Annotated in this window: 96 protein-coding genes and 1 rRNA gene; 77 read left to right on the plus strand and 20 right to left on the minus strand. The window is 70.6% G+C overall.

The window, feature by feature from the left end; genetic code table 11:
* Positions 1-130: 130 nt before the first annotated feature.
* The 9 genes from rrf to AC4BGB_RS20820 all read left to right on the plus strand — a co-directional run bounded on the left by rrf (position 131) and on the right by AC4BGB_RS20820 (position 8735).
* A 5S ribosomal RNA gene (gene rrf / locus AC4BGB_RS20780) occupies positions 131-247 on the plus strand.
* Between the two features lie 106 nt (positions 248-353).
* Positions 354-1202, plus strand: coding sequence for a TlyA family RNA methyltransferase (locus tag AC4BGB_RS20785; RefSeq protein ID WP_490548911.1), 849 nt, complete (start codon positions 354-356; stop codon positions 1200-1202).
* Positions 1199-2158, plus strand: coding sequence for an NAD kinase (locus AC4BGB_RS20790; protein ID WP_490548913.1), 960 nt, complete (start codon positions 1199-1201; stop codon positions 2156-2158). Before AC4BGB_RS20785 ends, AC4BGB_RS20790 begins: the two co-directional genes overlap by 4 nt.
* 28 nt (positions 2159-2186) lie before the next feature.
* A complete protein-coding gene (recN, locus tag AC4BGB_RS20795; RefSeq protein WP_490548915.1) occupies positions 2187-3923 on the plus strand; it encodes a DNA repair protein RecN in 1737 nt (578 codons plus the stop codon).
* Between the two features lie 122 nt (positions 3924-4045).
* Positions 4046-5791, plus strand: coding sequence for a CTP synthase (gene pyrG, locus AC4BGB_RS20800; protein ID WP_490548917.1), 1746 nt, complete (start codon positions 4046-4048; stop codon positions 5789-5791).
* A complete protein-coding gene (locus AC4BGB_RS20805; protein WP_490548919.1) occupies positions 5788-6381 on the plus strand; it encodes an NUDIX domain-containing protein in 594 nt (197 codons plus the stop codon). Before pyrG ends, AC4BGB_RS20805 begins: the two co-directional genes overlap by 4 nt.
* 102 nt (positions 6382-6483) lie before the next feature.
* Positions 6484-7104, plus strand: a complete 621-nt coding sequence (locus AC4BGB_RS20810; RefSeq protein ID WP_490548921.1) for a maleylpyruvate isomerase family mycothiol-dependent enzyme — start codon at positions 6484-6486, stop codon at positions 7102-7104.
* A gap of 56 nt (positions 7105-7160) precedes the next feature.
* Positions 7161-7718 (plus strand): isochorismatase family protein, encoded by a 558-nt coding sequence (locus tag AC4BGB_RS20815; RefSeq protein ID WP_490548923.1) that lies wholly within the window; start codon positions 7161-7163, stop codon positions 7716-7718.
* Between the two features lie 39 nt (positions 7719-7757).
* Positions 7758-8735, plus strand: a complete 978-nt coding sequence (locus AC4BGB_RS20820) for a YihY/virulence factor BrkB family protein (RefSeq protein WP_490548925.1) — start codon at positions 7758-7760, stop codon at positions 8733-8735.
* On the opposite strand, the gene AC4BGB_RS20825 is transcribed toward AC4BGB_RS20820, so the two are convergent.
* Positions 8736-9305, minus strand: coding sequence for a DUF2231 domain-containing protein (locus tag AC4BGB_RS20825; protein ID WP_490548927.1), 570 nt, complete (start codon positions 9303-9305; stop codon positions 8736-8738).
* 117 nt (positions 9306-9422) lie between these two features.
* Between AC4BGB_RS20825 and AC4BGB_RS20830 the strand changes: the two genes are divergently transcribed.
* From AC4BGB_RS20830 to AC4BGB_RS20845, 4 genes are read left to right on the plus strand one after another with little or no spacing between them, the layout of a single operon-like run.
* On the plus strand, positions 9423-9554 hold the full coding sequence (locus AC4BGB_RS20830; RefSeq protein WP_490548928.1) for a hypothetical protein: 132 nt from the start codon (positions 9423-9425) through the stop codon (positions 9552-9554).
* 57 nt (positions 9555-9611) lie between these two features.
* Entirely contained in the window at positions 9612-10640 is a 1029-nt protein-coding gene (locus AC4BGB_RS20835) for an LLM class flavin-dependent oxidoreductase (RefSeq protein ID WP_490548929.1), read from the plus strand.
* 27 nt (positions 10641-10667) lie between these two features.
* Entirely contained in the window at positions 10668-11594 is a 927-nt protein-coding gene (locus AC4BGB_RS20840) for an NAD-dependent epimerase/dehydratase family protein (protein WP_490548931.1), read from the plus strand.
* A complete protein-coding gene (locus AC4BGB_RS20845; protein WP_490548932.1) occupies positions 11591-11890 on the plus strand; it encodes a hypothetical protein in 300 nt (99 codons plus the stop codon). Before AC4BGB_RS20840 ends, AC4BGB_RS20845 begins: the two co-directional genes overlap by 4 nt.
* A 116-nt stretch (positions 11891-12006) precedes the next feature.
* On the opposite strand, the gene AC4BGB_RS20850 is transcribed toward AC4BGB_RS20845, so the two are convergent.
* Positions 12007-13287 (minus strand): MFS transporter, encoded by a 1281-nt coding sequence (locus AC4BGB_RS20850; protein WP_490548933.1) that lies wholly within the window; start codon positions 13285-13287, stop codon positions 12007-12009.
* Between the two features lie 43 nt (positions 13288-13330).
* Positions 13331-14095 (minus strand): IclR family transcriptional regulator, encoded by a 765-nt coding sequence (locus AC4BGB_RS20855; RefSeq protein ID WP_490548934.1) that lies wholly within the window; start codon positions 14093-14095, stop codon positions 13331-13333.
* 127 nt (positions 14096-14222) lie between these two features.
* Between AC4BGB_RS20855 and hutH the strand changes: the two genes are divergently transcribed.
* The 19 genes from hutH (at position 14223) to AC4BGB_RS20950 (ending at position 34481) form a co-directional block, all read left to right on the plus strand.
* Positions 14223-15773: a histidine ammonia-lyase gene (hutH, locus tag AC4BGB_RS20860; RefSeq protein WP_490548936.1), complete on the plus strand. Its 1551-nt coding sequence runs from the start codon at positions 14223-14225 to the stop codon at positions 15771-15773.
* Positions 15770-17428: a urocanate hydratase gene (hutU, locus tag AC4BGB_RS20865; protein WP_490548938.1), complete on the plus strand. Its 1659-nt coding sequence runs from the start codon at positions 15770-15772 to the stop codon at positions 17426-17428. The genes hutH and hutU overlap by 4 nt, the downstream gene beginning before the upstream one ends.
* A 19-nt stretch (positions 17429-17447) precedes the next feature.
* Positions 17448-18632 carry an allantoate amidohydrolase gene (locus AC4BGB_RS20870; protein ID WP_490548940.1) on the plus strand — a complete coding sequence of 395 codons (1185 nt, stop codon included), beginning with the start codon at positions 17448-17450 and terminating at the stop codon, positions 18630-18632.
* Positions 18629-19933: a formimidoylglutamate deiminase gene (locus AC4BGB_RS20875; protein WP_490548942.1), complete on the plus strand. Its 1305-nt coding sequence runs from the start codon at positions 18629-18631 to the stop codon at positions 19931-19933. Before AC4BGB_RS20870 ends, AC4BGB_RS20875 begins: the two co-directional genes overlap by 4 nt.
* The gene (gene hutI / locus AC4BGB_RS20880; RefSeq protein WP_490548944.1) at positions 19930-21081 is read left to right on the plus strand and encodes an imidazolonepropionase; all 1152 of its coding nucleotides are present in this window, start codon (positions 19930-19932) and stop codon (positions 21079-21081) included. The genes AC4BGB_RS20875 and hutI overlap by 4 nt, the downstream gene beginning before the upstream one ends.
* A gap of 130 nt (positions 21082-21211) precedes the next feature.
* Positions 21212-22120, plus strand: coding sequence for an ABC transporter substrate-binding protein (locus AC4BGB_RS20885; protein WP_490548946.1), 909 nt, complete (start codon positions 21212-21214; stop codon positions 22118-22120).
* 5 nt (positions 22121-22125) lie between these two features.
* Positions 22126-23091, plus strand: coding sequence for an amino acid ABC transporter permease (locus AC4BGB_RS20890; RefSeq protein WP_490548948.1), 966 nt, complete (start codon positions 22126-22128; stop codon positions 23089-23091).
* Positions 23088-23852 (plus strand): amino acid ABC transporter ATP-binding protein, encoded by a 765-nt coding sequence (locus tag AC4BGB_RS20895; protein WP_490548950.1) that lies wholly within the window; start codon positions 23088-23090, stop codon positions 23850-23852. The genes AC4BGB_RS20890 and AC4BGB_RS20895 overlap by 4 nt, the downstream gene beginning before the upstream one ends.
* Before the next feature lie 14 nt (positions 23853-23866).
* Complete coding sequence (locus AC4BGB_RS20900) at positions 23867-24604, plus strand: IclR family transcriptional regulator (protein WP_490548952.1); 738 nt, start codon at positions 23867-23869, stop codon at positions 24602-24604.
* Entirely contained in the window at positions 24601-25644 is a 1044-nt protein-coding gene (locus AC4BGB_RS20905; RefSeq protein WP_490548954.1) for a pyridoxal phosphate-dependent aminotransferase, read from the plus strand. The genes AC4BGB_RS20900 and AC4BGB_RS20905 overlap by 4 nt, the downstream gene beginning before the upstream one ends.
* Positions 25645-25765: 121 nt before the next feature.
* Positions 25766-26776: a Rieske 2Fe-2S domain-containing protein gene (locus AC4BGB_RS20910; protein ID WP_490548955.1), complete on the plus strand. Its 1011-nt coding sequence runs from the start codon at positions 25766-25768 to the stop codon at positions 26774-26776.
* Positions 26773-27273 carry a hypothetical protein gene (locus AC4BGB_RS20915; RefSeq protein WP_490548957.1) on the plus strand — a complete coding sequence of 167 codons (501 nt, stop codon included), beginning with the start codon at positions 26773-26775 and terminating at the stop codon, positions 27271-27273. The genes AC4BGB_RS20910 and AC4BGB_RS20915 overlap by 4 nt, the downstream gene beginning before the upstream one ends.
* A complete protein-coding gene (locus AC4BGB_RS20920) occupies positions 27270-28640 on the plus strand; it encodes an FAD-binding oxidoreductase (protein ID WP_490548959.1) in 1371 nt (456 codons plus the stop codon). Before AC4BGB_RS20915 ends, AC4BGB_RS20920 begins: the two co-directional genes overlap by 4 nt.
* Before the next feature lie 3 nt (positions 28641-28643).
* The gene (locus AC4BGB_RS20925; protein WP_490548960.1) at positions 28644-29879 is read left to right on the plus strand and encodes an alpha-hydroxy acid oxidase; all 1236 of its coding nucleotides are present in this window, start codon (positions 28644-28646) and stop codon (positions 29877-29879) included.
* Positions 29876-30175, plus strand: a complete 300-nt coding sequence (locus tag AC4BGB_RS20930; RefSeq protein ID WP_490548961.1) for a Dabb family protein — start codon at positions 29876-29878, stop codon at positions 30173-30175. Before AC4BGB_RS20925 ends, AC4BGB_RS20930 begins: the two co-directional genes overlap by 4 nt.
* Positions 30172-30768 (plus strand): HutD/Ves family protein, encoded by a 597-nt coding sequence (locus tag AC4BGB_RS20935; RefSeq protein ID WP_490548963.1) that lies wholly within the window; start codon positions 30172-30174, stop codon positions 30766-30768. The genes AC4BGB_RS20930 and AC4BGB_RS20935 overlap by 4 nt, the downstream gene beginning before the upstream one ends.
* 19 nt (positions 30769-30787) lie before the next feature.
* The gene (locus AC4BGB_RS20940; RefSeq protein ID WP_490548964.1) at positions 30788-31756 is read left to right on the plus strand and encodes a PDR/VanB family oxidoreductase; all 969 of its coding nucleotides are present in this window, start codon (positions 30788-30790) and stop codon (positions 31754-31756) included.
* A gap of 91 nt (positions 31757-31847) precedes the next feature.
* Positions 31848-32801, plus strand: coding sequence for a cyclodeaminase/cyclohydrolase family protein (locus AC4BGB_RS20945; RefSeq protein WP_490548965.1), 954 nt, complete (start codon positions 31848-31850; stop codon positions 32799-32801).
* On the plus strand, positions 32802-34481 hold the full coding sequence (locus AC4BGB_RS20950) for a formate--tetrahydrofolate ligase (protein ID WP_490548966.1): 1680 nt from the start codon (positions 32802-32804) through the stop codon (positions 34479-34481).
* 11 nt (positions 34482-34492) lie between these two features.
* Here AC4BGB_RS20950 and AC4BGB_RS20955 read toward each other — a convergent pair whose 3' ends face one another.
* A complete protein-coding gene (locus tag AC4BGB_RS20955) occupies positions 34493-35455 on the minus strand; it encodes a helix-turn-helix domain-containing protein (RefSeq protein WP_490548968.1) in 963 nt (320 codons plus the stop codon).
* 211 nt (positions 35456-35666) lie between these two features.
* Between AC4BGB_RS20955 and AC4BGB_RS20960 the strand changes: the two genes are divergently transcribed.
* The 7 genes from AC4BGB_RS20960 (at position 35667) to AC4BGB_RS20990 (ending at position 41572) form a co-directional block, all read left to right on the plus strand.
* Complete coding sequence (locus tag AC4BGB_RS20960; RefSeq protein WP_490548969.1) at positions 35667-36530, plus strand: alpha/beta hydrolase; 864 nt, start codon at positions 35667-35669, stop codon at positions 36528-36530.
* A 146-nt stretch (positions 36531-36676) separates the two neighbouring features.
* On the plus strand, positions 36677-37084 hold the full coding sequence (locus AC4BGB_RS20965) for a YciI family protein (protein ID WP_490548970.1): 408 nt from the start codon (positions 36677-36679) through the stop codon (positions 37082-37084).
* Between the two features lie 7 nt (positions 37085-37091).
* Positions 37092-38237 carry an RNA polymerase sigma factor gene (locus AC4BGB_RS20970; RefSeq protein WP_490548972.1) on the plus strand — a complete coding sequence of 382 codons (1146 nt, stop codon included), beginning with the start codon at positions 37092-37094 and terminating at the stop codon, positions 38235-38237.
* A 140-nt stretch (positions 38238-38377) separates the two neighbouring features.
* A complete protein-coding gene (locus AC4BGB_RS20975; protein WP_490548974.1) occupies positions 38378-39091 on the plus strand; it encodes a DUF72 domain-containing protein in 714 nt (237 codons plus the stop codon).
* Positions 39092-39215: 124 nt separating this feature from the next.
* Entirely contained in the window at positions 39216-39986 is a 771-nt protein-coding gene (locus tag AC4BGB_RS20980; protein ID WP_490548975.1) for an ABC transporter ATP-binding protein, read from the plus strand.
* Positions 39987-39996: 10 nt separating this feature from the next.
* Entirely contained in the window at positions 39997-40758 is a 762-nt protein-coding gene (locus AC4BGB_RS20985) for an ABC transporter permease (protein ID WP_490548977.1), read from the plus strand.
* Between the two features lie 40 nt (positions 40759-40798).
* Positions 40799-41572: a MerR family transcriptional regulator gene (locus AC4BGB_RS20990; protein WP_490548978.1), complete on the plus strand. Its 774-nt coding sequence runs from the start codon at positions 40799-40801 to the stop codon at positions 41570-41572.
* A 196-nt stretch (positions 41573-41768) separates the two neighbouring features.
* Here the strand turns inward: AC4BGB_RS20990 and AC4BGB_RS20995 are convergent, their stop codons facing one another.
* On the minus strand, positions 41769-43127 hold the full coding sequence (locus tag AC4BGB_RS20995) for an HNH endonuclease signature motif containing protein (RefSeq protein ID WP_490548979.1): 1359 nt from the start codon (positions 43125-43127) through the stop codon (positions 41769-41771).
* Between the two features lie 204 nt (positions 43128-43331).
* Here AC4BGB_RS20995 and AC4BGB_RS21000 point away from each other — a divergent pair, with 204 nt between their 5' ends.
* Positions 43332-44261 (plus strand): AraC family transcriptional regulator, encoded by a 930-nt coding sequence (locus AC4BGB_RS21000; RefSeq protein WP_490548980.1) that lies wholly within the window; start codon positions 43332-43334, stop codon positions 44259-44261.
* Between the two features lie 216 nt (positions 44262-44477).
* On the opposite strand, the gene AC4BGB_RS21005 is transcribed toward AC4BGB_RS21000, so the two are convergent.
* Together AC4BGB_RS21005 and AC4BGB_RS21010 are read right to left on the minus strand one after the other, a co-directional pair.
* On the minus strand, positions 44478-44852 hold the full coding sequence (locus AC4BGB_RS21005; protein ID WP_490548981.1) for a DUF2255 family protein: 375 nt from the start codon (positions 44850-44852) through the stop codon (positions 44478-44480).
* Between the two features lie 32 nt (positions 44853-44884).
* Positions 44885-45628, minus strand: a complete 744-nt coding sequence (locus AC4BGB_RS21010; RefSeq protein WP_490548982.1) for an SDR family oxidoreductase — start codon at positions 45626-45628, stop codon at positions 44885-44887.
* Between the two features lie 98 nt (positions 45629-45726).
* Here AC4BGB_RS21010 and AC4BGB_RS21015 point away from each other — a divergent pair, with 98 nt between their 5' ends.
* The 5 genes from AC4BGB_RS21015 (at position 45727) to AC4BGB_RS21035 (ending at position 50210) form a co-directional block, all read left to right on the plus strand.
* Positions 45727-46575 (plus strand): LysR family transcriptional regulator, encoded by an 849-nt coding sequence (locus tag AC4BGB_RS21015; protein WP_490548983.1) that lies wholly within the window; start codon positions 45727-45729, stop codon positions 46573-46575.
* Between the two features lie 80 nt (positions 46576-46655).
* On the plus strand, positions 46656-47636 hold the full coding sequence (locus tag AC4BGB_RS21020) for an ABC transporter ATP-binding protein (RefSeq protein ID WP_490548985.1): 981 nt from the start codon (positions 46656-46658) through the stop codon (positions 47634-47636).
* A complete protein-coding gene (locus AC4BGB_RS21025; RefSeq protein WP_490548986.1) occupies positions 47633-48442 on the plus strand; it encodes an ABC transporter permease in 810 nt (269 codons plus the stop codon). The genes AC4BGB_RS21020 and AC4BGB_RS21025 overlap by 4 nt, the downstream gene beginning before the upstream one ends.
* Before the next feature lie 17 nt (positions 48443-48459).
* Positions 48460-49539 carry a sensor histidine kinase gene (locus AC4BGB_RS21030; RefSeq protein ID WP_490548987.1) on the plus strand — a complete coding sequence of 360 codons (1080 nt, stop codon included), beginning with the start codon at positions 48460-48462 and terminating at the stop codon, positions 49537-49539.
* On the plus strand, positions 49536-50210 hold the full coding sequence (locus AC4BGB_RS21035) for a response regulator transcription factor (protein WP_490548989.1): 675 nt from the start codon (positions 49536-49538) through the stop codon (positions 50208-50210). The genes AC4BGB_RS21030 and AC4BGB_RS21035 overlap by 4 nt, the downstream gene beginning before the upstream one ends.
* Positions 50211-50232: 22 nt before the next feature.
* Here AC4BGB_RS21035 and AC4BGB_RS21040 read toward each other — a convergent pair whose 3' ends face one another.
* Both AC4BGB_RS21040 and AC4BGB_RS21045 read right to left on the minus strand, forming a co-directional pair.
* The gene (locus AC4BGB_RS21040) at positions 50233-50634 is read right to left on the minus strand and encodes a YccF domain-containing protein (protein ID WP_490548990.1); all 402 of its coding nucleotides are present in this window, start codon (positions 50632-50634) and stop codon (positions 50233-50235) included.
* An 85-nt stretch (positions 50635-50719) separates the two neighbouring features.
* Entirely contained in the window at positions 50720-51232 is a 513-nt protein-coding gene (locus AC4BGB_RS21045; RefSeq protein WP_490548991.1) for a MarR family winged helix-turn-helix transcriptional regulator, read from the minus strand.
* A 141-nt stretch (positions 51233-51373) separates the two neighbouring features.
* Here AC4BGB_RS21045 and AC4BGB_RS21050 point away from each other — a divergent pair, with 141 nt between their 5' ends.
* The 4 genes from AC4BGB_RS21050 to AC4BGB_RS21065 all read left to right on the plus strand — a co-directional run bounded on the left by AC4BGB_RS21050 (position 51374) and on the right by AC4BGB_RS21065 (position 54232).
* Positions 51374-52165: an SDR family NAD(P)-dependent oxidoreductase gene (locus AC4BGB_RS21050; RefSeq protein ID WP_490548992.1), complete on the plus strand. Its 792-nt coding sequence runs from the start codon at positions 51374-51376 to the stop codon at positions 52163-52165.
* 168 nt (positions 52166-52333) lie between these two features.
* Positions 52334-52684 (plus strand): YciI family protein, encoded by a 351-nt coding sequence (locus AC4BGB_RS21055; RefSeq protein ID WP_490548993.1) that lies wholly within the window; start codon positions 52334-52336, stop codon positions 52682-52684.
* A 23-nt stretch (positions 52685-52707) separates the two neighbouring features.
* A complete protein-coding gene (locus tag AC4BGB_RS21060; protein WP_490548994.1) occupies positions 52708-53982 on the plus strand; it encodes an RNA polymerase sigma factor in 1275 nt (424 codons plus the stop codon).
* A 19-nt stretch (positions 53983-54001) separates the two neighbouring features.
* Entirely contained in the window at positions 54002-54232 is a 231-nt protein-coding gene (locus AC4BGB_RS21065; protein WP_490548996.1) for a hypothetical protein, read from the plus strand.
* A gap of 26 nt (positions 54233-54258) precedes the next feature.
* Here the strand turns inward: AC4BGB_RS21065 and AC4BGB_RS21070 are convergent, their stop codons facing one another.
* Entirely contained in the window at positions 54259-55008 is a 750-nt protein-coding gene (locus AC4BGB_RS21070) for an endonuclease/exonuclease/phosphatase family protein (protein ID WP_490548997.1), read from the minus strand.
* A gap of 188 nt (positions 55009-55196) precedes the next feature.
* Here AC4BGB_RS21070 and AC4BGB_RS21075 point away from each other — a divergent pair, with 188 nt between their 5' ends.
* Positions 55197-56468, plus strand: a complete 1272-nt coding sequence (locus AC4BGB_RS21075) for an HNH endonuclease signature motif containing protein (protein ID WP_490548998.1) — start codon at positions 55197-55199, stop codon at positions 56466-56468.
* A 110-nt stretch (positions 56469-56578) separates the two neighbouring features.
* Here AC4BGB_RS21075 and AC4BGB_RS21080 read toward each other — a convergent pair whose 3' ends face one another.
* On the minus strand, positions 56579-56743 hold the full coding sequence (locus AC4BGB_RS21080) for a hypothetical protein (protein WP_490548999.1): 165 nt from the start codon (positions 56741-56743) through the stop codon (positions 56579-56581).
* 95 nt (positions 56744-56838) lie between these two features.
* Between AC4BGB_RS21080 and AC4BGB_RS21085 the strand changes: the two genes are divergently transcribed.
* Entirely contained in the window at positions 56839-57081 is a 243-nt protein-coding gene (locus tag AC4BGB_RS21085; protein WP_490549000.1) for a hypothetical protein, read from the plus strand.
* Between the two features lie 33 nt (positions 57082-57114).
* Here the strand turns inward: AC4BGB_RS21085 and abc-f are convergent, their stop codons facing one another.
* Both abc-f and AC4BGB_RS21095 read right to left on the minus strand, forming a co-directional pair.
* Entirely contained in the window at positions 57115-58767 is a 1653-nt protein-coding gene (gene abc-f, locus AC4BGB_RS21090; protein WP_490549002.1) for a ribosomal protection-like ABC-F family protein, read from the minus strand.
* Positions 58768-58809: 42 nt separating this feature from the next.
* Positions 58810-59124, minus strand: a complete 315-nt coding sequence (locus AC4BGB_RS21095) for a hypothetical protein (protein ID WP_490549003.1) — start codon at positions 59122-59124, stop codon at positions 58810-58812.
* 512 nt (positions 59125-59636) lie between these two features.
* On the opposite strand from AC4BGB_RS21095, the gene AC4BGB_RS21100 reads away from it, so the two are divergent.
* The 5 genes from AC4BGB_RS21100 (at position 59637) to AC4BGB_RS21120 (ending at position 62869) form a co-directional block, all read left to right on the plus strand.
* Positions 59637-60677, plus strand: a complete 1041-nt coding sequence (locus AC4BGB_RS21100) for a zinc-dependent alcohol dehydrogenase family protein (protein WP_490549004.1) — start codon at positions 59637-59639, stop codon at positions 60675-60677.
* 110 nt (positions 60678-60787) lie between these two features.
* Positions 60788-61174: an ArsR/SmtB family transcription factor gene (locus AC4BGB_RS21105; RefSeq protein WP_490549005.1), complete on the plus strand. Its 387-nt coding sequence runs from the start codon at positions 60788-60790 to the stop codon at positions 61172-61174.
* Between the two features lie 204 nt (positions 61175-61378).
* The gene (locus AC4BGB_RS21110; protein ID WP_490549006.1) at positions 61379-61615 is read left to right on the plus strand and encodes a hypothetical protein; all 237 of its coding nucleotides are present in this window, start codon (positions 61379-61381) and stop codon (positions 61613-61615) included.
* Positions 61616-61640: 25 nt separating this feature from the next.
* The gene (locus tag AC4BGB_RS21115) at positions 61641-62204 is read left to right on the plus strand and encodes a dihydrofolate reductase family protein (protein WP_490549007.1); all 564 of its coding nucleotides are present in this window, start codon (positions 61641-61643) and stop codon (positions 62202-62204) included.
* Between the two features lie 113 nt (positions 62205-62317).
* Positions 62318-62869, plus strand: a complete 552-nt coding sequence (locus AC4BGB_RS21120; protein ID WP_490549009.1) for a DUF998 domain-containing protein — start codon at positions 62318-62320, stop codon at positions 62867-62869.
* 50 nt (positions 62870-62919) lie between these two features.
* Here AC4BGB_RS21120 and AC4BGB_RS21125 read toward each other — a convergent pair whose 3' ends face one another.
* From AC4BGB_RS21125 to AC4BGB_RS21135, 3 genes are all read right to left on the minus strand, one after another.
* Positions 62920-63738, minus strand: coding sequence for a DUF8606 domain-containing protein (locus AC4BGB_RS21125; RefSeq protein ID WP_490549010.1), 819 nt, complete (start codon positions 63736-63738; stop codon positions 62920-62922).
* Between the two features lie 280 nt (positions 63739-64018).
* Complete coding sequence (locus AC4BGB_RS21130; protein WP_490549011.1) at positions 64019-64531, minus strand: ASCH domain-containing protein; 513 nt, start codon at positions 64529-64531, stop codon at positions 64019-64021.
* Positions 64504-65991 (minus strand): GNAT family N-acetyltransferase, encoded by a 1488-nt coding sequence (locus AC4BGB_RS21135; RefSeq protein ID WP_490549012.1) that lies wholly within the window; start codon positions 65989-65991, stop codon positions 64504-64506. Before AC4BGB_RS21135 ends, AC4BGB_RS21130 begins: the two co-directional genes overlap by 28 nt.
* A gap of 434 nt (positions 65992-66425) precedes the next feature.
* Between AC4BGB_RS21135 and AC4BGB_RS21140 the strand changes: the two genes are divergently transcribed.
* Entirely contained in the window at positions 66426-67094 is a 669-nt protein-coding gene (locus AC4BGB_RS21140; RefSeq protein ID WP_490549013.1) for a hypothetical protein, read from the plus strand.
* A gap of 12 nt (positions 67095-67106) precedes the next feature.
* On the opposite strand, the gene AC4BGB_RS21145 is transcribed toward AC4BGB_RS21140, so the two are convergent.
* Positions 67107-67601 carry an FBP domain-containing protein gene (locus tag AC4BGB_RS21145; RefSeq protein WP_490549014.1) on the minus strand — a complete coding sequence of 165 codons (495 nt, stop codon included), beginning with the start codon at positions 67599-67601 and terminating at the stop codon, positions 67107-67109.
* Positions 67602-67663: 62 nt separating this feature from the next.
* Here AC4BGB_RS21145 and AC4BGB_RS21150 point away from each other — a divergent pair, with 62 nt between their 5' ends.
* Complete coding sequence (locus AC4BGB_RS21150; protein WP_490549015.1) at positions 67664-68224, plus strand: TetR/AcrR family transcriptional regulator; 561 nt, start codon at positions 67664-67666, stop codon at positions 68222-68224.
* 43 nt (positions 68225-68267) lie between these two features.
* On the opposite strand, the gene AC4BGB_RS21155 is transcribed toward AC4BGB_RS21150, so the two are convergent.
* Entirely contained in the window at positions 68268-69881 is a 1614-nt protein-coding gene (locus AC4BGB_RS21155) for a M28 family peptidase (protein ID WP_490549016.1), read from the minus strand.
* Between the two features lie 93 nt (positions 69882-69974).
* Here AC4BGB_RS21155 and AC4BGB_RS21160 point away from each other — a divergent pair, with 93 nt between their 5' ends.
* The 9 genes from AC4BGB_RS21160 to AC4BGB_RS21200 all read left to right on the plus strand — a co-directional run bounded on the left by AC4BGB_RS21160 (position 69975) and on the right by AC4BGB_RS21200 (position 79039).
* Positions 69975-71150, plus strand: coding sequence for a dipeptidase (locus AC4BGB_RS21160; RefSeq protein ID WP_490549018.1), 1176 nt, complete (start codon positions 69975-69977; stop codon positions 71148-71150).
* Positions 71151-71227: 77 nt separating this feature from the next.
* The gene (ald, locus tag AC4BGB_RS21165; RefSeq protein ID WP_490549019.1) at positions 71228-72343 is read left to right on the plus strand and encodes an alanine dehydrogenase; all 1116 of its coding nucleotides are present in this window, start codon (positions 71228-71230) and stop codon (positions 72341-72343) included.
* Between the two features lie 3 nt (positions 72344-72346).
* Positions 72347-73330 (plus strand): site-specific tyrosine recombinase XerD, encoded by a 984-nt coding sequence (locus tag AC4BGB_RS21170; protein ID WP_490549041.1) that lies wholly within the window; start codon positions 72347-72349, stop codon positions 73328-73330.
* A 510-nt stretch (positions 73331-73840) separates the two neighbouring features.
* Positions 73841-74920: a ParA family protein gene (locus AC4BGB_RS21175; protein WP_490549020.1), complete on the plus strand. Its 1080-nt coding sequence runs from the start codon at positions 73841-73843 to the stop codon at positions 74918-74920.
* Positions 74905-75303, plus strand: coding sequence for a hypothetical protein (locus AC4BGB_RS21180; protein ID WP_490549021.1), 399 nt, complete (start codon positions 74905-74907; stop codon positions 75301-75303). Before AC4BGB_RS21175 ends, AC4BGB_RS21180 begins: the two co-directional genes overlap by 16 nt.
* On the plus strand, positions 75300-76199 hold the full coding sequence (locus tag AC4BGB_RS21185) for a segregation and condensation protein A (protein ID WP_490549022.1): 900 nt from the start codon (positions 75300-75302) through the stop codon (positions 76197-76199). Before AC4BGB_RS21180 ends, AC4BGB_RS21185 begins: the two co-directional genes overlap by 4 nt.
* Positions 76196-76936, plus strand: a complete 741-nt coding sequence (gene scpB, locus AC4BGB_RS21190) for an SMC-Scp complex subunit ScpB (RefSeq protein WP_490549024.1) — start codon at positions 76196-76198, stop codon at positions 76934-76936. Before AC4BGB_RS21185 ends, scpB begins: the two co-directional genes overlap by 4 nt.
* Entirely contained in the window at positions 76933-77682 is a 750-nt protein-coding gene (locus AC4BGB_RS21195) for a pseudouridine synthase (protein WP_490549025.1), read from the plus strand. The genes scpB and AC4BGB_RS21195 overlap by 4 nt, the downstream gene beginning before the upstream one ends.
* A 163-nt stretch (positions 77683-77845) precedes the next feature.
* Positions 77846-79039 (plus strand): PucR family transcriptional regulator, encoded by a 1194-nt coding sequence (locus AC4BGB_RS21200; protein ID WP_490549026.1) that lies wholly within the window; start codon positions 77846-77848, stop codon positions 79037-79039.
* A gap of 15 nt (positions 79040-79054) precedes the next feature.
* Here AC4BGB_RS21200 and AC4BGB_RS21205 read toward each other — a convergent pair whose 3' ends face one another.
* The gene (locus AC4BGB_RS21205; RefSeq protein ID WP_490549027.1) at positions 79055-79837 is read right to left on the minus strand and encodes an alpha/beta fold hydrolase; all 783 of its coding nucleotides are present in this window, start codon (positions 79835-79837) and stop codon (positions 79055-79057) included.
* Between the two features lie 37 nt (positions 79838-79874).
* Complete coding sequence (locus AC4BGB_RS21210; protein ID WP_490549028.1) at positions 79875-80969, minus strand: LLM class flavin-dependent oxidoreductase; 1095 nt, start codon at positions 80967-80969, stop codon at positions 79875-79877.
* Positions 80970-81259: 290 nt separating this feature from the next.
* Between AC4BGB_RS21210 and AC4BGB_RS21215 the strand changes: the two genes are divergently transcribed.
* The 10 genes from AC4BGB_RS21215 to AC4BGB_RS21260 all read left to right on the plus strand — a co-directional run.
* A complete protein-coding gene (locus AC4BGB_RS21215) occupies positions 81260-82414 on the plus strand; it encodes a flavin reductase (protein WP_490549029.1) in 1155 nt (384 codons plus the stop codon).
* Between the two features lie 29 nt (positions 82415-82443).
* A complete protein-coding gene (locus tag AC4BGB_RS21220) occupies positions 82444-83955 on the plus strand; it encodes an ABC transporter ATP-binding protein (protein WP_490549030.1) in 1512 nt (503 codons plus the stop codon).
* The gene (locus AC4BGB_RS21225; protein WP_490549032.1) at positions 83948-84991 is read left to right on the plus strand and encodes an ABC transporter permease; all 1044 of its coding nucleotides are present in this window, start codon (positions 83948-83950) and stop codon (positions 84989-84991) included. Before AC4BGB_RS21220 ends, AC4BGB_RS21225 begins: the two co-directional genes overlap by 8 nt.
* Positions 84988-85914: an ABC transporter permease gene (locus AC4BGB_RS21230; RefSeq protein WP_490549034.1), complete on the plus strand. Its 927-nt coding sequence runs from the start codon at positions 84988-84990 to the stop codon at positions 85912-85914. Before AC4BGB_RS21225 ends, AC4BGB_RS21230 begins: the two co-directional genes overlap by 4 nt.
* A 63-nt stretch (positions 85915-85977) precedes the next feature.
* Positions 85978-87066 (plus strand): BMP family lipoprotein, encoded by a 1089-nt coding sequence (locus tag AC4BGB_RS21235; protein WP_490549035.1) that lies wholly within the window; start codon positions 85978-85980, stop codon positions 87064-87066.
* 52 nt (positions 87067-87118) lie between these two features.
* Entirely contained in the window at positions 87119-88489 is a 1371-nt protein-coding gene (locus tag AC4BGB_RS21240) for a RidA family protein (protein ID WP_490549036.1), read from the plus strand.
* A 2-nt stretch (positions 88490-88491) separates the two neighbouring features.
* Positions 88492-90246: a CocE/NonD family hydrolase gene (locus tag AC4BGB_RS21245; RefSeq protein ID WP_490549037.1), complete on the plus strand. Its 1755-nt coding sequence runs from the start codon at positions 88492-88494 to the stop codon at positions 90244-90246.
* Positions 90243-91262, plus strand: coding sequence for a Gfo/Idh/MocA family protein (locus AC4BGB_RS21250; RefSeq protein WP_490549039.1), 1020 nt, complete (start codon positions 90243-90245; stop codon positions 91260-91262). The genes AC4BGB_RS21245 and AC4BGB_RS21250 overlap by 4 nt, the downstream gene beginning before the upstream one ends.
* Positions 91259-91831: a carboxymuconolactone decarboxylase family protein gene (locus tag AC4BGB_RS21255; RefSeq protein ID WP_490549040.1), complete on the plus strand. Its 573-nt coding sequence runs from the start codon at positions 91259-91261 to the stop codon at positions 91829-91831. The genes AC4BGB_RS21250 and AC4BGB_RS21255 overlap by 4 nt, the downstream gene beginning before the upstream one ends.
* The coding region (locus tag AC4BGB_RS21260; protein ID WP_490546813.1) for a CoA transferase subunit A at positions 91832-92244 on the plus strand (413 nt) is incomplete at its 3' end.

Consider the following 92244-nt stretch of genomic DNA (forward strand, 5'->3'; position numbering starts at 1 on the left):
TAATAGGCCGAGGGCTTGTCCCTCAAAGATGTTGCGCGTCCACTGTGTGGTTCCCGAGTTACGGTCGGGAGCCTCAATGATTCCTCACAAGGGGATCGATGGCTTTGTTTGATCGATAACTCCATAGAGTTTCGGCGGCCATAGCGAAAGGGAAATACCCGGCTCCATTCCGAACCCGGAAGTCAAGCCTTTCAGCGCCGATGGTACTGCAACCGGGAGGTTGTGGGAGAGTAGGACGTCGCCGGACATATTCTTTCTAAGGGCCGCCCCATCTGGGGCGGCCCTTAGTCATTTCCAAACGAGTGTCATTTTCCAAGCAAGATCCAGCAGTTCCTTTTCGGAGGAGAAGCTCCATGGCAGCTCGACCGGCTCGTCGCCTGCGGCTCGACGCGGAACTGGTCCGTCGTGGCCTGGCGCGGTCGCGCGAGCACGCCAGCGAGCTGATCTCGGCCGGCCGGGTGAGCGTCAACAAGCTGGTCGCCACCAAGCCGGCGACCGCGATCACCACCGACGCCGACCTCGTCGTCCGCGAGGACCCCTCGAGCCCGGACTATGCCAGTCGCGGCGGCCACAAGCTCGCCGGTGCGCTGGAGGCGTTCGCGCCCCTGGGGCTCGCGGTGACCGGGCGGCGTGCCCTCGACGCGGGCGCCTCCACCGGCGGATTCACCGACGTGCTCCTGCGTGCGGGGGCGCGGGAGGTCGTCGCCGTCGACGTGGGCTACGGCCAGCTGGTGTGGGCCCTGCAGAAGGATCCCCGCGTCCGGGTGCACGACCGCACGAACATCCGTGAGATCGACACCGAGCTCATCGGTGGGCCGGTCGACCTCGTCGTGGGGGACCTGTCGTTCATCTCCCTGGCGCTGGTGCTGGAGCCGTTGATCGGGGTCACTGCCCCGGACGGAGACCTCGTGCTGATGGTGAAGCCGCAGTTCGAGGTCGGCAAGGAGCGTCTGGGCAAGGGCGGTGTGGTCCGCGACCTCGACCACCGGGCCGAGGCCGTCTCCGCCATCGCTGACTCCGCCGCCCGGCTCGGCTGGGGGGCGCGGGCGGTGACCACCAGCCCGCTGCCCGGCCCGTCGGGGAACGTGGAGTTCTTCTTGTGGCTGCGCGCCGGTGATCCTGAGATCGGGAGCGAGGAGGTGCGCGCGGAGGTGGCCCGTTCCGGGGCTTTGGGGGTGCCGGGTGAGAGGGTGAACCCGTGACCTCACCAAGCCAGGCAGCCGACCGGCGCATCCTCCTGCTGGCCCACACGGGTCGCGAGGACGCGCGCGACGTCGCCCGCGCGGTGGCCTCCGCGTTGTCGGCCAACGGACTGGTCGTGCGGATGCTCGAGGACGAGGCCAAGGAGCTGGAGCTCCCCGCGGGACACGGCGTGGAGATGGTCTCCCCGGACACCGACGCCTCCCGCGACTGCGAGCTCGCCGTGGTGATCGGGGGCGACGGCACCATCCTGCGTGCCGCCGAGCTCACCCGGGGGACGACGACCCCGCTGCTGGGGGTCAACCTCGGACACGTGGGCTTCCTGGCCGAGGCCGAGAGCGAGGACGTCGAGAAGATGATCTCGCTCATCGTGGAGCGGAAGTACTCCAGCGAGGAGCGGCTGACCCTCGACGTGTCCGTCTACCGCGACAAGGAGCTGATCGAGACCACCTGGGCCCTCAACGAGGCCAGCGTGGAGAAGGCGGCCCGGCAGCGGATGCTCGAGGTGGTGATCGAGGTCGACGGCCGCCCGGTGAGCCGGTTCGGCTGCGACGGAGTCGTGTGCGCCACGCCGACCGGGTCGACGGCGTACAACTTCAGCGCCGGCGGCCCCATCGTCTGGCCCGGCGTCGAGGCGCTCCTGATGGTCCCGATCAGCGCGCACGCGTTGTTCTCGCGCCCGATGGTGGTCGCGCCCTCTTCGGTGCTCGCGGTCGAGGTGCTCGCCCAGACCGAGGGCGCAGGCGTGCTCTGGTGCGACGGGCGGCGCACCGTCGACCTGCCGCCGGGCGCCCGGATCGAGGTACGCCGCGGCCGCTCACCCGTGCGCCTGGTGCGGCTGCACGAGGCGCCGTTCACCGACCGCCTGGTCGCGAAGTTCGGTCTGCCGGTCGAGGGCTGGCGCGGCGCCTCCGAGCGCCGCCGGCGCAGCACCCGGGCTCCCGGTGAGGACGCATGACCAAACTTCTGCGAGCGGACGAGGCCCGATGATCGAGGAGATCAGGATCGCCTCCCTGGGGGTGATCGAGGAGTCGCTGTTGGAGCTCGGCGAGGGGCTCACCGTGATCACCGGCGAGACCGGCGCCGGCAAGACGATGCTGGTGACCGCGCTGGGCCTGCTCCTCGGAGGCCGCGCCGACACCGGTGCGGTCCGCACCGGGGCCCGCACCGCGAGGGTCGAAGGCGTGGTGACCTCCGGCCCCGGTCTGGAGGCGATTGCCGACGAGCACGGCGGCGAGGTCGAGGACGGCCGGCTGCTGCTGGCCCGACAGGTCTCCGCAGAGGGTCGCTCACGCGCCTTCCTGGGCGGCGTGTCCGTGCCCGCCTCGGCGCTCGCGAAGGTGGGGGACGCGCTGGTGGCGGTGCACGGCCAGTCCGACCAGCACCGGCTGCTGCGTCCGGAGGCCCAGCGAGCGGCCCTCGACTCGCACGCGGGCCCCGAGCTGGACGAGGTGCTCGTCCGCTACCGCGCCTCCTTCGAGCGGCTGCAGGCGGTCGAGTCAGAGCTGCGCGAGGTGCTCGGGTCGGCCCGCGAACGCGCTCGCGAGGCAGACGTGCTCCGGCTCGGACTGGAGGAGATCGAGGCGGTCGACCCCCGGCCGGGTGAGGAGCAGTCGCTCGCGACCGAGGAGACCCGGCTCGGCTTCGCCGACACCCTGCGCACCGCGGCCGAGACCGCCCGGGAGGCACTGTCCTCGGACCGGGACGCCCCTGACGCTCTCGGGGCGCTGGCGGCGGCCCGCCGGTCGCTGGAGAGCGTGCGCGAGCACGACCCCGAGGTCGCTGGGCTCGCCGACCGGGTGGCCGAGGTCAGCTACCTGCTCGCGGACGTGGCGGCCGACGTGGCGGCGTACTCCACGCTGGTGGAGACCGACCCGGCACGGCTGGCGGCGGTCTCCGAGCGCAGGGCGGCCCTGACGGCCCTCACCCGCAAGTACGGCGAGACCGTCGAGGAGGTGCTCGAGTGGTCCCGAGTCTCGGCGCAGCGGCTGTTCAGCCTCGACGGCTCCGACGACCGCATCGCCGAGCTGCGCTCCGAGCGCAAGCAGCTGCGCGCCGTCCTGGCGAAGGAGGCCGCCACGCTCTCGCGGATCCGGGCCGACGCAGGGGAGCGGCTCTCGGCCGTGGTGACCGAGGAGCTGCACTCCCTCTCGATGCCGCACGCCCGGTTCGAGGTGCGCCTGCATCGTGTGCCCGACGAGACCGGACTGGAGCTCGACGGGGGACGGTGGCACTTCACCTCCACCGGCGTGGACGAGGTCGAGCTGCTCCTGGCCGCGAACACCGGGTCCGAGCCGAGGCCGCTGTCCAAGGGCGCATCCGGGGGCGAGCTCTCCCGGGTGATGCTCGCCATCGAGGTCGCCCTGGCCGACACCCGGCCCGTGCCGACCTTCGTCTTCGACGAGGTCGATGCCGGTGTCGGCGGCAAGGCTGCGGTGGAGATCGGCCGGCGGCTGGCCGCGTTGGCACGGTCGGCCCAGGTCCTCGTGGTGACCCACCTGCCCCAGGTGGCCGCGTTCGCCGACCACCACGTCGTCGTACGCAAGTCGAGTGACGGCACGGTGACCACCTCCGGCCTGGAGACCCTCGACGAGGCCGCCAGGGTGCAGGAGCTCTCCCGGATGCTCGCGGGGCTGGAGGAGTCCGACACCGCGATGGCGCACGCCCAGGAGCTGCTGCAGGTGGCGCAGTCCTCGCGGGTCCGGCCGACACGAAGTGGCTGAATCCGCCCCCGCGACGTACGTCGTCACCAATCGTTGGTAGGCTCGAATCCCGTGGAGGACAGCACATCGAGCATGCCTCCGGGCCCGTCAGCGGGCACCGTTCCAGTCCACGGGGAGCCCTCTTGGTAGCACCGCAGCAGACAAAGCACGTCTTCGTCACCGGAGGCGTCGCCTCGTCCCTGGGCAAGGGGCTGACCGCCTCCAGCCTGGGCCGACTGCTCCGCTCACGCGGCCTCCGCGTGACCATGCAGAAGCTGGACCCGTACCTGAACGTGGACCCGGGCACGATGAACCCGTTCCAGCACGGCGAGGTGTTCGTCACCAACGACGGCGCGGAGACCGACCTGGACATCGGTCACTACGAGCGGTTCCTGGACACCGACCTGAGCCAGATCGCGAACGTGACGACCGGGCAGGTCTACTCCTCGGTGATCGCCAAGGAGCGTCGTGGGGACTACCTCGGCGACACGGTGCAGGTCATCCCGCACATCACCAACGAGATCAAGGACCGCGTCCTGGCGATGGGCGGGCCCGAGATCGACGTGGTGATCACCGAGGTCGGCGGCACCGTCGGCGACATCGAGTCGCTGCCGTTCCTCGAGGCCGCGCGCCAGGTCCGTCACGAGATCGGCCGCGACAACGTCTTCTTCCTGCACGTCTCGCTGGTGCCGTGGATCGGCCCGTCCGGCGAGCTCAAGACCAAGCCGACCCAGCACTCCGTCGCCGCACTGCGCTCCATCGGTATCCAGCCCGACGCGGTCGTGTGCCGCGCCGACCGGGAGCTCCCGGCCTCGGTCAAGCGCAAGATCTCGCTGATGTGCGACGTCGACGAGGAGGCAGTGGTCACCGCGCCCGACGCGCCCTCGATCTACGACATCCCCAAGGTGCTGCACCGCCAGGGCCTCGACGCCTACCTCGTACGACGGCTGAACCTGCCGTTCCGCGACGTGGACTGGACCGTCTGGGACGACCTGCTCCAGCGGGTGCACCACCCCAACGAGGAGGTCACTGTCGCGCTGGTCGGCAAGTACATCGACCTCCCCGACGCCTACCTCTCGGTGATCGAGGCGCTGCGTGCTGGCGGTTTCGCCCACGAGGCGCGCGTGAAGATCGAGTGGGTGCCCTCCGACGAGTGCGCGACTCCCGAGGGCGCCAAGCGACGCCTCGGCGACGTCGACGCAATCTGCGTGCCCGGAGGCTTCGGGATCCGCGGCATCGAGGGCAAGCTCGGCGCCCTGACCTACGCCCGCACCAACAAGATCCCCACCCTGGGGCTGTGCCTGGGCCTGCAGTGCATGGTGATCGAGTTCGCCCGCACCCAGGCCGGACTGGAGAAGGCGGCCTCCACGGAGTTCGACCCCGACACGGCGGAGCCGGTGATCGCCACGATGGCCGAGCAGAAGGCCTTCGTCGAGGGGGCCGGCGACCTGGGCGGGACGATGCGCCTGGGCCTCTACCCGGCCGACCTCAAGGAGGGCTCGGTCGTGCGTGCGGCGTACGGCCAGGCGAAGGTCGAGGAGCGGCACCGCCACCGCTACGAGGTCAACAACGCCTACCGCGACCAGCTCGAACAGGCCGGGCTGGTGTTCTCGGGGACCTCCCCGGACAACAACCTGGTGGAGTTCGTGGAGCTGCCCGACGAGGTGCACCCCTACTACGTCTCGACCCAGGCCCACCCGGAGCTGCGCTCGCGCCCGACCCGGGCGCACCCGCTCTTCTCCGGGCTGATCGGGGCCGCGATCCAGCGCCAGCGCGAGCTGCTCATCCCGATCGACGAGAGCGCGCTGCGACGCCGCTGGGTCGCCGACGGCGCGGAGGATGCTCTTGCCGGCGACCCTGGACTGGATTCGGAGCTCGATCGGGCGTGAGCGAGTCCCCGCTGGCGGACGCCCCGCGCACCTGGCCGGTCGTCGAGAGCCGAGACATCCACCGGGACGACTGGGTGGTGGCGATGCGCGAGGACGTCGTCCAGCGCCCCGACCACCCCGAGGAGACCTTCGGCAGGCTCGTGGTCGAGCACCCCGGCGCGGTGGTCGTGCTGGCGCTCGACGACGAGGAGCGGGTGTGCTGCATCAAGCAGTACCGCCACTCCGGCCAGGCGGTGTTCATCGAGCTGCCCGCCGGCATCTGCGACGCACAGGGGGAGGACCCCCAGGTCACGGCCGCCCGTGAGCTCCAGGAGGAGGTCGAGCTCCAGGCCGAGGACTGGCGCCACCTGCTCACGCTGTTCCCCTCGGCAGGGATCACCAACGAGCTGCACCACATCTACCTCGCCCGGGGGCTGAGCTTCTCCGACCGCGGTGACTTCGCGATGCACGCCGAGGAGGCCGAGCTGGAGAAGCTCTGGGTGCCCTTCGAGGAGCTGCTCGAGGCGGTGCTCGACAGCCGCGTCCGCCAAGGTCCGCTGGCGGCGGCCGTGCTGGCCTACGAGGTGCTGCGCACCCGGGGCCGGCTCTGAGCCTGCCCCGCTGGCAGTCCTCCCGAGAACAGCTCCGATGAGTCGGCGCCCTGTCGCTGGTCCACCTTGTCGCGGAGGGGCCGTGACGAGCGAAGGAGCGAGATGAGCGACGTCTGGCCGATGGTGCACGCGGAGCGGGCCGCGCTGATCCGCGACCTCGAGGGGCTCGATGACCAGCAGTGGGCGCAGCAGTCGCTGTGCAACGACTGGACCGTCCACGACGTCGCCGCCCACCTGCTGAACACCGCCAGGACGACCCGCACCGGCTTCGTGCTCGGCCTCGCCCGGGCACGCCTCGACTTCGACCTGCTCAACGCCCGCGGGGTGGAGCGCAGCCGTGGGGCCACGCCCCAGCAGACCCTGGAGCAGCTTCGCCAGGTGGTCTCGCGGACCTCGACCCCGCCGGCCCCGATCGAGAGCCGCCTCGTCGAGGAGGTCGTGCACGGCGAGGACATCCGGCGGCCCCTGGGGCTCTCCCGGCAGTACCCGGAGGAGGCCGTGGTCAGGGCGCTGAGCCTCCAGGCGCGCACCCCGGCGTCCTTCGGAGGCGCCAAGGAGCTGCTCGAGGGCGTCCGGCTGGTCGCGACGGACGCCGACCTCTCCGTGGGTGATGGAGCCGAGGTCCGGGGCAGCGCGCTGGCGCTGCTGCTGGCCGTCACCGGACGACGGGTGGCGCTGGAGGATCTCGACGGGCCGGGACTTCCGGCGCTGTCGGCCCAGTGAGGTTGCGGGCGCGGCGGCGCACGGCGGCGACGGGATCGCTGACGTAGCGTGGGCCCATGCCCGTCAGCACGCTGGGGAACCGGCCGCACACTGCGCTGGTGGTCATCGACGTGCAGGTCGACGTGGTCGCCCGCGCGCACGACCGCGACCAGGTGGTCGCCAACATCGCCACCCTGGTTGAGGCGGCCCGGAAGGCAGACCGGCTGGTGGTGTGGGTCGCGGACCACGAGTCCCTGCCGATCGGCAGCGACGGCTGGAACTACGTGCCCGAGCTGCTCCGCCAGGAGACCGAGCCCCTGGTGCACAAGCTCTACCGGGACGCGTTCGAGAACACCGAGCTCGAGTCGGTGCTCGCCGAGCGCGGTGTCGGGCGGCTTGTCGTCGCGGGTGCGCAGACCGAGGAGTGCGTCAGGTCGACGCTGCACGGGGCGGTGGTGCGCGGCTACGACACGATCCTGGTCTCCGACGCCCACACGACCGAGGACCTCTCGGCGTACGGCGCACCCACCGCCGCCCAGGTGATCGCGCACACCAACCTTTCCTGGAGCCGGCACCGGGCACCGGGCCGCACCGTGGGAACCGTGACCACCGCCGAGGTCGACTTCGGTGCCTGATCCCGGCCTCGGCCCTGTGGTCCACGCCGGGCGGGTGCGATGAGCGTCGCGTCCCGGCTCGACCGGTTGCAGCGACGGCGCCCGTGGATGGGCCTGCCGATCGCGGTGGTCTACAAGTACTTCGACGACGCGGGCGCCTACCTCGCGGCGCTGGTCGCCTACTACGCCTTCGTCTCGCTGTTTCCCCTGCTGCTGATCTTCACCGCGGTGCTGGGGCTGGTCCTGGCGGGGGAGCCAGGGTGGCAGCGCGAGATCGAGGCCTCCGCCCTGCGCCAGTTCCCGGTGATCGGGGACGAGCTGGGACGGCCTGACGAGATCGGCGGGGGCACCCTCGGGCTCGTGATCGGGGGCCTCACGGCCCTCTACGGCGGGCTCGGGGTCGCGCAGGCGGTGCAGTACGCGATGAACACCGCCTGGGCGGTGCCGCGGAACAAGCGGCCCGACCCGTTCAAGGGCCGGGTCCGCGGGCTGGCCATCCTGACCACGCTGGGGCTCTCCGTGGTGGGCACCACCGCGCTGTCGGTGATCGGGGCCAGCGCCTTCGGGGACGACGCCGTGCTGCGTCGCATCGGGCTGGCCGTGGGCGCTGTGGTCCTGAACACGGCGGTCTTCGGTTTCGTGTTCCGTCTCGGCACCGCTCGGGCGCTCTCGTTCCGCGACGTCGCGCCGGGGGCGGCGATCGCGGCCGTGGCCTGGCAGCTGCTGCAGACCTTCGGGGTCACCTACGTCACCCACGTCATCAAGAACGCCAGCACGAGCAACGGCGTCTTCGCGATCGTGCTGGGCCTGCTCGCCTTCCTCTACCTGACGGCGGTGATCTTCACGCTGTGCGTCGAGCTCAACGTCGTACGGACCGACAGGCTGTACCCGCGCGCCCTGCTCACGCCCTTCACCGATGCCGTGGAGCTGACCCCTGGTGACGAGCGAGCCTATCGGCGCCAGGCCGAGGCGCAGCGTGCCAAGGGCTTCGAGGAGATCGACGTGAGGTTCGAACCCGACGAGGACAAGCGCTCCTGATCACGCGCCGCGGGGCGCCACCGCGAACGCGGGGTGGCGGCTGCCCACGCCACGTGCCTGGGCCAGGTGACCGCCGAGGAAGGCGCCCACGCCCGAGACCGCGGCGCCCGCGAGCCCGAGGCGCACTCCCGTGGCCTGGCCGCCCCGGCGGCGGGCGAGGTACGACGAGGCGTAGAGGCCGATCGCGACCCCGTTGGTGACCGCGTGCACCAGGCCCACCCGCTTGTCGCGGGGCTCGGCGTCGCTCCACTCGGCCCAGCCCGTCCACGCAGTCGGCGCGGCGGCGAGGAGCCCGAGCCCGACCAGTCGTCGCGCAGACGGCGAGGAGCCGGGCCCGCCGACCAGGTCGAGCACGTTGGCCGAGGTCCAGCTCCCGATGACGAAGTCGGTCAGCACGGGGTGGAGCGCGTGACCAAGCCAGTCACCGCGCAGGAGGGCCCCACGTCCGCCGCTGCCGAAAGCCCTGCGGATGTGCGGGTCCAGTGCCTGCACCGGACGGTCCAGGGCGGGGGTGTCCTCGAGGCGCAGGATCCCGCGCACCAGGACGGGAGGCGCTGGCATGTGTCTCATGGGGGGTCTCCTCGGTCTCGGCGTGCCCAGGAGGAGCCCGTTCCCTCGCCGGACACCGGCAAACGGCTGTGACCGGCAGCGTACGGCGGACCTCGCCGAGGTGGGTAGCGTCGACCCATGAGCGAGAACACGATCGAGCCCGAAGAGAACCAGACACCGAACCGGGAGCAGCCGGACCAGGAGACGCCGGAGCGCGCCGACGACGAGACCGCCCCCGGCTCCCTGGGCGGCGACAACGGCGGCGGCTGACCCGGGTCGCGACCCTGTCGCTGCGGCGCCCTTGTGCGTGGGTGGTTGACTCCGCACATGCACCTGGGCGTCGACAGCTTCGTCTCGACCGTGACCGACCCGGCGACCGGACACGTGGTGGGTCCGGCCGAGCGGATGGAGCATCTCCTCGAGGAGATCACCCTGGCCGACCGGGTGGGGCTGTATTCCTTCGGGATCGGCGAGCACCACCGCAGCGAGTACTTCGACTCCGCACCCTCGATCATCCTGGCCGCGGCCGCGGCCCGCACCGAGCGGATCCGGCTCGGCAGCGCGGTGAAGGTGCTCAGCGCGGACGACCCGGTGCGGGTGTTCCAGCAGTTCGCCACCCTGGACCTCATCGCCAAGGGCCGGGTTGACCTGGTGGTGGGCCGCGGGTCCTTCACCGAGGCCTTCCCGCTCTTCGGGCTCGACCTCGCCGACTACGACTCGCTGTTCACCGAGAAGCTGGAGCTGCTCCTGCGGATCCGCGACGAGGCCGAGGTCACCTGGTCCGGGAGGCACCGGCCGCCGCTGGTCCGGCAGAGCGTCTACCCGCGTCCGCTCCAGGACCCGCTGCCCATCTGGGTCGGCGTCGGTGGGACCCCGGAGTCGTTCGCGCGCGCCGGCCTGCTCGGACTGCCGCTGATGGTCGCGATCATCGGGGGCGAGCCTCGCCAGTTCGCGCCGCTCGTCGACCTCTACCGCCGAGCGGGCGCCCAGGCCGGCCACGCTCCGGAGAAGCTCAAGGTGGGCCTGCACGTGTTCGGCTTCGTCGCCGGCAGTACCGAGGAGGCCGCGGACACGATCTACCCGGGCTGGGAGGAGATGTTCACCAAGGTCTCGCGCGAACGCGGCTTCCCGAGGCCGACCCGCCAGCAGTTCGACGCGACGTCGGGGCCCAACGGTGCGTTCTTCATGGGGGACCCCCCGACCGTCGCGGACAAGATCCGCCGGGTCTCCGAGCAGCTCGGCGGCGTGGACCGGCTGTCCCTGCAGATGACCAACCCCAGGCTGGCCCACGCCGACCTCCTGCGCGGCATCGAGTTGCTCGGTACCGAGGTCGCCCCCATGGTGGCCGACGCCTGAGCGACGCCGCGTGCCAAGGTGGGTGCCATGAGCGAAGCGAACCCAGTTGTCGTCACCGGCGCGAACGGACTCGTCGGATCCCGGATCTGCGCGGTGCTGGCCGAGCGTGGCGTGCCCGTGCGCGCCGTCGTACGCCGCCCGGGCACCAGCCCCGAGCTGCCCGGGGTCGAGGAGCACGTGGGCGAGTTCGGTGACCCCGACTTCGCGGCCTCCGTGGTCGCGGGTGCGGGCGGCGTCGTCACGACCGTGCACCCGATGGGCTCGGACCGCGAGACCCAGCACCGGACGGCTGTCGAGGGCACTCCGGTGATCGCGCGTGCCGCACGAGACGCGGGCGCGCAGTGGCTGGTGCACATCTCGACTGCGGCCGTCTACGACCGCTCGCCCGAGGCCGGTGACGTCGATGAGTCCTCGCGGCTCGTCGACGAGAACGCCAACGACTACGGCGCGACCAAGCGCGACACCGACGCCGCGCTGGCGGAGGTCGACGGGATCCCCCGTGTGCTGGTGCGCCCTCCGGCGATCCTGGGCGCGGGGGAGACCTCGGTGTGGAACACGCTGCGGCCGGCCGACATCCGTGACGACGAGGGCGCCCGGCACGCCCTGCCGGACCAGACGTTCCCCTGGGTGCACCTCGACGACCTCGCCGTCCTCGTGGCCGACCTGGCCACGGGCCGGATCCCCACCTCCGAGGACCCCGATCAGGGACCGGTCGCGGGTGGGTGCACCCCGGTCAACGTGGCCGGGGGACCGGCGACGCTCCGCGACTACTACACCACCGTGACCAGCGCGGTCGGTGTCGAGCCCGTCTGGGACGACGGCCCGGCGTGGACCGGGAAGTACCTCGTCGACCGTGCCCACAGGTGGGGCTGGACTCCGGCTGTGAACCTCGAGCAGGCGTTGGCCGAGCTCCGCTCCGGCCTGGTCGGCGCCCCCGGCCAGGGTGCCAGGTGACCGCGAGCAGGTCGGCCCGGGAACGCAAGGCCGCCGCCGAGGCGGGACCATTGGCGCGGGTCCGGATCGAGGTCGACGCCCAGGAGCGCTTCGTCTACAAGATCAGCTGCACGCAGTGCCGCGTCCGTGACGACGCCCCCTGGTCGGCGTACCGGCCCGGCGACGACAACGGCTTCATGGCGGCGATGGACCGCTGGATCTTCCACCTGCGCGAGAAGCACCCCGATGCCGAGGCGCCCTGCCTGGCCTACCTGCCCGAGGCGGAGCAGCGGCTGCACGAGCGCCGCCAGCAGTAGGCGGCGCCCGCTCAGGAGTGCTGGGCGGGGTAGTCCGAGACGCAACCGTCGTCGGATGTCCGAATTGACGACGGTTCTGTCTCGGACTATCCGGCTGCGGGCGCGGCGGGGCCCGCTCAGGGGTGCTGGCGCACCGTCACGTCGGCACGGTCCGCGAGCCCCTGGGGTGTCCGGTCGGGTGTGCCCTTGGGCCGCCACGCCGCGAGGGGTACGGCGAGCAGCAGGATCACCGCGGTGCAGGCGAACGCGACCGGGAACGAGGCGCCCGCGGCGAGCACGCCGACCAGCACTGCCCCCAGGCCGGTCCCGGTGTCGAAGCCCACGTTCCACATAGCGCTGGCCACGCCGTACTCGTGGCGGCGTACCGACTCGAACGAGACCAGCAGGGTGAGGTTCTGCAGGGCGCCGTAGCTGACGCCCAGCACGGCCATCGCGCCCACCAGCAGGGCGCCCGCCGCGACGCCGGCACCCAGGTGGACCGCCCAGGCGGCGACGCCCATCGACGCGGCGGCCAGCAGCACGAGCGGCCACATGAACGGCTGCGGTCCGTGCCGGTCCGCGAGCCCGCCCACGGCCCACCGGGCGACCGCGGTGGTGGCGGTGAGCATGAACAACCCGGCCGCGGTGACCCAGGCGAGCTCGGTCACCTGGGGCAGGAACGTGAGCAGCGCGCCGCCGGCCAGGGTGACCACCAGCAGCAGCGCCATCGGGCGCAGCAGCACCAGGTAGGTGTGGCCCCGGCGCCGGGCCGGCTCGCCGGGCGACGGCTCCGCCGCCGGCACCTCGGCTCCCCGGCTGTCCGCCGCCTGCTTCAGCCGCCGTGCCAGCGCCAGTGCGGGAGCACAGGCCAGCAGCGGCAGGGCGCCCGCCAGGAACACCACCCAGAAGCCGATCTCGGTGGCCACCCACGGCCCGAGCGGGAGCAGGACCAGCTGGGGGACGGCGATCGCGAGGCCGTAGGCGCCGATGGCGGCACCACGCTGGGGCGGTGCGACCAGCTCGGCGACGGCGGTGCTGCCGGTGACGGTGAGGATCCCGAAACCGAGCCCGCGCACGGCCGAGAGGGCCAGCGTCGGGGCGAGCGCGTCGGTGAGCAGGTGCAGCAGCGAGGGGAGACCCAGCAGCAGCAGGCCCAGGACCATCACCGGACCGACGCCGACCCGGCGCAGCGCCCCCGGGACGAACGGCTGGGTGAGCACCGTGAAGCCGAGGAGCACGCCGTTGACCGCTCCGGCGCCCGGGGAGCCGGCGCCACCGTGCACGGCCCACATGGGTGCGACCGCCAGCAGCGCCGCGTATCCGCAGAACCCGATCGTGGACATCGCCAGCAGCGCGGGCATCCCCGGCGTACGCCAGACCGATCCCCGCGCCGGCTCCGTCGTGCTCGTGCGCCCCACGAGGCGCATCGTGGCACACGACGTCGGGCCGGTCCGCGGGCGGTCAGGCGGAGACGGGTGTCCCTCCGACGCGCCGGCTCACGGTGGCCGCCGTGGCGGTGACCGCCGCCACGACCTCGTCCAGGTCGAGCTCCTCACGGGTGTCGTAGGTCGTGGCGATCCCGCCGATCGGGATGCCGTTGTGGTCCAGCACCGCCGCCGCGACCGAGGAGAACCCGGGCGTCACCTCGCCGTCCTCGGTCGCGTAGCCGCGCTGCCTGGTCCCGCTGAGCACACGGCGCAGCGCGCTCAGGGAGCGCGGTCCCAGGCCGTGCCGGTCCACGAACGCGCTCCTGTCGGGGTAGAGCGCTCGGACCTGGGTCGCCGGGAGCGCGGCCAGGATCGCTCGTCCGCTGGCGGTCAGGTGCGCAGGAAGTCGTACGCCGACATCGGTGACCAGCGGCGCCCGCCCGGGGGCACGCTGCTCGACCACGTAGAGGACGTCGCGACCGTGCGGCACCGCCAGGTGTGCCGACTGGCCGATCCGGTCCACGAGCGTGGCCAGCGGCCGGTGCGCGATCCGCTGCAGCGGCGCCTGCCGGGTGTAGCCGGTGCCGACCTCGAACGCGGCCACTCCGAGGCAGTAGCGCTGCTCCTCGGCGATGTGGGTGACGAAGCCCTGCTCGATCATCGCCTTCACCAGGTGGTAGGCCGTCGAGCGCGGCAGGTCGACCGCGGCGGCGAGCCTTTCCAGCGGTACGGGGTCGGGCTGCGAGGCCAGGAAGCGCAGCACCATCAGCGTCCTGGTCGCTGCCGGAACCTGAGCCATGCCCCAGAACCTAGTCGCACCGCGGAGGCGGGCGATCGCCGGTGTGCTCGCAGCGGAGTCTCAGATACGAGACAGCACCACTGTCGGATTGGCGTCGGCGGGTCTCCGCGGGGCCTTGGATTGACCCATGCCCACCACACACAACTCCGTCGCCCTCGGAACCGGTCCGCTCACGCCTGCAGAGGTGCTGGCGGTCGCCCGGGACGGTGCAGCGGTCCAGATCTCCGGCGAGGCGAAGACCGCGCTCGCCGACGCACGTGCGGTGATCGAGAAGCTCGCCGCGTCCGAGACGCCCGTCTACGGCATCTCGACCGGCTTCGGCGCCCTCGCCACCCGGCACATCCCCGGCGAGATGCGCGCCCAGCTGCAGAAGTCGCTGGTCCGCTCCCATGCCGCCGGCTCCGGCCCCGAGGTCGAGCGCGAGGTCGTCCGGGCCCTGATGCTGCTGCGGCTCTCCACCCTCACCACCGGGCACACCGGGGTCCGGCCGGAGACCGCCGAGCTCCTGGCCGCGCTGCTGTCGCGGGGGATCACTCCCGTGGTGCACGAGTACGGCTCCCTGGGCTGCTCCGGCGACCTGGCCCCGCTGGCGCACTGCGCGCTGGCCCTGATGGGCGAGGGGCTGGTCCGCGACGCCCAGGGCGAGCTGATGGAGGCCGGCGAGGCCCTCGCGGCAGCCGGGCTGGCCCCGGTCGAGCTGGAGGCCAAGGAAGGGCTGGCGCTGATCAACGGCACCGACGGCATGCTGGGCATGCTGGTGATGGCGCTGCACGACCTCTCACGGCTGATGAAGACGGCCGACATCGCCGCGGCGATGTCGGTCGAGGGCCAGCTCGGCACCGACCGCGTCTTCGCCGCCGACCTGCAGGCGCTGCGGCCCCACCCGGGCCAGTCGGCCTCCGCGGCGAACCTCGTCGCGATCCTGCGCGACTCCGGCGTGGTGGCCTCCCACCGGGGACCGGACTGCAACCGGGTCCAGGACGCCTACTCGCTGCGGTGCTCGCCGCAGGTGCACGGCGGCGCGCGGGACACCATCGAGCACTGCTCGGTGGTGGCCGGCCGCGAGCTCGCCAGTGCCGTGGACAACCCCGTGGTGGTCGGCGACCGCGTGGAGTCGAACGGGAACTTCCACGGCGCCCCGGTCGCCTACGTCCTCGACTTCGCCGCGATCGTCGCTGCTGATGTCGCCTCGATCAGCGAGCGGCGTACGGACCGGTTCCTGGACCGCTCCCGCTCCCACGGCCTCCCGCCGTTCCTGGCCCACGACCCCGGCGTGGACAGCGGGCTGATGATCGCGCAGTACACCCAGGCCGCGATCGTCTCGGAGCTGAAGCGGCTGGCCGCGCCGGCCTCGGTCGACTCGATCCCCTCCAGCGCGATGCAGGAGGACCACGTCTCGATGGGCTGGTCGGCCGCACGCAAGCTGCGCCGGTCGGTCGACGGCCTCACCCGCGTGGTCGCCATCGAGGTGCTCACCGCTGCCCGTGCCCTGGACCTGCGCCGGCCGCTCGAGCCGTCGCCGGCCACGGCCGCGGTGATCGACCTGTTCCGCACCAACGGCGTACCGGGGCCCGGCCCCGACCGCCACCTGTCGCCCGAGATCGAGGCCGCCGTCGAGCTGGTCCGTTCGGGCGCTGTCGTCCAAGCCGTCGAAGAAGTGATCGGAGAGCTCCAGTGACCAACCCCCGCCTGCCCATCACCGCCGCCCGCGGAACCGCCCTGACTGCCCGCTCCTGGCAGACCGAGGCCCCGCTCCGGATGCTGATGAACAACCTCGACCCCGAGAACGCGGAGAACCCCGCCGAGCTCGTCGTGTACGGCGGCACCGGCAAGGCCGCCCGCAACTGGGAGTCCTACGACGCCCTGGTGCGCACGCTGTCCACGCTCGCCGACGACGAGACGATGCTCGTGCAGAGCGGCAAGCCCGTCGGGGTGATGCGCACCCACGAGTGGGCGCCGCGCGTGCTGATCGCCAACTCCAACCTGGTCGGCGACTGGGCCAACTGGGAGGAGTTCCGTGCTCTCGAGGAGCTCGGTCTGACGATGTACGGCCAGATGACCGCCGGCTCCTGGATCTACATCGGCACCCAGGGGATCCTCCAGGGCACCTTCGAGACCTTCGCCGCGGTCGCGGACAAGCGCTTCGGAGGGACGCTGGCCGGCACGATCACGCTGACCGCGGGCCTCGGCGGGATGGGCGGCGCGCAGCCGCTCGCCGTCACGATGAACGACGGCGTCGCGATCTGCATCGATGTCGACGACAGCCGGATCAAGCGCCGGATCGAGCACCGCTACCTCGACGTCCAGGCCGACTCCCTCGAGCACGCCGTGGAGCTCGCGGTGCAGGCTCGCGACGCCAAGAAGCCGCTGTCCATCGGCGTCCTGGGCAACGCCGCCGAGATGTTCCCGGCGCTGCTGGAGAGCGGTGCGCCGATCGACGTCGTCACCGACCAGACCTCCGCGCACGACCCGCTGTCCTACCTGCCCGTCGGGGTGCCCTTCGAGCAGTGGCACGAGGCCGCCAGGCGCGACCCCGCCGGGTTCACCAAGGACGCCCAGGCCTCGATGGCCGCGCACGTGCGCGCGATGGTGGAGTTCCAGGACCGCGGCGCCGAGGTCTTCGACTACGGCAACTCGATCCGCGACGAGGCCCGCAAGGGCGGTTACGAGCGCGCCTTCGAGTTCCCCGGCTTCGTCCCGGCGTACATCCGGCCGCTGTTCTGCGAGGGCAAGGGCCCCTTCCGCTGGGCTGCGCTGTCCGGCGACCCGGCGGACATCGCCGCGACCGACAAGGCGATCCTGGAGCTCTTCCCGGACAACGAGCGGCTGCACAAGTGGATCACGATGGCCGGTGAGCGGGTCGCGTTCCAGGGCCTCCCCGCGCGCATCTGCTGGCTCGGGTACGGCGAGCGCCACCTCGCGGGCCTGAAGTTCAACGAGATGGTCGCCTCCGGGGAGCTCAAGGCCCCGGTCGTCATCGGCCGTGACCACCTCGACGCCGGCTCGGTCGCGTCGCCGTACCGCGAGACCGAGGCGATGCTCGACGGGTCCGACGCGATCGCCGACTGGGCCCTGCTCAACGCCCTGGTCAACACCGCCTCGGGCGCCACCTGGGTCTCCATCCACCACGGTGGCGGCGTCGGCATGGGCCGCTCGATCCACGCCGGCCAGGTGTGCGTCGCCGACGGCACCGAGCTCGCCGCGCAGAAGATCGAGCGGGTCCTCACCAACGACCCGGGCATGGGCGTGATCCGCCACGTCGACGCGGGCTACGACCGTGCGGTCGAGGTGGCCAACGAGCGCGGGGTCCGCGTCCCGATGCTCGAGAGCTGAGAAGACGGGACGCAGCGACGTGACCTTCGAGAACATGTGGCAGGACCTGCTCGGCGTCGGGCGATCCTCGACGTCGGGCGGCTACTTCCGGCAGCCGTTCGGCTCCGCCGAGCGCGAGTGCGCCGACTGGTTCGCCGGCGAGGCGCAGGCTCGCGGACTCGACCTGGAGTACGACGGCTTCGGCAACGTGGTCGCGTGGTGGGGGACCGGCACGGAGTCGGTGCTCACCGGCTCCCACCTCGACTCCGTGCTCGACGGTGGCGCCTTCGACGGGCCGCTCGGGGTGGTCTCGGCGCTGGCCGCGGTCGACGAGCTGCGCGACCGGGGCTTCGTGCCGACCCGGCGCCTCGGCATCGGGGTGTTCGTCGAGGAGGAGGGCTCCCGCTTCGGGCTGGCCTGCCTGGGCTCCCAGCTCGCAGTGGGGGCGCTCACGGTCGAGAAGGCCGAGCAGCTCACCGACCGGGCGGGCACGCGGCTCGGTGACGCGTGGGCCGCCGCCGGCCTGGACCCCTCCGCGGGGTCGTCGCTGCTCGAGGGCGTCGAGTGCTTCGTCGAGCTGCACGTCGAGCAGGGCCGCGACCTGGTCGACCGGGACGCCGCGGTCGGGCTGGCCAGCGAGATCTGGCCGCACGGGCGCTACCGGTTCGACTTCACCGGCGAGGCGAACCATGCCGGCACCACCCGGATGGAGGACCGGCACGACCCGATGCTCACCTACGCCCACACGGCGCTGAGCGCGAGCGCGCTGGCCCGGGACGCGGGCTTCCGGGCGACGTTCGGCCGCCTCGCGGTCGAGCCGAACGCCACCAACGCGGTGCCCTCGAAGGTCACCGCGTGGCTGGACGCCCGCTGCGACAGCGACGACGCGCTCGCCGCCCTGGTGGAGTCCGTCGCCGAGCAGGCGCGGGCGCAGGCGGACCTCGACGGGACCCGGGTCGAGCTGACCGCGGAGTCGGTCTCCCGGGCAGTGGAGTTCCCCTCCGCGCTGGCGCACCGGATCGCCGACCCGCACGGGTGGCCGGTGATCCCGACCCAGGCCGGGCACGACGCCGGCATCCTCTCCGCGGCCGGGATCCCCACCGCGATGCTGTTCGTGCGCAACCCCACGGGCATCTCGCACTCACCGGCGGAGCATGCCGAGACCGGCGACTGCCTCGCCGGCGTCACCGCTCTCGCCGACACCCTCGAGGGGCTGGCCCGATGAGTGCTGTCACCTACGTCCTCGAGCAGGCGCTCCTGCCCACGGGCCTGGCCGACCGGGTGCAGGTCACCGTCGCCGACGGGCGGTTCACCGCGGTCACGCCCGGCGTGGACACCCCGGCGAGCGGCGCCACCGCCGTGCCCGGGCTGACCATGCCGGGGATCGCCAACTGCCACAGCCACGCCTTCCACCGGGCCCTGCGGGGACGGACCCAGCGCGAGCGGGGGACGTTCTGGACCTGGCGTGAGCAGATGTACTCCCTGGCGGCCCGCCTGGACCCGGACAACTACTTCGTCCTGGCCCGGGCGGTCTACCGGGAGATGGCCGCCGCAGGCATCACCTGCGTGGGGGAGTTCCACTACGTGCACCACCAGCCCGACGGGACGTCGTACGCCGACCCGAACGCCATGGGGGAGGCGCTGGTCGAGGCCGCGCGCGAGGCCGGGATCCGGATCACCCTGCTGGACACCCTCTACCTCACCGCCGGCATCGGCCGGGCACCCGAAGGGATCCAGCGACGGTTCTCCGACGGCGACGTCGACGCCTGGCACGCGCGGACCGCGCTGCTCCGCGAGACGGGGTGGGCGAAGGTCGGGCAGGCCTTCCACTCCGTGCGGGCCGTCCCTCGCGACCAGCTCCGCGCCGATCCCTCGCGCCCACTGCACGTCCACCTCTCCGAACAGCCGGCGGAGAACCAGGAGTGCCTCGACGCCTACGGGCTCACGCCCACCGCGCTGCTCGCCGAGGAGGGCCAGCTCGGTCCGCACGCGACCCTGGTGCACGCCACCCACCTCACCGACTCGGACATCGCGACGCTCGGAGCGGCAGCGGCCTACGTCGACTTCTGCCCGACCACCGAGCGCGACCTCGGTGACGGGATCGGCCCCAGCAGGCGGCTGCACGAGGCAGGCGCCCGGCTCACGCTCGGAAGTGACAGCCATGCCGTCATCGACCCGTTCGAGGAGATGCGCGCGCTCGAGCTCGACGAGCGGCTCGCCAGCCGGCAGCGCGGGCACTGGAGCGCGGCCGAGCTGATCGAGGCCGCCACCCTGACCGGGCACCAGAGCCTGGGCTGGGACGACGCCGGCCTGATCGCGGTGGGCGCGCGCGCCGACCTGGTCACGCTCTCGACGACCAGCCCCAGGACCGCCGGCACCGGCAACGACGAGAACACGGTCGTGTTCGCCGCCACCGGCGCCGACGTGGCGCAGGTGATCGTGGACGGCCGCGTCGTCGCGGGACCCGGGATCCACGAGGACCTCGGGCATCAGCTGCACGACGCCATCGAAGGAGTGTGGGCATGACCAGCACCGTCATCACCGGCATCTCGGAGCTGGTCACGCACGCGGAGCCCGGCATCATCCACGACGCCGCCGTGGTGATCGAGGGCGACCGGATCGCGTGGGTGGGCCCAGCAGGCCGCTCGCCCGCAGCGGACCGGGCCGTCGACGTCGGCGGCCGCGCGGTGATCCCCGGCTTCGTCGACAGCCACTCGCACCTGGTCTTCAGCGGCGACCGGTCGGCGGAGTTCGAGGCGCGGATGACCGGAGCGCCGTACGCCGCGGGCGGCATCAAGACCACGGTCGCCGCCACGCGGGAGGCCTCCGACGAGCAGCTGACCCGCAACGTGGCCAGGCTGGTCGCGGAGATGCACGCCCAGGGCACCACCAGCATCGAGATCAAGAGCGGCTACGGCCTCACCGTGCACGACGAGACCCGGGCCCTGCGGATCGCCGGGCAGTTCACCGAGGACACCACGTTCCTCGGCGCCCACGTGGTCCCCGCCGGGTCCGACCCGGCGGCGTACGTCGATCTCGTGGTCGGGGAGATGCTCGACGCGGCCGCGCCTCATGCGCGCTGGATCGACGCGTTCTGCGAACGGGGTGCCTTCGACGTCGACCAGGCCCGCACGATCCTGCAGGCCGGGGCGGCGAAGGGACTGCGCGGCCGGCTGCACGCCAACCAGCTGGGGCACGGCCCCGGGGTCCAGCTCGCGTGCGAGCTCGGCCTGGTCGCCGTGGACCACTGCACGTTCCTCTCCGACGCGGACGTGGATGCCCTCGCCGGGTCCGGCACCGTGGCCACGCTGCTGCCCGGCGTCGAGTTCTCCACCCGGCAGCCGTGGCCGGACGCCAGGCGTCTGCTCGACGCCGGTGTGACCGTGGCCCTGGCCAGCGACTGCAATCCCGGGTCCTGCTACACCAGCTCGATGGCGTTCTGCATCGCGATGGCGGTGCGGGACATGGGGATGTCGCCCGCCGAGGCCCTCTGGTCGGCCACGGCCGGCGGAGCGCGGGCGCTGGCTCGCGACGACGTCGGCGTCCTCGCGGTGGGCGCGCGTGCGGATCTCGTGGTGCTGGAGGCGCCCTCCCACGTCCACCTGGCCTACCGGCCCGGCGTACCACTGGTGCGCCAGACCTGGCTGGGCGGGGACCAGATCGCGGCGGGTTAACGGAAACGTAACCTCCGGCCATTGACTCGGAATCATGGCCAGCCTAGCGTCGTCCCTATAAGTGAACGCAGTTCACATATAAGAACATCGCACCTTTCCCGTCCCTGAGACCACCGGAGAAAAACACGCCATGGCTGCTCGCAAACACCGCGTCATCACCTTGTTCCTCGCCGGCCCGCTGCTGGGTGCCCTGGCCCTGACGGGCTGCGGCTCGGAGAAGGAGACGACCTCCAAGTCGGACAGCTCGGCTCCGCTGCACAAGGAGCTGCCCGCGGCCGTCAAGGACGCCGGCACCATCCAGATCGGCTCCTCGATCGACTACCCGCCCTTCGAGTACTACAAGGAGGACGGCAAGACCCTGCAGGGCTTCGAGGTCGAGCTCGCCAAGGAGCTCGAGGGCCAGCTCGGCGTCGACTTCACGTGGAACAACGCCAGCTTCGACACCCTGCTCCCCGCCCTGGCCTCCAAGCGCTACGACATCATCTACGGCGCGGTCAACGACACCGCGGAGCGGGAGAAGGACTACGACTTCGTCTACTACCTGCAGTCCTCGCAGGGCTTCGTCACCGCTGCCGGCAACCCCAAGAACATCAAGACCGAGGAAGACCTGTGCGGCAAGTCCCTGGCTGCCGTGCGCGGCGGGATCCAGGCCCAGTGGCTGGTCAAGAAGTCGGCCGATTGCGAGAAGCAGGGGGCGGAGAAGATCAACGTGCTCACCTTCGACGGCAACGCCCAGGAGCAGCTGGCGGTCCGACAGGGCAAGGCTGACGCCCTGATCGAGAACTTCCCCACCGCAGCGGTCTTCGCCTCCAAGAGCGAGGGCAAGCTCGAGCTGGTCGAGGGCCTGCAGGTCGAGCAGCAGTTCTTCGGCATGGTCCTGCCCAAGGAGAGCAAGGAGCTGCGTGACGTCCTCGTGAAGGCCTGGCAGGCCATCATCGACGACGGCTCCTACGGCGAGATCCTGAAGAAGTGGGGTCTCGAGGAGATCGCGGTCAAGGAGGCCGGCGTCAACGCCGTCGCCTCCGGCGCCAAGGCCTGACACCGATGACCAGCCGAGCAGCACCGGGCGAGGAGAGCCACGTGGCCGAGCAAGGAACAGCTACAGCGACCGACGAGATGGAGGGTGCCGGGTCCCGGCAGCCCCAGCTCACGGTGGTGCCGTTGCGCCATCCCGGTCGCTGGGTGATGGCCGCCCTCGTCCTGGTGCTGCTCGGACTGGTCGCCCGGGCCTTCGTCCGGGCCGACATCGACTACGCGATCGTCCTGGAGTACCTGACCGCGGAGACGATCCTCGAGGGTGTCGTCAACACCCTCAAGCTCCTGTTCCTCTCGATGGCCATCGGGCTGGTGCTCGGGGTCACCGCCGCGGTGATGGGGCAGTCCGAGAACCCCGTCCTGCGGTGGGTGGCGGGCGGCTACACCTGGTTGTTCCGAGGCACACCGTTGCTGGTGCAGCTGCTGATCTGGTTCAACCTGTCCATCATCTTCAGCACCTTCACCATCCCCGGCATCTACTCGACGCCGATGAACTCCCTGATGACCCCGTTCGTGGCCGCGCTGCTGGGCCTGGGCGTCAACGAGGGCGCGTACGTCGCGGAGATCGTCCGCGGTGGACTGCTCTCGGTCGGCAACGGCCAGCGGGAAGCGGCAGCAGCCATCGGGATGACGCCCGGGCGGACGATGCGGCGCATCGTCCTGCCGCAGGCCCTGCGGGTGATCGTGCCGCCGCTGGGCAACGAGTTCATCTCGCTGCTGAAGTACACCGCGCTGGCATACACGATCTCCTACAGCGAGCTGCTGCACTCGGCCAACAAGGTCTACACCTCCAACTTCAAGGTGATCGAGCTGCTGTTCACGGCGTCCATCTGGTACATCGCCCTGACCACGGTCTTCACCATCGCCCAGCAGGCCATCGAGCGCCGGCTTGGCCGCAGCGTGCATCGCAATCGCTCCCGGCCCACCTTCCGCGCCCGCCTGGTCCGCAACCTGTCCCTGAGGAGGGCCTCGTGAGCACGACAGTCGTCCACGCCGAGCAGGTCGAGAAGTCCTTCGGGCAGACCCAGGTCCTGCACGGGATCGATCTCGAGGTCCACGACGGAGAGGTGATGTGCATCATCGGGCCCTCCGGCTCGGGGAAGTCGACCTTCCTGCGGTGCATCAACCACCTCGAGAAGATCGACGGCGGCCGCCTCTCGGTCAACGGGAGCCTGGTCGGCTACCGGCAGCGCGGCACCAAGCTGTTCGAGCTCAAGGAGAAGGAGGTGTGCCGCGAACGCGCCGACATCGGCATGGTGTTCCAGCACTTCAACCTCTTCCCGCACATGACGGTCCTCGGCAACGTGATCGAGGGGCCGGTGCAGGTCAAGGGCGTCAGCCGCAAGGTCGCCGCCGAGAAGGGCCGGGCCCTGCTGGAGCGGGTCGGCCTGGGCCACCGGGCAGACGCCTACCCCGGCGAGATGTCGGGGGGACAGCAGCAGCGCGTCGCGATCGCGCGGGCCCTGGCGATGGAACCCCGCCTGATGCTGTTCGACGAGCCCACGTCGGCGCTCGACCCCGAGCTGGTGGGCGAGGTCCTCGACGTGATGAAGGACCTCGCGAGGTCCGGGATGACCATGGTCGTGGTCACCCACGAGATCGGGTTCGCCCGTGAGGTGGGGGACACCATCGCGTTCATGGACCAGGGCCGGGTCGTCGAGTGCGGTTCCCCCGACGACGTCATCAACCGCCCCCGGGAGGCCCGCACCAAGGCCTTCCTGAGCAAGGTCTTGTGAGGGAGAGTACGACGATGTCCACCTCGGTTGAACGAGCCCTGCTCATCCTCGAGCTCCTCGCGGACTCCGACGAGCCGCTCTCCCTGACGCGGCTCGCGGAACGTCTCGACATCCCGAAGAGCACGGCCCACAACATCCTGCGGTCCCTGACCGAGCGTCGCTACGTCGCGCTGGACCTCGCGGGCTACACCCTCGGGATCAAGGCCTTCGAGGTCGGCTCCGCCTACGTCCGCAACGCCGGCGTGGTCGACCTCGTCGCGCCCCAGCTCCTCCAGGTGACCCAGGCGCTGGACATGACCTCGCACTACGCCGTCCTCGACGGCGCCGACGCGGTCTACCTCTACAAGCAGGACCCACCCATGCGGGGCGTGCAGCTCGCCAGCTCGCTGGGCGCCCGCCTGCCCTCGCACATCACCGCCGTCGGCAAGGCCTGCCTCGCCTGGGTCCCGGGGCAGTCCCTCGCGGACCACCTGACGGCACCCGACCGGCCACCACTGGGCGCGGCGGAGCTCGAGCTGCTGGAGTCCGAGCTCGCCGAGGTGCGACGCTCGGGCTACAGCACCGACGACGGCGAGACCGCGATGGGCATCCGCTGCGTCGCCGCTCCCGTCTTCGACGCCGAGGGTGCCTGCGGTGCCATCGGGATCAGCTACCTGAGCCACGGGGAGATCGACAACGAGGCCGTGCTCGCCCAGGTGCGTGGCGCGGCAGCCCGCACCACCGAGCTCCTCGGCGGGAAGGTCAGGCCATGACGCTGGTGGCCCGCCCCTGGCTCGACCGGATCGACCCCTACCGGCCCGGGAAGCCGGCCCTGACCGCCGCCGGGTCGATGGCCTCCAACGAGTCGGCCCTCGGCGCCAGCCCGAACGTGGTGGCCGCGCTCGCGGCCGCGGCACACGACGTGCACCGCTACCCCGACCCGCTCGCCGAGGAGCTGCGCAAGGAGCTCGCGGTCCTGCACGGCGTGGACGTGGACCAGATCCTGGTCGGGAACGGGTCCGACGAGCTGATCTACCTGCTCGCCTGGACCTTCCTGGCACAGGACGGACGTGCCGTATGCGCCGATCCCGCCTACCGCATCGACGAGATCAGCACCTACGTCGTCGGCGCCGAGGTGGTCAAGGTCCCGCTGCTGGACTGGGCGCACGACCTCGACGCGATGGCCGAGGTCGAGGCCGACATCGCCTACGTGGTCAACCCGCACAACCCCACGGGTACGACGAGGTCGCTCGCCGACATCGAGAGGTTCGTGGAGGGCTGCCGTGCCGGGCTGGTCGTCGTCGACGAGGCCTACGTGGACTTCGCCGAGGACCCCGACGCCGCGACCGCGGTGCCGCTGGTCGACTCCGGACGCGTCGTGGTCCTGCGCACCTTCTCCAAGGTGCACGGGCTCGCCGGCCTGCGGATCGGCTACCTGATCGGCTCCCGCGAGGTGGTCGCGATGCTGCGCAAGGTCCGGGCGCCGTTCTCGGTGAGTTCGCTGGCCCAGGCCGGAGCCGTGGCCGCTGCCCGGGACCCGTTCCACCGTGACGTCGTACGCGACCACACGAGACAGGGCCGTGCCCGGATCGTCGAGCTGCTCACCGCCGCCGGCCTCGAGCCGGTCCCGTCCCAGGCCAACTTCGTGCTGGTGCCGGTCCCGGACGAGGAGGCCTTCGTGGCCCAGCTGGCGGCGTACGGGATCACGGTGCGGCCCGGGACCGCCCTCGGCGTGCCCGGCACCGTCCGGATCAGCGTGCCGGACGACGACGGGATGGCCCTGCTCGAAAAAGCGCTCGCACCGCCCAGCTGACGCAGCCCGTTCCCCGGCACCCCCCGGCACCCCCCGACACACCCCTCACCCGCCCCTGCCCACCGGGGGCACCTCACCGGCCGTCCCGGACGGCCCGACCGTGAAACGAGAAGGAAGCCCCATGTTCGTGCGCAACGCGTGGTACGTCATCGCCTGGTCCGAGGAAGTGACCCGGGATCCGATGAAGAGGACGGTCCTCGGTGAGGACGTCGTCCTTTACCGCAAGCAGGACGGGACCGCGGTCGCGCTGGCGGACCGGTGCGCCCACCGCGCGTACCCGCTCTCGGCGGGGCGCGTCATCGGGGACAACATCCAGTGCGGCTACCACGGTTTCGAGTACGACTGCGAGGGCGTGTGCGTGCGGGTGCCGGGCCAGGACCGGGTGCCCCAGCGGGCGCTGGTGCACAAGTTCCCGCTCGTCGAGGCGCACCGGTGGCTGTGGATCTGGGTCGGCGACCCCGAGAAGGCTGCGGACACGCCGGTGCCTGACACCCGGTGGATGACCGACCCTGCCTGGGACCGGGTCACGCACACCTTCCTGTTCCAGAGCAGCGCGGACCTGATCCACGACAACCTGCTCGACCTCACCCACGAGGCGTTCCTGCACACCTCCTCGATCGGCGACGACGCCGTCTACGAGAACGGCGTGACGGTCGAGGTCGACGGCACCAAGGTGAGCGTGGACCGGTTCATGCCCGATTGCCACCCCTCGCCGCTGTTCGAGAAGGCCACCGGCCTGAGCCGGGTGGACCGCTGGCACACCACGGAGTTCCAGATGCCCTCGGTGCACATCATCCACGCGGGCGTCGTGACCCCCGGCGGTCGGCGCGAGGACGGGAAGCTCCTCGAGGTGCTCAACGCGATCACCCCGCAGACCGAGACCACGGCCTGGTACTTCTACGGGTTCTGCCGCAACTTCTCCGTGGGCGACGAGGACCTCAACGCGCTCCTCACCGAGAACCTCGGCGGGGTGCTGCAGGAGGACGCCGACGCGCTCGCGCTCCAGCAGCAGCGGATGGAGACGCGTCCCAGCGACGTGCCCGACGTGCTGATCGCCCAGGACGCCGGCGTCGCCAAGGCGCGCCGGATCATGGCGAAGCTGCTCGCCGCCGAGGCGAAGGACCAGGAATGAGGCTGCTGCTGCGCTCGAACTCCCACCGCGCGCTCGAAGGAACGGACGGCAACGGCCTGGAGCTCGCGAGCTCGCCGGACACCGCGGGCCGCGAGGCCTGGCAGTGGCACCTGCGCCTCGACGACGCGGCGCCGGAGCAGGGTGGGCCGACTGAGCCCGCAGTGACGGTCGCTGCGGACCTGGGGCGCGACGGTGGTCGTGCCTCGACCCTGTCGCTGAGCACCCATCCGGCGTACGTCTCGGGCCGGGTCGAGGCCCTCGAGGTCGACGCCACCACGCAGGTACGGCGGGAGGAACGCGAGCTGGTCGCCCTGGTTGCGGGTCGTGGCCGGCTGCTCGTGGAGGGACGCCACCACCTCGGCGAGCTCGACGTGCTCGTGCTGGAGGGGGACGACCCGTTCACGGTGAGCGTGGAGTCGATCGGGGCCGAGCCGGCCACCCTCGCGGTGGCCAGGCTGGACCCGGTGGACGCAGCCCGGGTCGCGTGGGTGCCGTGAGCCGGCTCGACGCCCTCGCGAGCCGGCTGAGCGAGGCGAGCAGGCTGCTGACCGACCCCGAGGTGATGGACGCCTACTCACGCGACGAGGCCCACCTGGTCACCCCCGGGAAGCCCCTGGCCGTGATCCTCGCCGGGAGCACCGAGGACATCTCGCGGGCGCTCGCCTGGGCCCATCGCGAACGGGTGCCCGTCGTGACCCGCGGCGCGGGGACCGGGCTCGCCGGCGGCGCCGCCGCCCTGGAGGGCTGCCTGGTCCTGAGCACGGTCCGGATGGCACGGATCCACGAGATCTCCGTCGAGGACCAGGTCGCCGTGGTCGACCCCGGGGTGGTCACCGCCGACCTCGACCGCGCGGCCGCCAAGGTCGGGCTGATGTACGCACCCGACCCGAGCAGCCTCGAGCTGTGCACGATCGGCGGCAACCTCGCCACCAACGCAGGTGGGCTCCGCTGCGTGAAGTACGGCGTCACCCGGGACTCCGTGCTCGCACTCGAGGTGGTGCTCGCCGACGGCCGGGTCATCAAGACGGGCCACCGCACGGTCAAGGGAGTCACCGGCTACGACCTGACCGGCCTGCTCGTCGGCTCGGAGGGGACGCTCGGGGTGATCACCGGCGCGACCCTGCGGCTGCACCCTCGGCCACCGGGGGAGCCGGTGACGGTGGTGGGCAGCTTCCGGAGCCTGCGCTCGGCAGCCGAGGCGGTGGCCGCCGTGGTGCGTGCAGGCCTGCGGCCGTCGCTGCTGGAGCTGATCGACCAGGCCACCCTGCGGGCGATCAACGAGTGGAAGAAGATGGGGCTCGACGACGACGCCTCGGCACTGCTGATCGCGCAGGCGGACGGCACCGACGGCGCCGTGTGCGCCGAGGCCATGCAGGAGCTGTTCGAGCTGGCCGGCGCCGAGTTCGTGACCACCTCGACCGATCCCGCCGAGGCTCGTCAGCTGCTCGACATCCGCCGCCTGGCCTACCCGGCGGCCGAGCGTCTGGGCCGCTGCCTGGTCGAGGACGTGGGTGTGCCCCGGTCCCGGCTGCCCGACCTGCTCGAGCGCATCGAGGACGTCGGCGCCCGGCACGGCGTGGTGATCATGACCGTGGCGCACGCGGGGGACGGCAACGTCCATCCCACCTTCGTCTTCGACCCGACCCCGGACGGGGAGGTCCCGGCCGCGGTGTGGGCGGCCGCCGACGAGGTGTTCCGGGCCGCCCTGGAGATGGGCGGCACGTTGACCGGCGAGCACGGAGTGGGCGCCCTGAAGCAGCGGTGGCTGGGTCTCGAGCTCGGCACCGACTCACTCGACGTGCAGCACGCGATCAAGGATGCCCTGGATCCGCACGGCATCCTCAACCCAGGACGAGGAATCTGAACCGTGAAGCCATCCGAGATCCGTGAGCTCCTCCAGTTCCGGCCGCCCCGCGCCCGGCGGGTCGACCGCGTGCTCGCCCGCTCCCACGACATCGAGGACCTGCGCCGCGAGGCGTGCCGGCGCTGGCCGAGCGGCGTACGCGGCTATGTCGAGGGCGGTGCCGACGGCGAGCTGAGCCTCCAGCGCAACCGGGAGGCCTTCCAGCGGCGCTCCCTGGTGCCGACGACCCTGCAGGACGTCTCGGCGGTAGACACCTCCGCCACCCTCCTGGGCCGGCCGAGCCGGCTGCCGCTGGTCCTGGGGCCGACCGGCTACACCCGGATGATGCACGCCGACGGCGAACGCGCCGTCGGCCGGGCCGCCGGCGCCGCCGGCATCCCGTACACCGTGGCGACCATGTCGACCGTGCGGCTCGAGGACATCCCGGGCGGCGGCGACCTGTGGTTCCAGCTCTACATGTGGCGTGACCGGGGCCTGGTCGACGAGCTGGTCGACCGGGCGCAGGCGGCGGGCTACCACGCACTGATGCTCACCGTGGACACCGCGGTGACCGGGCAGCGGCTGCGTGACGCCCGCACCGGGTTCACGCTGCCTCCGCGCCTCTCGCCCGGGGTGGTGGCCGACATGGCACGTCACCCCGCGTGGTGCGCGGGACTGCTGCGGGGCGAGCCGGTCACCTTCGCCAACATGCCGCCCGACATCGGGGAGATCTCCGAGTCGGTGATGGCCTTCGCAGCCCGGCAGTTCGACGCCTCGGTCACCTGGGACGACGTCGCCCGGCTGCGCGCCCGGTGGCCCGGAGCGCTGGTGATCAAGGGGATCGTCGACCCCGCGGACGCGGCGCGGGCCGCGGATGCCGGCGTCGACGCGGTGGTGCTCTCCAACCACGGTGGTCGCCAGCTCGACCAGATGGTCCCGCCCCTGGACCTGCTCCCCGAGGTCCGCGACCGGGTCGGCCGGGCGATGGAGATCTACGTCGACTCCGGGATCCGGCGCGGCACCGACCTCGCCATCGCCATCGCGCTGGGCGCTGATGCCGGCCTGATCGGCCGCCCCTACCTCTACGGCCTGGGCGCAGCGGGGGAGCGGGGCGTGTCCGCGGCGATCGGCATGCTCGGCACCGAGTTCCGCCGCGCGATGCAGCTGCTCGGGATCACCGACCTCGCGCAGCTGCGGGACCGGGGTCCGCAGCTCGTCCGCAGTGGCGCGCCGTCGACGTCACCGGTGACGACCAGGTGATCCGGCACATCGTCCTGCTGCGCCTCCACGAGGGCGTCGCCGCCACCGACCCCAGGGTCGTCGCCGCGTGCTCCGCCGAGGAGGACCTCGCCGCGCAGGCGCCCGGCGGGCACGGGTGGAGGTTCGCCCGGGACCTCTCCCGGCGTCCGGTCTCCGCCGACTTCGTGGGCACGGGCGACTTCGCCTCGGCCGTCGAGCTGGCGGAGTTCCTGGCCCATCCCGCACACTCGTCGGTCCTCGCCCACTGGGCACCTCTGGCGACCTGCTGGGTCGCCGACCTGGAGGTCGAACCGTGAGCGCGCCGGCCACCTTCACCAGGGCTCCGTTCGCGCTGGCGTCCCCGGAGCCGTGGCGCAACGGCGCGGGCACGACGCGGGAGCTCCTCAGGGAGCCCGGAGACGAGGCGGACGGGTCCTTCGCCTGGCGGATCAGCGTCGCCGACGTCACCGAGGACGGGCCGTTCTCGTCGTTCCCCGGCGTCGACCGGGTGCTGATGCTGTGCGAGGGGATCGGGATGACGGTGGTCGTGAACGGCGCCAAGCACCCCCTGCGGCGCTTCGATGCCGTCACCTTCACCGGCGAGGACCACGTCACCGCCAGCCTGCACCGCGGGCCCACGATCGACCTCAACGTGATGACGAGGCGGGAGACCACGACCGCGGCCGTGGAGGTCGCGCGCGTCGACGGGCACGCGAACGTGCGGGGTCACCTCGAGGGGGACACGGTCCTGGTGCCCCTGGAGGGCCGGTTGCGGGTGTCCTCGGTGACCCCGGACCACCCTGCGGAGCCGCTCGAGGTGTTCGACGCGGTCCGCCTCGCCCCCCGGTCCTCCGTGCAGGTGGAGGGCCGCGGCCGCCTGGCGCGGATCGACCTGACCCGCAGGCCATGACGGGCGAGGGAGACAACCCGTGCACGTGACCCACGACGAGGTCAAGCTGCGGCTGCGGGTGCGGCAGCTGCGCTGGGAGGCCGAGGGGGTGGTCTCGGTGCTTCTCGAGCAGCTCGACGGGACCGCCCTGCCGAGGTGGTCCCCGGGGGCCCACGTCGACGTGCGCCTGCCGGGGTCGATCACCCGTCAGTACTCCCTGTGCGGGTCTCCCTCGGACCCCAGCCGCTGGCAGATCGCCGTGCTGCACGAGCCGGAGGGCCGCGGCGGCTCGACCAAGGTGCACGAGGCGCTGCGCCCGGGCGACGTCCTCGACGTGGTCGGTCCGCGCAACAACTTCGAGCTGCAGCCGGCCCCGGCGTACCTGTTCATCGCCGGGGGAATCGGGATCACCCCGATCCTGCCGATGATCGAGAAGGTCGCGGCTGCGGGGTCCTCGTGGCGGCTCGCGTACGGCGGCCGGTCCCGGGCCTCGATGGCGTTCGTCGCGCCGCTGCTCGACCGCTACGGCGACCGGGTCACGGTGGTGCCTCAGGACGAGCGCGGGCTGCTCGACCTCGATGACCTGCTGGGGACCCCGCTGCCCGACACGCAGGTCTACTGCTGCGGCCCCGAGCCGCTCCTGGCTGCCGTCGAGGAGCGCTGTGCCACCTGGGGACGCGGCGCGCTGCACGTGGAGAGGTTCGCTCCGAAGGCGCAGCCCGAGCCCGCTCCCGGGGAGGAGAGCGCCTTCGAGGTGGTGCTGCGGCGGTCCGGAAGGTCGGTCGCCGTCCCGGCCGGGATGTCGGTCCTCGAGGCACTGGAGGCCGACGGGATCGACGCCCCGAGCTCGTGCCGCGAGGGGATCTGCGGAACCTGCGAGACCGCGGTCCTCGACGGGGTCCCCGACCACCGGGACAGCCTGCTCGACGAGGACGAGCGGGCCGCGAACGACACCATGATGGTCTGCGTCGGTCGCAGCCTCACGCCTCGGCTGGTCCTCGACCTCTGACCTGTGATCTTGCTGGTGGTCGAACACCAGTCTTCGGGTAGCGCGCCTGCGTCCCCTGTTCATGCCGGCATGTGACGAGCATCATGGCTCCATGATCCGTGCTTCGGCCGACTCCGCGGCCACCGCCGACCGGCTGTGGTCGCTGGCCTGCGACGTCGAGCGCTGGGGCGAGCGGCTGCCGACGGTCGACGCGGTGCAGCCGTTGGGCAGCGGCCCGATCAGGGTGGGTTCGAGGTTCGAGGTCCGGCAGCCCGGACTGCCCAAGGCGGTCTGGGAGGTCACGCAGTGGGACGCTCACGGGCGGTCCTTCACCTGGGCCTCGACCAGCCCCGGGGTGCGCAGCACCGCCGCGCACAGCGTGCACGAGGACGCCGGAGGATCCCGGCTGGAGCTGTCGGTGGAGTGGTCCGGCCCCCTGGCCCCGGCCACCGAGCTCCTGATCGGCCGCAGGGCCCGCGGCATGGTCGAGACCGAGGCCGAGACCTTCGCGCGCCTCGCCGAGCAGCCCGACGCCGGGACGATCACCGAGTTCCTGGACCACCTCGCGGCGCGGACCCCGACCCCGGCGGGTGGCTCGGTGGCGGCGCTGTGCACCGCGCAGGCCGCTGCCCTGGTGGTGATGGTGGCGCGCTACTGCGAGGACCCGGTGTCGGCGCAGCGGGCAGAGCGGCTGGTGACGTGGGCGCAGCAGCTGGTGGCCGACGACGAGCGTGCGTTCGCCGGAGTCGCCGCGGCGTGGGCCCTGCCACGCGACACCACGGCGCAGGCCGAGCGGCGTACGGCCATCGACGAGGCGCTGCTGCTGGCCTCCGAGCCCCAGGCACGGGTCGTCGAGACCGCGGTCGAGGTGCTGGTCCTGATCGACCAGCTGCGACCCGCCGCCCGGGCCGGTCTGCGGGCCGACCTGGTCGCGGCCGCCGAGGTGGCCCGGGCCGGAGCCGCGATCGCGCGGATGAACGTGGAGTCCAACCTGCGCACGCTCCCGGACTCCGAGTCCCGGTCGCACCTACTGCGGCGCATGGGTGTCACGAGAGAGAGGGCCTGAGTGCAGTCCGACATCGAGATCGCGAACGCTGCCGAGCTGCACCCCATCACCCAGGTCGCCGAGGAGGAGCTCGGGATCGATCCGGTCCACCTGGTCCCCTACGGCCACCACAAGGCCAAGGTCGACCTCGGCTACGTGCAGTCCCTGGAGGACCGGCCGCTCGGCAAGCTGATCTTGATGACGGCGCTGTCGCCGACCCCGGCCGGTGAGGGCAAGACCACCACGACGGTGGGGGTGGCCGACGCCCTGCGGGGACTGGGACTTCGGTCGATGGCATGCCTGCGGGAGCCCTCGATGGGGCCGGTGTTCGGCATGAAGGGCGGCGCCGCGGGAGGCGGCTGGTCCCAGGTCGTCCCGATGACCGACATCAACCTGCACTTCACCGGGGACTTCGCCGCGATCGCCGCCGCGAACAACCTGCTGGCGGCCCTGATCGACAACCACGTGCAGCACGGCAACGAGCTCGGCATCGACGTGCGCGCAGTGGACTGGAAGCGGGTCGTCGACCTCAACGACCGGGCGCTGCGCAGCGTCGTCGTGGGCCTGGGTGGCTCCCCGAACGGCTATCCGCGCGAGGACGGCTTCGACATCGTGGTCGCCTCGGAGCTGATGGCGATCTTCTGCCTGACCGAGTCCTGGGCCGACCTCAAGCGCCGGATCGGCGACATCGTGGTCGGCCACACCCGCGCGAAGCGACCGGTCACGGCCCGTGAGCTCAACGCCCACGGCGCGATGGCCGTGCTGCTGCGCGACGCGCTCGCGCCCAACCTGGTGCAGACGTTGGAGCACACCCCGGCCTTCGTGCACGGGGGACCCTTCGCGAACATCGCGCACGGCTGCAGCTCGGTGATCGCGACCAGGGCCGCGTTGCGGCTAGCCGACTACGTGGTCACCGAAGCCGGGTTCGGTGCCGACCTGGGCGCGGAGAAGTTCGTCGACATCAAGTGCCGCAAGTCCGGGCTCCGTCCCGACGCCGCGGTCGTGGTGGCGACGGTCCGGGCACTGAAGTTCCACGGCGGGGTGGAGGTGGCCGACCTCGGCGAGGAGGACCTCGGCGCGATCGAGCGGGGGATGGAGAACCTGGCGCGCCACCTGCGCAACGTGCGCGAGGTCTACGGGATCCCGTGCGTCGTGGCGCTGAACCGGTTCCCGGCCGACACCGCCGCCGAGGTGGCCCGGGTGGTCGAGCTGGTCGAGGCCCTGGGGGTCCGGACCTATCCCGCCACCCACTTCGTCGACGGCGGGGTCGGTGCGACCGACCTGGCCAAGGGAGTGCTCGACCTGCTCGAGGACCCCGGGCCGTCGAGGTTCGCGTTCACCTATCCCGACGACCTACCGCTCAAGGAGAAGGCCGAGACCCTGGCCCACCGGCTCTACGGGGCCTCCTCCGTGACCTGGGATGGCAAGGCGAAGCGGCGTCTGGACCGCCTCGAGGCCGACGGGTACGGCGCACTGCCGGTGTGCGTGGCCAAGACGCAGTACTCCTTCTCCACCGACGCCACCCTGCGCGGTGCGCCGAGCGGTCACAACCTGCACGTGCGCGAGGTGCGGCTCTCGGCAGGCGCGGGGTTCGTGGTGCTGGTGTGCGGGGACGTGATGACGATGCCCGGCCTGCCGGCCACCCCGTCCGCCTCCCGGATCGACCTGCTCGACGACGGGACCATCGTCGGCCTGTCCTGAGGGTCCGTCCCTCACCGGCCGCCGCGGTCGGCGAGCACCTGGGCGCGCCAGTCGCGGGGCAGCACGCCGTACGCCGCGCGGAACCGCCGGACGAAGTGGGTCGGGTCCTTGAAGCCCCAGGAGCGAGCGACTGCCGCGATCGGTCGCTTCGTGCTGACGCTGGAGAGCTCGTCCCTGGCACCGGCGAGCCGCTGGGCGATGACGTACTGCTCCAGGCTGAACCCCCCGGCCGTGCAGGCCCGGTAGAGCTGACGACGGGAGACCGCAAGCGCCGCGGCGACTTGGCTGGCGTCGAGCAGTGGGTCGCGCAGGTGCTGGTGGACGTAGGCACGGACCTGGGTGCCGAGGGTCTGGTCGAGGATGTCGGGTTCACATGCCTCGTCGGCGGCGCCGCTCAGCAGGGCGCGGAGCAGCTGGATGCTGGCCTCTCCCAGCTGTCCGGCAGCGGGGGAGCGGGCCATGCTCTCGGCGTCGCGGGTCAGCTCCACGAGGAAGCGACTGACGATGCCGTGCAGCGGGCTGCTCGGCAACCGCGACGAGGCGCGCTGGACGACCTCCGGCGGCAGTCCCAGCCGCGCGATCGGCACCTGCAGGGAGATCGAGGAACCCCACCCGGACCAACCGAAGTCGAAGGGCCGGGTCACGTCGACCACCATCAGGTCACCGGTACGGACCAGCCGTTGCTGGTCATCCAGCTCGTGGCGACCCACCCCGTCACCGTGGACCGCGAAGGCAACGGCCTCGGGTGAGGCGGCTCGGGCTGTGCGCTGGTCGCGGCACATCGTGATGCCGGTGCTGCTGGCGGTGAAGACGCGAGCGTCGCCGAGCTCGGCGAGCTCCATCCGGCCCACGACGCCCCGCGGTCCGGGCTCGAGATCGACCCGGGTGGCGCCCGACGCCTCGGTCATCGCGGTGCGGAACACCTCGTGCCGGTCCCGGGGGTCGATGGCTGCGGTGTCGAGAAGGACGGCCATCGTGGCTCTCCTTCCACGGGTACGCCGTGTCTCTTCGAGACTAGGACGTCGCGCGGGCGAGGAGCAACGAGCTCCGCGGCCTCTCTAGACAGCCCCGGCACGGGCCTCTCTAGGCAGCCCCGGCACGCAGGGCCGACCAGCTGGCACGCAAGGCCGTTCCGGTGGCGTCGCGGCGATGGGAACGTCGAAGCCTCAGCAACCTGGAGGAACCATGAGCACCGACGACACCATCCCTGCCCCGATGGGCAACGGTCCCGACACCATCGTGCTCGTCCACGGCCTGTGGGTCACGCCCCGCAGCTGGGAGCACTGGGTGCCCCACTACGAGGCCCGCGGCTTCCGGGTCCTCACCCCGGCGTACCCGGGCTTCGAGGTCGAGGTCGAGGCGCTGCGCGCCGACCCCAGCATCATCGCCGACTGCTCGATCACCGACACCCTCGAGCACCTGACCAGCGTGGTCGAGTCCGTGGAGAAGCCACCCGTCATCATGGGCCACTCCTTCGGTGGCGCCCTCACCCAGATGCTGCTCGCCCGCGGCCTCGGCGCGGCCGGCGTCGTGATCAACTCGGCCCCCACCGAGGGAGTACGACGCACCCCGGTCTCGCAGATCAGGTCGTTGTTCCCCGCGCTGAACAACCCCGCGAAGCGGCACCAGGCCGTCGGGTTCACCCAGGAGCAGTTCCACTACGCATTCACGAACACCCTCGACGAGGAGGCCGCAAAGGCCGCCTACGAGCGCTACGCCATCGCGGCTCCCGGCCGGTGGGTGTGGGACTACGGGCTGATCGCCAACTTCAAGCCCGGCCACCAGGAGACCTGGGTCGACTACTCCAACGACGACCGAGCGCCGCTGCTGTTCATCGCCGGCGGCGAGGACCACATCATGCCGCCGTCGGTGAACAGGTCGAACGCGCACAAGTACCACAAGTCGGCCTCGACCACCGACTACGTGCTCCTCGAGGGTCGCTCGCACTGGACCTGCGCCGAGCCCGGCTGGGAGGCGGTCGCCGACCAGGCGCTCGACTGGGCCCTCGACCACGCCGGCACGAGTTCGCAGCCCGCCGACGCGACCTGAGGCGCGCCGCGCTCCGATCCCGCTTTACAAGCGGGAGGGGGAAGCTTGAGCAAGGTTCTCGGCCGCGATGTCGAAAGTTCGCTGCTCGCTCCGTCCTTGGTGTGAACGCGACGAGAATGGGTCGCCACAACGCAAGGAGAACCACGATGGCCAAGTACCTGCTGCTCAAGCACTACCGCGGCGCCCCGGCTGCGGTGAACGACGTCCCGATGGACCGGTGGACGCCCGAGGAGATCTCGGCGCACATCAAGTTCATGCAGGACTTCGCCGACCGGCTCGAAGGGACCGGTGAGTTCGTCGACGCCCAGGCACTCGCCCCGGAAGGAACGTTCGTGCGGTACGACGGTGAGGGTCGCCCGCCCGTCACCGACGGCCCGTTCGCCGAGACCAAGGACCTGATCGCCGGGTGGATGATGATCGACGTCGACAGCCACGAGCGCGCCGTCGAGCTCGCCGGCGAGCTGTCAGCTGCACCCGGCGCGGGCGGGCAGCCGATCCACGAGTGGCTCGAGCTGCGACCGTTCCTCTCGGCGCCGCCCACCATCACGGAGTGAGCGCGGAGTGGACGAGGACCTCCTCCGGAGCCTGACGCCCAGCGTGCTCGGCATCCTCGTCCGCCGCGGCGCCGACTTCGCGGCGGCCGAGGACGCCGTGCAGGACGCACTCCTCGCGGCAGCGCGAGTCTGGCCGTCAGGGATGCCGCAGGACCCGAAGGGCTGGCTGGTCACCGCTGCCTGGCGCCGGTTCCTCGACGCGACCCGCGCTCAGGCGGCCCGCAGCCGGCGTGAGCTGCTGGTGGACGAGGCGCCGGCGCCCGGTCCGGCGTCCGCGCGGGACGACACGCTCCAGCTCTACTTCCTGTGCGCGCACCCTTCGCTGACGCCAGCGTCTGCCGTCGCCCTGACGCTGCGTGCGGTCGGGGGACTGACCACCCGCCAGATCGCCCAGGCCTATCTGGTGCCCGAAGCCACCATGGGGCAACGGATCAGCCGGGCCAAGCGCACCGTCTCCGCCGTGCGCTTCGACGAGCCCGGTGACGTCGCCACCGTGCTGCGCGTGCTCTACCTGGTCTTCAACGAGGGGTACTCCGGCGACGTCGACCTCGCCGCCGAGGCGATCAGGCTCACGCGGCAGCTCGCCTCCGCGGTTGACCACCCGGAGGTGGCCGGCCTGCTCGCGCTGATGGTGCTCCACCACGCACGCCGTGCTGCCCGGACCGCTCCGGACGGCAGCCTGGTGCCGCTCGCCGAGCAGGACCGGACCCGGTGGGACACGGTGGCGATCGCAGAGGGCGTCCGGATCCTGCAGGCCGCGCTCGCCCGCGACCGGTTGGGCGAGTTCCAGGCTCAGGCCGCCATCGCCGCGCTGCACGCCGACGCGCAGAGCGCCGAGTTGACCGACTGGGTGCAGATCGTGGAGTGGTACGACGAGCTCGTGCGCCTGACCGACAGCGCGGTGGTCCGGCTCAACCGCGCCGTGGCGGTCGGCGAGGCGGACGGTCCGCGCGCCGGCCTCGCCGAGCTGGCGGCGCTGCCCGGTTCGCTGCCCCGGCGCACTGCGGTGGCGGCGTACCTCCACGAGCGCGACGGCCAGCTCGACACCGCCGCGAGGCTGTACGCCGAGGCCGCCCTCGCGGCACCGAACCTGGCCGAGCGCGACCACCTGACCCTGCAGGCAGCACGGCTGAACGCGTGCAGGTCTGACTGACCATCGACCAGTGGCACCGCTTGCGCGGTGGCACGACTACTCCGCGTGGATGCCTTCAGGGAGACTCAGTCGCATGGTCGACCGAGACGTGCTGCTCAGAGCGCTGGATCGCGCCCGATGCACCTGGGGCGGCTAGACAGGTGGATGTTCGAGTTGGCCTGTGCGGCTGGACGGTCTCGCAGTCGTCGTACGTGCGTCGCTTCCCCGTGGTCGAGGTGCAGCACACGTTCTACGAACCGCCGGCCGACGCCGTGCTGGCGCGCTGGCGGGCCCAGGTGCCGACCGACTTCGAGTTCACGATCAAGGCCTGGCAGGTCATCACCCACGAGTCGAACAGCCCCACCTACCGGCGGATGAAGCGGGCGCTGCCCGTCAGCGCACGTGGTCAGGTCGGAGCGTTCCGGACGACACCTCCGGTCCTCGACGGCTGGCAGCGGACCCTCGAGTGTGCCCGCGTCCTGCGGGCAAGTGCCGTGCTGCTGCAGTGCCCGAAGAGCTTTCGTCCTACGGCCGACAACGTCGCACGGCTGCGCAGCTTCATGTCGCAGGTGGAGCGGCCGGCCGGGCGGCTGCTGTGGGAGCCCCGTGGCGAGTGGCCCGCGCAGCTCCTCACGGAGCTCTGCGCAGAGCTGGACCTCGTCCACGTCGTCGACCCGATGCAGACCGAGACGGTGACGCCCGAGCAGACCTACTACCGGCTGCACGGCACCACGGGCTCGCGGGACGTCCACACCGATGACGAGCTGCGCCGGCTGCGGGACCTGGTCGACGGCCGGCCGTCGCCGTACGTCATGTTCAACAACCTGCCCCGCACTGGCGACGCAGAGCGGTTCCTCAGCCTGCTCTCGCCCTAGGCAAGTCGGGTCGAGGCTGACGAGTGCGGGGGTCTGTCCTGATCCGTTCGCCCACCACTCTTGACCTTGACGCAGCGTCAACCCTGCACGCTGGCCCGAACACCACGAAGCCAGGGGAGACACCATGACCGGTGAGCACGCGATCCACGTGCAGGGTTTGCGGAAGTCGTTCAAGGACGTGCCAGTGCTGCGGGGCGTGGACTTCGACGTCGCCCGGGGCAGCATCTTCGCCCTGCTGGGCTCCAACGGGTCGGGCAAGACCACGGCGATCCGGATCCTGACCACGCTGCTCAAGGCGGACGCAGGCACGGTGACGGTGGAGGGTCTGGACGTGGACACGGAACCGGCGCAGGTCCGGGAGACCTTCAGCCTCACCGGTCAGTTCGCCGCCGTGGACGGTGTGCTCACCGGCCGGGAGAACCTCGTGATGGTCGCCCGCCTGCGCGGAGTGGCTGACCCTCACCGGATCGCCGACGAGCTCCTGGCGCGCTTCTCGCTGACCGACGCGGCCGGTTGGAAGGTGGCGACGTACTCCGGTGGGATGCAGCGCCGCCTCGACCTCGCGATGAGCCTGATCGGGGATCCATCGGTGATCTTCCTCGACGAGCCCACCACCGGGCTCGACCCCCAGTCACGCCTCGAGGTGTGGAGCAGCATCAAGGCCCTGGCCGAGGCCGGCACCACGGTGCTGCTCACCACCCAGATGCTCGACGAGGCCGAGCAGCTCGCCGACCGGATCGCGATCCTGCACCAGGGCCGGATCATCGTGGACGGCACTCTCGCCGAGCTCAAGGGCCTGCTGCCCCCGGCGCAGGTCGTGTACGTCGAGAAGCAACCCACGCTCGAGGACGTCTTCCTCGCCCTGGTCGGCGACCCTGCCAGCACGACGAGCTGAGGGAACGACCATGACGAAGCAGTTCGCGCGCCACACAGGCATCCTGACGGGACGGTCCCTGCGCCACATCGCCCGCAGCCCCGACACCATCATCACCACCGCGATCATGCCCATCGCCTTCCTGCTGTTGTTCGTCTACGTGTTCGGCGGCGCGATCGAGGCCGGCACGGACGACTACGTGAACTACCTGCTGCCCGGCATCTTGGTGATCACGATCGCCTCGGGCATCGCCTACACCGCGTTCCGGCTCTTCCTCGACCTGCAGGGCGGCATCTTCGAGCGGTTCCAGTCCATGCCGATCGCACGCTCGGCGGTGCTCTGGGCGCACGTGCTGACCTCGCTGGTCGCCAACCTGGTCTCACTCGTGGTGGTCGTGCTCGTCGGGCTGCTCATCGGCTTCCGCACGGGGGCCGGCGTGCTGCCCTGGCTCGGCGTCCTCGGCCTCTTGCTGCTCTTCACCCTGGCCCTGACCTGGCTCGCGGTGATCCCTGGCCTGACCGCGAAGACACTGGACGGGGCGAGCGCGTTCTCCTACCCGCTCGTGTTCCTGCCGTTCCTCAGCTCGGCCTTCGTCCCGACCGAGACCATGCCCGGTCCGGTGCGGGCCTTCGCGGAGAACCAGCCGGTGACCGCGATCGTCAACTCGATCCGCAGCCTGCTCACCGAGCAACCGGTCGGCAACGACCTCTGGATCTCGTTCGCCTGGTGCGGAGGCCTGCTCGTCGTCGCCTACGCGGTCGCGATGGGCGTCTACCACCGCAAGATCGCGTGAGCGTCCGCCACAGGGGCGCCCGATCGGGCAGGGTGGTCCCATGCTGAGCATCGGGCAGCTGGCGTCGTACGCCGGCGTCACGGTTCGCGCGGTCCGGCACTACCACCAGGTCGGCCTGCTTCCCGAGCCCGCACGAGATGCTTCCGGCTACCGCTCCTACGGCGCGGACGCGGTCGTTCGCCTGGTCCGGATCCGGACCCTGGCCAACGCCGGGGTGCCCCTGGCGCGGGTGCAGCAGCTGCTGGATGCCGACGAGGAGGCCTATGTCGAGGCGATCGGCGAGATCGACCGCGACCTGCGCGGTCGGATCCGTGAGCTGCAGGCACACCGGCGACAGATCGCGACGCTCACGGCCGGGGACGCCGTGGCGGTGCCAAAGGAGGTGCGCGACTACCTGGATCTGGTGCGTGCCACCGGAGCGCCCGAGCAGCTGATCGCCGCCGAGCGGGACGCCTGGATCCTCGTCGCGGCCCGCTATCCCACGTTGATCGAGGCCTTCATGGCCGACAAGGTCGATCAGCTCCAGGACCCGCGGAACATCCGTTTCTACCAGCTGATCGGTCGGATGCTCGACGGCACCGAGGAGGAGCAGGAGCGGATCGTCCTCGAGCTGGCCGACCTCCTGGTCGAGCTGTTCGAGGAGGCCGCCGCCAGCGGCCAGCTCGAGCAGCAGGAGCTGGCCATGGACGACGATGCCTTCGTGCGGCTGTTGGACTCGATGTCGGAAGGGCAGCCCGTCGTCGCGCGGCTGCGCGAGCTGCTCGCCGAGCGTGGATGGTCGGGCTGGACCCGCGTCGAGAGACGCACGACGTGACCCAAGTGGTCGTGCAGCGAACGCAGTGGCGACCCCAAGGTGGTCGAGCAGCGAACGAAGTGAGCGGACAGTCGAGACCACTCCGGCGACCCCCATGGTGGTCGAGCAGCGAACGCAGTGGCAACCCCAAGGTGGTCGAGCAGCGAACGAAGTGAGCGGACAGTCGAGACCACTCCGGCGACCCCGCGCGCAGACCTCACCCATCAGGCGGCTCCCGCCCACCCGGGCTCATCCGGTGTACGCCGGCCGGTGGCACGAACTCGAAGGTGTTCGGTCCGTGGGTCCTGATCTGCCAGGGGCCGGCGTGGATCAGCCGGTGGTGGTGCCCGCAGAGCAGGATCAGGTTGGCCAGAGAGGTCTCACCGCCGTCTGCCCAGTGAACGAGGTGATGTGCGTGGCACATCACCGGTGGGCGGGTGCAGTTGGGGAACCGGCAGTGCTTGTCCCGGGCGACCAGGGCCTTCCAGATCGCGGCGGTGACCAGGCGCAGCTGGCGGCCGACGTCGAGGACCTCACCGTCGCTGCCGAGAACGATCGGGATCACGTGGGCGTCGCACGCCATCCGGCGCACCGCGGCGACGTAGAGGTCCTCGCCGGTCTCCGTGGTCCCGAACCCGGTCTGCTGTTGCAGGTCGGCCAAGGGAATGGTCACCGAGACCCGCGGGCTCGCTCCGTGGCACTCGGGGAGCAGGTCTGCGGTGGCGGCGCGGTCACAGAGCTCGACCAGTGCATCCAGCATCCGGGCGCCGTGGTCGCGCGGGTCGCGGCCGTCGTGACCGCACCCGGGGATCACGCAGCTGTTGGGGTCGCACACCGGACCCGCTGTCGGGACCGGCTTCGCCAGGGGGAGCAGGGTGGCGCGGAGCTTGGCGCCGTCCTCGGCCGAGCACCGGCCCTTGATCCAGCAGCCCCCTGCGGTGTCGAACCGCACCGAGAAGTCCCGGTCGAGGTGGGCGGCGCGGTCCTCACGGTCCAGCTCGCGTTCGGTGCGGCGCTCCTCGCCGTCGGGGGCCACGATCGTCACGAGGATCCGGCCGAGCTTGGCCAGCTCGGTGGCGTCGAGCGCCTTGGCCTCGGCGAGCATCGCCTGGCAACCCCGGGTGCGGAGGTCCGGGTCGGTGGGGAGGTCCTCGACGGCTCGTTTGATCACCTGGGCCTTGGTGACCGAGAGCCACCCGTCAGCGAGGGCCTCACCGACCGGGGCCAGCACCGGGGTCTGCACCGCCGCGGCGAGCCGCACGGTCCCTGACCCGGTGCCCTTGCGGCCACCCGCGACCGAAGTGACGAAGTCCTGGGTCGAGGCCCACCCCACCGGCTTGACGGCGTTGGTGACCTCGAGCTCGTGCACGACCTGGAGCTCGACGGCATCCAGGGTCGACTTCAGCGCCTCGATCTCGGCGACGGTGTCCATCAGCCACTCGCCGCGACCGGCCGCCCACAACGTGCCCTGCAGCCCCTGGACCTCGCGACGGATCCGGGCCAGCTCGGCCGCGACCCGACCGGCGCACGAGGCGCCCGGCGGGGTGTCCGGAGGGGTGTCCGGCTGGCTGGTCATGGATCAATCCAAGCAGCGGCCACCGACAGTTTCCGGCGAGATTCCCCTTGTTTGACAGGCCATTCTCGAGGAAATCGAGAAGTTTCCTGTGTGAAGAGCCGGGTTGCTCCGCTCACCCGGTGTGGTCTCGACTTTCCGCTCACTTCGTTCGCTGCTCGACCACCTTGCGGTTGCGGTTCGACCGCTCGACCGCATCGGTCCGCAATGATCGGGCGGCGGGACAGACTGCCCATGCAGGCTGGAACGCGAAAGGAGGCCCCCATGATCGCTGCGCTCAACGCGACCGTCGAGGCCGTGGAGACTCTGCTGACGACCGAGCCGTCCACCCAGGTCAACGCAACTGACCTGGCGCGCAACCTCGGCACGACCGAACACCATCTACGGCGGATGTTCTCGTCGCTGGCCGGGATGCCGCTGTCGGAGTATGCGAAGCGGCGGCGGATGTCATTGGCTGCTGCCGATCTCCTCGCCGCTGATGACGACCTGCTCACAGTTGCGGTGCGTTACGGCTACGGCTCGACCGAAGCCTTCGGACGGGCGTTCCGGGCCGTGCACGGCGTCGGCCCGTCCGACGTACGACGGGACGGGGGTCCACTACGCACACAACCGCGGATCAGGTTCCACCTGACCGTGCAAGGAGGCATCCCCATGGAAACTCGCATCGTCGACCTGCCCGCCGTCCGTCTCGTCGGTCACGCCCGACGGGTTCCACTCGTGCACGACGGGGTGAACCCGTTCATCGCCGAACACGTCGCGTCGATCCCTGTCGAGGAGACCGTCCGGCTCAAGACCCTCAACGACACCGAGCCGAAGGGCGTCCTGGCAGTCAGCGACGACCTGGACCCCGACCGCAGCGAGGGCACTGAGCTGACCTACCTGCACGGCGTTGCCACGACCACCGAGCCCGAGGGCCTCGACATCATCGAGGTGCCCGCAGGCACCTGGGCCGTGTTCCGCATCGACGGCCCGTTCCCGGCAGCGCTGCAGGAAGCCTGGGCGGCCACCGCGACTGAATGGTTCCCCTCACAACCCTGGCGGCTGCGAACCGGACCCGAGATCGTCGCCACGCTCGCGTTCGACCCGGCCGCAGCCACGGCAACCTGCGAGCTCTGGCTGCCCGTCGAACCCGGGTAGGCAGCCGGTGGGACCAAGGATGTCTCGGGGGCGTCGAGGGCGGCATGATCGGATGCCTTGTGATCCTGGCTAGGCAAGAACGGCGCCGTGCCGATCGACATGGTTCGAGTCCCCATCTGCGCCACGGTGGCTGAAGCCATGGTGGACCGCCGGACCGGACTTACCTGGACGAGATCGGTTGGTACGCGGACAACTCCCGCGGTGTCCTGCACCCGGTCACACCCGGTCGAGCCGCAGGGTGGACTCCACAGCCGCGATGGAGACCATGGACCCCACACCGGCGCCGTACTTGGCGCGGTACGCCGCGTCCACGCCGGAAGTGACGTCCGGGTCCGTGTTGCCGAGGTCCTCGACGGTGACCTCGGCCTCCAGACCCGGCACCCGGATGCCGGCGCGGCGGGCGCGCAGTGCTGCGCCGAACCAGCCGGTGTCCCGGCGATACCAGGTGCGGACGTAGACCTCCCCGTCGCTGCAGACGACCCAGATCGGCACCGAGCGCTGTGCACCGCCGTCCGGGCGGTGCACAGCGATCTCCAGCTCGGTGGCTGCGTCGAACAGGGCGAGCTCGTCGGCGGTCCAGGGAGCCGTCATTCCAGGGGCCTTCCTCTGCAAGTCACCACTGCTCACCAGGGGACGGTGCCGGCGTCCTCGAAGAACCCGCCGGTGGGGCCGCCGTCGGGCAGGGTCGCGAGGCGGATCGGGGTGGCAGCTCCCTGATCGGGGGTGCGGACGCCGCGGAACCCGTTGAGGTCGGTCGCGACGTAGCCGGGGCAGGCCGCGTTGATCAGGATGTCGGTGTCGGCGAGCTCGCGGACGTACTGCAGCATCACGGCGTTGAGGAACGTCTTCGACGTCGAGTACGCCGCCGCGATCGGCCCCGTGTCGTCCTCGGCGGTGTTGGCCTGCCGCGTCAGGGAGCCGACGCCGCTGGAGACGTTCACGATCCGCGGGGAGGACGCACGCCGCAGCATCGGCAGCATCGCGTTGGTGACGCGCATGACCCCGAAGACGTTGGTGTCGATCACCGTCCGGATGTTGTCGAGGTCCACCAGGGTGGGCTCCTGGGGCAGGGTGCCGGTGATGCCGGCGTTGTTGACGAGCACGTCCAGCCCACCGGCCTGCTCCTCGATCATGGTGGCGGCGGCGTTCACGCTCTGGTCGTCGGTGACGTCGAGGGGTACGCCGAAGGCGTCCACGCCAGCGGCCTGCAGCTTGGCCACGGCGGTGTCGCGCCGGGCGTCGTCGCGGGCGCCGACGCCGACCCGGAAGCCCAGCGCGCCCAGCCCTTCCGCGATGGAGTAGCCGATGCCCTTGTTGGCGCCGGTCACCAGGGCGGTTCGTGTGTGTTGGTTGTTGTTCTCGGTCATGGCTTCATCGTGGATCCGTGCCCGGCAGCGCTCCAACACCGCTTGGGTGGGCAGCGATACCCTGCCGGTATCGGTGGTCGAGGTGGAGGTGGTCACACGTGGAGACCCGGGAGCTGCGGTATTTCGTGGCGGTGGCCGAAGAGCTGCACTTCGGCCGCGCCGCCGAACGGCTCGGCATCGCCCAGCCGCCGTTGTCGCGCGCTATCGGCCAGCTCGAGCGGCGCCTCGGGGTGACGCTGCTGGAGCGCAACAGCCGCTCGGTCACGCTGACGGACGCGGGAGTGGTGCTGCTCGACGAGGGCAGGGCTGCCCTCGACGCGGTGGCGGCTGCGGAGCGCCGTACCCGGCGGGCGGCCGCTGCTCCCACGGGACGGGCGGGTCTGGTGTTCGCCTCCAAGGCCGGAGCCGCCAACGAGCTGGTGGCCAAGCTGCTGGACCGGTACGCCGCCGAGCCGGACGCCGTGCCGGTCGAGGTGCTGCTGTGCGGGCCGGGGGAGCAGACGCAGACGCTGCACGACGGCCGGGCCGACGTCGCCATCCTGCATCTGCCGTACGACGACGTCTCCGGCCTGGACACCGAGGTGATGCTGACCGAGGAGCAGGTGGTCCTGCTGCCGGCCGGGCACCCGTTGACCGCGCGCGACCAGGTCCGGCTCACCGAGGTCGAGGAGACGGGCGGCCTGCCCGCCCCACGCTGGCCCGACCGGGACGGCAACTACCCCGAGGGTCCCGGTCCCGCGGTGCGCGACCACAGCCAGCTGCTGCAGCTGATTGCCCTGGGTCGCACTTACCTCACGGCGCCGGAGTCGGCTCGCCACCAGCTGGGCGAGGGGGTGGTCGCGGTGCCGCTGGTGGACGCACCGAGGGTGACCACGCTGATCGCCTGGCCGTCCCAGAGCCGGTCCCGGGAGCTCGCCGCGTTCGTCAGCACCGCCTCCGGTCTCTAGGAGCCTCTGCCCGCGGGCAGAGGCCGGGTTCTGCCTCCGGGCCGATGCGCGGAGGGGCTACGACGGCTTGGAATGGGGGCATGCAACCAACCCCCCTGCACCACCCTTCCGGACACCTCGCTGACCCTGTCGTCACCGTGCGCGGACTGACCAAGTCGTACGGCGGACGCGTCGTCGTCGACCACCTCGACCTGCACGTTGGGGCCGGTGAGATCGTCGGTCTCATCGGCGCCAACGGTGCCGGCAAGACCACCACCGTCGAGATCCTGCAGGGCCTGCGCAGGCCCGACTCCGGCGTGATCCGGGTCCTGGGCCTGGACCCGGTCAAGCAGGCCGACCGCCTGCGACTGCAGGTCGGCAGCCAGCTGCAGAGCAGCGGGCTGCCCGACCGGCTGAAGGTCGCCGAGGCGGTGGACCTGTTCGCCGGCCCGCACGCGCGGGACCGGGACCGGCTGCTCGAGCAGTTCGGGCTCGGACGACTGCGCCGCTCCCCGTTCGCCGGGCTGAGCGGGGGAGAGCAGCAACGGCTGTTCCTGGTGCTGGCGCTGCTGAACCGGCCGCGCCTGGTGATCCTCGACGAGCTCACCCAGGGCCTGGATCCCGCCGCCCGCCGGGAGGTGTGGTCGGCGGTCGCGCAGCTGCGCGACGAGGGCACCACCGTCATGCTGGTGACGCACGAGCTCGACGAGGCGGAGGCGCTGTGCGAGCGTGTCGTCGCGATGCGCCAGGGGCGCGTGCTCGACCAGGGCACACCGGCCGAGCTGGTCGCCCGGCACGCCACCGGAGTCACGGTCCGGTTCAGCCTTCCGGGTGCCGGCGGTTCCGCGATCCGGGAACAGCTCGAGCGGCTCCCCGGCGTACGCCGGGTGCGCCAGGAGCGCGACCAGGTCGCGATCGAGGGAGCGCGTGAGGCCATCGCCCACGTGGGCGCCTGGCTGGTCGCGTCCGGGCAGCCGGTGCCGACCGACCTGCGCGTCGACATCCCCGACCTGGAGTCGGCGCTGCTGACCCTGCTCGACCAGCCCACCGACGTCCCCGAGACCAGGAAGGTCGCATCATGAGCACGTTCGTCCCCACCCAGGCAGACACTGCCGGCGCCGATCCACAGTCAACCGCCGCACCCAGGCCGAAGCACCGCTCGGCGACCCGCCGCCTGGTCACCACCGAGCTCCGGCTGCTCAGCCGCGAGCCGTTCACCCTCACCTTCGTGCTGGTGTTCCCGATCGTGTCCATGCTGATCATCGGTGGGTCCTTCGGGACCCAGCCCGACGAGGTGTTCCCGGTGAACCCGTCGCACTGGTACGTCGCTTCCTACTTCACCGTGGTGATCGGAGCGACCGGACTGATCATGCTGCCGGTGCACATCGCCACCTACCGGGAGCGGGGCGTGCTGCGCCGGTTCGCGGCGTCCGGGTTCCCGCGGTGGTCGTTCGCGTTGGCCCAGCTCGTGGTCGGGCTCACCGCGATCGCGGTCTCGGGGGCGCTGCTGCTGGCCGTCGCCGCGCCGGTCTACGGCATCCCCACGGTCGAGGACCCGGTGCGGGTGGTGGCCGGCGTGGTGGTCGCCTCCGTGGCGTTCGTCAGCATCGGGGTCCTGCTCGGGACGCTGCTCCCCTCGGCGCGGGCTGCCCAGGCCGTGGGGCTGCTGCTGTTCTTCCCCTCGTTCCTGCTCGGCGTCGGCGGCCCGCCCCCGGCGGTCATGTCCGATGCCCTGCGGGAGATCTCCGAGCGGTTGCCGCTGTCCCTGGCCAACCAGGCGATCCGGGAGCCCTGGCTCGGGATCGGGGACGCCACGGGCGCCCTGCTGGCGGTCACCGTGATTGCCGTGGCTGCCATGGCGCTGGCGGGCCGGCGTACCGCCCTGTGACGTCTAGGGTCGCTCCCATGACGGAGTGGAGGACGCGAGCCGCGGCACCTGCCGCGCTCGCGTTCTTCGCGCTCCTGGGCGTGCTGATGACGCGCCAGCCGACCGCCGTCGCGCTGTGGTCGGCCGCGCTCGTCGTCGTCTCCGCGCTGGTGCTCGCGAGGTGGGCGGCATCGGGGTGGCGACTTGCCCTCGGGCTGGTGATCCCGGTCGCGGGACTGGTGGTGCTCGGTCACGAGCAGTCCTCCAACCTGTCCTGGATGGGGCTGTGCGTCGTCGCCGCCTGGGCGGCGCTGTCGTCCGCGTTGCCGGTGGCCCTGACGACGCTCGCCGTGCTCCTCGCCGGCCCGCTGTGGGAATGGGCGATCCATCCCTCCGAGCCCGGATGGGGTGCCTGGATCATCGGCACCGCCTTCACCACCATCGCCTGCGTCTTCGCGCGAAGACTCCGCCTGACCGTGATCGAGCTCGACCGCACCCGGGCCGAGCTCGCCGCGCGCAGCAAGGCCGAGGAGCGCAGCCGGATCGCGGGCGAGGTGCACGACGTGATCGGCCACGCCCTGACCGTCTCGCTGCTGCACATCGGCAGCGCCCGGCTCGCGCTCGAAGACGAGCCCGAGGAGGCGCGGGCCTCCCTGGTCGAGGCCGAGCGGCTGGCCCGACAGAGCCTGGAGGAGGTGCGCGCCACCGTCGGCCTGATGCGCACCGACGACCCGGCCCGGATGGCCCCGCTGCCCGACGCACGCGACATCGCCGACCTCGTGGACTCCTTCCGCCGGGCCGGCGCCTCCGTCGAGCTCGAGGTCGAGGGAGACCTGTCGTCGATGGGACCCACCCGCGGGCTGGCGGCGTACCGGATCGTCCAGGAGGCCCTTACCAATGCGGCCCGGCACGCGGCCGGCGAGCCGGTCTCGGTGAGCGTCGTCGTCGGCGATGCGGGGGTCTCGGTGACCGTGTGCAACAGCGGCATCCCCGACCCGGCCGCGGCTCCTGGCTCCGGGCTGGTCGGCATGCGCGAGCGCGCCGAGAGCGTCGGTGGCCGGCTCGACGCCGGTGCTGTCGAGCAGGGATGGCGGGTCGAGGCGGTGCTGCCGTCATGACCGGGGACGTCGTGCGGGTGCTCCTGGTCGACGACCAGGAGCTCGTCCGCACCGGCCTGCGCGGGATCCTGCGCACGCGGTTCGGTTTCGAGGTCGTCGGAGAGCTCGCCAGCGGCGAGGAGATCGTGGATGCGGTGGCGACCCTGCGTCCGGACGTGGTGGTGATGGACGTGCGGATGCCGCGGGTCGACGGGGTTGCCGCGACCCGGTTGCTGGCCGGCGTACCCGATGCGCCGCCGGTGCTGGTCCTGACGACGTTCGAGGACGAGGAGGTCCTCGCCGGTGCGCTGCGCGCCGGAGCGGCCGGCTTCCTGCTCAAGTCGGTCCCGGCGGAGGACCTGCAACGCGCCGTACGGGCGGTCGCCGCCGGAGACTCCTGGCTGGACCCCGCCGTCACGGGGCGTGTGCTCACCGCCTACCGCGGCGTGCAGGAACCACCGGTGTCCGGCGCGGCGCTCGAGTCGCTGACGCCGCGGGAGCGGGAGGTGCTGGCCCTGATCGGCGGCGGCCTGAACAACACCGAGATCGCCGGCCAGCTGTTCCTCGGCGAGGGCACGATCAAGACCCACGTCGGGCACATCTTCGCCAAGCTGGGCCTGCGTGACCGTGCCGCCGCCGTGGTCTTCGCCTTCGACCACGGACTCGTGCGACCGGGGCGTCGCCCGGGGTGAGCTGCCTGAGGTGGGCGGTGGGTCAGGTCGAGATGAACGCCGCGTCAGGGGAGTCCACCGGGACGATCTCGCGGCCCAACGGCCACAACGAGATCGGGATCATCTTGAAGTTCGCCAGCCCCAGCGGGATGCCGATGATGGTGACGCACAGGACCGCACCCAGTACGGCGTGCCCGATCGCGAGCCAGAGACCCGAGAAGATGAACCAGAGCACGTTGCCGATGCCAGATCCGACGCCGGCACCGGGTTTGGTCACCACCGTCTGGCCGAACGGCCACAGCGCGAAGAGGCCGATCCTGAACGACGCGATCCCGAACGGGATCCCGATGATCGTGATGCACCACAGCACTCCCGCAGCCACGTAGCCGAGGAACAGCCAGAACCCGGAGAAGACGAGCCAGAGGACGTTCAGTACCAGGCGCATGTCTCCCCAAGGGGTTGTCGGAACGATCCTCTCGATGCTCCCACGCCTGCGGAACCTCACGCGACGAGAACCGGCAGGCCGATGCTCAGGGGGCGTTCGGGGGAGCGATGCTCGCGGGAGGCTGCCATCCGCCCTCGGTGCGGATCGACTGGGTGATCCGTCGGCTGATCTCGCGCAGGTGGCGCGTCTGCGCCTGGGTCAGCGGGTCGAGCACCAGCCGGTGGACCGTGGCCACGTGTCCCGGGGTGGCTTGCTCGATCTTCTCCGATCCGAGGTCGGTGAGGATCGCGAGCGTGTACCGCCCGTCGGTGGGGTCCGTCGTACGTCGCAGCCAGCCCTTGGCCTCCAGCCGCGAGGCCGCGCGGGAGAGCCGGGAAAGCGAGCTGTTGGCATAGCTGGACAGCACGCTCATCCGCAGGGTGCGGTCGGGTGCGTTCGCCAGCGCGTAGAGCACGCCGTACTCGAAGTGCGTCAGGTCGGCGTCGCGCTGCAGCTGGGCGTCCAGTGCGGAGGGGAGCCACTCCAGGACGGTGGCCAGGGCCGACCAGGTCTCGAGGTCCTCGCCGCTGAGCTCGACGGGAGTGCTGGGGTCCGGCATGGCAGCACAGTACGTGACAGGGGCGCCGTACGCCGCTTCGTTGACTTGATCAGGAAAGTCATCGCGCCTACTGTTCACTTGACTGAGCAAGTGAATCGGCTGTGACGACGCAGCCGTTCCTGCCCGAGACGATGGAGACACATGGACCTGCACCTGTCCGGCAAGAGCGCGTTCGTGAGCGGCTCGACGCAAGGAATCGGCTACGCGATCGCAGAGTCGATGACACGGGAAGGGGTCTCGGTTGTCATCAACGGACGAGACCACGACCGCGTCCGTGCGGCGGTTGCCGCCCTGGAGCAGGCGGTCCCCGGCGCGGCCGTTTCCGGGATCGCCGCGGACTTCGAGGACGCCGGCCAGGTGGCCCGGCTGCTGGAGTCCCTGGGCGAGGTCGACATCCTGGTCAACAACGTCGGCCTCTTCGAGCTGCAGGAGTTCGGCGAGATCGCGGACGAGGACTGGCAGCGCTACCTCGAGATCAACCTGCTGAGCGGCGTACGCCTCTCCCGGCAGGTGCTCCCCGGGATGCTCGCCCGGAAGTGGGGGCGGATCATCTTCATCGGGAGCGAGTCGGGGGTGAACGTCCCCGGCGACATGGTGCACTACGGCGTCACGAAGGCGGGGATGCTCGCGCTCGGCAACGGCCTCGCGAAGCTCACCCGCGGCACCGAGGTCACCGTGAACACGATCCTCGGCGGTCCGACGTACTCCGACGGTGTAGCTGCCACCGTCGCGCAGGCCTCTCAGGCGCAGTCGGTGCCCAGCGAGGTGCTCAAGGAGGCGATCATCGGTGGGAACCAGACCACGCTCCTGCAGCGCTTCATCGACCCGGGCGAGATCGCGCACCTCGCGACCTACCTGGCGAGCCCGCTGGCGTCCGCGACCAACGGCACGGCCGTGCGCGCTGACGGGGGAGTGCTGACCGCGATGCTGTGAGGTTCGGTGCTTTACCCCTCCCGGGCGAGCGCGCAGGATGTCGGAGGACGGAGAAGATCCGTGGGCGATGTCGAAGTGCCCGGTGGCTGTTCGACGTACGTGCGAGACGGCAAACGCCCGCAACCACTAGGAGTGATCCAGATGCCACGTTTCATGGGATTCGTCAGGATGGAAGAGAACCTCGACACCCCGCCGCCACCGGCGCTGATGGAGGCGATGGACGCCCACATCGGCGAACGCGCCGAGAAGGGGGTGTTCCTCGACGGCGGCGGTCTCTACGGGACCGAGGACGCCGTGAACTTCGTGGTCCGCAAGGGCGAGGTCAGCCGGGTCGACGGGCCGTACGCCGAGGCCAAGGAGGTCGTCGGCGGCTGGGCCATCATGGAGTACGCCACCCGCGAGGAGGCCGTGGCCGACCAGGAGGAGTTCGCCGCGCTGCACGCGAAGCACTGGCCCGAGGTCACCGTGATCTCGACGCTGCGCCAGATCTCCACCGGTCCGGACAACCCCGGCGACTGAGCGGGGTTCACTACGCTGGCCGCGTGCCGGCAGAGACCACGAGCAACGACCCGGCCGAGGCCGTTCACGCCGCGTGGCGGGCCGAGTCGGCCCGCCTCGTCGGCGCGCTCACCCGGATGACCCGGGACGTCGGGCTCGCCGAGGACCTCGCGCAGGACGCCCTCGTGGCCGCGCTCGAGCAGTGGCCGGCCACCGGTGTCCCGGACAACCCGGGCGCGTGGCTGATGACGACCGCCAGGCGGCGCGGCGTCGACCACTTCCGGCGCGCCGACAATCTGCGCCGCAAGCTCGGCGAGCTCGAGCACGCTCGCCGGGGAGAGGAGGGGGAGGTGCCCGACCTCGACGGCCAGGTCGACCACATCGAGGACGACGTCCTCCGGCTGATCTTCCTGTCCTGCCACCCCAGCCTCTCCGCGGAGTCCCGGGCTGCGCTAACCCTGCGGCTCGTCGGCGGGCTCACCACGGCCGAGATCGCCCGCGGGTTCCTGGCCACCGAGTCCGCCATGGGCCAGCGCATCTCGCGAGCCAAGAAGACACTGTCCGAGGCACACGCCGAGTTCGAGCTGCCCACGGGAGCGGAGCGGACCCGGCGCCTCGACGACGTGATGGCCGTGATCTACCTGATCTTCAACGAGGGGTACACGGCGACCTCCGGTGAGGACTGGATGCGCCCCGACCTCGTCAGCGAGGCGACGAGGCTGGCGCGGATGCTGGTCGATCTTGCTCCCGGCGACCCCGAGGTGCTCGGGCTGCAGGCGCTGCTGGAGATCCAGGGCTCACGGACGGCCGCCCGGCTCGACGAGAACGGCCTGCCGGTCCTGCTGGAGGCCCAGGACCGGACGCAGTGGGACTGGCTGCTGATCCGGCGCGGGCTGGCTGCCCTGACGCAGGCCGAGAGGATCGCCGCGGGCGGGACGCCCGTCGGGAAGTACTTCCTGCAGGCCTCGATCGCCGCTCAGCACGCCCGTGCAGAGCGGGCCGAGGAGACCGACTGGCGCCGGATCGCCGCCCTGTACGACGTGCTGGCCGGCGCCGCGCCCGGGCCCATCGTCGAGGTGAACCGGGCCGTCGCCCACGGGCGAGCGTTCGGCCCCGACGCCGGCCTCGCGGTCCTGGCCGGGGTTGACGAACGGCTGCTCGGCGACGGCCCGCTGGTGCCGAGCGTGCGTGGAGACCTGCTCGAACGAGCCGGATTGCACGCCGAGGCGAGCGAGGCGTTCACCGCGGCGGCCGCGCGCACCAGGAACGCGAGCGAACGCTCCCTGCTGGAGCGTCGGGCCGAGCAGAACCGCAGGTGACGATCGCTCAGGCGCGGTCGTGGAGAGTGATCTGGTAGCCGTCCGGGTCGGCTACGTGACCAGGGCCGCGGAGGCGCCCGTGGGCAGGGCCCTGCCGACGCGACTGACGGCTAGCGGCCGACGCAGCCTCAAGAAGGCGACCGCGGCGGTCCGGTCCGTCGAGGTCAGGATGCTCTCCGGGATGACCGAGGCCGAGCAGGCGAACGCGCTCCGCAGCCTGCAGAGCATGATCCAGTCCCTGCGGGTCTAGCTCACGATCCTCGGCGTCTCGACGAGTCACCGCGTATTCGACAGGCCTTGCAAGGTCGCCAGGACGCCCCCGTGGTCGCTCAGCTTCGCGCCGTCGACCACGTTGTTCCACCCGTCGACCTCGGTCGTGAAGGCTCTGGCTCGTCCGGGCCCTGCACAGACATGGTCGATGGGCGGGTGCTCCAGGACGTCCGCACCGAATCGGTCGGTCGTGGTCAGGCACGTGAGGTCGGCCCGAGTGAGCTCGGCGTTGAGCAGCGCTCGGCAGGCCCTCGTGCCGAAGTAGTGCTTGCCGCCGAGGTCCTGGTTCAGGTCGCCGGCCACGACGAGGGTGGCCTCGGGGAAGCGCTGTCGGAGGGAGGCCCATTCAGACCCCTGGGTGGCCACCACCCGAGGGAACTCCTCCCAGCCCTTGGCAGGCCGGTCCTTGTCCGGTCCGACGTCGCCGTTCCAGGGCAGCACCGTCCCGTAGACGATGACCTCGCCGGCGTCGCCGGCATCGAGTCGTGCCGCGATGCACCGGTGCGGATCACCCGTCGGAAGCAGCTCGAGCACAGGAAGCGACGTCCAGATGGTCGTCCACCTGCCGCCGGGCGTCTTGTATCGCTGCTGCGAGTGGATGGGCCTGTGGGTCGCGGACAGGTCGAGGTCGTCATGGGTCTCGGTGAGGACCCACACGTCTGCTGCCCGGGACGCAAGGAGGTCGAGCCGGAGCTGGTTCTTCTCGACGCCTCGCGCGTACTCGACGTTCCAGGTGCCGATCCGAAGCTCGCTCACCGGGATTCACTCATCACGGGAGCAGAGTAGGCATCAGACGTTTCCGGTGGTCAGTTCTGCTGCTTGGAATGCAGCCGCGGCGATGACCGGGACCCGTCTTTCGGCGAGTTCCCGGTGGGTCTCGGGTTGTGGTCATAACCGCAGGTCAGCCGCCCTTTTGTGTCAGTGCTCGGTGCTTGAATTCACTCATGAGCACCCAGCCGGTCGACCACCGCCACCCGGTGGCCGACTTCGCCAACCGGCTGGTCGCTCGGCTCGACTCGCTTGCGGTCGCGCCAGTGATGTCAATGAGTCCAGCGGAGAAGCGCGAGACGCTGTTGGCGCTGGCCCAGGGACGGGCGCAGCTCGACACTCTCCGCCTGCGGTTGCTCGCGGAGACCGAGCGCAGCGAGGCCACCGTGGACACCGGGGCAGCGACGGCCGCGGACTGGCTGGCGGTCGAGACCCGGCATGTACGCCGCGACGCCCGTTCGGATCTCAAGCTCGCGCTGAAGCTGGAGGACCACGAGGTGCTGTCTGCCGCGATGGCGTCCGGTGGGGTGAACCTGCCCCAAGCCCGGGCGATCGTCGCCTCCCTGGATCGTCTTCCCCGCACCGGCCCGTTCGCCGTCTCGGCCGAGCAGCGGGTGGCCGCGGAGGCCCACCTCGTCGGCCTGGCCGCGGATCACGACGCGAAGATGCTCCGTCTGCTGGGGCGGCACCTGTTCGAGGTGATCGCACCTGAGCTCGCCGAGCGGTTCGAGGGCAGGGCGCTGGAGCGCGAAGAGGCAGAGGCGCTGCGGCGTACGACGCTGACGATGCACGAGGACGATGAGGGCACCTGCCACGGACGGTTCCGGATCCCCGCGCTGCACGGTCAGATCCTGACCAAGATGATCCTCGCGCTCACCTCGCCCGCACGCGCCGTCGGCGTCAACGCCACCGGGATCGACCCGGACCTGCCCACCCCGGTGCGCCACGGGATCGCGTTCACCCAGCTGCTCGAAGCCGTCCCGGCGAAGTCACTGCCCCAGGCCGGCGGCTGCGGCGCCACCATCGTGGTCACCATGACCCTCGACCAGCTGACCGACCGCCTCGACGCCGCGGGGGTGTGCACCCTGGACACCGGCGGCCGCATCTCTGCCTCTGAGGCCCGCCGGCTGGCCTGCCGCGCCGGGATCGTCCCGATGGTCCTGGGCGGGAAGAGCCAGGTCCTCGACGTTGGCCGCAAGCGGCGCTTCCACACCGAAGCCATGCGCTTGGCGATGGCCGTCCGCGACGGCGGCTGCACCGCGGAGCACTGCGAGACCCCGCCGGGCCTCTGCCACGCCCACCACGACAGGCGCTGGGCCGATGGCGGCCACACCAACGTGGAGACCGGCCGCCTGCTGTGTCCCCACCATCATCGCCGGGTCCACGACCCGAGGTACCGAACGCATCGGCTACCCAACGGCAAGGTGCGCTTCCACCGGCGGGAGTGAGGGTCTGCGGCTGCAGTCGGTGTACCGGCATCGGAGAGCCCGCCCGTGGCGGTCAGGGCGTTCGGTATCTGAGCCGCAACGGTGAGTGCTTGTTGGTCTTGACGATCGCTTCACGACGCTGGTCGCAGGTCGTTCAGGCAACCTTGGGATCGAGTTGTCCAGGGATGCCACACGAGATCGCTGATCAGTTCTCGAGTGTCGCGAATGAGTGCTTCCAGGTTCGAGTCGATGTTGCCGGCGATCTTCGGATCGTGGGGGTCGATGATGACGGACACCCCGACGCCAATGCCGTCCGCGGAGGAGCAACGAGACGCGGCGAAGGCTGCTGGCGGTGTAGGCGAGGTAGGTCCGGTTGCGCAACACTGCGGTCATGTCGATCGATCCAGGTGCCCTCGTGACTCCAGTCGTGGGTGGGTCGCTGACGCTGCTCTGGCTGGCCGCGCTGGTCCAGGCATGGCGGATGCCGGACGCGGCGTACGCCTCGCAGAAGGAACGAGCAGTCGTGTTCGTGGCGATGGTCCTCTTCACCTGGCCCTCTGCTCTGGTGTGGTTCCTCTGGTACCGACGCCAGCTGCAGGACGAGCTCAACCGGAAGAGTCTCGTCGACCTGTAGGCAGGTGCGTGCGTGGGCAGGTCCGAGGAACGCTCAGCTCACGTGCGCGGTGGCGACCTGTCCGTTCTCGACCTGCCAGCGCTGGTCGAGACGGACGTTGTCGAGCAGGCGGCGGTCGTGGGTGACCAGCAGGAGGGCGCCGTCGTACGCCTCCAGGGCCTCTTCGAGCTGCTCGATCGCGGGCAGGTCGAGGTGGTTGGTGGGTTCGTCGAGGACGAGGAGGTTCACCCCGCGGGCCTGGAGCAGCGCCATCGCGGCACGCGTGCGTTCGCCCGGGGAGAGGCTGCCGACCGGGCTGGTCACCTGGTCTGCCTTGAGGCCGAACTTCGCCAGCAGCGTGCGTACGTCGGCCGGAGCCATCTGCGGCAGCACCGCCTCGAACGCGTCCCCCAGCGGGAGGTCCTCGGCGAGCCCGGTCCGGGCTTGGTCGATCTCGCCGACCGCGACGGACGCGCCGAGGCTGGCCCTCCCGGTCTCGGGAGCGAGCCGGCCCAGCAGCAGCCGCAGCAGCGTCGACTTCCCGGCGCCGTTGGGGCCGGTGACGCCGATCCGGTCGCCCGCGCTGACCTGCAGTGAGGCCGGGCCGAACCTGAAGTCCCCGAGGGTTGCGGTGGCTTGGTCGAGGGTGGCGACCACCGAGCTCGAGCGAGGGGCGCTGCCGATGGTGAACTTCAGCGCCCACTCCTTGCGAGGCTCCTCGACCTCCTGGAGACGCGCGATCCGCGACTCCATCTGGCGCACCTTCTGGGCCTGCTTCTCCGAGGACTCCGCCTGCGCCTTGCGGCGGATCTTGTCGTTGTCCGGCGACTTCTTCATGGCGTTGCGGACGCCCTGCGAGCTCCACTCGCGGGTGGTGCGGGCGCGACCGACGAGGTCGGCCTTGGTGTCGGCGTACTCCTCGTAGGCCTCGCGCGCATGCCGGCGCGCGACCGCGCGCTCCTCGAGGTACGCGTCGTACCCACCGTCGTAGACCGCCACCTGGTGCTGGGCCAGGTCGAGCTCGACGATGCGGGTGACCACGCGCGACAGGAACTCGCGGTCGTGGGAGACCAGCACCACCCCGGACCGCAGTCCGCGCACGAACCCCTCCAGGCGCTCCAGCCCGGCGAGGTCGAGGTCGTTGGTGGGCTCGTCGAGCAGCACGAGGTCGAAGCGGCTGAGCAGCAGCGCGGCGAGTGCCGCTCGTGCGGCCTGTCCGCCGGACAACGACGTCATCAAGGCGTCCGGTCCGACGTCGAGACCGAGGTCGGCCAGCACCGGTGGCAGCCGGTCCTCCAGGTCGGGCGCGCCGCTGGCCAGCCAGTGGTCGAGGCTCTGGGAGTAGGCGTCCTCGTCGGCGGTCGAGGGGTTGTCTGCGCCGAGTGCGGTGGCGGCCTGCTCCATCGCCTCAGTCGCGGCGGCGGCTCCGGTACGCCGGGCGACGTAATGCGCCACCGTCTCGCCGGGGACGCGCTCGTGCTCCTGGGGGAGCCACCCGACGAACGCGTCGCTGGGTGCTGTCGAGATGGAACCTTCCAGCGGCTCCAGGTCGCCGGCCAGGATCCGCAGCAGGGTGCTCTTGCCGGCGCCGTTGGCCCCGACCACACCGACCACGTCTCCGGGCGCCACGGTGAGGTCGAGGGACTCGAACAGGACGCGGTGAGCGTGCCCGCCGGCCAGGTTCTTGGTGACGAGGTGGGCGCTCATGGTGCGAGCGTAGTTTCCCGGCTGCGCGCCGAGATCCGGGCCTCAGTTGCCGACGAGGGTGGGCACGCCGGGAGCCTTCGCCTCACCGACACACACCACCCTGGTCTGCCGCGCCTCCCCGGCGGCGAGAACGTAGGTGACCGTCGCGCAGTGGGTTCCCGATGGTGTGGTGAACAGATCGGCATCGATCAATCGAGGGGACTTGCCGCACGGCCCTTCGATCTTGGTCGGCATGCCCACCTCGGTGGTGTGGATGAACATGTTCGTGCAGATGGTCGCCGCGCTGACTGTGGCTGGCGATTGCGGATGGTCGTCGGTGACCGGCTGGCCGTCCGAGGAGGGCTCCGCTGTGGTCACGACGGCTGCGTCGGGGCCGGGGACACCAGGACCTGCGCGAGTGAGTACGGCGGCGCCGCCGGCCACGCCAGCAGCGAGCGCAACACACAGAGCAGCAACCGTCGTCGGCGTCCGGCTCATCTGCGCTCCCATCGCTGCCCTTGCAGGCTAGCGAGATCGAACGCGGTGTCACCCTCGGCGGTTCAACTGTCCTGCCTGGCGGTCTCGGCGTCGGAATCTCGCAGACGCGCGGACACAAGTCGTGACGACACGGAGGCACCACGCTCAGCCAGCGCGCTGGTCCCTGACTTGTGTCCGCGCGTCTGCGTCGGTCACGGCTTCTCGGTCCGGCTCAGGGCGCTCGCGGCACGCCTCGACCCGACGCTCGGCACGCCAGCTCCCCGGCCTCGTCCCGGAGGGTTCCCACGGGGCCGGTTGCGTCAGATCCCGCAGCGTCATGGTGCTCACCAGCCTGCGCCAGCGTCGTTGATCCGGCTCCTCGATCCCGGCCGGGCGTTTGCGAGGATGAGCGCATGCGTGCGGTCATGATCGAGGCAGCCGGGTCGCGGCCCGAGGTCCGCGAGGTGCCGAGGCCCTCGGCTCCCACGGGTGGCGTGGTCGTGCGAGTCGTGGCCACCGGGATGTGCCGCAGTGACTGGCACGCCTGGGCCGGTCACGACGAGGACATCTCTTTCCCGCACGTGCCCGGCCATGAGCTCGCCGGTGACGTCGTGGAGGTCGGCGAGGGCGTGACGCGGTGGCAGGTCGGGGATCGGGTCACGGTCCCCTTCGTCTGCGGCTGCGGTCGCTGCGAGTGCTGCCTGTCGGGCAACGCGCAGGTGTGCCCCGACCAGGAGCAGCCCGGCTTCACCTACTGGGGCTCGTTCGCCGAGTACGTCGCCCTGTACGCCGCGGACACCAACCTGGTCGCCGTACCCGAGGAGATGTCGTTCGCGACCGCGGCCAGCCTGGGGTGTCGGTTCGCCACGGCGTACCGCGCCCTCGTCGGGCGCGCCCGGGTCGCCGAGGGGGAGTGGGTCACCGTGATCGGCGCCGGGGGAGTCGGCCTCAGCGCGGTGATGATCGCCCACGCGCTCGGCGCCCGGGTGATCGCAGTGGACCGCAACCCCGAAGCGCTCAGCGTGGCAACGGAGGTGGGCGCGGAGCACGCGATCCTGGCCGACGAGACCGATATCCCCGCGGCGGTGGGTGCCCTCGTCGAGGGCGGCAGTCACGTCGCGATCGATGCCGTCGGCAGCGAGCAGACCTGTGCCGACGCCATCCTCAGCCTGCGCCGACGCGGCCGCCTGGTGCAGGTCGGGCTCCTGCCACCGATCGGTGGTCACCCGAGGGTGCCGATGTCGCGAGTGATCGCATGGGAGCTCGACGTCCTGGGTGCCCACGGGATGGCCGCAGCCGACTACCCCGGCATGCTCGCCCTGATCGAGGCAGGTGCACTGCAACCGCAACGGCTGATCGAGCGCACCATCGGTCTGGAGGAGGCCGCGGCCCTGCTGCCGGGATTCGATCGGGTGAAGGTTGCCGGGATGACCATGATCGATCCCACTCGCTGAGGGTGGTCGGCTCCTTGCAGGGTGCCGGCTGCCAGCCGGGAGCCACCCCTTGACGGCACGCCTCGAGGCGCGCTTCTCTTAACATCTTGGTTAAGCGAAAGAGGCTGTCGATGGCCGGCACCGACCAGCTCAGCGTGGTCTTCTCCGCACTCGCAGACCCGACTCGACGGGCGATCCTCGTCGAGCTGGCCGAACGCGATGCCAGCGTCACGGAGCTGACCGCACCCCTCCCCATCTCGATGCCGGCGGTCTCTCGACACCTGAAGGTGCTCGAGCGCTCCGCGCTCATCTCGCGGACACGGTCGGGCAAGTGGTGCGGGAGCCACCTCCAGGCCGCCCCACTGCGCGGCGCGGCCGACTGGATCGATCGCTACCGGAGCTTCTGGGACTCCTCCCTCACCCGCCTCGATGCCCACCTCGCCGCGGTGCAGGCGGGCGAAGGCGCAACGGACCCGGCGGTCGGCGACGCCCACGCACCCGAGACCCAGGAGCCCTGATGGAGACCGAGGCGCGGCACCTCGCCATCTCGCGTGTCTTCGACGCGCCCCGGGAGATCGTCTACCGAGCCTTCACCGATCCGGACCACCTCGCGCTGTGGTGGGGCCCGAAGGGGAGCTCGGTGTTGCGCGACGAGATCGATTTTCGACGTACGGTCCGGCGGCCACCAGCGATGGACCGAGGTCTCCGCCCACCAGCCGGACGTGCGCATCCAGATCCGCATCGACCTCACCGACGTCACGGACGGCGAGCTGCTCGAGGGCGTCATGGGCGTCGAGCCGTTCGAGACACGACTCCGGGTCGAGTTCCACGACGAGGGCGAGGGACGTACGCGACTCGAGATCCGTCAATGGCTCCCACCGCACCTGACGGGACCCAGCGAACAGGGATGGCTCGAGGCGTTCACCAAGCTGGACGCCACGCTGACGGATGCCCACTGACGACCGATCGTGAAGGAGACAGGGTATGAGCAAGCTGATCTACGTCAACAACATGAGCCTGGACGGCTACATCGAGGACGAGCATGGCGCCTTCGACTACTTCCCGGTGAACGACGAGGTGTTCCGATCCCACACGGACCTGCTGCAATCGGCGGGCACGTTCCTCTACGGGCGGCGCCTCTACGAGACCATGGCCGTGTGGGAGACCGACCCCACGCTGGCGGCACAGTCCGACCTCTCGGCCGAGTTCGCGACCACCTGGCAGGCGGCTGACAAGGTCGTCTACTCCACGACGCTGACCGCCGCGTTGACGGCGAACACCCGGATCGAACGCGACTTCGACCCCCACGCAGTGCGCGAGCTGAAGGCCGCGGCCAGCAGCGACCTCACCGTAGGAGGCGCGCACCTCGCGGCCCAGGCTCTCCAGGCCGGGCTGGTCGACGAGTGCCACCTGTACGTCTGGCCCACCGTCATCGGTGGGGGGAAGCCGGCCCTACCGACCGACAAGCGCACCGACCTCGAGCTCGTCGACGAACGCCGGTTCAGGAACGGTGTCGTGCTCCTCCGGTACCGGCCCCTGGGAGGGTGACTCGCGGCCCGGCCCGGTATGCGGGCGTGGACCTCCCTAGCAAGAACTCGCCGTTGGAAGTTGTCGGGCAGACGATCGGGACCCGCGTGGGCGGCGACCGGCATACTCCTCGCATGCGCAGATGGGTGCCGTTCTCGGCCGGACTGGCTCCAACTGCTCTGATTGGCGGTTGGGTGATTGCCGCGGCCCGCCAGCGGGATGGTTTTGACCAGGTGCGCGACACGATCAGCGCGCTGGCTGCTCACAGCGCCGACGACCGATGGGTGATGACCACGGCGTTGGTTGTGCTTGGTGGCGCTCACGTCGCTACCGCCGCCGGGCTCGAGGAGGCGGCCGTAGGGGGTCGTGTGGCACTCGCGGTGGGTGGCGTCTCCACGGTTCTGGTCGCGACGTTTCCGCAACCTTCAGCCGGTCACATCCCTGCGGCGACGGCCAGCTTCGTGGCTCTAGCCCTCTGGCCCGCCTTGTCAGATCTGCCCTCGAAGACCGGTGGCCGCTGGGCGACCATCGGCCTACTCGCGTTGCTCGGCTGGTTGACTCTCGAGCTCGGTGAGGGGCGCCTGATTGGCCTCAGCGAGCGGGTCGTGGCCGGCGCGGAGGCGTTGTGGCCGCTCGCAGTCGTGCTCGTCTTGCTGCGGGGCTCGACGGCAGGACGAGTCGTCTAGGCATCCCCTGCAGGACAGCAACGGCAGCCCGCGAACCCGCTCAAGCGGGTCTAGGTGACATTTCCATCGGCCAGCGATCCCAGGTCGACTCCAAAGGCGGCTTCGATGTACGCAGTGGTGGTCGGTTGGGCGTCTAGCGATGCCCGTATATGCGTGGTCGTGTAGAGGCCACTCTTCGGGACCCACTTGGCCTCTTCCCGCTCTACTGCATGCACCCACTGGACGGCGACGATGTACTCGCAGGTCGCGCGGTCGTCAGCGTCGTGTGCGATGTTGGGTTCGACAAGGTCGTACTCTCCGAGCGCTTTGCCCTTGTGTCGGTAAAGGGCGTATGGGGCGGCCGGTGACCGCACTACGCCTACGCCGACATAGCCGGCCCCCTTGAGATAGGCGACCACGACATCTCCCTCCTCAAGCCCGCGAAGGGGGTCACTCCACTTCGGCTTGCCGCCAGCCGCTAGGAAGGCGAAACGACGGCAGTCGTCCCAATTCCGCGTCTCGCCCTCACCGACGTTGACGTAGTAGATACCGTTTTCGAAATCGAAGCGCGGAAGTCGTTTGTGAAAGGTGTCGCGCGGTCGGAACTTCCCGACGTATTGACCCGACGCAACGTTCGTCAGCGTGCGGCCTAGTTTCCAGATGAGGGTGGTCTCGACCATCAGGGCTTCGGCCGAGGTGAGGCCGCGGGCGATGATCCGGATGATGGGCTCGAGTCCCTCCTGCTGGATCGCCTTGATGCGCTCGACCTTGACCGAGTCGCCCGTGTCCTGGAGATGTGCCTGACTGCGGGAGCCGGTGCCCTTCCCGTAGTAGAACTCCTCCAGGTTGCGTGGGTCGATGTACACGTAGACGTAGTAGCGATCTGACACGCCCAACAGTGTCCACCTATAGGCCGATGAATCTTGCGTTTCGCCGATGTCGCGCCCGATGGCGGTAAGACGCAGTTCGGGCAGACACCTGACGTGCAGCAGACCCGCATCATGGGGCGCCGCAGTGAGATGCCATCTGATCAGGGCAAAATGCGACTGGCTGCACAACAGCAGAGCTCGAGGTCCTGACTTTCGATGACCTCAGTGCGCGTGCTCTCACGCTATGCACACCGGGCGCCGAGGTGGCGTCATCTCCCCTGATCTGAGAATCCGCGCACTGCTAGTCCGTCACGCCGACCAGCACACGCCTCGACACTCGACGTACTAGGTCTGGGACGCCCGGTAAGCGAAGCTCTCGGCCTGAGGGCTGGGTCAGGGCAGCCATCCGGTCCTGCACGTCTTCGCGCAGGTACATGAACGACTGGGGAGGCCGAAGCGAGTCGCTCAGGTCGCTGAGCCGTAACGGCGTCTGCAGGCGCACCGGGTTGCGGGCCCGGATAACGAAGGCATATGCCGCCCCCTCGTAATACCGGTCAAAGGCCTGCCTCTGGATGCCCCCGACTTCGCGGTACGCATCCCAGGCCCTGTCGGGAGGGGTCTGGTCAACGCCAGCTACCTCAAAGGAGCCCACGATCCGCTGGACCGGTGACGTCGCGTAAATGACAACTCGGGTTACGTCCACTGGCAGGGCCGTCCGACGGAACTCAACACGCTTCGTGCCGTCCAGCAACGCGTTCGCGTAGTCCGGATGGATTGAGAACAGGGCTACTCGTCCAGTCGTTGTCTTAGCCATTGCATGCCTTCCTGGCGGACCTTCGAGATGGCCTGTGGCCACTTTGAGACCAGTCCACTGGTTTGCAGGTCATCGAGTGTGATCGGGTCATCGCGCAAGATTCGATCCTGACGAAAGAGGACGACGAGCACGGGGCCATGTTGGGCGAGACTTTCGATCTCAGAGTAGGAGTAGACGGTCCTGCGACCGACGGCTGCGGCGATCTCGGCCGCGTTCGAACTGACGATGGTCTGTTCGCAGATGCCCACGACAAACACTGCCCTCTCGTCATGACTCCGATAAAACAGCAGTAGGTCACCTGGGCGCAGTAGGCGAGTCGGCGCGTTGCACAAGTAGGCCTTTCGCAATGCGTTCCCGAACGGCTGAACAGTCAGGCCTTCGATCGCCGAGAAGAGCTCATCCTCGCTGCTGGGCTCTGCGTCGGGGAACAGGACCCGATGCCAGCGCGGCTCAATGGGGACCATGTAGGTCGAGGTGCCCTCGAACGTTACGAACGGCGGACCATGGACCACGTGACGTTGCAGGGCGTCGAGTCCTGGGTCTGGGGACCCGCCGCTCGGCTTGGTCAGGACCAGTTCACCCATCGGACTCCGCACGTCCGGCAGCACCCGGAAGCCGAAATCCTCTAGCAGAGCGATGAGGGGCGTGTGCTTTTCGAACACCGTCGAATAGATGCCCGCGAATCCCTCGATGTTCGCTTGCTCGAAGATGGCCTTCAGCATTAGCTCGCCGTACTTCTGGCCGCTATGCCCCTGGGACACCTTGAATGTGCACAACTTAAGTAGCGGCCCGGCGACGCCGTACTCCCCGTTTGGCTCCGGTTTGAGGATGCACAGACCGGCATGAGCGTCGCCGTCCGCCACCAGGAGCGCGTCGCGCTGGTTCCGTGCCGCGTTGCGGAACCAATTGTCGAAGCCGGCGTAGTCCTCGCGAAGACCGTCGAAGATGGGGTCGGCCAGGTTCAGCTCGTGCGTCTTGACGCGCTGAAGCGCCGGCGGTGGCTGCGGCAGGGTGACGTAGAGCGCCGTAAGCATGGCCATCGCGTCGGAGACGAACAGGACACGATCATCGACGCCCATCCTGCGAGCCTTGCGATGGATCCCGTCGTCCTCGGTGACTAGGTACTCCGCCGCGTCTCCGACGATCGCTGCGAGTAGTTCTTGATCAACGGCGTCATTGGAGCCTGTTGCGGGGACGCCGAGGGTCGCAGCCTGCTCGGTCGACACCGAAGGCGGGTTGACTAGCGCTTCGTACTTCTCGAAGAGCCGCAGCCGGGCTTCGCGTTTGGCGGCGTCCTTCATCCGGCCAAAGTCGATCAGCGAGGCCTCGTGGACCCGCAGATCGTGATGCTTGGTCGTCGCCAGTCGGTAGAAGCGCATCGCAAGATCAGCGCCCGGCTCCAAGTCGTGCCCGAGCGGGTCGCAGGCGATAGCGATATTGCTGTCAAGCAGGAACAGCACGAGGTCACAGTGCATGACGGATTGCGCTTTCGCGGGCGAACACGCAAAGCCGTTCGCTAGTGATCGATGGCATACGGACCCGGGACTGTCCTTTTCCGCCGCACGAGCTGACGGGCGGCGGACGTTGAGTCCGTGTCCAATAGTGGTCAAGGCCTAATAGCGCGCGTACACCAGCGCCATCTGGGTGGAAGGGGCGCGCCAGCAAACGATGGCGTGAACCAGATGCGACTAAACGCTGCGTCGCACGTCACAGCCCCTTTCGGTGTCAGCACATGGTGTGGTGGGCAATGAGTGGTGCAACAACAAAGGCAGTGGAGGCGGGGCGACCCGAGGACCTCACCGGTGCGGCTGCCTGTGCTGAGCTGAACTGAGCCGGGATCCGGTCGGGGCGGCGACGTACACCGAACCCTGACCACACCGGAGGAAAACCCCACGTGTCTGCCGCTCCCGTCGAGCCGGTCCTGTCCCGCTTCCAGAAGCTCGTGCTGGTGGGGTTGCTCGTGCTCTCGATGGCGGCGACCTCCGCGGTGCTGTTCGGGCCCGCGCGTGGGGCTCGCGCCGACCTGGGCGAGGTGCAGAACGACCTCAGTGCCACCCGCGGTGACGTGGACACCACCCTGGAGGTCACGCGGGGCACGCTGAAGAAGCTCACCGCTCAGCTCGAGGTCACCAAGACCTCACTCGAGATCCAGGAGGAGGGACTCGGCGTCGCCAAGCGGTCCGAGCGGATCGCCGGCAGCACAGCGAAGTCCACCGAGTCCATCCGTCGCCAGACCGCCGCGACGCTGAAGACGGTGCGCCAGGTGATCGCAGCGCTGGGGCCGATCCGCGAGCTCCGCGGCGACGTGAAGACGATGCTCAAGAGCGTCCAGGCCGGCGTCGTGCTGGCGCAGACCACGCTCGACGTCAGTCGGCAGGCGCTGCGCGACGGCAAGAAGGCGCTGGAAGTGGCCGTCACCACCCTGGAGACGCTGAAGCGCTCCGAGCAGGTCCAGCGAGACTTGCTCACGGTCGGACGGCAGACGCTGGCCGAGGTCACCGAGATCAACCGCAAGATTCCGCTCCCGCCGATCGTCCCGACCACCAGCGACGCCGCCCGCTGACGTGCCGCGCTCTCAGCGCGGGGCGCACACCCGGCGCATGAAGTCCGCGAGGTTGGCGGACAGCCTCGCGGAGCGGTCCTCGATGCTGAGGGTCTCCGGCGTGTTGGCGCCGTCGACGGGGCGCTTGCCGCGGATCGACAGCGAGCACTGCAGGTCCGAGCAGATGTAGGTGCCGACCGTGTTGCCGTGCTGGCCGCGGCTGCCGGCGCGCGGAGCGACCATCAGGGAGACGCCGCCGGAACGCATGCTGATGCACAGCGAGCACATGGATTTGCGGCCGGCGCCGACCGTGGACTGCGGTGCCCGCAGGGTGACGCCCTGCAGAGTTCCGTGGAGGTCCGCCACCAGGTAGCCGCGGGCGGGGGACTGCGGGTCGCGCCAGCCGAAGTACTCCAGCTGGTCCCACGGGCGCGAGTCGAGGTCGTGGGGGATGTGCATCCGCGAGGCCTCGCCCTTGGTGCAGTTCACGAACGACGCGCGGATCTCGCGCTGGGTCAGTGGCCTCATGCCGCGACCATAGGCGTGCCTATAGGGTGTAGGCAAATTACTTAGTCGTGTAGGGAGTCGGCGTGGGCCGTGTGGGACTGACCCAGGAGAAGCTCGTCATGGCGGCGGCGGAGCTCGCGGACGCCGAGGGCTTCGGGGCGGTGACGATCTCGGCGCTGGCGCGCCACTTCGGCGTCCAGGCCGCGAGCCTCTACTCGCACGTCGCGAGCACCGCCGACCTCAAGTCGCAGATCGCCGTCCTGGCGCTGGGGGAGCTGGCCGAGCGCGCCGGCGAGGCTCTCGCGGGACGAGCGGGACCCGATGCGCTGATGGCGTTCGCGAACGCCTACCGCGACTACGCCCGCCAGCATCCCGGGCGCTATGCCGCCACCCGGCACCCGCTCCCAGAGCACCTGCTGGGCGCCGGCCGGGCACACGCGGAGCTGAGCTTCGCGGTCCTGCGCGGGTACGGCGTGGAGGGCGAGGACGCGGTGCACGCCGTACGGCTGATCGGCAGCGTCCTGCACGGGTTCACCGACCTCGAGCTCAGTGGTGGCTTCTCGCACAGCGAACCGCCCAGCGAGGAGAGCTGGACTCGGGCGGTCGAGGCGCTCGGCGCCACGCTCGCTCGGTGGGGGACCTGAGGGGACGGGGTGGGCCGTGCGTAACGGCCCGCCCCGTCCTGGCTCAGCGGGCGGATCTGCCCTGGACCTCGGCGAGCATCCGCTGGGCTGCCTTGCCGGTGGCTGCCGCCTTGCCGGCCGGGTCCGAGGCACCGGTGACCGTCGAGGTGTCGCGGGCAAAGGTGAGGACCGCGGCGGCGATCGCGTCGGAGTTCACGTCCAGCGCGTGCTTGTTGATGTTGCCCTTCAGTCGGTAGTCCTGCCGCAGCTGGTTGTAGAGCTTCACGTCCTGGCCCGCGCCGGTGAGGTTGTCGCAGGCCTGGTGGTAGCACGGGTCGTACGCCGCACCCGCGACTCCGCCGTACAGCTCGGCCTCTGCCTCGGTCTTCTCGTCCTCGGCACCGGTGAACAGCCCGCCCGCCGGGATCCCGGCCACGATGAACGGGCCGTAGTCGGAGCGGCCGTCGAATGCGCTGTCCTGGAAGGGCTCGCCGCGGTCGGCGTAGAACTTCTCGAACAGGTCCTCGATCGCGGCCGAGCCCTCGGGGATGAAGCCGGGCTCCGCCGTGCCACCGGAGTTGTCGCCGTCGTAGACGCCGAACATGTAGTTGGGCGAGGCCACCATGTCGAAGTTGAGGTACAGCGCGATCTGCTCGCGCTGCGCGGGAGTCAGCTGGCTCACGTAGTACTCCGAGCCGAGCAGACCCTCCTCCTCGGCGCCCCACCAGGCGAACCGCACGGTGTTCTTCGGCTTCACCTTCGACATCTGGATCGCGGTCTCCAGCAGCGCGGCGCTGCCGGAGCCGTTGTCGTTGATCCCGGCGCCCTCCTGGACGCTGTCGAGGTGGGCGCCGGCCATCACGACGTTGTCGTCGTTGCCGCGCCGGGTCTCGGCGGTGATGTTGTAGGAGGTGCGCTCGTCCTCGGTGTAGTCGACGAGCACCCGGACCTGCGCGCCCGGAGTGCTGGCCAGGGCGGTGCCGGCCTCCTGGCTGGCGAAGACCGTGGGGATGGTCAGCCCGGTCGCGTCACCGACCATGTTGACCAGTCCGTCGGCGTTGTTCCAGATGATCGCCCCGGAGGCTCCCGCCGCCTGCGCGTTGACCGCCTTGACTGCGAAGCCACAGGTGCCGCGCTGCATCAGTGCGATGGAGCCGGCCGGCATCGCGGCGAAGTCCGCGGCCTCGCAGCCGCTGGTCGTGCCGCCCGGGTCGACGACGTAGACGGCGTTGGTCGCCTCGCCCTCCGGGGTGCCGGAGTCGAAGCTGTTGCGCAGGAAGTCGACGCCCTGCTCGAAGGTCTGGGGTGAGGGGGAGACGCGCTCGAGCTCGGAGTTCTCCTCGTAGTAGGTGAAGGGGAACTCCTGGACCTGCGGGGCGTAGCCGGCCCGCTTGAGCCGCTTCACCACGTAGTCGACCGAGGCTGCGTAGCCGAGCCGGCCGGCCGCCCGGTCCCCGTGCCGGTCGGCGACCCGCTGGAGCGCCTTCAGGTGGGCGAGCACCCCGTTGACGGTCACCGCCTTGGTGATCTTGCGGACGCTGTTGTTGTTGGCGACCTGGTCCTTGGGGCCATGGTGGTTCGGGCCGTCAGGTGCGGCGATGGCGGGTGGTGCGGCGGTGGCACCCAGCAGGGCCGCTGCGGCCAGGGAGGCCGCAGCCGCCTTCAGATTCAGGGACATCCGAGATTCTCCTACTCTGCCCGGCCGAGTACCGGTCACAGCAGGCTAGGTGTGATCTGCCTCACAGGGAACCCCCGTGATGGAGTGTGCCCCATGAGCACCGAACGGATCAGCGCGCTGCTGCGCGAGCACGGAGTCATCGACGGGCACAACGACCTGCTGTGGGCGGCGCGGGAGAAGGTCGGCTACGACTTCGACCGCCTCGAGCTCACCGTCACCGACATGTGCCGGGCGGTCGGCACCCACACCGACCTGCCCCGGCTGCGGGAGGGGGGAGTGGGCGCGCAGTTCTGGTCGGTGTTCGTCCCCGCGACCCTGACCGGCGGCGCTGCGGTGACCGCGACGCTGGAGCAGATCGACGGCGCCCACACCATGATCGAGCGGTACGCCGACCACCTGGCCCTGGCCACCACGGTCGAGGGCGTGGCCCGTGCTCGAGCGCAGGGGAAGGTCGCCAGCCTGCTGGGCGCCGAGGGCGGTCACCAGATCGACGGGTCGCTCGGCACGCTGCGGATGCTGCACCGGCTCGGCGTGCGCTACCTGACCCTGACCCACAACGACAACGTCCCCTGGGCCGACAGCGCCACCGACGAGCCCGTCCTCGGCGGGCTCTCCGACTTCGGCCGCGAGGTCGTGGCCGAGATGAACCGCATCGGGATGCTGGTCGACCTGAGCCACGTCAGTGCCGACACCATGCGCGACGCCCTGGACACCAGCACCGTCCCGGTGGTGTTCTCGCACTCCTCGGCGCGCGCGGTCACCGACCACCCGCGCAACGTCCCCGACGACGTGCTCGCGAGGCTGGCCACCAACGGCGGCGTGTGCATGGTGACCTTCGTCCCGCAGTTCGTGAACACGCAGATGCGCGAGTGGGACGCCGAGGCCCGGGCGGTCGCCGCCGAACGTGGCGTCGACGAGGACGACCAGCACGACTTCCTGGACCGCTACCGCCTTGAGAGTCCGGCCCCGGTGACGACCATTGCCGACGTGGTGGCGCACCTCGAGCACGTGCGTGAGGTCGCGGGTGTCGACCACGTCGGGCTCGGCGGCGACTACGACGGCGTCGGCTGGCTGCCCGAGGGCCTCGAGGACGTCACCGGCTATCCACGGCTGCTGGCTGCGCTGGCCGACCGCGGATGGTCCGACGAGGACCTCACCGCGCTCACGCACCGCAACGTGCTCCGCGCCATGGGCGACGCCGGGCTGACCGACGCCGCGGTCGACGTCACTGGGGCGCAAGAACCGCAGGTGAGCGGCTCGCGGGCATAGACTCGCCGCGCGGCTCCGCGAGGAGCGGCGTCGTCCGATGGCATCGCCCGGGCGGCAGACGCAACCAGGAGGTCTCCGTGCGGATCGGCGTGCCCAGGGAAGTGAAGAACCACGAGTACCGCGTTGCCATCACACCGATCGGTGTGCACGAGCTGGTCGCCCACGGCCACGAGGTGCTCATCGAGAGGGATGCCGGGGTCGGCTCGGCGATCGACGACTCGGCGTACGCCTCGGCCGGCGCCACGATCATCGACTCCGCCGACGACGTGTGGGGCGACGCCGAGATGGTGCTCAAGGTCAAGGAGCCCGTCGCGGAGGAGTACCACCGCATGCGCGAGGGGCTGGTGCTGTTCACCTACCTACACCTCGCCGCGGACCTTCCGCTCACCGAGGAGCTGACCAAGCGCCAGGTCACCGCGATCGCCTACGAGACCGTGCAGACCCCGACCGGCTCGCTGCCGCTGCTCTATCCGATGTCGGAGGTGGCCGGCTGCCTCGCGCCGCAGGTCGGTGCACACGCGCTGCTCAAGGCGCAGGGCGGACGCGGGGTGCTGCTCGGCGGAGTCGGTGGCGTCGCCAACGCCAAGGTCGTCGTGATCGGCGCCGGGGTCTCGGGCCAGAACGCCGCCAACATCGCCCTGGGCATGGGCGCGGACGTGACCATGCTCGACACCGACCTGGACAAGCTGCGGATGTCGTTCTGGCGCTATGACAACAAGGTGCACGGCCTGGCCTCCTCTCAGCTGGCGATCCAGCAGCACGTGCGCGAGGCCGACCTGGTCATCGGCGCGGTGCTGATCCCCGGCGCCAAGGCGCCCAAGCTGGTGAGCAACCAGTTGGTCTCGGAGATGAAGCCGGGCTCGGTGCTCGTGGACATCGCGGTCGACCAGGGCGGCTGCTTCGAGGACACGCACCCGACCACCCACGACGACCCGACCTACACGGTGCACAACTCGGTCTTCTACTGCGTGGCCAACATGCCGGGCGCGGTGCCGAACACCTCGACCTACGCGCTCACCAACGCGACGCTGCCCTACACCGTCGCGCTGGCGAACAAGGGCTGGAAGCAGGCGTGCAGCGACGACCGGTCCCTGGCACTGGGCCTGAACACCCACCAGGGCCAGGTCACCAACGGGCCGGTCGCCGAGGCGCACGGGCTCGACTCGGTCTCCCTCGACAAGGTGCTCGACTAGGTGGTGGCCTCGGTCAGCAGCGCGGCGCCGGCGGGCTCCGCCATCGTCAGGGCGGTCCGGACCTACGTGGACCACCTCGTGGTCGAGCGCGGCCTTGCCGAGAACTCGGTGAAGTCCTACCGCCGTGACCTGCGCCGCTACCTGGGCTACCTCGACTCCATCGGCGTCACCGACCTCGACCAGGTCAGCGAGCAGACCGTGAGCGGCTTCCTGATGGCGCTGCGGGAGGGGGACAGCGAGCACCCCCCGCTGAGCGCGACCTCCGCCGGACGCTCGGTGGTGGCGGTCCGCGGGTTCCACAAGTTCGCGGTCAAGGACGGCCTCGCGGTGACGGACCCGTCGGTCGGCGTACGGCCACCGACGCCGGCGAAGCGGCTGCCCAAGGCCATCTCGCTCGGCGACGTGGAGAAGCTGCTGGACGCCGCCGGAGCGGCCGGTACGGCGCTGGCGATGCGCGACCGGGCGCTCCTGGAGATCCTCTACGGCACCGGCGCGCGGATCTCCGAGGCGGTGGGCCTCGACGTCGACGACCTCGAGCTCGACCTCGACGACCCCGCCGGCAGCACGGTGCTGCTGCGCGGCAAGGGTTCCAAGGAGCGGATCGTGCCGGTGGGGAGCTTTGCCCGGGACGCCGTGCAGGCGTACCTGGTGCGCGGGCGGCCGGAACTGGTTTCGACAAGCTCAACCACCAGTAGCGAGCGGGCGGGGGCGATGTTCCTGAACGCGCGCGGGGGGCGGCTCTCGCGGCAGAGCGCGTGGGCGGTGATCGTGAAGGCCGCGGACAGGGCGGGGATCACCGCGGAGGTCTCGCCGCACACGCTGCGGCACTCGTTCGCGACCCACCTGCTCGAGGGCGGGGCCGACGTCCGGGTCGTCCAGGAGCTGCTCGGGCACGCCTCGGTGACCACCACGCAGGTCTACACCCTGGTGACCGTCGACAGCCTGCGCGAGGTGTACGCCGCGGCCCACCCGCGGGCCCTCGAGTGAGCCCCGTCGTGCACACGGCACCGCCTGCGCTCCGTCTGCTCGACGCCGCGGTGGAAGGTGAGGTCCACGGCGTCGACGGCCCATGTCAGCGAAGTCCTTGACCAGGGCCCGGGCCTCGACGGCCGGGGCGCCGGTGAGATCAACGTGGTTCGTCATGGCGTCGACCCTGCGGCCGCCCGGTTTCACGGCAGTTTCAACGTGCCCTCACCGCGCCGGACCGGACCGGGGGTCGTGGTTTCAGCGGGGGGCCGTCATGCACAGGTTTGTCCACAGGACTAGCAGAACCTGTGCACCTACGGCGCGGCGGTACCCACATCGAGTCCACAGATTCGCAGGATGTTGTCATGGGTTCGCCAACCGCGGTGGCGGTGCATAGAGTCGCGCGGGCGGCTTGGCGGTAAGTCGACAAACAGTGGCGATGTCGATCTCGGGCACGTCACCACTTCGAGAGGACAACACATGAGCGGTGCGGACGGTTTCGGACCACGTTTCGGTAGCGAGGCATCCGAGATGCCCCCGCTGATGCGACCACCGGCCCCGCCCCGCGCAGCCGAACCGGTTGAACCCTCCGAGCCGCTGGCGTTCCGCGCCACCGAGCCCGCCGCGCAGGCCGAAAAGCTGGTCGAGCAGGCCACCGAGCCCGCCGCGCAGGCCGCCGAGCTGGTCGAGCAGCGAGCGGAGCGAGCGGACAGTCGAGACCACGCCGTCGCCACCATCGACGCCGTCGAGCCCGAGGCGCCCGCCGAGGTCGTCCTCGGCCCCACCGGCCGCCCGCTCCCGGAGATCCCCGACCCGCGTCCGGTGACCCTGCCGCGGCACGCCCGGGTGGTCTCGATGTGCAACCAGAAGGGTGGCGTCGGCAAGACCACCACCACGATCAACCTCGGAGCCTCGCTCGCGGAGTTCGGCCGCAAGGTCCTCCTCGTGGACTTCGACCCCCAGGGCTCGCTCTCGGTGGGTCTCGGGCTGAACCCCCAGCAGATGGACCTGACCATCTACAACCTGCTGATGCAGCGTGATGTCACCCTCGAGGACGTCGTGGTCCCCAGCGGGGTGGACGGGATGGACCTGCTCCCGTCCAACATCGACCTCTCCGCCGCCGAGGTGCAGCTGGTCCACGAGGTCGGCCGCGAGCAGACCCTGCAGCGGGTGCTGGCGCCGGCGATCGAGCAGTACGACGTGATCCTGATCGACTGCCAGCCCTCGCTGGGCCTGCTCACCGTGAACGCGCTCACCGCCTCCGACGGGGTGATCATCCCGCTGGAGTGCGAGTACTTCGCGCTGCGCGGCGTGGCGCTGCTGAAGACCACGATCGACAAGGTCCAGGAGCGGCTCAACCCCAAGCTCCAGGTCGACGGGGTGCTCGGCACGATGTTCGACGGCCGCACCCTGCACAGCCGCGAGGTGATGCAGCGCCTCGTCGAGGCCTGGGGCGACAAGGTCTTCCACACTGTGATCCGCCGCACCATCAAGTTCTCCGACTCCACGGTGGCCGGCGAGCCGATCACCAGCTATGCCTCTTCCTCGGCCGGAGCGGAGTCCTACCGTCAGCTCGCCAAGGAGGTCGTGGTCCGGTGTCTCGACGTGTGAGCCTGCCCACCGCCGACGAGCTGTTCCGCGGGCGCCACCACCACACCCCTCCCCGGGAGATGTCCGTGGTCCCCGACCAGCAGGAGGCCGCCCCGGTGGCCCAGGACCAGGTCCGGGAACCGGAGGCAGCCGCTCCGGAGAAGGCGCCCGAGACCCCGGCGCGCAAGCCGAGCGGCCGGGTGCGCCACGACGAGAAGATGACCGTCTACGTCACCGCCGACGAGCTGCTCGACCTCGAGCACGCGCGGCTCTCGCTGCGTCGCCACCAGGGTCTCGGCGTCGACCGCGGCCGGCTGATCCGTGAGGCGATCGCGATCGCGCTCGAGGACCTCGAGGCCAACGGCGACGACAGCGTGCTGGTGAAGCGGCTCAACGGCGCATGACAGGAGTCGCTGTCGAGCCGGGGGCGGGCAACCGGCAGGTGGCGGACTCCGGCACCGGCGGGTTCGCCGTACGCCTCGACAACTTCGAGGGCCCCTTCGACCTGCTGCTCAGCCTGATCAGCAAGCACAAGATGGACGTCACCGAGGTGGCGCTGGCGAAGGTCACCGACGAGTTCATCGCCCACATCAAGGCCGGCGGCACCACGACGGAGTCCGGCGAGAAGGTCCAGTGGGACCTCGACCAGACGACCTCGTTCCTGCTCGTCGCCTCCACCCTGCTCGACCTGAAGGCGGCCCGGCTGCTGCCCCAGGGCGACGTGGAGGACGAGGAGGACCTCGCGCTCCTCGAGGCCCGCGACCTGCTGTTCGCGCGACTGCTGCAGTACCGCGCCTTCAAGCAGGTCGCCGACGTCCTCGACCGCCGGATCAACGCCGAGGCGCTGCGGCACCCGCGCTCGGTCGGTCTCGAGGAACGGTTCGCGACGCTGCTCCCCGAGGTGCTGATCGGCCTGGGCCTGCAGGACTTCGCCGCGCTGGCGGCTCGTGCGCTGGCTCCCAAGCCCGAGCCGGAGCTGATCGGGCTCGGCCACATCCACGCTCCGGCGGTCAGCGTGCGCGAGCAGGCCACCGTGGTGGTGGGCCGGCTGCGGGGGAGTGGGACGATGACCTTCCGGGCGCTGGCTGCCGACGCGCCGGACATGATGACCAGGGTGGCGCGGTTCCTCGCGCTGCTGGAGCTGTTCCGCGAGGGCGTGGTCTCGTTCGACCAGATGACGCCGCTCGGTGAGCTGAGCATCCGGTGGACCGGCAGCGACGACACCGAGATCGAGATCAACGACGAGTTCGACGGTGCTCCTCCCGAGGAGCCGGACACGACGTCCCAGGAGGATGCATGACGAGCGAGACCGTCGAGGAGCCCGAGACGCTGGAGGTACCTCTCGCGGAGCTGCGCCCCGCGCTGGAGGCGGTGCTGATGGTCGCGGACCAGCCGCTCGACGAGAGCACGCTGGCGAGCGCGGTCGGCTACCCGGTAGTCGCGGTCACCGAGGCGCTGGACGCCCTGGCCGCGGAGTACGACGAGTCCGGTCGTGGCTTCGAGCTGCGCAACGTCGCCGGTGGCTGGCGCTACTACACCCGTGAGGACTTCGCGCCGGTCGTGGAGCGGTTCGTGCTCGAGGGGCAGCAGGCCCGGCTGACCCAGGCGGCCCTGGAGACCCTCGCCGTGGTCGCCTACAAGCAGCCCGTCAGCCGCAGCCGCGTCTCCGCGATCCGCGGCGTCAACGTCGACGGCGTGATGCGCACCCTGCTCAACCGCGGCCTCCTCGAGGAGGCCGGCACCGACCAGGAGACCGGCGCCCACCTCTACCGCACCTCGAGCTACTTCCTCGAGCGCATCGGCGTCACCTCCCTCGACGAGCTCCCCGAGCTCGCCCCCTTCCTCCCCGGCGTGGAGGACTTCGACGAGGAGAACGAGACCGCAGCGGTGGTCACCCCGACCCCGGCGGTTGAGCCGACTTCACCGGTGGTTGAGCCTGTCGAAACCACCTCCGACGCAACCGAGGTCTCGACAAGCTCGACCGACGGAGACCGGTCGACCGATACCGCTGCCGCCCGTCCCGACGAGGACGCATGAGGGAGATCGAGACCGACGAGGAGGGGCTGGTCCGGCTGCAGAAGCTGCTGGCGCAGTCCGGGGTCGCGTCGCGGCGCAAGTGCGAGGAGCTGATGCTCGCCGGCGAGGTGGAGGTCGACGGCGAGGTCGTCACGCGGCTCGGCACCAAGGTCGACCCGCGCACCGCGAAGGTGCGGGTCCGGGGACGCCGGCTGCCACCCATCACCGACCACGTCTACCTGGTGCTGAACAAGCCCCGCGGGGTCGTCTCCACGATGTCGGACCCGGAGGGACGTCCCACCCTGAGCGACTACGTCGCCGACCGGCCCGAGCGGCTCTTCCACGTCGGGCGCCTCGACACCGACACCGAGGGCCTGATCCTGCTCACCAACGACGGCGACTTCGCCCACCGGATGGCGCACCCGTCGTACGAGGTCGACAAGACCTACGTCGCCGAGGTCGAGGGGATCGTCAAGCGCGAGACCCTGCAGCAGCTCCGCGACGGGGTCACCCTGGAGGACGGCCCGGTGCAGGTCAGTGCCGCCAAGGTCCGCTCCACCCACGGCGAGCGGTCCCTGGTCGAGCTGGTCATCCACGAGGGCCGCAACCGGATCGTGCGCCGGTTGCTGGACCATGTCGGTCACCCCGTACGACGCCTCACCCGCACCCAGATCGGCCCGGTCCGGCTGGCCGGGATCAACCAGGGGAGCCTGCGCGAGCTCGACGAGCGAGAGATCGGCACGCTGCTCGACGCGGCGGGTCTCTGACTGCACCGGCGCACTCCCGGAAAGTAGCCGGACAAGGACACACCCAGTAAGCACTCCTCGCCGGGGTGCGGGCGAACGCGGTTTTTCACTGGCCGGATAATCATCTGTGCGGCCCGCGTGGGGGGCGCAAGCACGGCAGTCCTGCAGAGGGCAAGGAGGAAAGTTGCTGTCTTCGTGGGCCAGGGAGCTGTCTGACCAGGTCGATCTGGAAGCGGTCTGCGAGCAGGTGGTCGCCCGCGACCTGGCGGACTCGTTCGCGGACCGCTCCGACAACGAGCACTTCGTGTCCAGCCTCCGCGCCAGCGTCGCGGAGAACCTGGGCAACCTGCGTGGCTTGCTCAACGGGTCGATCGTCATCGACGACGTACGCCTGCACCAGCCGTTGCTCTTCGGGGCGCTCCAGGCGCAGCTGCGCATCCCCCAGTCGGAGATGCAGCGCTGCTACCGCATCGGCTTCTACACGATGTGGGAGGCCTGGGCGGAGAAGCTGCTCACCGGCGCCGGAGAAGCGGACCCGAGCGAGGTCGCCCGTCAGGTGGTGGAGCTCGCCCGGCTGCTCTACCTGTACCAGGACCACGTCGCCGTCCAGGTCGCCGATCGGCTCAGCAGCGAGGAGCAGGCCCTCAGCACCTCACGTGCGCACGTGCGGCACCGGCTCGTGGAGAGCGTGCTCTCCGAGGCGAACCCGTTCCTCACCCCGGCCGACCTGTCGACGATCGGCTACGAGTTCGACCTGCACCATGTCGCGCTGCTGCTCCCGCAGATGGCCGAGGGAGCCGCCTCCCGGCTCGCGGTGGGCCTGTCGAACGCGGCCGGCACCCGGCACTCGCTGGTGCTGCCCCGGCCGATCGACGCGACCGTGGTGTGGCTCGGCCGCCTGCAGCCGTGGACGAGCGAGACCTTCGCCGCAGTCCGTGACTGCGTGACCTCCGTGGGTGCCCTGGCCACGGTCAGCGAGGCGCAGCAGGGGCTGGCGGGGTTCCGCGAGGCGCTGCACCAGGCCGAGGAGGCCGAGCGGATCCGCCGGGCCTGGGGCAGTGGCGTCGCTCCGCGGGTGCTGTTCCGCTCCGACGTGGCCTTGGAGATCCTGCTGCTGCGCGACCCCGAGCTGGCGGCACGCTTCGTCAGGGACGAGCTGAACTCCTTGGCCGAGGACACCGATGAGAACGCGCGCCTGCGCGAGACGCTGGAGGCGTCCTACCGGCACGGCAGCCACGTCGCAGCGGCGGCGCACCTGCACGTGCACGAGCACACGGTGCGCAACCGGCTGCGCAAGGTCGAGGAGCTGTTGCGCCACCCGGTGTCCCAGCGGCAGACCGAGATCCAGGTGGCGCTCCGGCTGCTCCACATCCTGTGAGCGCCGCGGCGGCCCTCAGGCAGGGCCGTCGAGGTGCTCCGAGACGAGCGAGGCCGTTCTGCCCGGCTGCTCGATGACGGCCGCGTGCCGGGCGCCGTCGAGCCAGGCGACCTCGCCGGGGCCGGGGAGGAGCCCGGCCAGCTCGGTGGCCGCTGAGACGAAGGGTGGCTTGTCGTCCTCGCCGCAGATCACCAGCGTGGAGGCGCGAACGCCCGGCAGGGCAGCAGTGGTGTCCGCCCCCCGGAGCGCCTCGCACGCCCGCGCGTAGGCCTCCGCCTGCGTCGCTGCGAGCATCGTCAGGCAGTCCGCCCGCAGCTCGGAGCGCCGGGCCACCGCGTCAGGGCTGAACCACATGTCGATGGTGGCTGCTGCGATCGCCGCGGTGCCGTGCGCGCGCACCGTGGCAGCGCGCTCGGTCCACATCTCCCGCATGGGCTCGGGGTAGGTCATCACGGTGTCGGCGAGCACGACGTGCGTGACCACCTCGGGCCGCAGGGCCGCCACGTGCTGCGCCACGATCCCGCCGTAGGAGACGCCGAACAGCGCCACCGTCCCGTCCCCGTCGCCCAGCACCTCGTCGTCGATGGTGCGGGCGACGGTCTCCGACAGCTCCGCCAGTGAGTACGCCGCCTCCGGAACTGCCGAGTCGCCATGGCCCCCGAGGTCCATCGTCCAGACCTCGCGGCCCTCGAACCCGCTGAGCAACGGCCCCCAGAACCGGGAGTCGGCGCCCAGCGGGTGCAGGAGCACGAGGCTCGGGCCGCGGCCGCTGGAGACCTGCGTGAGCGAGACGCTCATCCGTGGTCCCCGGAGATGCCGGGTCGTCGCGGCGAGCTCATGCCTCGGCCTTGTTCACCCGCGGCATGACCTCGGTGGCCATCAGTTCCATGGAGCGGCGGCCGAGCTTCTCGTCGGCCCAGTCGAGGCCGGCGTACACCAGCTCGCCGAAGGGACCGGTCTCCGCCTGGAACTCGAGGATCTGCTCGGCCACGCTCTCCGCGGTGCCGTGGATGACCAGCTTGTCCATCACGTAGTCGAGGGTGATCTCCTCGTCGGGCTGCTCGCGGTAGGACTTGAACAGCTCCAGCCGGCCGAGCATCCGCATCTTGGTGAGCATCTGGCTGTAGTAGAACCGGTAGGGGCTGGCCTCGTCGTCGCGGCCGTAGGCACGGGCGGTCTCCTCGTCGTCGGCCACGAAGACGGTCCGGGCCACGCGCCAGTCGGCGATGTCGGCGACCTGTCCCACCGACTCCTTGCCCTGGACGTAGTTCCCCCAGTGGGTGGCGACCCACTGCGGCAGCAGGAAGTTGGCCGACAGCGGGTGGAAGTCCTTGGCACCCATCGCGATGACGCCCTTGGAGAACGGCGCCACCACGGTGCCGACGATCTCCGGGCGGGGCTGCTGGAGCGGGCGGCCGATCATGCCGACGCCGAGGTCGCGGTTGATCGTCGAGGCGGTGGTGACCGTGAACTGGTTGTCACCGCCACCGAGGTCGTAGGGCGCCTCGGTCTCCCAGAGGCCGGTGATGATGTCGATGGCGTCGCCGAACATCTTGTTGCGGTCCTTGTCCAGGATGCCGAGCAGCTCGGCGTCGGAGGACAGCGCCCCGGGGCTGACGCCCAGGATGAACCGGCCGTCGGCGAGGTGGTCGAACATCGCGGAGTTGACCGCGACGAGCGCCGGGTGCATGTGCGAGAGGTTCGTGGTGCCGGTGCCCAGGCGGATCTGCTCGGTGGAGTGGATCAGGGTCGCCAGGAACAGCAGGCTGTTGGTGATGTTCTCGTGCCGGTCCGTGAGGTGCTCACCGATGAACGCGTCGTGGAAGCCGAGCTGGTCGGCGAGAATCACCGCCTCGCGGTCCTCGCGCAGGGTTTCGGCCCAGGTCCTGCCCTCGGGGTGCAGGGGCATGGAGAAGTATCCGAGTCGCATCGGTGCGCTCCTTGAGTGTGAGTAGGGACCGACCGCATCGTCGGTGCGCTCAGTCAAGAACGGTCGCGGCGCCGAAGCACTAGCGCGTGCCGACAGCGCCCGGCCCTCGAGGTGACGGATTCAGACAACCGACCGGATCCGCCCCGGGCGTGACCCGGCTCACGTTGTCGGAAACCGAGATCCGCACCCCGCAAAGTTCGAGGTTCGCGCTAGTGCGCACCTCCGGGGGGCGCGGGTTCACTGACGCCACGAATCCACCGACGGGGTGGACCGGCAGACGGGAGGGCCGCGTGAAGCCAGGGGCAGAGCACGAAGCCCACGCCCGGGGTGTGGACCGCGAGGAGTTCCGCGCCGTGGCCGGGCACCTCGCCAGTGGCGTGGCCGTGGTCACCACCACGGTGGGCGATGCGAGGTTCGGGATGACCGCGAGCTCGGTGACCAGCCTGTCCCTCGACCCCGCGCTGATGCTGGTGTGCATCAACAGCACCATGCCGACGGCGGAGGCGATCTCGGCCTCGGGCGTCTACACGGTCAACATCCTGGACCGCGACTCCGCGCACCTCGCGCAGCGGTTCGCCTCGCGCCAGAAGGACAAGTTCGCCGGGCTCACCCTGCGCACCGGAGTGACCGGGGCTCCGGTGCTGGACGGGGCGCTGGCCCACATCGAGTGCCGGGTGGTGGAGCAGAGCACGGGCGGCTCCCACACGATCTTCATCGGCTCGGTGGAGGCAGCGCACGCACGTGACGGCGAGCCCCTGACCTACTTCCGCGGCGGGTTCGGGCGCTTCGAGCTCGAGCGCGACGAGCGCGCGTACCTCGAGATCCGGGGCCGCCTGCTGCAGCGGCAATGGCTCGCGAACTCCTCCCTGGACGTCGACCAGCTCGCCTTCGAGCTCGAACTCGACCGGAGCAGCTGCTACTACGCGCTGACCCGGCTCGCCACTGAGCGTGTGCTGCAGCGCGAGGCCGGCCGCGGGTACGTCGTCGTCCCGTTCGACCTGCACACCTCCGACGAGGCCTTCGACGCGCGCAGCGCCATCGAGATCGGTGTGCTGGAGCTGTGCCTGGACCGCGTGCCGGCCGAGCGCACCGCCGAGCTGCGCCAACTGTTCGAGCGGATGGCCGACCTGCTGGTCGGTGACTACTTCATCGACTTCGACCGCTACCTCGACGCCAACTACGCCTTCCACGCGGCCGTGGTGAACCTCGCCGGGTCACCCGCACTCAGCGCCGCCTTCGACCAGATCGGGCTCCGCGCGGTGATGGCCTCGAGCTTCGGCGCGACGGCGGACACCTCCCAGCAGTTCATCGACGTGCAGCGCGAGATCCTCGAAGGAATCGAGGCCAAGGACCACTCCCGCGCCAAGAAGGCAGTCCTGACCTACTCGGAGCTCGCGAAGCACCGCGTCCGGGAGATTCTCGAGCACACCGGGGGGCTGCTGTGACCTCGGAGCAGATCGTTCCCCTCCTGCGCATGGAGGGTGTCTCGAAGCGGTTCGGGGACTTCTACGCCAACACCGAGGTGGACCTCGACATCCGCAAGGGCGAGGTCCTGGCGCTGCTCGGCGAGAACGGCGCGGGGAAGTCGACCCTGATGAACGTGGCGTTCGGGATGTACCACCCGGACGCCGGCCGCCTGCTGATCAACGGCACCCCGGTGGAGCTGGCGACCCCGCGTGACGCCATGGCCAAGGGCATCGGCATGGTGCACCAGCACTTCATGCTCGTGCCGGACTTCACCGTGGCCGAGAACGTCGTGCTCGGGTCCCGGCAGCACTCCGGGCCGATCCTGCGGCGCGACCGGGTGCAGGCCGAGGTCGAGGAGCTGGCACGTTCCTACGGCATCGCGATCGACGTCAGCACCCGCGCCGACGAGCTGGCCGTCGAGCAGCAGCAGCAGGTGGAGATCCTCAAGCTGCTCTACCGCGGCGCCGAGCTCCTGATCCTCGACGAGCCGACCGCTGTGCTCGGCCCCGTGGAGATCGACCGGCTCTTCGCCACCGTCCGCAACCTGTGCGACCAGGGCCACGCCGTCGTGATCATCACCCACAAGCTGGCCGAGGTGCTGGCCGTGGCCGACCGCGTCGCGGTGCTCCGCCGGGGCCAGTTGGTCACCACGGCCGAGCGCGAGGGCCTCGACCGCGAGGCACTGGCGCTGTCCATGCTGGGGCGCTCCCTGCCCTCGCTGCCCGAACGGGCGAAGCACCCGGTGCACCCCGCACACGGGCCGCTGCTCTCGGCCAAGGGGCTCACCGACACCGGCGGCCACGGGCGGCAGGCCATCCACGACGTGCACCTCGCGGTGGACGGCAGCGAGATCGTCGGTGTCACCGGTGTCGAGGGCAACGGCCAGACCGAGCTTATGCGCATCCTCTCCGGGCTCACCACCCCCGTCTCGGGCGTGGTCGAGGTCGACGGTGAGGACATCAGCGACCTCGGGCCACAGCAACGCCGGCAGCGGGGGATCGCGATGATCACCGACGACCGGCTGCGCTGGGACGCCGTCGGGTCGATGACCCTGCAGGAGAACCTCGCCATGGTCGACGTACCGGGCGGGCGCTTCGGCCGGGGTCTGCTGCGCGGGCGTCAGATGCAGCAGAACGCAGCCGCGCTGCTTGACGAGTTCGAGGTCAGCCCCCGTGATCCCAAGGCCCTGATGTCGTCGCTCTCGGGTGGCAACCAGCAGCGGGTGGTCCTGGCACGCGAGCTGTCGATCGAGCCCAAGCTGGTGCTGGCCGCCCACCCCACACGGGGACTCGACGTGGGCGCGAGCGACTTCGTCTTCAGGCAGCTGATCGCCCTGCGCGACCGGGGAGCGGCCGTGGTGATGAGCTCGGGCGACCTCGAGGAGCTGTGGTCGGTGTGCGACCGCATCGTGGTGATGTTCGGCGGCCGCAAGGTCCTCGACGCCTCACTGTCCGATGTGACGGTCGAGATGGTGGCCGAGGCGATGGCCAACGGCGCAGGAGGCGATCGTGATGAGTGAGCTGGCACAGCGCCTGAACGGCCGCACCGGACGACGAGCGCTGGGCACGCTGCTCGCGCTGGTGATCTCGTTCGGGCTGACCTCCGCGCTCATGCTCGTGCTGGGCGCCAACCCGTTCGAGGCGTTCAACGCCATCTGGCAGGGCGCCTTCGGCACCGAGTACGCCATCGGTCAGACCCTCCAGGTGACCAGCGTCCTGGTGCTGGCGGCCCTCGCCGCCGCCCTGCCGTTCCGGGCCGGGATCCTCAACGTGGGCGCGGAAGGACAGATGACGGCCGGAGCCGTCGTGGCGACGGCGGTCATCCTCGGCACCTCGCTGCCCGGCTGGGTCCTCGTCCCCGCGGCGATGGTCGCGGGCCTGGTCGGCGGCGCCCTCTGGGGTGCGCTGGTCGGCGGCCTCAAGGGCTACCTCGGCACCAACGAGGTGATCAGCGCGCTGATGCTGAACTTCGTGGCGATCCTGGTTGCCGACTACGTCATCGCCGGCAGGTGGGCCGACGACCTGGCTCCGCAGACCCGCCGGTTCCCCGACGAGTCCGTGCTGCCCTCGTTGCCCTTCGTCGACAACGGCTACCTGAGCGCGCTGCTGCTCGCCCTGGTGCTGGTCGCGCTCGGCTGGCTGTTCCTCGAACGGTCCGCCTACGGCTTCGGCCTGCGCCTGTTCGGGGCCAATCCCGACGCAGCCAAGCGAGCCGGGCTCGACGGGCGCCGCAAGACGCTCGCGGTGATGCTGATCGGTGGAGCGGTCGCCGGACTGGCGGGCGTCCTCCAAGCCACGACGGTCAACCACGCACTGATCCAGAGCCCTGCCCAGGGCTACGGCTACACGGCGATCGCGGTCGCACTCCTCGCGACCCTGCGGATCCAGCTCATCCCGCTCGCGGCGCTGTTCTTCGCCGCGCTCACGGTGGGCGCCAACTCCCTGCCCGCGATCACGGGGGTGAGCACCTCGGCCGCGACGATCGTGCAGGCCGTCTTCGTGATCTGTCTCCTCGCCGCAGGGGTCGTCAAAGTGAAGGGCGCGGGATCGCGATGAACAACGACACTCTGGTCACCATCCTGTCCACCGGCGTCCTGCTCGCCGTACCGGTGATGTGGGCGGCACTGGGGGAGTACCTCACCGAGAAGTCGGGTGTGCTCAACATCGGTGTCGAGGGCGTCATGCTGATCGGCGCCGCCACCGCCGCGTTCGCGCTCAAGGCGGGGATCAGCGGCATCTCCGTCGGCCTGGTCGCCGCCGGGGTCGGCGCCGTGTGCGGGATCCTGCTGGCCTTCCTGTACGTGACCCGGCGAACCGACCAGATCGTCACCGGGATCCTGTTCAACCTGGCCGCGCTGGGGTTGACCTCCACGCTGTTCGCGAAGTATCTCAACGGAGTCGGCGAGGTCTCCACCGACGCCGGCCTGGAGATCCCGGTGCTCTCCTCGATCCCGGTCATCGGACCAGCGATCTTCTCCCAGGGGGCGCTGTTCTACCTGGTCGTGATCGCGGCGATCGTGCTTCGCCAGGTGATGACCGCAACGTGGTTCGGCCTCAACGTCTCTGCGGTCGGCGAGATGCCGCTCGCTGCCGAGACCGCCGGCCTCGACGTGGTGCGCACGCGGTACGTCGCGCTGGCCGTCGGGTCGGCCCTCGCCGCGATCGGTGGCGCCAGCATCGTGCTCCTGCAGAGCGGTGCCTTCCTGCCCAACATGACCCAGGGACAGGGTTACATCGCCCTCGCCGTGGTGGTGCTGGGACGGTTCCGAGCCCTGCCGATCATCGCCGGGGCGCTGCTGTTCGGGGTCGTCTCCGCCTTCCAGTACCAGGCCCAGAGCCTGGAGTTCGCCCGGCAGGTGCCACTGCAGGTGTGGCTGGCGCTGCCGTACGTCGTGACCATCGTCACCGTCGCCCTCTCCCGAGGTGCTCGATACCCCAAGGGGGTGGGTGAGCCCTATCTCCCGACGTCTCGCAGGTGAGCGACCTGAGCTGAACCATCTCTCGGACTCCCCATCCAGGCACCAACGGCGCGAAGGAACATCATGAACAAGTCCACTGCACGACGCACGATCCGCGGTCTCGCGACAGCCTCACTGGCCCTGGCCCTCCTCGCAACGACCGCGTGCGGCTCCGACGACGCGGAGAGCTCCGGGTCGGAGTCGAAGAAGGTCGCCGTCCTGACCTCCGGCACCATCAACGACGGCTCCTGGGGTCAGTCGGTGAACGAGGGCGCGCTCGCCGCCGCCGAGGAGTACGACGTCGAGGTGAAGGTCTCCGACAACCTCGACACCCCCCAGCAGTTCCAGCAGCTGGCCAGCGGGTTCGCGCAGCAGGGCTACGACCTGATCGTGGTCGCCAACGGCGCTGCGGCCGAGGTCGTCGACCAGCTCTCCCGCCAGTTCCCCAAGGTGAAGTTCGGCGGGATGGCCCAGAACATCAAGGACATCGCCCCCAACGCCCGCACCGTCACGCCGATCTTCCAGGAGACCGCGTTCCTCGCCGGCGTGGCCGCCGGGGACGTGACCAAGAGCAAGATCGTGGCCACCATCGGTGGGTTCGAGTTCCCGGTGCTCAACAACGAGATGGAGGGCTTCGCCCTCGGGGCCAGGTTCGCCGACCCCAAGATCCAGGTCAAGCGCAGCTTCATCAACACCTGGACCGACGCGGGCAAGGGCCGTGCGGCGGCTGCCGCGGCGATGTCGCAGGGTGCGGACGTCATCTTCTCCGCCACCGACCAGGCCACGCAGGGCATGGTCCAGGCGATGCAGAAGGAGAAGGAGCACTACGTAATCACGCAGTACGCCGACGACCACGAGTCCGCGCCCAAGGTCATCCTGACCAGCGCCCTCTACGGTCTCGACGAGATCACCGGAAGCTTCGTCAAGGACATGGTCGAGGACTCCTGGAAGAACGAGAACGTCCTGCTGGGGCTCAAGGACATCGGCAAGCTCGCCGACTTCAACCAGCTCGACGACGCGGTCTCGCAGGAGACGAAGGACGACCTCGCAGCCGTCGAGGCAGCCATCAAGAGCGGCTGCCTGACGATCCCGGACGGCGCCGCCCTGGCGAAGTCGGGCTCTGCTGACGACGTGGACGTCGCAGCGATGCGTGCCGCCTTCGAGAAGTGCTGATTCCCCGCACGCACGCCACCTCAGCCGATCATCCGAAAGGACCACTTTCACCATGACCACCACCAACCGCCAGGTCTTCAACGTCGAGGGCGCCGACTTCCCCGACTGGTACCCGAGCAGCTCAGTCGTGACCGCGGGGCCGTTCGCCTTCACCGCCTCGATGAGCGCGGTGGACTTCGCCAACGGGGGCGTCGTACCCGAGGCTGCCCCGATCCCCGGGCTGCCCAACTCGTCCGGTCACCCGGTCAAGCTGCAGGTGCGGGAGACCTACCGGCGGCTCGAGGCGGCGCTGACCGCTGCGGGATCGAGCCTGGAGGGCGGCGTCTCCATCAACCAGTGGCAGCCGACGTACCACGGCGAGGTCGCTCGCCACGAGGCGCTGCGGGACCCCTACGAGCTGTTCTGGGAGGACTGGCGCCGGGTGGCGCACGCCTACATCCAGGGCCGTAACGAGTTCCTGCTCTCCGACCGCCCGGCCAGCTGCCTGATGCCGGTGGACCGCCTGGTCTCGCCCGACTCGCACATCGAGGTGCAGCTGGTCTCGCTGCTGGAGAGCTCGGGGATCACCAAGCGGACCTTCGCCCACGACGTGCACAGCCCGCTCGGTGGTTACTCCGTCGGTGTCGAGGCCGGGCCCTGGGTGTTCAGCGCCGGGTTCATCGCCACCGACTTCGAGACCGGGCTGCACCCGAACGCCCGCGTGCCGGAGCACATCTGGTACGGCAACCAGGTGGCGCAGGAGACCGAGGAGACCCTTCGGCAGATCCGCGTCACGATGGAGGCCGCTGGCGGCAAGTGGTCCGACGTCGTCAAGGTGGTGCTGTACCTGACCCCCGAGGGGATCAGAAACATGCCCGCCGTGGACGAGGTCTGGGCCAAGCAGTGGCCAGAGAACCCCCCTGCCCGTGCGGTGATCCCGTGCTCGGGCATCGGTGGGGTCAAGCACGGCAACGTCGAGATCTACGTGATCGTGGCTCGTCCCGAGCACGGCGGTGAGCGCGAGATCGTCCACACGGACAACGCGCTGTCCCCGCTGGGTCACTCGGTGCAGGCCGTGCGCTCTGGTCCACTGCTGTTCCTCTCCACCCAGCTCGGCCGCGACGAGAACGGGCTCTCCGCCCGGGCGGTCGCGCTCAAGGAGGGCCTGCCGCAGGCACGGCGCCACATCGTCGACCAGGTCCGGCGGATCCACGACGACGTGGCCGCCATCTGCGAGGCGGCGGGCACCTCGATCGACCAGACCGTCAAGGTCGACGCGATGCTCTCGGACTTCGTGGACCTGCCGACGTTCATGAGTGCGTGGAGCGACCCGTTCACCGACGGGCTGCCGGCCAGCGGGTTCTTCGAGGTCCCCCCGGGCTCCCACGAGCTCCCGGCCGCCGACATCAGCGTCGACCTCGTGGTCGCGCTCCCGGAGGCATGAGCATGGGAGGGACCCACGACGACGGCATGGTCGAGGACGTGCTTGACGGCATGCGCATCCTGTGGGACGTGCCGGTCACCATGGACGACGGCAACGTGCTGCGGGCGGACGTGTTCCTGCCGCTGGCGCCGGGGGCGTACCCCACGCTGCTGAGCTACGGCCCCTACGCCAAGGGCCTGGCCTTCCAGGAGGGGTACCCCACGGCCTGGGAGACGCTGGTGGACCAGCACCCCGACGTGGCGGCCGGTTCCACCAACGCCTACCAGAACTGGGAGGTGGTGGACCCGGAGAAGTGGACGATCCACGACTACGCGATCGTGCGGGTGGACTCTCGCGGATGCGGCCGTTCACCGGGGTACGTCGACCACTTCTCGCCGCGCGAGACCCAGGACTTCCACGACTGCATCGAGTGGGCTGCCGGGCAGCCCTGGTCCGACGGGAACGTCGGCCTCTCGGGGGTCTCCTACTTCGGGATGAACCAGTGGCTCGTCGCCGCGACCCAGCCAGAGCACCTGCGCGCGATCTGCGTGTGGGAGGGCGCCAGCGACTTCTACCGGGACGCCTCGCACCACGGCGGGATCCTGTCGACGTTCTGGGAGCACTGGTACGACAAGCAGATCAAGTCGGTCCAGTACGGGCTGGGGGAGCGGGGGCCACGCCACCCGGTCACCGGGCAGCTGGTCTGCGGCGACGAGACGCTGACCGACGAGCAGCTCGCCGCCAACCGGGTCGACTTCGGTGCCGAGGTGCGGGCGCACCCCTTCATCGACGACTACCACGAGGCGCGCACCCCGCGTTGGGAGAACATCACCGTTCCGCTGCTCACCGCGGGCAACTGGGGAGGCGCGGGGCTCCACCTGCGCGGCAACGTCGAGGGGTTCACCAACAGCGCCTCGACGGACAAGTGGCTGGAGATGCACGGCCTCGAGCACTGGACGTCGTACTACACCGACTACGGCCGCGAGATCCAGCTGCAGTTCTTCGACCACTTCCTCAAGGGAGCCGACAACGGCTGGCGGGATCGCAAGCCGGTGCAGCTGCAGGTCCGCAACATCGACGACACCTACGTGGAGCGGTGGGAGGACGAGTGGCCGATCCAGCGCACACAGTGGACCGACCTGCACCTCGACCTGTCCAGCGGGGAGCTCGTGCGCGAGGCGCCGCAGGAGGGCGGTTCGGCGTCGTACGACGCGATGACCGGCAGCGTGGAGCTGCGCACCGAGCCGTTCGCGCAGGACACGGAGATCACCGGACCGCTCTCGGCCCGGCTCCGGGTCTCGACGTCGGCTCAGGACGCCGACCTGTTCCTCACCCTCCGGGCCATCGACCCCGAGGGCAGGCACCGCTCGTTCGTGGGTGCCGTGGACCCGCACGCCCCGGCGGCACAGGGGTGGCTGCGCCTCTCGCACCGTGAGCTCGACGAGGACCGGAGCACGCCGTACCGGCCGGTCCACACGCACCGCAGCGCGGCGCCCGTCGCGCCGGGTGAGGTCTACGACGTCGAGGTCGAGATCTGGCCGACCAGCCTGGTGATGCCGGCCGGGTCGAGGCTCGAGCTGATCATCGCTGGCCGTGACTACGCGGACGAGTCGCTGCCTCCGATCGTGATGTCGAACTTCAAGAACCAGATGACCGGTTGCGGACCCTTCCTGCACGACGACCCGCAGGACCGTCCCGAGTCCCGGTTCAACGGCGTCGTGGTGCTGTACGGCGACAAGCCGGGGGACTGCGTGCTCCGGGTGCCCGTGATCGCGTGACCGTCGGGGCAGCGGTCGTCGGTTTCGGCTGGTGGGGAAGGCTGCTGGCCGAGCAGGCGCAGGAGAACGGGTTCTCGGTCGTCGGCGTGGTCGACAGCGACCCCGGTGCGGCGGCTGCTGCCGCCGAGCGCGGGCACGCGGTGTGGGCGAGCCTCGAGGAGGCGCTCGAGCAGGACGCGGTCGAGGCCGTGTTCCTGTGCACCCCCCACGCCCAGCACCACGCCCAGCTGATGGCGGTGATCGCGGCGGGGCGGCACGTCTTCTGCGAGAAGCCGTTCTGCACCGACGTCGACGAGGTGACCGACGTGCTCGCGCTGGCGGCCGCGCACGACGTGGTGGTCGGGGTCGGCCACGAGCGCAGGTTCGAGCCGCCGGTGCGCGACCTGCTCGCCAGGGCGCGCGCCGGTGAGCTCGGCGAGCTGCTGGTGGTCGAGGGGAACTTCTCGCAGGACAAGTTCCTCGACCTCGACCGGGACCACTGGCGCTTCGACCCGGTGGTCTCGCCGGTGGGGCCGCTCTCGGCCACCGGCATCCACCTGGTCGACCTGTCCGTGGCGCTCCTCGGTGAACCCGTCGAGGTCCTGGCCCGACTCAGCACCCGCGGCAGCGACTTCCCCAACGGGGACACCCTGAGCATGACGCTGGGCTTCGCCAGTGGCGCGACGGCAACGCTCAACGCCTCCCTGGCCACCCCGTTCATGGGACGCCTGGCCGTGCTCGGCAGCACCGGGTGGCACGAGGTGGTCGACCACGCGCACCCCGAGTCACCGCAGGGATGGACGGTCACGCGCCAGCCGCGAGGAGCCGAGCGGTCGATCGCGACCGAGCCGGCGGCGTCGTCGGTCGGCGCGAACCTCGCCGCCTTCGCAGCGGCGGTGGAGGGACGCGGCACCTATCCGGTGCCGCGCCAGGAGATCGCGTGGACGGTCGCCGCGTACGACGCGGTGGTCCGCTCCGTGGCCTCCGAGAAGGTGGTGCAGCCGGCACCGGCCGGCGGATGGGAGAACCGAGGATGAGGGAACGACTGCCGAAGCTCACCGAGTCGGACCTCGACGAGGTGCAGCTCGGGCTCTACCGGGGCATCACCGAGGGTCCCCGTGCCACGGGCCGACAGCTCTTCGAGCTGACCGACGAGGACGGAGCCCTCAACGGCCCCTTCGGGGTGATGCTGCACGCACCGCTGCTCGGCCTGGCCCTGCAGGAGGTGGGCGCGGCGGTTCGCTACCGCACCACGCTCCCGGACCGCGCTCGCGAGATCGCGATCCTCAAGGTCGCCGTCGTCACGCGCAGCGACTTCGAGTGGTACGCCCATGCGCGTGTCGGGCGGGCCGCAGGGCTGACGGAGGACGAGCTCACGGCACTCTCGCAGGATCGCTTCACCTCCGAGGATGCGGTGGAACGCTCGGTCGCCGAGCTGTGCGACACGTTGCTCGCCGATCAGGCGCCGACCGACGAGGCATACGACGCGCTGATCGCGGTACTGGGACGGCAGCAGCTGGTCGAGGTCGTGGTGCTCGTGGGCTACTACCGGACCCTGGCCCAGATGATGGCGGTGTTCTCGATCGGTGCACCGGAGGAGGACTGAATGGACAAGGTCGTGGGTAGTGCGGCTGAGGCGGTCGCGGACATTGGTGATGGTGCGTCGTTGTCGGTGGGTGGGTTCGGGCTGTGCGGGATCCCGTCGGTGCTGATCGGGGCGTTGCTGGAGGCCGGGACGACTGATCTGGAGGCGTTCTCGAACAACGCGGGGGTCGATGACTGGGGGCTGGGCCTGTTGCTGGGGCAGAGGCGGATCCGGCGGATGGTGGCTTCCTATGTGGGGGAGAACAAGGAGTTCGCGCGCCAGTACCTCTCCGGTGAGCTCGAGGTCGAGCTGACCCCGCAGGGCACGTTGGCCGAGCGGATGCGTGCGGGTGGTTCGGGGATCGCGGCGTTCTTCACCGCGACCGGTGGTGGCACCCAGGTCGCGGAGGGTGGTCTGCCGTGGCGCTATGACGC

This window comes from Nocardioides sp. Z30_9 (genome assembly GCF_058215735.1).

Excerpts from the sequence above, each read along its gene's own strand:
- AC4BGB_RS20785 (WP_490548911.1), top strand. The coding sequence starts at position 354 with ATGGCAGCTCGACCGGCTCGTCGCCTGCGGCTCGACGCGGAACTGGTC.
- recN (WP_490548915.1), top strand. The coding sequence starts at position 2,187 with ATGATCGAGGAGATCAGGATCGCCTCCCTGGGGGTGATCGAGGAGTCG.
- AC4BGB_RS20810 (WP_490548921.1), top strand. The coding sequence starts at position 6,484 with ATGAGCGACGTCTGGCCGATGGTGCACGCGGAGCGGGCCGCGCTGATC.
- AC4BGB_RS20815 (WP_490548923.1), top strand. The coding sequence starts at position 7,161 with ATGCCCGTCAGCACGCTGGGGAACCGGCCGCACACTGCGCTGGTGGTC.
- AC4BGB_RS20820 (WP_490548925.1), top strand. The coding sequence starts at position 7,758 with ATGAGCGTCGCGTCCCGGCTCGACCGGTTGCAGCGACGGCGCCCGTGG.
- AC4BGB_RS20825 (WP_490548927.1), bottom strand. The coding sequence starts at position 9,305 with ATGAGACACATGCCAGCGCCTCCCGTCCTGGTGCGCGGGATCCTGCGC.
- AC4BGB_RS20830 (WP_490548928.1), top strand. The coding sequence starts at position 9,423 with ATGAGCGAGAACACGATCGAGCCCGAAGAGAACCAGACACCGAACCGG.
- AC4BGB_RS20835 (WP_490548929.1), top strand. The coding sequence starts at position 9,612 with ATGCACCTGGGCGTCGACAGCTTCGTCTCGACCGTGACCGACCCGGCG.
- AC4BGB_RS20840 (WP_490548931.1), top strand. The coding sequence starts at position 10,668 with ATGAGCGAAGCGAACCCAGTTGTCGTCACCGGCGCGAACGGACTCGTC.
- AC4BGB_RS20855 (WP_490548934.1), bottom strand. The coding sequence starts at position 14,095 with ATGGCTCAGGTTCCGGCAGCGACCAGGACGCTGATGGTGCTGCGCTTC.
- hutH (WP_490548936.1), top strand. The coding sequence starts at position 14,223 with ATGCCCACCACACACAACTCCGTCGCCCTCGGAACCGGTCCGCTCACG.
- AC4BGB_RS20875 (WP_490548942.1), top strand. The coding sequence starts at position 18,629 with ATGAGTGCTGTCACCTACGTCCTCGAGCAGGCGCTCCTGCCCACGGGC.
- hutI (WP_490548944.1), top strand. The coding sequence starts at position 19,930 with ATGACCAGCACCGTCATCACCGGCATCTCGGAGCTGGTCACGCACGCG.
- AC4BGB_RS20885 (WP_490548946.1), top strand. The coding sequence starts at position 21,212 with ATGGCTGCTCGCAAACACCGCGTCATCACCTTGTTCCTCGCCGGCCCG.
- AC4BGB_RS20890 (WP_490548948.1), top strand. The coding sequence starts at position 22,126 with ATGACCAGCCGAGCAGCACCGGGCGAGGAGAGCCACGTGGCCGAGCAA.
- AC4BGB_RS20900 (WP_490548952.1), top strand. The coding sequence starts at position 23,867 with ATGTCCACCTCGGTTGAACGAGCCCTGCTCATCCTCGAGCTCCTCGCG.
- AC4BGB_RS20905 (WP_490548954.1), top strand. The coding sequence starts at position 24,601 with ATGACGCTGGTGGCCCGCCCCTGGCTCGACCGGATCGACCCCTACCGG.
- AC4BGB_RS20910 (WP_490548955.1), top strand. The coding sequence starts at position 25,766 with ATGTTCGTGCGCAACGCGTGGTACGTCATCGCCTGGTCCGAGGAAGTG.
- AC4BGB_RS20915 (WP_490548957.1), top strand. The coding sequence starts at position 26,773 with ATGAGGCTGCTGCTGCGCTCGAACTCCCACCGCGCGCTCGAAGGAACG.
- AC4BGB_RS20945 (WP_490548965.1), top strand. The coding sequence starts at position 31,848 with ATGATCCGTGCTTCGGCCGACTCCGCGGCCACCGCCGACCGGCTGTGG.
- AC4BGB_RS20955 (WP_490548968.1), bottom strand. The coding sequence starts at position 35,455 with ATGGCCGTCCTTCTCGACACCGCAGCCATCGACCCCCGGGACCGGCAC.
- AC4BGB_RS20960 (WP_490548969.1), top strand. The coding sequence starts at position 35,667 with ATGAGCACCGACGACACCATCCCTGCCCCGATGGGCAACGGTCCCGAC.
- AC4BGB_RS20965 (WP_490548970.1), top strand. The coding sequence starts at position 36,677 with ATGGCCAAGTACCTGCTGCTCAAGCACTACCGCGGCGCCCCGGCTGCG.
- AC4BGB_RS20980 (WP_490548975.1), top strand. The coding sequence starts at position 39,216 with ATGACCGGTGAGCACGCGATCCACGTGCAGGGTTTGCGGAAGTCGTTC.
- AC4BGB_RS20985 (WP_490548977.1), top strand. The coding sequence starts at position 39,997 with ATGACGAAGCAGTTCGCGCGCCACACAGGCATCCTGACGGGACGGTCC.
- AC4BGB_RS20990 (WP_490548978.1), top strand. The coding sequence starts at position 40,799 with ATGCTGAGCATCGGGCAGCTGGCGTCGTACGCCGGCGTCACGGTTCGC.
- AC4BGB_RS20995 (WP_490548979.1), bottom strand. The coding sequence starts at position 43,127 with ATGACCAGCCAGCCGGACACCCCTCCGGACACCCCGCCGGGCGCCTCG.
- AC4BGB_RS21000 (WP_490548980.1), top strand. The coding sequence starts at position 43,332 with ATGATCGGGCGGCGGGACAGACTGCCCATGCAGGCTGGAACGCGAAAG.
- AC4BGB_RS21005 (WP_490548981.1), bottom strand. The coding sequence starts at position 44,852 with ATGACGGCTCCCTGGACCGCCGACGAGCTCGCCCTGTTCGACGCAGCC.
- AC4BGB_RS21010 (WP_490548982.1), bottom strand. The coding sequence starts at position 45,628 with ATGACCGAGAACAACAACCAACACACACGAACCGCCCTGGTGACCGGC.
- AC4BGB_RS21020 (WP_490548985.1), top strand. The coding sequence starts at position 46,656 with ATGCAACCAACCCCCCTGCACCACCCTTCCGGACACCTCGCTGACCCT.
- AC4BGB_RS21025 (WP_490548986.1), top strand. The coding sequence starts at position 47,633 with ATGAGCACGTTCGTCCCCACCCAGGCAGACACTGCCGGCGCCGATCCA.
- AC4BGB_RS21030 (WP_490548987.1), top strand. The coding sequence starts at position 48,460 with ATGACGGAGTGGAGGACGCGAGCCGCGGCACCTGCCGCGCTCGCGTTC.
- AC4BGB_RS21035 (WP_490548989.1), top strand. The coding sequence starts at position 49,536 with ATGACCGGGGACGTCGTGCGGGTGCTCCTGGTCGACGACCAGGAGCTC.
- AC4BGB_RS21040 (WP_490548990.1), bottom strand. The coding sequence starts at position 50,634 with ATGCGCCTGGTACTGAACGTCCTCTGGCTCGTCTTCTCCGGGTTCTGG.
- AC4BGB_RS21045 (WP_490548991.1), bottom strand. The coding sequence starts at position 51,232 with ATGCCGGACCCCAGCACTCCCGTCGAGCTCAGCGGCGAGGACCTCGAG.
- AC4BGB_RS21050 (WP_490548992.1), top strand. The coding sequence starts at position 51,374 with ATGGACCTGCACCTGTCCGGCAAGAGCGCGTTCGTGAGCGGCTCGACG.
- AC4BGB_RS21055 (WP_490548993.1), top strand. The coding sequence starts at position 52,334 with ATGGAAGAGAACCTCGACACCCCGCCGCCACCGGCGCTGATGGAGGCG.
- AC4BGB_RS21075 (WP_490548998.1), top strand. The coding sequence starts at position 55,197 with ATGAGCACCCAGCCGGTCGACCACCGCCACCCGGTGGCCGACTTCGCC.
- AC4BGB_RS21085 (WP_490549000.1), top strand. The coding sequence starts at position 56,839 with ATGTCGATCGATCCAGGTGCCCTCGTGACTCCAGTCGTGGGTGGGTCG.
- abc-f (WP_490549002.1), bottom strand. The coding sequence starts at position 58,767 with ATGAGCGCCCACCTCGTCACCAAGAACCTGGCCGGCGGGCACGCTCAC.
- AC4BGB_RS21100 (WP_490549004.1), top strand. The coding sequence starts at position 59,637 with ATGCGTGCGGTCATGATCGAGGCAGCCGGGTCGCGGCCCGAGGTCCGC.
- AC4BGB_RS21105 (WP_490549005.1), top strand. The coding sequence starts at position 60,788 with ATGGCCGGCACCGACCAGCTCAGCGTGGTCTTCTCCGCACTCGCAGAC.
- AC4BGB_RS21115 (WP_490549007.1), top strand. The coding sequence starts at position 61,641 with ATGAGCAAGCTGATCTACGTCAACAACATGAGCCTGGACGGCTACATC.
- AC4BGB_RS21120 (WP_490549009.1), top strand. The coding sequence starts at position 62,318 with ATGCGCAGATGGGTGCCGTTCTCGGCCGGACTGGCTCCAACTGCTCTG.
- AC4BGB_RS21130 (WP_490549011.1), bottom strand. The coding sequence starts at position 64,531 with ATGGCTAAGACAACGACTGGACGAGTAGCCCTGTTCTCAATCCATCCG.
- AC4BGB_RS21145 (WP_490549014.1), bottom strand. The coding sequence starts at position 67,601 with ATGAGGCCACTGACCCAGCGCGAGATCCGCGCGTCGTTCGTGAACTGC.
- AC4BGB_RS21155 (WP_490549016.1), bottom strand. The coding sequence starts at position 69,881 with ATGTCCCTGAATCTGAAGGCGGCTGCGGCCTCCCTGGCCGCAGCGGCC.
- AC4BGB_RS21160 (WP_490549018.1), top strand. The coding sequence starts at position 69,975 with ATGAGCACCGAACGGATCAGCGCGCTGCTGCGCGAGCACGGAGTCATC.
- AC4BGB_RS21175 (WP_490549020.1), top strand. The coding sequence starts at position 73,841 with ATGCCCCCGCTGATGCGACCACCGGCCCCGCCCCGCGCAGCCGAACCG.
- AC4BGB_RS21185 (WP_490549022.1), top strand. The coding sequence starts at position 75,300 with ATGACAGGAGTCGCTGTCGAGCCGGGGGCGGGCAACCGGCAGGTGGCG.
- scpB (WP_490549024.1), top strand. The coding sequence starts at position 76,196 with ATGACGAGCGAGACCGTCGAGGAGCCCGAGACGCTGGAGGTACCTCTC.
- AC4BGB_RS21195 (WP_490549025.1), top strand. The coding sequence starts at position 76,933 with ATGAGGGAGATCGAGACCGACGAGGAGGGGCTGGTCCGGCTGCAGAAG.
- AC4BGB_RS21205 (WP_490549027.1), bottom strand. The coding sequence starts at position 79,837 with ATGAGCGTCTCGCTCACGCAGGTCTCCAGCGGCCGCGGCCCGAGCCTC.
- AC4BGB_RS21210 (WP_490549028.1), bottom strand. The coding sequence starts at position 80,969 with ATGCGACTCGGATACTTCTCCATGCCCCTGCACCCCGAGGGCAGGACC.
- AC4BGB_RS21220 (WP_490549030.1), top strand. The coding sequence starts at position 82,444 with ATGGAGGGTGTCTCGAAGCGGTTCGGGGACTTCTACGCCAACACCGAG.
- AC4BGB_RS21225 (WP_490549032.1), top strand. The coding sequence starts at position 83,948 with ATGAGTGAGCTGGCACAGCGCCTGAACGGCCGCACCGGACGACGAGCG.
- AC4BGB_RS21230 (WP_490549034.1), top strand. The coding sequence starts at position 84,988 with ATGAACAACGACACTCTGGTCACCATCCTGTCCACCGGCGTCCTGCTC.
- AC4BGB_RS21235 (WP_490549035.1), top strand. The coding sequence starts at position 85,978 with ATGAACAAGTCCACTGCACGACGCACGATCCGCGGTCTCGCGACAGCC.
- AC4BGB_RS21240 (WP_490549036.1), top strand. The coding sequence starts at position 87,119 with ATGACCACCACCAACCGCCAGGTCTTCAACGTCGAGGGCGCCGACTTC.
- AC4BGB_RS21245 (WP_490549037.1), top strand. The coding sequence starts at position 88,492 with ATGGGAGGGACCCACGACGACGGCATGGTCGAGGACGTGCTTGACGGC.
- AC4BGB_RS21255 (WP_490549040.1), top strand. The coding sequence starts at position 91,259 with ATGAGGGAACGACTGCCGAAGCTCACCGAGTCGGACCTCGACGAGGTG.